The sequence below is a fragment of the Desulfocurvus sp. DL1XJH-121 genome, assembly GCF_054819825.1.
Genome location: NZ_JBTVWW010000002.1, coordinates 57,672 through 173,014, shown reverse-complemented (window position 1 = coordinate 173,014; position 115,343 = coordinate 57,672). Strand labels below are relative to the sequence as shown.

The 115,343-nt window shown below is 64.3% G+C and carries 94 protein-coding genes, 2 tRNA genes and 2 pseudogenes (2 of these 98 cut by a window edge); 43 read left to right on the top strand and 55 right to left on the bottom strand.

The features are described 5' to 3' along the window. From ACYYG1_RS02255 to ACYYG1_RS02235, 5 genes are all read left to right on the top strand, one after another. Positions 1-2,125 carry the 3' portion of a PEP/pyruvate-binding domain-containing protein gene (locus ACYYG1_RS02255; protein WP_461208645.1) on the top strand. The gene continues 491 nt to the left of window position 1, outside the view, so only the last 2,125 of its 2,616 coding nucleotides appear in the window; its start codon lies off the left edge, out of view; its stop codon occupies positions 2,123-2,125. Positions 2,126-2,255: 130 nt separating this feature from the next. Next, a complete protein-coding gene (locus tag ACYYG1_RS02250) occupies positions 2,256-3,935 on the top strand; it encodes a sensor histidine kinase (protein ID WP_461208644.1) in 1,680 nt (559 codons plus the stop codon). Next, positions 3,932-4,333, top strand: coding sequence for a sigma-54-dependent transcriptional regulator (locus ACYYG1_RS02245; protein ID WP_461208643.1), 402 nt, complete (start codon positions 3,932-3,934; stop codon positions 4,331-4,333). Before ACYYG1_RS02250 ends, ACYYG1_RS02245 begins: the two co-directional genes overlap by 4 nt. After that, positions 4,330-5,298: a sensor histidine kinase gene (locus ACYYG1_RS02240; protein WP_461208642.1), complete on the top strand. Its 969-nt coding sequence runs from the start codon at positions 4,330-4,332 to the stop codon at positions 5,296-5,298. Before ACYYG1_RS02245 ends, ACYYG1_RS02240 begins: the two co-directional genes overlap by 4 nt. Beyond that, on the top strand, positions 5,295-5,687 hold the full coding sequence (locus ACYYG1_RS02235; protein ID WP_461208641.1) for a response regulator: 393 nt from the start codon (positions 5,295-5,297) through the stop codon (positions 5,685-5,687). Before ACYYG1_RS02240 ends, ACYYG1_RS02235 begins: the two co-directional genes overlap by 4 nt. A gap of 245 nt (positions 5,688-5,932) precedes the next feature. Here the strand turns inward: ACYYG1_RS02235 and ACYYG1_RS02230 are convergent, their stop codons facing one another. Then, a complete protein-coding gene (locus ACYYG1_RS02230; RefSeq protein ID WP_461208640.1) occupies positions 5,933-8,461 on the bottom strand; it encodes a sigma 54-interacting transcriptional regulator in 2,529 nt (842 codons plus the stop codon). Positions 8,462-8,745: 284 nt separating this feature from the next. On the opposite strand from ACYYG1_RS02230, the gene ACYYG1_RS02225 reads away from it, so the two are divergent. From ACYYG1_RS02225 to ACYYG1_RS02210, 4 genes are all read left to right on the top strand, one after another. Then, positions 8,746-9,045, top strand: a complete 300-nt coding sequence (locus tag ACYYG1_RS02225; protein WP_461208639.1) for a DVU0150 family protein — start codon at positions 8,746-8,748, stop codon at positions 9,043-9,045. Between the two features lie 16 nt (positions 9,046-9,061). After that, positions 9,062-10,141 carry a sulfite exporter TauE/SafE family protein gene (locus tag ACYYG1_RS02220; protein ID WP_461208638.1) on the top strand — a complete coding sequence of 360 codons (1,080 nt, stop codon included), beginning with the start codon at positions 9,062-9,064 and terminating at the stop codon, positions 10,139-10,141. 4 nt (positions 10,142-10,145) lie between these two features. Continuing rightward, the gene (locus ACYYG1_RS02215) at positions 10,146-10,472 is read left to right on the top strand and encodes a hypothetical protein (RefSeq protein WP_461208637.1); all 327 of its coding nucleotides are present in this window, start codon (positions 10,146-10,148) and stop codon (positions 10,470-10,472) included. A gap of 137 nt (positions 10,473-10,609) precedes the next feature. Beyond that, positions 10,610-12,181, top strand: coding sequence for a two-component system sensor histidine kinase NtrB (locus ACYYG1_RS02210; protein WP_461208636.1), 1,572 nt, complete (start codon positions 10,610-10,612; stop codon positions 12,179-12,181). A 200-nt stretch (positions 12,182-12,381) separates the two neighbouring features. On the opposite strand, the gene ACYYG1_RS02205 is transcribed toward ACYYG1_RS02210, so the two are convergent. Both ACYYG1_RS02205 and ACYYG1_RS02200 read right to left on the bottom strand, forming a co-directional pair. Continuing rightward, a complete protein-coding gene (locus ACYYG1_RS02205) occupies positions 12,382-13,251 on the bottom strand; it encodes a universal stress protein (RefSeq protein ID WP_461208635.1) in 870 nt (289 codons plus the stop codon). Between the two features lie 331 nt (positions 13,252-13,582). Continuing rightward, on the bottom strand, positions 13,583-14,209 hold the full coding sequence (locus ACYYG1_RS02200; protein ID WP_461208634.1) for a PHP domain-containing protein: 627 nt from the start codon (positions 14,207-14,209) through the stop codon (positions 13,583-13,585). Positions 14,210-14,334: 125 nt separating this feature from the next. Between ACYYG1_RS02200 and ACYYG1_RS02195 the strand changes: the two genes are divergently transcribed. Both ACYYG1_RS02195 and ACYYG1_RS02190 read left to right on the top strand, forming a co-directional pair. Then, positions 14,335-15,648, top strand: coding sequence for a BPG-independent phosphoglycerate mutase family protein (locus ACYYG1_RS02195; protein WP_461208633.1), 1,314 nt, complete (start codon positions 14,335-14,337; stop codon positions 15,646-15,648). A gap of 4 nt (positions 15,649-15,652) precedes the next feature. Next, positions 15,653-16,219, top strand: a complete 567-nt coding sequence (locus tag ACYYG1_RS02190; RefSeq protein WP_461208632.1) for a nicotinate-nucleotide adenylyltransferase — start codon at positions 15,653-15,655, stop codon at positions 16,217-16,219. A gap of 178 nt (positions 16,220-16,397) precedes the next feature. Here ACYYG1_RS02190 and dgt read toward each other — a convergent pair whose 3' ends face one another. Continuing rightward, on the bottom strand, positions 16,398-17,726 hold the full coding sequence (gene dgt / locus ACYYG1_RS02185) for a dGTP triphosphohydrolase (protein WP_461208631.1): 1,329 nt from the start codon (positions 17,724-17,726) through the stop codon (positions 16,398-16,400). 146 nt (positions 17,727-17,872) lie between these two features. Between dgt and aroC the strand changes: the two genes are divergently transcribed. Further along, complete coding sequence (gene aroC / locus ACYYG1_RS02180) at positions 17,873-18,922, top strand: chorismate synthase (protein WP_461208630.1); 1,050 nt, start codon at positions 17,873-17,875, stop codon at positions 18,920-18,922. Positions 18,923-19,898: 976 nt separating this feature from the next. Here aroC and ACYYG1_RS02175 read toward each other — a convergent pair. From ACYYG1_RS02175 to ACYYG1_RS02160, 4 genes are all read right to left on the bottom strand, one after another. After that, complete coding sequence (locus ACYYG1_RS02175) at positions 19,899-23,072, bottom strand: efflux RND transporter permease subunit (RefSeq protein ID WP_461208629.1); 3,174 nt, start codon at positions 23,070-23,072, stop codon at positions 19,899-19,901. Positions 23,073-23,075: 3 nt separating this feature from the next. After that, a complete protein-coding gene (locus ACYYG1_RS02170) occupies positions 23,076-24,086 on the bottom strand; it encodes an efflux RND transporter periplasmic adaptor subunit (protein WP_461208628.1) in 1,011 nt (336 codons plus the stop codon). Beyond that, a complete protein-coding gene (locus ACYYG1_RS02165; RefSeq protein ID WP_461208627.1) occupies positions 24,083-24,766 on the bottom strand; it encodes a TetR/AcrR family transcriptional regulator in 684 nt (227 codons plus the stop codon). The genes ACYYG1_RS02170 and ACYYG1_RS02165 overlap by 4 nt, the downstream gene beginning before the upstream one ends. A gap of 220 nt (positions 24,767-24,986) precedes the next feature. Then, entirely contained in the window at positions 24,987-26,435 is a 1,449-nt protein-coding gene (locus ACYYG1_RS02160) for a catalase (RefSeq protein ID WP_461208626.1), read from the bottom strand. Between the two features lie 299 nt (positions 26,436-26,734). On the opposite strand from ACYYG1_RS02160, the pseudogene ACYYG1_RS02155 reads away from it, so the two are divergent. Beyond that, a pseudogene (locus ACYYG1_RS02155) lies at positions 26,735-26,869 on the top strand (hypothetical protein); the annotation flags it as partial. Positions 26,870-27,326: 457 nt separating this feature from the next. Here the strand turns inward: ACYYG1_RS02155 and ACYYG1_RS02150 are convergent. The 21 genes from ACYYG1_RS02150 to ACYYG1_RS02050 form a co-directional block, all read right to left on the bottom strand. Continuing rightward, entirely contained in the window at positions 27,327-27,650 is a 324-nt protein-coding gene (locus tag ACYYG1_RS02150; protein ID WP_461208625.1) for a ComEA family DNA-binding protein, read from the bottom strand. 81 nt (positions 27,651-27,731) lie between these two features. Beyond that, positions 27,732-29,171: an aryl-sulfate sulfotransferase gene (locus ACYYG1_RS02145; RefSeq protein ID WP_461208624.1), complete on the bottom strand. Its 1,440-nt coding sequence runs from the start codon at positions 29,169-29,171 to the stop codon at positions 27,732-27,734. Positions 29,172-29,277: 106 nt separating this feature from the next. Then, positions 29,278-30,759, bottom strand: a complete 1,482-nt coding sequence (locus ACYYG1_RS02140; RefSeq protein ID WP_461208623.1) for an aryl-sulfate sulfotransferase — start codon at positions 30,757-30,759, stop codon at positions 29,278-29,280. 381 nt (positions 30,760-31,140) lie between these two features. Next, on the bottom strand, positions 31,141-32,496 hold the full coding sequence (locus ACYYG1_RS02135) for a sigma-54-dependent transcriptional regulator (protein WP_461208622.1): 1,356 nt from the start codon (positions 32,494-32,496) through the stop codon (positions 31,141-31,143). 2 nt (positions 32,497-32,498) lie between these two features. After that, complete coding sequence (locus tag ACYYG1_RS02130) at positions 32,499-34,472, bottom strand: ATP-binding protein (RefSeq protein ID WP_461208621.1); 1,974 nt, start codon at positions 34,470-34,472, stop codon at positions 32,499-32,501. Between the two features lie 127 nt (positions 34,473-34,599). After that, positions 34,600-35,295, bottom strand: a complete 696-nt coding sequence (locus ACYYG1_RS02125) for a DUF1573 domain-containing protein (RefSeq protein ID WP_461208620.1) — start codon at positions 35,293-35,295, stop codon at positions 34,600-34,602. Positions 35,296-35,305: 10 nt separating this feature from the next. Further along, positions 35,306-35,758: a multiheme c-type cytochrome gene (locus ACYYG1_RS02120; RefSeq protein WP_461208619.1), complete on the bottom strand. Its 453-nt coding sequence runs from the start codon at positions 35,756-35,758 to the stop codon at positions 35,306-35,308. Positions 35,759-35,769: 11 nt separating this feature from the next. After that, entirely contained in the window at positions 35,770-36,060 is a 291-nt protein-coding gene (locus ACYYG1_RS02115) for a ComEA family DNA-binding protein (RefSeq protein ID WP_461208618.1), read from the bottom strand. A gap of 20 nt (positions 36,061-36,080) precedes the next feature. Next, positions 36,081-36,278, bottom strand: coding sequence for a hypothetical protein (locus ACYYG1_RS02110; protein ID WP_461208617.1), 198 nt, complete (start codon positions 36,276-36,278; stop codon positions 36,081-36,083). A gap of 9 nt (positions 36,279-36,287) precedes the next feature. After that, positions 36,288-36,440 (bottom strand): hypothetical protein, encoded by a 153-nt coding sequence (locus ACYYG1_RS02105; RefSeq protein WP_461208616.1) that lies wholly within the window; start codon positions 36,438-36,440, stop codon positions 36,288-36,290. A 10-nt stretch (positions 36,441-36,450) separates the two neighbouring features. Further along, positions 36,451-37,611 (bottom strand): putative sulfate exporter family transporter, encoded by a 1,161-nt coding sequence (locus ACYYG1_RS02100; RefSeq protein ID WP_461208615.1) that lies wholly within the window; start codon positions 37,609-37,611, stop codon positions 36,451-36,453. A gap of 29 nt (positions 37,612-37,640) precedes the next feature. After that, positions 37,641-40,544, bottom strand: coding sequence for a hypothetical protein (locus ACYYG1_RS02095; RefSeq protein WP_461208614.1), 2,904 nt, complete (start codon positions 40,542-40,544; stop codon positions 37,641-37,643). Between the two features lie 401 nt (positions 40,545-40,945). Beyond that, positions 40,946-41,284: a DsrE family protein gene (locus ACYYG1_RS02090; RefSeq protein WP_461208613.1), complete on the bottom strand. Its 339-nt coding sequence runs from the start codon at positions 41,282-41,284 to the stop codon at positions 40,946-40,948. A 14-nt stretch (positions 41,285-41,298) separates the two neighbouring features. Beyond that, on the bottom strand, positions 41,299-41,694 hold the full coding sequence (locus ACYYG1_RS02085; protein WP_461208612.1) for a DsrE family protein: 396 nt from the start codon (positions 41,692-41,694) through the stop codon (positions 41,299-41,301). Between the two features lie 9 nt (positions 41,695-41,703). Further along, positions 41,704-41,979 carry a DsrH/TusB family sulfur metabolism protein gene (locus ACYYG1_RS02080; protein ID WP_461208611.1) on the bottom strand — a complete coding sequence of 92 codons (276 nt, stop codon included), beginning with the start codon at positions 41,977-41,979 and terminating at the stop codon, positions 41,704-41,706. A 3-nt stretch (positions 41,980-41,982) separates the two neighbouring features. Next, a complete protein-coding gene (locus ACYYG1_RS02075) occupies positions 41,983-42,411 on the bottom strand; it encodes an OsmC family protein (protein ID WP_461208610.1) in 429 nt (142 codons plus the stop codon). Between the two features lie 299 nt (positions 42,412-42,710). After that, positions 42,711-44,528, bottom strand: coding sequence for a sigma 54-interacting transcriptional regulator (locus tag ACYYG1_RS02070; protein ID WP_461208609.1), 1,818 nt, complete (start codon positions 44,526-44,528; stop codon positions 42,711-42,713). 152 nt (positions 44,529-44,680) lie between these two features. Then, complete coding sequence (locus ACYYG1_RS02065) at positions 44,681-45,619, bottom strand: transporter (RefSeq protein ID WP_461208608.1); 939 nt, start codon at positions 45,617-45,619, stop codon at positions 44,681-44,683. 120 nt (positions 45,620-45,739) lie between these two features. Next, a complete protein-coding gene (locus tag ACYYG1_RS02060) occupies positions 45,740-47,680 on the bottom strand; it encodes a TRAP transporter large permease (RefSeq protein WP_461208607.1) in 1,941 nt (646 codons plus the stop codon). A gap of 86 nt (positions 47,681-47,766) precedes the next feature. Continuing rightward, positions 47,767-48,726, bottom strand: coding sequence for a TRAP transporter substrate-binding protein DctP (dctP, locus tag ACYYG1_RS02055; RefSeq protein WP_461208606.1), 960 nt, complete (start codon positions 48,724-48,726; stop codon positions 47,767-47,769). Between the two features lie 139 nt (positions 48,727-48,865). Then, entirely contained in the window at positions 48,866-50,815 is a 1,950-nt protein-coding gene (locus ACYYG1_RS02050; protein WP_461208771.1) for an alkaline phosphatase family protein, read from the bottom strand. Between the two features lie 749 nt (positions 50,816-51,564). On the opposite strand from ACYYG1_RS02050, the gene ACYYG1_RS02045 reads away from it, so the two are divergent. After that, positions 51,565-53,460, top strand: coding sequence for a sigma 54-interacting transcriptional regulator (locus tag ACYYG1_RS02045; protein ID WP_461208605.1), 1,896 nt, complete (start codon positions 51,565-51,567; stop codon positions 53,458-53,460). Between the two features lie 83 nt (positions 53,461-53,543). On the opposite strand, the gene ACYYG1_RS02040 is transcribed toward ACYYG1_RS02045, so the two are convergent. The 6 genes from ACYYG1_RS02040 to ACYYG1_RS02015 form a co-directional block, all read right to left on the bottom strand. Further along, complete coding sequence (locus ACYYG1_RS02040) at positions 53,544-54,851, bottom strand: nickel pincer cofactor-dependent isomerase, group 22 (protein ID WP_461208604.1); 1,308 nt, start codon at positions 54,849-54,851, stop codon at positions 53,544-53,546. 29 nt (positions 54,852-54,880) lie between these two features. Continuing rightward, positions 54,881-56,386, bottom strand: a complete 1,506-nt coding sequence (locus ACYYG1_RS02035) for a tripartite tricarboxylate transporter permease (protein WP_461208603.1) — start codon at positions 56,384-56,386, stop codon at positions 54,881-54,883. Between the two features lie 9 nt (positions 56,387-56,395). Next, entirely contained in the window at positions 56,396-56,902 is a 507-nt protein-coding gene (locus ACYYG1_RS02030; protein ID WP_461208602.1) for a tripartite tricarboxylate transporter TctB family protein, read from the bottom strand. Between the two features lie 78 nt (positions 56,903-56,980). After that, a complete protein-coding gene (locus ACYYG1_RS02025; protein WP_461208601.1) occupies positions 56,981-57,937 on the bottom strand; it encodes a Bug family tripartite tricarboxylate transporter substrate binding protein in 957 nt (318 codons plus the stop codon). A 47-nt stretch (positions 57,938-57,984) separates the two neighbouring features. Beyond that, entirely contained in the window at positions 57,985-59,187 is a 1,203-nt protein-coding gene (locus tag ACYYG1_RS02020) for a UxaA family hydrolase (protein ID WP_461208600.1), read from the bottom strand. Further along, positions 59,188-59,484 (bottom strand): UxaA family hydrolase, encoded by a 297-nt coding sequence (locus tag ACYYG1_RS02015; RefSeq protein WP_461208599.1) that lies wholly within the window; start codon positions 59,482-59,484, stop codon positions 59,188-59,190. A gap of 626 nt (positions 59,485-60,110) precedes the next feature. On the opposite strand from ACYYG1_RS02015, the gene ACYYG1_RS02010 reads away from it, so the two are divergent. The 5 genes and pseudogenes from ACYYG1_RS02010 (at position 60,111) to larC2 (ending at position 64,215) form a co-directional block, all read left to right on the top strand. Beyond that, a complete protein-coding gene (locus ACYYG1_RS02010; protein WP_461208598.1) occupies positions 60,111-60,401 on the top strand; it encodes a UxaA family hydrolase in 291 nt (96 codons plus the stop codon). A gap of 36 nt (positions 60,402-60,437) precedes the next feature. Then, positions 60,438-61,598: a UxaA family hydrolase gene (locus ACYYG1_RS02005; RefSeq protein ID WP_461208597.1), complete on the top strand. Its 1,161-nt coding sequence runs from the start codon at positions 60,438-60,440 to the stop codon at positions 61,596-61,598. 17 nt (positions 61,599-61,615) lie between these two features. Beyond that, positions 61,616-62,869, top strand: coding sequence for a nickel pincer cofactor-dependent isomerase, group 22 (locus ACYYG1_RS02000; RefSeq protein WP_461208596.1), 1,254 nt, complete (start codon positions 61,616-61,618; stop codon positions 62,867-62,869). A gap of 33 nt (positions 62,870-62,902) precedes the next feature. Further along, positions 62,903-63,487: pseudogene (larC, locus tag ACYYG1_RS01995) on the top strand (nickel pincer cofactor biosynthesis protein LarC); the annotation flags it as partial. A 47-nt stretch (positions 63,488-63,534) separates the two neighbouring features. Next, on the top strand, positions 63,535-64,215 hold the full coding sequence (gene larC2 / locus ACYYG1_RS01990) for a nickel pincer cofactor biosynthesis protein LarC2 (protein WP_461208770.1): 681 nt from the start codon (positions 63,535-63,537) through the stop codon (positions 64,213-64,215). Positions 64,216-64,601: 386 nt separating this feature from the next. Here larC2 and ACYYG1_RS01985 read toward each other — a convergent pair whose 3' ends face one another. The 3 genes from ACYYG1_RS01985 to ACYYG1_RS01975 all read right to left on the bottom strand — a co-directional run bounded on the left by ACYYG1_RS01985 (position 64,602) and on the right by ACYYG1_RS01975 (position 67,263). Continuing rightward, a complete protein-coding gene (locus ACYYG1_RS01985) occupies positions 64,602-65,543 on the bottom strand; it encodes a DUF4868 domain-containing protein (RefSeq protein WP_461208595.1) in 942 nt (313 codons plus the stop codon). Continuing rightward, positions 65,540-66,199 carry a hypothetical protein gene (locus tag ACYYG1_RS01980; RefSeq protein ID WP_461208594.1) on the bottom strand — a complete coding sequence of 220 codons (660 nt, stop codon included), beginning with the start codon at positions 66,197-66,199 and terminating at the stop codon, positions 65,540-65,542. Before ACYYG1_RS01980 ends, ACYYG1_RS01985 begins: the two co-directional genes overlap by 4 nt. A gap of 197 nt (positions 66,200-66,396) precedes the next feature. Then, a complete protein-coding gene (locus ACYYG1_RS01975; protein WP_461208593.1) occupies positions 66,397-67,263 on the bottom strand; it encodes a hypothetical protein in 867 nt (288 codons plus the stop codon). Between the two features lie 1,283 nt (positions 67,264-68,546). On the opposite strand from ACYYG1_RS01975, the gene ACYYG1_RS01970 reads away from it, so the two are divergent. Both ACYYG1_RS01970 and ACYYG1_RS01965 read left to right on the top strand, forming a co-directional pair. Next, positions 68,547-69,239 (top strand): hypothetical protein, encoded by a 693-nt coding sequence (locus ACYYG1_RS01970; RefSeq protein WP_461208592.1) that lies wholly within the window; start codon positions 68,547-68,549, stop codon positions 69,237-69,239. A 210-nt stretch (positions 69,240-69,449) separates the two neighbouring features. Beyond that, positions 69,450-70,472: a tyrosine-type recombinase/integrase gene (locus ACYYG1_RS01965; protein WP_461208591.1), complete on the top strand. Its 1,023-nt coding sequence runs from the start codon at positions 69,450-69,452 to the stop codon at positions 70,470-70,472. Between the two features lie 71 nt (positions 70,473-70,543). Here ACYYG1_RS01965 and ACYYG1_RS01960 read toward each other — a convergent pair. The 8 genes from ACYYG1_RS01960 to ACYYG1_RS01925 all read right to left on the bottom strand — a co-directional run bounded on the left by ACYYG1_RS01960 (position 70,544) and on the right by ACYYG1_RS01925 (position 77,979). Continuing rightward, positions 70,544-70,619, bottom strand: a tRNA-Glu gene (locus tag ACYYG1_RS01960). 192 nt (positions 70,620-70,811) lie between these two features. Beyond that, positions 70,812-71,966 carry an iron-containing alcohol dehydrogenase gene (locus ACYYG1_RS01955; RefSeq protein WP_461208590.1) on the bottom strand — a complete coding sequence of 385 codons (1,155 nt, stop codon included), beginning with the start codon at positions 71,964-71,966 and terminating at the stop codon, positions 70,812-70,814. 26 nt (positions 71,967-71,992) lie between these two features. Further along, positions 71,993-72,760, bottom strand: coding sequence for an ABC transporter ATP-binding protein (locus tag ACYYG1_RS01950; RefSeq protein WP_461208769.1), 768 nt, complete (start codon positions 72,758-72,760; stop codon positions 71,993-71,995). A 37-nt stretch (positions 72,761-72,797) separates the two neighbouring features. Beyond that, positions 72,798-73,673, bottom strand: coding sequence for an ABC transporter permease (locus tag ACYYG1_RS01945; RefSeq protein WP_461208589.1), 876 nt, complete (start codon positions 73,671-73,673; stop codon positions 72,798-72,800). Positions 73,674-73,676: 3 nt separating this feature from the next. Next, complete coding sequence (locus ACYYG1_RS01940; RefSeq protein WP_461208588.1) at positions 73,677-74,477, bottom strand: ABC transporter permease; 801 nt, start codon at positions 74,475-74,477, stop codon at positions 73,677-73,679. 76 nt (positions 74,478-74,553) lie between these two features. Further along, entirely contained in the window at positions 74,554-75,618 is a 1,065-nt protein-coding gene (locus ACYYG1_RS01935; protein ID WP_461208587.1) for an ABC transporter substrate-binding protein, read from the bottom strand. Positions 75,619-75,696: 78 nt separating this feature from the next. After that, positions 75,697-76,569: an ABC transporter ATP-binding protein gene (locus tag ACYYG1_RS01930; protein ID WP_461208586.1), complete on the bottom strand. Its 873-nt coding sequence runs from the start codon at positions 76,567-76,569 to the stop codon at positions 75,697-75,699. Positions 76,570-76,710: 141 nt separating this feature from the next. Next, on the bottom strand, positions 76,711-77,979 hold the full coding sequence (locus ACYYG1_RS01925; RefSeq protein ID WP_461208768.1) for an aminotransferase family protein: 1,269 nt from the start codon (positions 77,977-77,979) through the stop codon (positions 76,711-76,713). A 413-nt stretch (positions 77,980-78,392) separates the two neighbouring features. Here ACYYG1_RS01925 and ACYYG1_RS01920 point away from each other — a divergent pair, with 413 nt between their 5' ends. After that, the gene (locus ACYYG1_RS01920) at positions 78,393-79,193 is read left to right on the top strand and encodes a GntR family transcriptional regulator (RefSeq protein WP_461208585.1); all 801 of its coding nucleotides are present in this window, start codon (positions 78,393-78,395) and stop codon (positions 79,191-79,193) included. 55 nt (positions 79,194-79,248) lie between these two features. Here ACYYG1_RS01920 and ACYYG1_RS01915 read toward each other — a convergent pair whose 3' ends face one another. Further along, positions 79,249-80,367, bottom strand: coding sequence for a LeuA family protein (locus ACYYG1_RS01915; RefSeq protein ID WP_461208584.1), 1,119 nt, complete (start codon positions 80,365-80,367; stop codon positions 79,249-79,251). A gap of 326 nt (positions 80,368-80,693) precedes the next feature. Between ACYYG1_RS01915 and nifH the strand changes: the two genes are divergently transcribed. The 10 genes from nifH (at position 80,694) to nifB (ending at position 91,156) form a co-directional block, all read left to right on the top strand. Continuing rightward, positions 80,694-81,521 (top strand): nitrogenase iron protein, encoded by an 828-nt coding sequence (gene nifH, locus ACYYG1_RS01910; protein ID WP_461208583.1) that lies wholly within the window; start codon positions 80,694-80,696, stop codon positions 81,519-81,521. A gap of 39 nt (positions 81,522-81,560) precedes the next feature. Continuing rightward, positions 81,561-81,917: a P-II family nitrogen regulator gene (locus tag ACYYG1_RS01905; protein ID WP_461208582.1), complete on the top strand. Its 357-nt coding sequence runs from the start codon at positions 81,561-81,563 to the stop codon at positions 81,915-81,917. Next, positions 81,914-82,288 (top strand): P-II family nitrogen regulator, encoded by a 375-nt coding sequence (locus tag ACYYG1_RS01900; protein WP_461208581.1) that lies wholly within the window; start codon positions 81,914-81,916, stop codon positions 82,286-82,288. Before ACYYG1_RS01905 ends, ACYYG1_RS01900 begins: the two co-directional genes overlap by 4 nt. A gap of 21 nt (positions 82,289-82,309) precedes the next feature. Further along, complete coding sequence (gene nifD, locus ACYYG1_RS01895; RefSeq protein WP_461208580.1) at positions 82,310-83,950, top strand: nitrogenase molybdenum-iron protein alpha chain; 1,641 nt, start codon at positions 82,310-82,312, stop codon at positions 83,948-83,950. Between the two features lie 28 nt (positions 83,951-83,978). Next, a complete protein-coding gene (gene nifK, locus ACYYG1_RS01890) occupies positions 83,979-85,358 on the top strand; it encodes a nitrogenase molybdenum-iron protein subunit beta (protein WP_461208579.1) in 1,380 nt (459 codons plus the stop codon). Positions 85,359-85,427: 69 nt separating this feature from the next. After that, a complete protein-coding gene (locus ACYYG1_RS01885) occupies positions 85,428-86,648 on the top strand; it encodes a NifB/NifX family molybdenum-iron cluster-binding protein (protein ID WP_461208578.1) in 1,221 nt (406 codons plus the stop codon). Positions 86,649-86,687: 39 nt separating this feature from the next. Further along, on the top strand, positions 86,688-86,993 hold the full coding sequence (locus ACYYG1_RS01880; RefSeq protein WP_461208577.1) for a (2Fe-2S) ferredoxin domain-containing protein: 306 nt from the start codon (positions 86,688-86,690) through the stop codon (positions 86,991-86,993). A 64-nt stretch (positions 86,994-87,057) separates the two neighbouring features. After that, positions 87,058-88,476: a nitrogenase iron-molybdenum cofactor biosynthesis protein NifE gene (gene nifE / locus ACYYG1_RS01875; protein WP_461208576.1), complete on the top strand. Its 1,419-nt coding sequence runs from the start codon at positions 87,058-87,060 to the stop codon at positions 88,474-88,476. Then, positions 88,473-89,846 carry a nitrogenase component 1 gene (locus ACYYG1_RS01870; RefSeq protein ID WP_461208575.1) on the top strand — a complete coding sequence of 458 codons (1,374 nt, stop codon included), beginning with the start codon at positions 88,473-88,475 and terminating at the stop codon, positions 89,844-89,846. Before nifE ends, ACYYG1_RS01870 begins: the two co-directional genes overlap by 4 nt. 35 nt (positions 89,847-89,881) lie before the next feature. After that, positions 89,882-91,156 carry a nitrogenase cofactor biosynthesis protein NifB gene (nifB, locus tag ACYYG1_RS01865; protein ID WP_461208574.1) on the top strand — a complete coding sequence of 425 codons (1,275 nt, stop codon included), beginning with the start codon at positions 89,882-89,884 and terminating at the stop codon, positions 91,154-91,156. Between the two features lie 226 nt (positions 91,157-91,382). Here nifB and nifA read toward each other — a convergent pair whose 3' ends face one another. The 5 genes from nifA to ACYYG1_RS01840 form a co-directional block, all read right to left on the bottom strand. Beyond that, complete coding sequence (nifA, locus tag ACYYG1_RS01860; protein ID WP_461208573.1) at positions 91,383-93,008, bottom strand: nif-specific transcriptional activator NifA; 1,626 nt, start codon at positions 93,006-93,008, stop codon at positions 91,383-91,385. A 228-nt stretch (positions 93,009-93,236) separates the two neighbouring features. Beyond that, positions 93,237-93,968 carry a CatA-like O-acetyltransferase gene (locus ACYYG1_RS01855; protein ID WP_461208572.1) on the bottom strand — a complete coding sequence of 244 codons (732 nt, stop codon included), beginning with the start codon at positions 93,966-93,968 and terminating at the stop codon, positions 93,237-93,239. Positions 93,969-94,888: 920 nt separating this feature from the next. Continuing rightward, positions 94,889-96,658 carry an ATP-dependent helicase gene (locus ACYYG1_RS01850; RefSeq protein ID WP_461208767.1) on the bottom strand — a complete coding sequence of 590 codons (1,770 nt, stop codon included), beginning with the start codon at positions 96,656-96,658 and terminating at the stop codon, positions 94,889-94,891. A 31-nt stretch (positions 96,659-96,689) separates the two neighbouring features. After that, the gene (locus ACYYG1_RS01845; protein ID WP_461208571.1) at positions 96,690-98,555 is read right to left on the bottom strand and encodes an ATP-dependent nuclease; all 1,866 of its coding nucleotides are present in this window, start codon (positions 98,553-98,555) and stop codon (positions 96,690-96,692) included. A gap of 27 nt (positions 98,556-98,582) precedes the next feature. After that, entirely contained in the window at positions 98,583-99,494 is a 912-nt protein-coding gene (locus ACYYG1_RS01840) for a restriction endonuclease (RefSeq protein WP_461208570.1), read from the bottom strand. Between the two features lie 667 nt (positions 99,495-100,161). Between ACYYG1_RS01840 and ACYYG1_RS01835 the strand changes: the two genes are divergently transcribed. Together ACYYG1_RS01835 and ACYYG1_RS01830 are read left to right on the top strand one after the other, a co-directional pair. Beyond that, positions 100,162-100,341 carry a helix-turn-helix domain-containing protein gene (locus tag ACYYG1_RS01835; protein WP_461208569.1) on the top strand — a complete coding sequence of 60 codons (180 nt, stop codon included), beginning with the start codon at positions 100,162-100,164 and terminating at the stop codon, positions 100,339-100,341. 28 nt (positions 100,342-100,369) lie between these two features. Further along, positions 100,370-101,491, top strand: a complete 1,122-nt coding sequence (locus ACYYG1_RS01830) for a site-specific integrase (RefSeq protein ID WP_461208568.1) — start codon at positions 100,370-100,372, stop codon at positions 101,489-101,491. 233 nt (positions 101,492-101,724) lie between these two features. Here ACYYG1_RS01830 and ACYYG1_RS01825 read toward each other — a convergent pair. Then, positions 101,725-101,800, bottom strand: a tRNA-Ala gene (locus ACYYG1_RS01825). Between the two features lie 293 nt (positions 101,801-102,093). Here ACYYG1_RS01825 and ACYYG1_RS01820 point away from each other — a divergent pair. Genes ACYYG1_RS01820 through ACYYG1_RS01810 form a run of 3 tightly spaced genes read left to right on the top strand, consistent with a single transcriptional unit; the run spans position 102,094 to position 106,391 of the window. Further along, positions 102,094-105,066, top strand: coding sequence for a PAS domain-containing sensor histidine kinase (locus ACYYG1_RS01820; protein WP_461208567.1), 2,973 nt, complete (start codon positions 102,094-102,096; stop codon positions 105,064-105,066). Continuing rightward, a complete protein-coding gene (locus ACYYG1_RS01815) occupies positions 105,063-105,290 on the top strand; it encodes a hypothetical protein (protein WP_461208566.1) in 228 nt (75 codons plus the stop codon). Before ACYYG1_RS01820 ends, ACYYG1_RS01815 begins: the two co-directional genes overlap by 4 nt. Further along, entirely contained in the window at positions 105,291-106,391 is a 1,101-nt protein-coding gene (locus ACYYG1_RS01810; RefSeq protein WP_461208565.1) for an HD-GYP domain-containing protein, read from the top strand. A gap of 30 nt (positions 106,392-106,421) precedes the next feature. Here ACYYG1_RS01810 and ACYYG1_RS01805 read toward each other — a convergent pair whose 3' ends face one another. Together ACYYG1_RS01805 and ACYYG1_RS01800 are read right to left on the bottom strand one after the other, a co-directional pair. Continuing rightward, on the bottom strand, positions 106,422-106,850 hold the full coding sequence (locus tag ACYYG1_RS01805) for an ATP-binding protein (RefSeq protein WP_461208564.1): 429 nt from the start codon (positions 106,848-106,850) through the stop codon (positions 106,422-106,424). Positions 106,851-106,853: 3 nt separating this feature from the next. Continuing rightward, positions 106,854-107,174, bottom strand: coding sequence for an STAS domain-containing protein (locus ACYYG1_RS01800; protein ID WP_461208563.1), 321 nt, complete (start codon positions 107,172-107,174; stop codon positions 106,854-106,856). 174 nt (positions 107,175-107,348) lie between these two features. Here ACYYG1_RS01800 and ACYYG1_RS01795 point away from each other — a divergent pair, with 174 nt between their 5' ends. The 6 genes from ACYYG1_RS01795 to ACYYG1_RS01770 all read left to right on the top strand — a co-directional run. Further along, positions 107,349-108,233: a fumarylacetoacetate hydrolase family protein gene (locus tag ACYYG1_RS01795; protein WP_461208562.1), complete on the top strand. Its 885-nt coding sequence runs from the start codon at positions 107,349-107,351 to the stop codon at positions 108,231-108,233. 95 nt (positions 108,234-108,328) lie between these two features. Then, positions 108,329-109,207 carry a radical SAM/SPASM domain-containing protein gene (locus ACYYG1_RS01790; RefSeq protein WP_461208561.1) on the top strand — a complete coding sequence of 293 codons (879 nt, stop codon included), beginning with the start codon at positions 108,329-108,331 and terminating at the stop codon, positions 109,205-109,207. A 31-nt stretch (positions 109,208-109,238) separates the two neighbouring features. Beyond that, complete coding sequence (locus ACYYG1_RS01785; protein WP_461208560.1) at positions 109,239-110,771, top strand: hypothetical protein; 1,533 nt, start codon at positions 109,239-109,241, stop codon at positions 110,769-110,771. Positions 110,772-110,945: 174 nt separating this feature from the next. Beyond that, the gene (locus ACYYG1_RS01780; protein WP_461208559.1) at positions 110,946-112,487 is read left to right on the top strand and encodes an MBOAT family O-acyltransferase; all 1,542 of its coding nucleotides are present in this window, start codon (positions 110,946-110,948) and stop codon (positions 112,485-112,487) included. A 2-nt stretch (positions 112,488-112,489) separates the two neighbouring features. Continuing rightward, complete coding sequence (locus tag ACYYG1_RS01775) at positions 112,490-113,455, top strand: hypothetical protein (RefSeq protein WP_461208558.1); 966 nt, start codon at positions 112,490-112,492, stop codon at positions 113,453-113,455. A gap of 93 nt (positions 113,456-113,548) precedes the next feature. After that, positions 113,549-115,343, top strand: the 5' portion of a protein-coding gene (locus ACYYG1_RS01770) for a PAS domain-containing hybrid sensor histidine kinase/response regulator (protein WP_461208557.1). 1,448 nt of this gene lie beyond the right edge of the window; the window shows 1,795 of its 3,243 coding nt (coding positions 1-1,795); it begins with the start codon at positions 113,549-113,551; the stop codon falls past the right edge of the window.

Here is a 115,343-nt window from a genome sequence, read left to right as displayed (position 1 = left end):
CTCGGGATACCGCAGGCTGCTCGCCGAACACGGCATGCAGGACGAGATCAACCGCCGCATCCAGGCCTCGGGCGAACAGGACCTGGAGGGCCTGTACGCCCTGAGCTCCTCCCTGCAGCAGCTCATCACCTCCGCCGTGCCGCCCGTGGATCTGGCCGGGGAAATCGAAGCCCAGGTCCAAGAGCTGGTTCGGGTGCGGGGCCGGGACCTGCGCCTGGCCGTGCGCTCCAGCGCCGTGGGCGAGGACCTCCTGGGCACCTCCTTTGCCGGGCAATATCGCTCGGAACTCAACGTGCACCCCGACGACGCGGTCCAGGTCTACAAGGAGATCGTGGCCTCCAAGTATGGGGCCGTGGCCATGGCCTACCGCTTCAACCGGGGCATCCGCGACGAGGACGTGCCCATGTGCGTGGCCGTGATGCCCATGAGCCCCTGCCGGTCCTCGGGCGTGGCCTACACGCGCAACCCTTTGGACGTGCGCGACGCGGCCCTGGCCGTGCACGCCGTATGGGGCCTGCCCAAGGCCGTGGTGGACGGCAGCTCCCCGGCGGACTTCTATCTGGTGAACCGCGTTCCCGGCGGGGGCTTCGAAACCAGGAATATCAGCGTGGCGGACAAGCGCATGGAGTTCGTGCCCTCGGACGAGGGTCTGGACCGGGCCCGGATTCCGGAAGAGCGTCGGCTCGCGCCCTGCCTGGACGAGGGCGCCCTGCACCGCCTGGCCGAACTGGCCGCCGGGCTGGAACGCTTTTTCGGCCACCCACAGGACCTGGAATGGGCCCTGGAGCCGGACGGCGGATTCACGGTCCTGCAGGTCCGGCCCCTGCGCCAGGAGCACGCCGTGCTGCACGGGCAGCCGGAGAACGGCAACGGGGCCGACGACGGCGGGCAGAACGGCAACCGGCCTCTCCTGGAGGGCGGGGTCACTGCCAGCCTGGGCGTGGGCGCGGGCAGGCCCGTGGCCGTGCTGCGCGATGCGGACGTGCTGTCCTTCCCCGAGGGTGCCGTGCTGGTGGCGGCCCACGCCCTGCCGTCCTGGGCGCCGCTCCTTTCACGGGCCAGCGCCGTGGTCACGGATCGCGGCGGAGCGGCCGGGCACCTGGCCAACGTGGCCCGCGAGTTCGGCATTCCGGCCCTGATGGGCTGCGCCGGGGCCGTGGAGGCCCTGCGGGGCCAGGACATCGTCACCGTGGACGCCGACGCCGGGCGCATCTGGCCCGGGCTGCGCAAGGACCTCCTGGCCCTGCGCTCCAAGCCCCGCAACCTCATGACGGGCAGCCCGGTGCACGAGGCCTTGCGCCGGGCCGGACAGCACATCACCCCCCTGACCCTGCGCGACCCCGCGGCCCCGGAGTTCAGGACGGAGAACTGCTCCACCCTGCACGACATCACCCGCTTCTGCCACGAGAAGGCCGTGGTCGAGATGTTCTCCGAGGACCAGGGCGCGGCCCTGCCCTGGCGCACCAGCAAGCGCCTGGTCCACCGCGTGCCCATGCAGTACTGGGTCATCGACCTGGACGACGGGTTCACGGAGCACGTGCGCGGGCGCACAGTGAACCTGGACCAGATCGCATCCAGGCCCATGCTGGCCCTGTGGCGGGGCATGACCGCCAAGCCCTGGGCCGGGCCTCCGGCCGTGGACGCCAAGGGCTTTCTCAGCGTGGTGGCCGGGGCTGCCTCCACCCCGGGCCTGGACCCGGCGGCGGGCTCGGACTTCTCATCCCGCAACTACTTCATGATCTCCAGGGACTTCGTCAGCCTGCAATCCCGATTCGGCTTCCACTTCAGCACGGTGGAGGCCGCCTCGGGCCCGGATCCGGCCGAGAACTATGTCAGCTTCCGTTTCAAGGGCGGGGCCGCGGATCGCGCCCGGCGCGAAGGACGCGCCAGGCTGGTGGGCGACATCCTGGAGGGCTGCGGGTTCCGCGTCGAGGTCACGGGCGACGCGGTCACGGCGCGCTCCGAAGGCGTTCCCGACCGGGAAATCGAACGTCTGCTGGCCGTTTTGGGCTACATCATCATCCACACCCGGCAGATCGACATGGTCATGGCCGACAAAAACAAGGCCGCGGAAATCCGGAACACGATCCTCGCGGACCTTGCGGCGCTGCCCATCACCGCCTGACGCTTGCGCAATATTGCGCGACTTTTCAACAGCGAATACGGACTGTTGTCCCTGCCCCAAGGAAGCGTTTTCTGGAACGCTCCTTGCTCTTTCCAGGGCGTGCGCCGCCAGGCGGCGACGGGGATGGAGCATGAATTTTCAAGACTACACACGGCTTCGGGGACGGATGATGGCGGTGATGCTGGCCTTCTCCCTGATCCCCCTCCTGGCCCTGGGCTGGATCATCAACAATGAATACGGCACCGCCTACAGGAGCAAGGTCACGGCCCGGCTGTCCTCGGCCGTGGCCGGCAAGCGCCGGGTCATCGACCTGTTCCTGGCCGAGCGCGTGGCCCAGCTCAAGAACCTGGCCCTGACCCATTCCTACGCCGAGATATCCGACCCGAAACAGCTGCGGGCCCTGTTCAACACCATCCAGGGCAATTCCAAGTCCTACATCGACGTGGGCATCATCGATTCCTCGGGCCAGCACGTGGCCTACGTGGGCCCCTACCGCCTGGGCGCGGTGAACTACAGCGAGGAGCCTTGGTTCCAGGAAGCCATGCTCCGGGGCGAACACGTCAGCGACGTGTTCATGGGCTTCAGGAACTTCCCCCATTTCATCATCGCCGTGCGCAACGGGCAGGGCGAAAGCGCCTGGATCCTGCGCGCCACCATCGACTCGGACATCTTCAACCAGCTAGTGCAGAGCCTGCAGCTGGGCGACAACGGCGACGCCTTCCTGGTCAACAGCCAGGGCAAGCTCCAGACCACCCCGCGTCGGGGCCAGGGCCTGCTCTCGGCCTGCCCGGTGCCCATCCCGGCCCGCTTCGAGGGCGAACGCGTGCAGGAGACCGCCATCCAGGCCAAGGACATGATCTGCGGCCAGACCTGGCTGGAGGGCAAGGACTGGCTGCTGGTGGTCCTGGAGGACCCGGACGAGGCCTTCTCGCCCCTGTTCCAGGCGCGCTACACCGGGGCCCTGGCCCTGGGCGCGGCGGCCCTGGTGCTGATCACGGGCGTGGCCCTGACATCGCGGACCATGGTCACCAGGCTGGTGCGCGCTGAGCAGGAAAAGGCCGCCCTGGACGCCAACCTCATGCAGTCGGGCAAGATGGCCGCCCTGGGCAAGCTGGCCGCGGGCGTGGCCCACGAGGTCAACAACCCCCTGACCCTGATCATGGAGAGCGCGGGCTGGATCAAGGACCTGCTCACCGAGGAGGACCCTGCCCAGATCGTGAACTACGACGAGATCAGCGAATCCCTGGACAAGATCGAACTCAACGTGGAGCGGGCCCGGGGCGTGACCCACCGCATGCTCGGCTTCGCCCGGCGCATGGAGCCCATGGAAGAGGACGTGGACCTGAACCTCGTGGCCGAGCACACCATGGGCTTTCTGGCCAACGAGGCCCTGCACCGGGAGATCGGGCTGTCCCGCGACTTCTCCGAGCGCCTGCCCCGGGTGACCACGGACTCGGCGCAGCTGCAGCAGGTGCTCTTGAACCTCATCGAGAACGCCATCGACGCCGTGGGCAACAAGGGCCAGGTCGTGGTGCGCACCCGCTTCAAGCCCGACGACCGCGTGGTCACCGTGGCCGTGGCCGACACGGGCCCGGGCATCGCCCCGGACGTGCTGCCCCGCATCTTCGACCCTTTCTTCAGCAGCAAAAAGCCCGGCGAGGGCACGGGCCTGGGCCTGTCCATCGCCTACAGCATCATGCAGAAGCTGGGCGGTTCCCTGGACGTGGAGAGCGCCCTGGGCCAGGGCACGACCTTCACTGTCAGCCTGCCCGTGAGCGGCGGCCGCACCCCGCGCAAGGAGGAATCATGAGCGACACCGTGAGGGTGCTCGTGGTGGACGACGAGCCCGATTTCATCCGTTTGTTCGTGAAACGCTTTTCCAAGCGCAACCTGGACGTCGCGGGCGTGGGCAGCGGGCCCGAGGCCCTGAACCACCTGGCCGCCCACGAGGTGGACGTGGTGGTGCTGGATGTGCGCATGCCGGGCATGGACGGCCTGGAAACCCTCAAGGAAATCCGCACGCGCCACCCGCAGGTGGAGGTCATCATGCTCACGGGCCACGGTTCCGCGGAATCCGGGCTCAAGGGCATCAGCCTGGGCGCCTACGACTACGTGATGAAGCCCTTCAAGATCGACGACCTCCTGGAGCGCATCCGCCGAGCCTGGGACCACGCCCGGCGGCGCAGGAGCATGGAGGAAGGCGCGTGACGCACCAGGCCGCCCCGCTTCCGGGCAGGAGCCCGGCCCAGGACCTGGGAGGGACCCTGTTCCGCTACGCCCTGCCGCCCTTCGTGCTGGCCTGCGTGCTGCTGGGCGCCGACCGCCCGGGGCCAAGGGCCCTGCTTCTGGGCCTGGCGGCGGCGGGGGCGGCCGTGCTGGCCGAGCGCCTGGCCCGGCGCGGGGCGCGCCGCGCGGAGGCACCGCACCACTGCGACGAGCACCTGATCCAGTCCCAGAAGTTGGCCGCCCTGGGACAGCTGGCCACCGGCATCGCCCACGAGATCAACACCCCCCTGGCCATCATCGGCCAGGAGACCGAGCTCCTGGAGCTGGACGTCCAGGACGCGGCCGCATCGGCCCCGGAAAGCGCCGCGCGCATCCGGGCCGCCGTGGCGCGCATCGCCGAGCAGGTGGAGCGCTGCGGCGAGATCACCCACGCCACCCTGGACCTGGCCCGGCGCAACGACCCGGTGCCCCAGGACACGGACCTGGCGGCCCTGGCCGAGGACATGGTGGCCTTGGTGGAGCGCGGGGCGCGCGGCGACGGCATCAGCTTCACGCGCCGCTACGAGCCGGGCATGCCGCCGGTGCTGACCAGCGCGCCCATGCTGCGCCAGGTAATCCTGAACCTCCTGGTCAACGCCGCCCAGGCCTTGGAGAACGGCGGAGAAATCACGGTTTCGGTAAGCCGCGACGGCGGAGACGGGGCCCTCGTGGAGGTCGGCGACAACGGCCCCGGCATCCCCCCCGAACATAGGGACAGGATCTTCAACCCCTTTTTCACAACCAAGCCCCCCGGCAAGGGTACTGGTCTGGGCCTCTCCGTGTGCCTGGGCATCATGGACAGGCTGGGCGGCGCAATCACGGTCCTCGACAACCCCGGCGGCGGCGCGCGCTTCGTGCTGCGCCTGCCCCTGGGCGGTCCCGGGCCGGGAACGGAGGTGCAGCCATGACCGAAACCATCATCAGGGTCCTCGTTGTGGACGACGACGAGACCTTCCGCACCAACCTGACCACCCTCCTGAACAGGGACGACACCCTGTTCGCCCACGGGGTGGACAGCGGCGAGGCGGCCCTGGAGGAGCTGGGGCACACCGGCTACGACGTGATGCTCCTGGACGTGCGCATGCCGGGCCTGAACGCCCTGGGCACCTTGAAGGAAATGCGCAAGCGGAACCTGGACAAGGTGGTGGTCATCATCCTCACGGGGCACGCGTCCGTGGACGACGCCGTGGAGATGATGAACCACGGGGCCTTCGACTACCTGCTCAAGCCATGCTCCACCAAGGAGATAGTGAAGAAGATCCACTGGGCCAACGAACGGGGCGCCCTCTCCGCCTAGGAGGGCCAACCCGCGGCGGCGTCCCGGTCCGCGCTCCCTGCACGCCCTCTGCGGGGGGCGCGGCTGCCCGGGAGGTCCCGCTAAATCTTACCCCGCCCCGCACTCCAGCAAGCGGGCAACGCCCCCGCGCGGCACTCAGCTGACCCCCGCACCCCACACAAGGCCGCAAGCGAAAAGAACCGGCGCGCTGCACACAGCGCGCCGGTTCCGTCATGTTCTCGTCGGCCGGTCGGGACCGGGCCGGATCAGCTGGGCACCACGTAGCGCGTGGCCGGGCCCTTGCCGGATTTGGTGAGCAGGCCCTTCTTGACCATGTCCTGCAGATCGTAGACCGCGGTGCGCGAGGGCAGGCCGCCGCCCACGATGTCCTGGTAATCCTGGCGACTGATCTCGGCGCGGCGCATGATCTCGGGATAGGCCCGGCGCTGGCGCGCGTTGAGCCTGGACATGGCTCCCCCGCCCTGGGGCGCTGGCCTGGGCGGAGACGCCTGCGCGGGAAGTCCCGCGCCCGGCTCCGCGGGCTCGGCCTCGGCGGAGGCGGGTTCCTCGTCCACAGGCCCACGGCCGGGCCCACGGCCGGGGCCGGGTTCGGGCGCGGCGCCGTCGCGGCGGGCCCAGGGCTCGGCCCCGGGCAGGGCCCCGGCCAGCCCGAGCCGGTCCTCGCCCTCCAGGCGGATGTCGGTGGCCTGGATGATGTCGTGCTCGGTCATGACCACGGCGCGGGTGATGACGTTGATCAACTCCCGGATGTTGCCGGGCCACTCGTACTGCTTGAGCTTCTCCAGCGCGCCCTTGGACAGGGCCACGCCCTTGCGGCCCACCATCTGCTCGGCATGGTGCAGATAGTACATGGTCAGGGCGGGGATGCTCTCAGGGTGCTCCTTGAGGGAGGGCGTCTGCACGGTGATGACCTTGAGCCGGAAGTAGAGGTCCTCGCGGAAATCCCCGGCCTTGATCAGTTCGGGCAGGTCCGCGTTGGTGGCCGCGATGAGGCGCACGTCCACGTCCAGCTCCTTGTCCGAACCCAGGGGCTTGATCTTGCGCATGGAGATGGCCCGCAGCAGCGACTGCTGGACCTTGGCCGAGGCCGCCTGGATCTCGTCCAGGAACAGGGTCCCGCCGTGGGCCTCCAGGAACGCGCCCTTGCGGTCGCCCCGGGCCTCGGTGAACGCGCCCTTGACGTGGCCGAAAAGGGTGTCCAGGAGCAGGTTCTCGTCCAGGGCCCCGCAGTTGATGGAGATGAACGGCTTGGAGGAGCGCCCGCTGTGGCGGTGCACGGCCTCGGCCGTGAGCTGCTTGCCCGTGCCCGTCTCGCCGAGGATGAGCACGTCCACGTCGGCCTGGGAGGCCTTGAGGATGTCGGACTTGAGCTGCACGATCTTGGGGCCGTGGCCCACGATCTCGGGGATGATGTTCAGCTCGGCCCCGTCCGCGTCGCGGGGCACCTCGCTGGCGATGTCGGCCTTTTCCATCAGGCTCACGGCCCGGATGATCTCGTCCTTCTGCTTCAGCTCGGTGCGCTGCTGGCGGATGATGTCGATCATGTCGTTGATGGTCTCGGACAGCAGGCCGGTCTCATAGCCCGCAGCGTGCAGGTCGATCTTGCGGATCTCCCCGGTGGAGCGGAACTTGTCCACGCTGCGCGAGAGCAGGAGCACGGGGCGCGTCACCAGGCGGCTGGTGACGAAGAGGATCAGGGATATCCCGCCCACGGCCACCAGGGTGATGATGAACAGGCTGTCCAGGTGCCTGTAGCCCGCGGCCAGGGTCAGCTTGGAGCGGTCCACGTAGGCCACGCCCCAGTGGACCCTGGGCTTGCCGTCCCCGGAGTCGAAGGTCACCGGCGCGTAGGAGAAATAATACTGCTTGATCTCGCCGGTCTCGGTGCCCTTGTCCGCCACGCGCAGCAGGTTGGCCTTGGACTCGCCGATGTCCGCGATCATGCTCCAGAAGGGCATGTTTCCGGAGCTGGGCCGGAAGGCGCAGTCCAGGCCCGGGCGACCCAGGGTGCCGTCCAGCCCGGTGCGCGCCAGATAGGTGGTCAGGGGCGGGTCATCCTGGTTCAAATCCTCGGACTGGAACAGGATCCAGCCCTGCGGGTCGAACAGGTAGTTGAAGCGCAGCTCGTCGCTGCGCGGATAACCCCACAGGGGCGACTGGTCGGAGTTGTACAGGGATAGGATGTCGCGCACCCGGCGTACGTCCACGGCCAGGACCAGATACCCGAAGCGGCCGTCCCCGTCCGGGTCGCAGGGCGTGGCGAAGCGGATGATGTGGGACGAGACCCGGCGGCTCTTGGAATCCTTGGAGGGAAAGGGATACTCGGCCTTGACGATGCGCGAGAGGCTGACCTGACCGGGCTTGAGCCCCTTGGCCTCCTCGAAAACCATGAACGGATCCGGGGACATGTTTGAAACCCGGCCCTCGGGAATGCGAAAGATGTCCTGGCCCTTGGAAACCAGAATCACGTGCCCCTCGTTATCCGGCGACACGTATGACAGTTCGCGATACCCGGTCCAGCCCGAGGCTTTTTTTCGCGCAAGAAAATCACGCAGGGAGGCCTCGTTCATGGAGCCCTTGGCCACGAACAGCAGGTCGCGCTTGCAGGTGTCCAGGAAGGTGTTCACCCCGTGGGCGATGGCCAGGGTCTGGACACGGACGTTCCGCTCCAGGGCGATGTCGATGAACTTGTAGGAAACCCGGTAGCTCACGAGGCCTTCCGCCAGGACGATGATAACCACCGACGGCAGCAGCCAGAACATGAGCTTCGTCATCAAGCTCCGTCCCGTGGCCCTGCCCTTGCGGTCCTCGGGTCCGGACGGCGCTAAACGCCCGCTGAAAATCCCCACAACAAGACCCTCCTCTTGATATGAGTCGCGGAACCAGCTTTCGGCTATCACGCAAAAACCTATTGCGCAAGGCCTATTTTCTGCTGGCCTCGCGCCTTGCCGCGCACTTCGAGCCATTGGCATAGGCTTTGCTCAAGCAGAAGAGCGTGGTCTATCGGGCAAAGCCCGGGGCCGACGCCCAAACAGGCAGCAGCGCAAGGAGAGACCGCATGCCCAAAACCCGCATGGCCCTGATACCCCGTGTCCTGCTCCTGTTGCTCTGGTCGGCGGGCTGCGCCTTCGCCGGCGCCCGCGACTTCCACGAACTGGTTGTGGTGGTGGACACCCGGGTCATCGACTCGGCCATGCTCAGGTACCTCGCCGACCTCTACAATACCAACATCACCCTATTCGCAGTCTGGACCGTGGTCCTGACGCTCCTAGTGGGCAGCATCCTCGGGCTGCTCATGGACACCATCATGGCCCGCACGGGACTGGACCTGGAAACCCGCGAGATCATCGAACTCTAGGCGCCGGGGCATGTGAATGGAATTCTTCAACGATCCAGGCTGGCTCTACATGTACATGCCCATCGCGGGCATGCACATCCTGTGGCCGGGGCTGCTGCTCATCGGCTTCTCCGTGGGGGTCATCGGCGGCTTCTTCGGCATGGGCGGGGCCTGGATGGTCACGCCGGGCCTGAACATCCTGGGCTTTCCCATGGCGTTCGCCATCGGCACGGACATGGCGCACATCGCGGGCAAGTCCATGATCTCCACGGTGCGCCACTCCCGGTTCGGCAACGTGGACCACAAATTGGGATTCATCCTGCTGCTGGGCACCATGGCGGGCATCGAGATCGGGGCCCAGTTCGTGATGCACTTCGAACGCCTGGGTCTGGCCGGGGCCGTGATCCGCTGGATGTACGCCGGATTCCTGGCCCTGGTGGCCTGGATGATCTTCTACGACTGCCTCAAGGCCTCGCGGCGCAAGCGCAGGCGGCTGAGCCAGGGAGAAGACAGATCCGAGGACCAGGAGCCCGACGGCGTGACCTGGTACAAGCTCCTGCGCAGAATCAACATCCCGCCCATGATCGACTTCCACGTGGCGGGCTTCACCTGCTCCCTGTGGCTGCCCGTGGCCGTCAGCCTGGCGACGGGCGTGCTGGCCGGATTCCTGGGCATCGGCGGCGGGCTGTTGCGCATGCCCGCCCTGGTCTACCTCCTGGGCTGCCCGACCCACGTGGCCGTGGGCACGGACCTTTTCACCGTGATGCTCGCGGGTATCTACGGAGCCTTCACCTACACGCTCAAGGGCCGCATCGAGATCGTGGCCGTGTTCGTGATGCTCGCGGGCGCGGCCATCGGCGCGCAGATCGGCACCGTGGCCACGAAGTACTCCAGGGGCTACGGCATCCGCCTGGCCTTCGGAGCGGCCGTGGTCTGCTGCATGCTCTCGGTGATCCTCAAGCAGCTGGGCCACGACACCCCGGCGGCCGTCCTGATCCTGGGGACCATGGCCCTGCTCTGCCTGTACATCCTCAAGGTCATGCTGGTGGGCGCGGCAAGCGAGCTGCGGGAAAAGAAACTGGCGCGGGCCGAGGCCCACGGCACGGGCGAGGAGTGAGCACATGAACAAGATATTCGCCGCCCTGGCCTTGGCCGCCCTGCTTCTGGCCCCGTCCGGGGCCCTGGCCGCCGAGGTGGTCCAGGGCAAGTGCCTGGAGCTGAACGCCGCCGCCCAGACCCTGACGGTCGAGGAATACGACATCAACTTCAGCCAGGACCATCCCTACGGACGCAGCACCGGCGTCACCGCCACCTTCGACATCTCCACGGCCAAGATCGGCCTGGCCCCGGAACCCGGGGACATCCTGCGCATCGCCTACGACCTGGGAGGCTCCGGCAAGATCGCCCTCAAGGTGATGAACGTGACCAAGCAAGGGGCCCGGGAATAGCCCGACTCCGACCGGCGGCTGGATGCGCCGCCCCCCGTTGAACCCGGCATCCGTCCGCACTACCCTGGTCCCGAAGACCTTCGCCGCCGCCACGCGGGCGGCGCAGACCAGGCCGCAGTCCGGCCGGGGGACAGCGCATGATCCCTGACAATGCCGATGGATTCTGCCTCTGGGAACTCGACGACCAGGAGTTCGTGGTGGGCATCGTGGGTTCGGGCCCGGGCTTCTGGTCCCTGTCGGAGATCCTGTCCGACGAGTCCTATTCCGTGTTCCTGCCGCCCATGCGCCTGTCCGCCGTGGCCGAGCCGGACCTGAACACCGGCAAGGTGGAACGGCTCAAGGCCGAGGGCGTGCGCGTGTTCGCGTCCTGGCGGGCGATGCTCGCCGAGGTTCCCGAGCTGAACCTGGCGGTGGACATCAAGGGCGTCTTCGACTCCCAAGCCGCGCGGCGGGACGTGCCCCAGGGCGTGTCCATCATGGACCGGCGCGGGGCCGTGTTCCTGTGCGGGCTGCACACTATGCACCAGGCGGCCATGCACCAGCGCATGAAGCTGGACCGCTCCCGGGCCCTGCTCAAGGCCGTGGCCGGGCAGATCCGCGAGGACGTGCTGCTCCTGGACCTCAAGAGCCGCGTGGTGGACATGAACGAGCACGTGCAGCAGCGCACGGGCCAGGACAAGGAGCACCTCGTGGGCAAGCCCTGCTGGCAGGTGCAGAGCCTGGCCCGGGGCGTGCCTTTTTGCCGGGGCGAGAACCTCAAGTGCCCGTTCCACGCCACCCTGGCCCAGGGCCGCAAGGCCGAGGCCCTGCTGACCCGGGTGAGCCCCGAGGGCAAGCTCCTGTATTTCCGCATCTATTCCTACCCCATCCGGGACGCGGAAGGGAACATGACCCACGTGGCCGTGCTGCGCCGGGACATCACCTCGCGCACCAGCCTGGAAAAGCAGCGCCAGCAGTCCGAGAAGCTTTCCGTGGTGGGCGAGATGGCCATGTACCTGGCCCACGAGATCCGCAACCCGCTGTTCGCCATCGGCGGATTCGTGGGCTCGCTCCTCAAGTCGCCCAACCTGGACGAGACGGACAAGGAAAAGGCCCAGATCATCCTGGAGGAGACCAAGCGCCTGGACAAGATGCTCAGCGACGTCCTGAACTTCACCAAGCCCACCCAGGGCTCCGTGGGCGAGGTGGACCTGCCCCCGCTCATGGAGCAAGTGGCCGGACTGATGCGCATCGGGTACGAGCGCTCGGGCTACGGGTTCGTGATCCAGTGCGCCTCGGACCTGCCCAAGGTCATCGCCGGGCCCGGGCGCATCAAGCAGTGCCTGGTGAACTGCGTCAAGAACGCTTTGGAGGCCATGCCCGAGGGCGGCACCGTGACCATGGGCGCGGTGCTGGACGGGGACATGGTGGCCCTGTCCGTGCGTGACACGGGCCGGGGCATGACGCCCCAGGAAATGGAAAAGGCCTTCAGCCCCTTCGCCAGCACCAAGGAGGGGGGCACGGGCCTGGGCCTGGCCATGATCCAGAAGATCATCGAGGACTTCGGGGGCAGCGTGCACCTGGAGAGCCGCCCGGGCGAGGGCACCACCATCACCATGCGCCTGATGCCCACCCTGTCCGTGGAATGGAGCCCCTCGCCCATCCCCGAGATCGTGGACGACGACGTCCCGGACAGCGCCCCCGGATTCGGCCCCGAGGACGAACTCTAGCAGACTGTTGGAAAAACTTCTGCGCGGGCCGCTCAAAAACAGTGAGATGCAAGGCGCAAGAAAAATGCAGGCCCGACGACCGACTAGCTGTTAGGCGAGTCTTCGAGCCTTACAGATATCGAGAGCAGAGCTGTATCCCAATACGCGAGGGTCTGCATTTTTCGCAGCAACGCCGCAGATCGCTGTTTTTCAGCGGCCCGCTAGGAGCGCATCCAGAGGGATACTCCCTCCAGCTCCTGTAGCAGGGTCCGGCCCACGGAACCCATGAACATCCGCCTGAGCAGGCTGCGGCCGCGCCCGGTGCGGCCGATGGCCACGGCCGCGTACCCGCCCTCCTGGGCCTCGGTCAACAGCGCCTTGGGCGCGGCCCCGTCGTCCAGGACCTTTTCACGGATGCGTCCCTCGGCAACCCCGTTGTCCATGAGCACGCCCCGGGCGCGCATGAACGTGGTCTCCGGAGGCTCGTCCCCGGCGCCGCGCAGCACGCGGGCCATGGTCACCTCGTGGCGCTCCAGGGGGCCCACCATGTAGCCCACGTGGTCCGCGGCGCGCAGGCTGGCGTCGGATCCGTCCAGGCAGAGCAGCACCCCGCTGCGCTCCGGGTCGATGCGCCGGCAGATCCACAGGGGGCAGGCCGCGTTGCTGAAGGCCAGCTGGCCGGAGACGCTCTCGGCCAGGAACTCCTCCAGCCGGGTCACGCCCCTGCGGCCCAGGACCAGGGCGTCGTACAGCCCCTCCTCGCCCTCGCGCAGGATGTCGTCGGCCGTGGACACGTTGCGCAGGGTCAGCTTGGCGTTGATGCGCTCCTCGGGGAAGCCCATGTCCGAGAGCAGGCGCATGGCCTCCTCCAGGGCCCGCTTGCCCTTGAGCTCGTTCCTGCGGGACTGGACCTCGTATTCGTTCAGGGATTCGTAGTTCAGTTCGCCGCCCCACAGCGCCGGGGGGCGCGGGGCCGTGTAGAACAGCGTGACCCGCAGCCGGCTCTTGTCCCGGAAAAAGGAACTCACGAAGCGCACGCCGCTCATGGCGCTCTTGTCTCCGCTCACTGTGACCAGCAGATGCTTGTCCATGCCCCCACTCCTTGCTCCCCCCGGAGCCTTCCGCAAGTCCGGCGCCCCGCGCGCCATTGCGCAACCCTGCCCGCACACAGGCTCAAGCATGCACCATGCCTATATACACTTACTGAAGCATCGCAAAAAGATACAGGGCAAAAACGGAAATACGCAAGCCCCACGGTTACGCAAGACGAATCTTCAAGCTATCGGCAAAAGAATATCGCAAGGACCACGGCGCATGCGCACGGGAGCGCCGCGCGAACCCGATGCGGAACGCATGCGCGCCGGGCGCGCCGCGCTGCATTGCCGCGCGCTCGACGCCGACGGGCAAAAGGAAATGGAAGGATCAGCCGAAAAGGGCCGCGCCGGACTCCGCGTACAGCCCCGGGTGCAGGGGCTCGGCGGCGCAGCGCCCGGCGCGCAGGGCGCGCACCAGGTCGTCCATGTCGGCCACGGGGTCGGAGAAACGGGTGCCGTAGCGGCCCAGCTCGCTGCGGGCGTGGGCGTCGCTGCCGCCCGTGGCCGCCAGGTCCAGCATCCGGGGCCAGGGCCCGGCCAGGTCGTTCTCGCGCAGCGAGTTGCGGCCGTTCATGATCTCCACGCCGTGGCAGCGCCCGCCCAGAAGCGCGCCCCGGTCCGCCGGCCGCGAGGCGCGGCAGGGATGCGCGGCCACGGCGGCGCCCCCGGCCTCCTCCACCAGGGACAGGAGGCGCAAGGCCGAAAGACCCGCGGGCAGGGCCGGAGTCCCGAAGACCAGGAAGTCGCCCTGGCTGGTGGCGTATTCCATGCCCACCAGCACCACCAGCCCGCCGGGCTGCGGCCCCTGGTCCAGGCGCTCGCGGGCCAGCACGGTGTCGTGGTCCGTGATGCAGACCCCGTCCAGGCCGCGCCGAGGCGCAAGCTCCAGGATGTCCACCAAGCGCAGGTCGCTGCAAGGGGAGATGTCGGTGTGCACGTGCAGATCGAAAAGCATCCTCCATTGTATAAGCCGCGCAAGGCGTGCGCACAAATCGTTTGCCGCTATGGGTTGCAGTCCGGGGGATTGTCTGGTTCTATGGGATATCCGAAGACCAACCGCCATCCACGGCAAGGAATTCCATGCCCAGGAAATGCCTGCTTCTGCTTCTGGACGGCCTCGGGGACCGCTCCCATCCAGCCCTGAACGGCATGACCCCCCTGCAGGCCGCGTCCACCCCCAACCTGGACCGCATCGCCGCCGCCGGGGCCAACGGCCTGTTCCACGCCGCGTCCATGGGCCAGGCCCTGCCCAGCGAAAACGCGCATTTCACCCTGTTCGGCTACGGGCTGGACGAATTCCCCGGGCGCGGGGCCCTGGAGGCCCTGGGCGCGGGCATGGACATGGGCTCCCGGGACGTGGCCGTGCTGGCGCACCTGGCCTGCGTGCGCGAGCGCGCAGGCGTGCTGTACCAGGACCGGGACATCGTGCCCGACGTGCCCGAGGACCAGGCCGCCGAACTCGTCCGGGCGGTGGAGCGCTTCGAGCACGACGGCATCGAGATCACCTTCCACCGCGAAAAGGAACTCTTCGGGGTCCTGCGCGTGCGCGGGGACGTGTCCCGCTTCGTCACGGACACCAACACCATGCGCGACGGGGACCCCATGAGCGCGCTCACGCCCTGGCGCAGGTTCGAGAACGACGCCCCGGCCATCCGCACGGCCCGCGCACTCAGGGCATACGTCCTCTTCGCCCACCGCGCCCTGGCCGCCCACCCCGTGAACCGGGCCCGGGAAGCCCGGGGCCTGGATCCGGCCAGCGGCGTTGTCACCCAGCGCGCCGGGCGCAGGGGCCTGGTGGAACCGTTTCGCGAGCGCTACGGCCTGCGCGGGGCCACGGTGTCCTCGGGCATCGTGTACAAGGGCCTGGCCGCCTACCTGGGCCTCACGCCCCTGGACGCGCCCCGCAGCGGGGACGTGGAGGCGGACTACGCCGCGCAGCTGGCCCTGGCCCGCGAGGCCCTGCGGGAGCACGATTTCATCCACGTGCACACCAAGGCCCCGGACGCGGCCGCGCACACCAAGAACCCCGAACACAAGAAGGCGGTCATCGAGGCCCTGGACCGGGCCGTGGGCGTACACCTGGACGCGCTCATGGCCGACCCGGACCTGGTGCTGGCCCTGACCGCGGACCACAGCACCCCGTCCTCGGGCCCGCTGGTGCACTCGGGGGAGCCCGTGCCCCTGGCTTTCGCCGGACCCGGCGTGCGCGTGGACGCGGTGGCGCGCTTCGACGAGGTCAGCGCCGCCACCGGGGCCCTGGGCACGGTGCGCGGCCTGGAGTTCATGTATCTGGTGCTCAACTACCTGGACAGGGCCAAGCTCATGGGCATCATGGACACGCCCGTGGACCGGGCCTTCTGGCCGGGGGTCTACGAACCCTTCCGCACGGAGTGAGGCCATGAGCAAGGACTTCCCCGTGGCCGTGATCCACGGGCGCTTCCAAATCCTGCACAACGACCACCTGCGCTATCTGCTGGCCGGGTGGGAGCTCTGTTCGCACCTGGTGGCGGGCGTCACCAACCCCGACCCGCACCTCTCGCGCTTCGAAGGCTCGGCGCCTGGGCGCAGCCGCCCGGAGGCCAACCCCCTGACCTACTACGAGCGCCAGGTCTGCGTCCGCGAGGCCCTGGCCGAGGCGGGCGTGCCCGAGAAGGCGCTCTCCGTGGTGCCCCTGCCCATCAATTTTCCGGAGCTCTACCGGCACTATGTGCCCATGGACGCGGTGTTCCTCCTGACCATCTACGACGACTGGGGGCGGGAGAAACAGGCCCGATTCTTGTCCCTGGGCCTCTCCACCCACGTGCTCTGGGAGCGGCCGCCCGAGGAAAAGGGCATCACCGCCACCCAGGTGCGCCGCCTGATGGTCGAAGGCGGGGACTGGGAGCCCCTGGTGCCCCCGGCCGTGGCCCGACGCATGCGCGAATGGGACATCCCCGGCCGCCTGGCGCGCATGGCCGAGTGCTGAAAAGCCCTCTCAGACAGGCCATTCAAATAGAATCGCTCGTGCGCAGGCCGTCCCAAAACAGTGAGATGCAAGGCGCAAGAAAAATGCAGGCCCGACGCGTATCCCAACGCTTTCGCTACGCGAGGGTTTGCCTTTTTTGAAGCAACGCAGCAGATCGCTGTTTTGGGGCGGCCTGCGCTCAGGCCCAGTCGCCGCGCAGCCTGCGTCCCAGGTCAGCGGCGTAGTGGTCGGTCATGCCCGCCACGTAATCCAGGAGCAGGAGCAACACCGCGTAGGCGCAGTCGCCGCCCTCGGCCGCGCGCTCCACGGCCTCGGCCCCGAACAGCGTCTTCACGTGCTCCCTGCCGAAGGACTTCTCGCCCGTGCACAGCCGCGCCATCTCCGGCGCGGTCATGTCCAGGAGCCCGCCCAGGACGTTCTGCGCGCCCAGTTCCAGGATGACCTTGCGCCGGGACAGGAACAGCCGCTTGCCGATGGAGGCGTAGACCCGGCGCAGCTCGGCCAGGGCCCCGCCCTTGGCCAGGTCCATGAGCCCCTTGTGGTGGTCCAGGGCCCCGGTCATGATCTCCTCGTAATGCTCCCGGAACAGGGCCAAGACCTCGTCCGTGGCCAGGCCCATGAGCTTGGCGCGCAGCACGGAGTTGCGCTGGCGGAAATGCCAGCCCGCATAGCGCATCCAGCGCTCCGTGCCCTCCTCGATGCCCAGGAGGGGGCCGAAGCTCTGGAGCATGAAGCCCTCGTCCAGGATGCCCAGCTCCGTGGCGTCCTCCATGTCGATGATGCGGTAGCAGATGTCGTCGGAGGCCTCGGCCAGATGGGCCAGGGGATGGCGCGCGAAGCGGCCGTCCAGCTCGGGCATGCCCATGGCCTCGGCGGCCTCGCGCACGAGGGGCGCCTCGGCCTGGAAGAAGCTGAACTTGTCCTTGCCCGCGTCGAAGGACGAGGGCCAGGGATACTTGAGCAGCGCCCCGAGCACCGCATGGGTGGGGCTCATGCCCTGGCCGTAGAAGCCCGTGGACAGGAGCACGCGCACGGACATGGCGTTGCCGTCGAACTTGGTGAAATCCGAACGCTGCTCCACGGGCAGGTGGGCGACGTGCGCGGCGTGGGACGCGAACCAGTCCTTGATGGCGGACTCGCCGCTGTGGCCGAAGGGCGGGTTGCCGATGTCGTGGGCCAGGCACGCGGCCTGCACCACCTGCCCCACGTGGTGCGGGGACAATTCCCCGGGCAGCTCGCCCCGTCCGCGCAGGAACACGCCCACGGCCTCGCCCAGGCTGCGGCCCACGCTGGAGACCTCCAGGCTGTGGGTCAGGCGGGAGTGGATGTGGTCGTTCTCGTTCAGGGGATGGACCTGGGTCTTGCGGCCCAGGCGGCGGAAGGCGTCGCTGAAGAGTATCCTGTCCACGTCGCGCTGAAACTGGCTGCGCACGTCCGGGCTCGGCCCGTCGAACCCCACGCGCGCCGTGGAAAGCAGCCTGTCCCATTGCATCCTGTGCCCGCTCATGACTCGTCTCCTGGTGAGGGTGCGCGCCGGGCGTCCGGCGTCCAGGCAGACTAGCCCGAACAGCCCGAGGTCTCAACCGCCGGGCCCGAGGCCTTGCTCTGGCCTCGGACAATCGATTCTGCTAGATAGCGACTGCGGAGGAAAACATGAGCGGCAACACTTTCGGCACCCTGTTCCGGCTGACCACGTTCGGCGAATCCCACGGCCCGGGCCTGGGCGGCGTGGTGGACGGCTGCCCCCCGGGGCTGGCCCTGGACGAGGCCCTGATCCAGGCCGAGCTGGACCGGCGCAAGCCCGGCCAGGGCCCGGCGTCCACGGCGCGCAAGGAATCCGACCGCGTGGAGATCCTCTCCGGCGTGTTCGAGGGCCGCACCACGGGCACGCCCATCGGCTTCCTGATCCGCAACGAGGACCAGCGCTCCCGCGACTATTCGGCCATCAAGGACGTCTACCGCCCCGGGCACGCGGACTGGAGCCTGCAGGCCAAGTTCGGGGTGCGCGACTACCGGGGCGGGGGCCGCTCCTCGGGCCGCGAGACCGTGTCCCGCGTGGCGGGCGGGGCCGTGGCCGGGGCGCTCCTGGCGGCCCACGGCGTGCGCGTCGCCGCCTACACCACGGAGATCGGCGGGGTGCGGGCCGAGGTCCGCGACCCCTGGGGCGCGCAGGACAGGCCCTTTTTCGCGCCCGAGGACGGGGCCGCCGAACGCTTCGAGGAGCGCATCCGCGAGGTCAAGGCCCAGGGCGACACCCTGGGCGGGGTGGTGGAGATCCTGGCCACGGGCGTGCCCGCGGGCCTGGGCGAACCCGTGTTCGACAAGCTGGACGCCCGCCTGGCCTACGCGCTCATGGGCGTGGGCGCGGTCAAGGCCGTGGAGATCGGCGCGGGCGCGGACGCGGCCCGCAGCACGGGCAGCGCCAACAACGACCCCCTGCTGCCGGGCGGTTTCGCCAGCAACAACGCGGGCGGCATCCTGGGCGGCGTTTCCAGCGGCCAGGACGTTGTGGCGCGCGCCTTCGTGAAGCCCATCCCGTCCATAGCCATGGAGCAGCGGACCGTGGACAGCAAGGGGCAGGCCGCCACCATTCGCGTGGGCGGACGACACGACATTTGCGCGATCCCGCGCATCAATCCGGTGCTGAAAGCCATGGTGCAGTTGGTGTTGGCGGATATGATTTTGTTGCAGAAGCGGATTTAGAGCGAGCCTCACGCAGAGGGCGTGAAGCCCCCCGCGCTGATGACGCGCGGGGGGCTTTTTTAGTGCTGCGCCACAGGGGAAGGGGAGGATGCATGGCGATGGGGGGACAGCAGATTCAAAAGCTCGCGCTTTTGAACCAGCTGGCAAAGGGGCCGGGGGGCGAGCCCCCCCAGGCCCCTCTGCACTCCCCTGCCCCCTTTTGGGGCGGGGGCGATGGCGGGCCGATAAAGGCTTAGGCGCTGCGGTGGGTTATCTTCCCATGAAGGCCGAGCGTGTCGGCGGGGCAGGGGCTTTGGCGGGGCTACGCGATACGCCTCCGCGTCGCCCCTATCGCCCCGATGCGGGTGGTGGGGATGTGCGTCCGAGAGGCGGGTTGCTGGAAGAGAATGACCGCAGGGTCATGACGCCGAGGGCGTAGGCGGTCCCTGCGTAATTCCTCGGGCTACACGGTACGCCCGGGAATTCGCTTTACGGTCCCGATTTTCGGGGTGGGCATGGATGTGCGCCGATGACATTGGCCGATGAGCTTGGGCGTTGAACGGATGAGGGGCAGGATCAGACAGCATGCGGTGTCCGGCCGCAGTCCTTGCCCCGTGCCGCCGCACTGCTTGCGCCCCGCCCTACGGGACTCCCAAAGCCCCGGCGCGCTGCCCGGCGCAGCGGCTGTGATGGAAATCAGCGAAGCGAAGCCGGGCTCGTGCGACGGGGCGGCATCACCTGTGCCGCGACACGAGGGGAGAAATCAACGGAGGACCGCACCACCACGACCGCCCAGCGCCCCATGCGGGTACGGGGGGCGCAGCGGCTGTGATGGTAATCAGAAAAGCGAAGCCCCCCGTACCCGCATGGGGCGCGGCCGCGTCACCTCTCCCTTCATTCCCGACAAACCAACGCCCTACCCGCGAGGGAACGCGGCGGGTGGGGAGGGAGGGAACCGTTGGTTTTGCATTACGACTCCCAAACCAAGCCCCCACCCTCACGCCTCGGCTTTCTCCACGGGCTTCCCCCCGTTCTTCCGCTCTTTGCGCCGCAACAACCGCGCCTTCATCCCCATCAGCAGATCCCACTCCACCGGCACGATGAACAGCGTCAGGAACGTGGCCGTGCCCAGGCCGGTGACGAACGTCGACGCCATGGTGCCCCAGACCAGGGAATAACTCGGTATCCCCAAGGCCATGGGCAGCAAGCCCAACGTGGTGGTCAGCGTGGTCAGCAGGATGGGCCGCAGGCGCACGCGGATGCCCTCCTCGATGGCCTCGCGCCGCGTCTTCCCGGCCCGGTGGGCGCGGTTGATGAAGTCGATAAGCACCAGAGAGTCGTTGACCACCACGCCCGTGACGCCCACCACGGCGATGAAGCTGTTGATGGTGAACAGGGACTGGGTCACCAGCTTGCCGAAGACCACGCCGATGAGGGCGAAGACCACGGCCGAAAGGATGATCAGCGGCTGGAGGTAGGATTTGAACTGCGTGGCCAGGATCAGATAGATGATCAGCACCGCCACCACGAAGGCGTAGGCCAGGGAGGTGTAGGAACGCTTGGTGTCCTCGTGGGACCCGCCGAAGGCCAAGGCCGCCCCAGGGTAGCCGTCGCGCACGGTCTCGTAAAACAGGCTCACGTGGCGCACCACCGAGGGCTCGGAAATGGGCGCGCCCTGGCGGATGTTGGCGCTCACGGAGCGGGAGCGCTGGTTCTTGTAGCGCGTGAGTTCGCCGGATTCCTCCAGGATCTTCGGATGCACTATGTCGCCCAGGCGCACGGGCCCGGCGGGGTCCTCGGCCACGGCCACGCGCAGGGCGTCGGCGGGCGAGGGGATGCTCTCCGGGTCCAGGCGCAGCTTGAGGTCCACCTCCTCGTCGGCCAGGCGGAACTTGCCCACGTAACGGCCGTCCAGCACGGCCCCGGCCAGGAGCGCCGCCTGCCTGGTGGTCAGGCCGAACTCCCGGGCGCGGCGCTGGTCCACGCCCAGGCTGTAGACTCGCTGGGTCAGGCCCGCCCCGTCGTCGGGCTGGTCCAGGTAGGGGGCGATGCCCGGATCCGTGGTCAAATCCTCGTACACGGCCTGGGCCAGGCCCTGCACGGACTCCTCGTTGTTGCCCACCACGCGCACGTTCAGGTCCTTGCCCGTGGGCGGGCCGTCCTTTTCCGCGCGCACGCGGATGCGCACCCCGTTTTTCTGGAAGAGCTCCACCATGCGATCGCGCATGGCGTCCAGATGGGCCAGGGGGTCGTCGAACTCGCGGTCCGCCTTTTCGGGCAGGGTGACCATGACCGTGCCGAAGTTGGAGCCGAACTCCTGGCTGTAGTCCTCGTTGATGACGAAGCCCGCGTAGGCCGCCGCCGAACGCGCGCGCCCCGGGCCTCCGGCCATGATCTCCCGGGAGATGTCCTTGCACAGGCGCGAGGTCTCCTCGATGGCCGTGTCCGCAGGCTCCTCCACGAACACGTAGTAGAGATTGTAGTCGTCCGGGTAGAACTTGATGCGCACCAAGGGCGCCACGCCGGACACGGACAGGCCCATGGCCACCACCGCGACCACGAAGGCCAGGAGCACCACGCCCAGGCTGGTGTAGCGCCAGCGCAGGGTCACGCGCACCAGGGCGTCGGTGCCCGCGCGCAGCACGCGCATGAGCGCGTTGTCCTTTTCCTCGGGCTCGTTCTCCGCCTTGGGCCTGGGGCCCCAGTCCAGGTAGTGAAGGGGCAGGATGAAGATGCACTCGAACAGCGAGGCCGCGATGGCGAAGGCCACGGCCTTGGGGATCAGGGCGAAGAACTCGCCCGTGGACCCGGTCATGATCAGCATGGGCAGAAACGCCGCCACCGTGGTGGCCGTGGCCGAGACCACGGGCAGCATGACCTCGCTGGCGCCGTCCACCACGCTGTCGTACAGGGGGTCGCCCTGCTGCACATGGCGGTAGATGTTCTCCAGGACCACGATGGCGTCGTCCACGATGATGCCCGAGACCAGGACGAAGGAGAACAGGGTGATCTCGTTCAAAGAGTTGCCCGTGACGCGCATGATGACCATGGTCACCAGGAAGGAGAAGGGTATGCCGATGGTGGTCAGGCAGGCGTTGCGGAAGCCCGTGAAGCACCAGATGATGGCGCAGACCAGCACGATGCCGAGCGCCAGGTTCCAGCCCAGGGTGCTCATGGCGTCGCGGATGTAGGAGGTGGAGTCCTGGGTCAGGACCGCGCGCACGCCCTCGCGCTCCAGCACCGGGGCGAAGTCCGCCAGCACCCGGTCCACGCCCTCCTTGATGGTCAGGGCGTTGCCCTCCTCGGTCTTCAGGACCTTCAGGGTCACGCAATCGGAACCGTTCACCGAGGCGATGACCGTGGGGTCGCGGTGGGAGAGCGCGGCCCCGCTCATGAGGTCGCCCACGGTGACGAAGGAGCCGTCCAAGTCGCGGCGCACCACCGTGGCCGCCACCTGGGAGCGGTCGCGGAACTTCTCGTCCACGCGCACCACGAACTCGCCGGACTCGTCGGTGTAGTCGCCGGCGGGCACCGAGAGGTTGGCGTCCTGCAGGGCCTGGGACACCTGGTCGAAGGTCACGCCCAGGGCCGCGAGCTTGTCCGGGTCCAGGTAGACGTGGAACTCGCGCGTGTATTCGCCAGCCAGCTCCACTTCCTGGACCCCGGCAATCTGGGACAGGGGCACCTTGAGCTCGTCGCCCAACAGGGTCAGCACGCGGTTGGAGCGCTCGCCCACCAGGTTTACGGCCACCACGGGCAGCCAGTCCGAGGTGCGCAAGAGCGTGAACTCCGGCGGGTCCACCTCGTCGGGCAGCTCGCCCTGCACGGACAGGACCTTGAAGCGCAGGTCGTCGTAGAGGTCCTCGTAGTCCGAGTCGTCCACGAACTTGACGATGACCGTGGAGGTCTGGTGGGCCGAGCGCGACTCCACGAACTCCACGCCCTCCAGGTCCTCGATGGCCTCCTCGATCTTGCGCGTGACCAGGGCCTCCACGTCCGTGGACGAGGCCCCGGGATAGAAGGTGGACACGAAGACCTTGCCGAAGTTCACCTGGGGATAGCGCTCCACGGGCAGGCGGGCCATGCTGAAGGCACCGGCCACGATGAGCACCACGAAGACCAGGTTGAAGAAGACCCTCTGGGCCAAGGAAAAACGGATCACCGGACGCACGGGCTAGTTCCCTCCCTTGTCGAGAATCTCGTCGCCCGGGCGCAGGCCCGCCCCGGTGACGCGCAGCAGACCGCCGCCCCGAGCGTCGTCGCCCAGGACCATGACGCGCACCTCGCGCCCGTCGGCATGGGTCACCCAATGCTCCCCGTAGCGCTCCTCCACGGCCGAGGCGGGCACGAGCACGGCGCCGTTGGCCTCGGGCATGGGCAGGCCCAGCAGCACGCGCAGCCCACCGCGCTTGTGTGCGAGCTTCGCGTCCAGGGCGAGGTCCACCTGGATCTTGCGCGTGTCCGGGTCGAAGCCCGGGTTCACGCGGTACACCGAGGCCGAAACCTCGGCCCCGCCCTCGGCCAGGGTCACGGCAAAGGCCTTGCCCAGGTCCGCGAGGGCCCGGAACTGCTCCGGGGAAAGGGCGAAGGGCACCAGCAGGGTGGAGAAGTCCCCGGCCCGGCCCAGGACCTGGCCCGAGGCCACCCACTGGCCGGGCTCCACGTCGCGGCGCGTGACCAGCCAGCCCGCGGGCGCGGCCACGCTGGTGCGCCGCAGGCGCTCGGCGAGCCCCCGTCCGGCCACTTCCAGGGCGGACAGCTCATGGCGGCTGGCGTCCAGGGTCTGCTCCAGCTGGTCCAGGGTGGACTGGGGCGCGGTGCCCCTGGCCACCAGGTCCCGGTAACGCCGGGCCTCCTTGGAGTCGTAGGCGATGCGCGAGGCCAGCTTGGCCTGCTGCACGCGGTTGGACTCCAGGTCCAGCCTGATGAAGGTGGGGTCGATGCGCGCGAACACGCCGCCGCGGCCGATGGCCTGGCCCACGTCCGCGGCCACGGAGAGCACCCGGCCCTGCTCCTCGGCCACCAGGTCCAGTGTGGCCAGGGCCCGGGTGAAGCCCGTGAGCTCCACCCGATGCACGGAGGCAAGGGCCGTGGCGGTCCCGGCGGCGCAGGCGGGCGCGGCCCACAGGACGCAGGCGAACAGCGCGCAGGCCGCAAGCCCCAGGATATGACGACGCACACTCATGACGAAGCACCTCCCCGGCCGAGCACGCGCTCCAGGCCGCCCAGGCTGAACTGCAGCACGTGCTCCACGGCCAGATCCAGAAATTCCGGTCTTTTTATGTACGCGCCCTTGTCCGGCAGAAGCCGCTGGATGATGGGATAGGAATAGTAGTAGTGTAGCACCTGGCCCGTGACGCTGGCCATGCACATGTTCAGGAGCCGGGGGGGCAGGTCGCGGCCGGCCAGGGTGCGCAGGATGTCGCGAAGCTCATCGCAGTCCGGGCCGATGTAGTTCTCCACGATGTCGTCCAGGGCCTGGGTGGGCCGGGCGAGCTCCACCAGGAAGATCACGCCCATGGCCAGGCACTGCTCCTGGTCCACGCCGTGCTCCTCGTGGCACACGGGCAAAATCTCCTGGAACGAGGCCCGGATGTGCGCGCGCAGCCTGTCCACGGGATCCGCGTCCCGTGGCAGGAGGGGCGCACGCGTGCGCGCCGCGGCGCGGAATATCTCGGCCACCACCTGGCGGTAGAGATTCTCCTTGTCCCCGAAATAATAATTCACCGCCGCCACGTTGGCCTCGGCCCGCGCGCATATCTCGCGCACCGTGGCGGCCTCGTATCCCCGGGCCGCGAAGACCAGCACAGCGGCCTTGAACAGCCGCCCCTTGGTCCCGGGCTCCCGGATGCTGCCATCGTCCATACAGGGCTCCTTCAAACTTATGATTGAATCAGTTGTTTTGATCAGCCTTAAAACAACTGTTTCATTCTTTGTCAAGTGACATTTCCATGTCCCGGAACACGGGTGCCCGATGCCTTTTCCCCGAAAACGGCGTGTGCGGGCCGATTGCCTTTCCCGGATCCGATGGACAAAAAAATCCCGGCTGCGGCGTCGCCGCAGCCGGGATATTCATGAGACGGGATCAACCTTTGGGGCAGCCTTTCTTGATCCGCTCGCCCGTTTCCTTGTCTATGTTGCGCCAATATTCGAACACGCGCTTGAGGACCGGCTTGCTGACCCCGGCCAGAGAGCCGATGACGTTGCTCACGAGACGGGCCCGCTGTTCGTCGTCCATGACGTCGCGCACCAGCGCCCCGGCCTGGCCGAAGTCGTCGTCGTCCTTGTGCAGGGTATAGGCCGCGCGGATGAACTCCCCGTCGGCCTGCCAAACGGCGTCTTCGGGGTACTTCCCGGCATTGGGCACGGGACCGCCCTTGGAGTTGGGGGCGTAGACCGGATCCGAGGCCTTGTCGATGCGCATGGCGCCGCCCTTGCTGTAGTTGTTGACCTCAACGATGGGCCGGTTCACCGGGATCTGCTTGTAGTTCACGCCCAGGCGCGCGCGGTGGGCGTCGGCGTAGGAAATCAGGCGCGCCAAGAGCATCTTGTCCGGGCTCGCGCCGATCCCCGGGACGAGGTTGCCCGGTTCGAAGGCCGCCTGCTCGATCTCGGCCTGGAAATCGGTGGGGTTGCGGTCCAGGGTCAGCTTGCCCACCTCGATGAGGGGATAGTCCTTGTGCGGCCAGACCTTGGTCAGGTCGAAGGGGTTGAAGCGATAGGTCTTGGCCTCGGCATAGGGCATGACCTGGACCTTGAGGGTCCAGCTCGGGTTGTTCCCGGCCTTGATGGCGTTGAACAGATCGCGCCGATGGTAGTCGGCGTCGGACCCCGCGATGCGGTCCGCTTCCTCCTGGGTCAGGTTCTCGATGCCCTGATCGGTGAGGAAATGGTATTTGACCCAGAACCGCTCGCCCTTGGCGTTAACCCACATGTAGGTGTGGCTGGTGTAGCCGTTCATGTGCCGGTAGCTCTTGGGAACGCCCCGGTCGCCCATGAGATAGGTCACCTGATGCGCGGATTCCGGGGACAGCGTCCAGAAATCCCACTGCATGTCGCCGTCGCGCAGGCCGCTGTCGGCCCGCCGCTTCTGGGAATGGATGAAGTGGTGGAATTTCATGGGATCGCGGATGAAGAACACCGGCGTGTTGTTCCCGACCATGTCGTAGTTGCCCTCGGTGGTGTAGAACTTGAGGGCGAATCCGCGCACGTCCCGCCAGGTGTCCGGGCTTCCGCTTTCACCGGCCACGGTGGAGAAGCGGGCCAGCACATCCGTCTTCACGCCGCGCTTGAAAAGCGCGGCTTTGGTGTAGGCGCTCACGTCCCGGGTCGTCATGAAAAAGCCGAATGCGCCGGAGCCCTTGGCGTGGGGCTGGCGGTCCGGAATCATCTCGCGGTTGAAGTTCGCCATTTGCTCCATGAGATAGTGATCATGGAGCACTATGGGCCCGTCCGCTCCCACAGTCAGGGAAAATTCATCGCTGGATACGGGGATCCCGGCGTCATCAGTGGTCATCTTTTGCTTCTTGGCCATGCTGTTACCCTCGTTTTGAATTTCCTGATTTGGTCACACCGTTTTTATGCAGCAGCATATACGAGCCATCAGAAAGTGGCAATGAGAACTACTTTTATTATGCTCAGGTCCGACAGGGTCTTGGCGGAATTATCGTTCTGCGCCAGGGGCATTCGCGGCGATAGCGGTGACGTCGGCCGCCATCGAGCTACTGATAATCTTGCAGAACCGTAACCCGCCAAGGGCTGACCGCTCGCCCGGCCCACCTCGCCCACGCCCTGGCACCAATCTCTTTCAACGGGGGCCCGTTGCTGTTCTCGATGGTGGTCCTGCCCGAAGGCATGGTCGGGGAGCGGAAAATCACGGACAAGGCCCACGAGGAGCTCTCCTTCCTGGGGCTGGAAGCTCTGGCCGCCACCCCGGCCAAGAACCTCTCCCTGGGCCATCAGCGGCTGCTCGGCATCGGCCGGACCTTGGCCACGTCGCCCTGGCTGCTGCTCCTGGACGAGCCGGCGGCCGGGCTGGTGCACCACGAAATCAACCAGCCAAGGCCATCATCGCCAGCCTCAGGGAGCGGGGCATATCCATCCTCCTGGTGGAACAGATGGCCTCCCACGCGCTGGCCATCTCGCACAGGGCCTACGTCCTGGAGGGCGGCGCCCAGGAGCTCATCGGCAATCCCGAGGTCAAGAAGGCCTATCTCGGCGGCTGACGCCGCCGCCATCCGCAACGCAAAGGGCCCGGGAGAACCCGGGCCCTTTGTTTTTCTGCGAATCGTCTTTCAACGGTCAGGTCACGTCCCTGCCGATGCCTTGCAGGCCATGACAGGACTCCACCACCTAGCGCACGTTCTGTTCGGAATCCAGCATGGCCGAATGTGACTCCCCGGCCGTTCCCGCGGCCTGGGCCGCGTCAGCACTTGGAAGGAGCCAGGGCGGGCTCGGCGTCGGGGTCGTAGATCACGTCCCCGCCTTCCACCTGGGGATTGAGCTCCTCCATGAAGTCCTGGGTCATGCCCGGGACCTTGAGCAGGTCCTCGGCCTTCTTGTAGGGGCCGTGGGCCTTGCGGTAGTCCACGATGGCCTTGGCCAGGTCCTCGGGGATGTCGATGTCCTCGATGGCCATGAGCTGCTCGACCGTGGCCTTGTTGAAGCTGACGGTGCCGCCGGCCATGGCCGTTCCGGCGAAGGCCAGGCACGCGAGGGCCAGCAGGCAGGCGATGATGGTAGTCTTCATGTCTTGTTCTCCCGTTATGCGTTTCAAGGGCGACGGGGCGGCCGGAGGTGAGGGACCGCCCCACCCGTCAATCCCGTCGAGCTATTTGGGCTCGATCCTGAAGGTCGTGTTCTCCGGCGGGATCACGGCCCGCTCCCTGGGCTTGGACAGCTGCGGCACGTAGTCGTAGGGCACGCGCATGGCGCGGTAGACCAGGTTGTAGTTGCCGTTCTTGGTGTAGTAGGGGCTGATGTACTCCCAGACGATCTCGTGGTCCGGGGTCACTTCCTGGAACTGCCCCACCGCGCCGTTGGTGATCAGGGTGTTGCCGTTGGGCAGGCGCTGGGCCGAGCTCACGTAGTCCGAATAGAACTGGTACTTGTTGCGCAGGCCCATCTGCTTGGCCGAATGCTCCCAGACCACTTCCAGGGTCCTGGGGTCGAACTCGATGATCCGCGAGTAGTCGCGCCGGGCGTCGGACCAGCCCACGTGCGCGCCGGGGTTGCGGGGGCCGTAGCCCGCGTAGCCGCCGTTGTCGTAGATCATGATGTTGCCCTCGCCGGGCAGGCCCCTGGGGATCATATGGGTGTGGTGCTGGCCCACGATCTGGCCCAGCTTGCGGTAGGCGCGCTTGTACTGCTTGCCGCCGAACTCCCACATGGTGTCCGGATAGTAGTAGGGCCCGATCTGCCAGACGACCTTGCCGGTCTTCTTCTCGATGATGCAACTGGTGTTGGTCTGGCGGTTGGAGATGATGATGTTCTCGGGGTTGAACACCGCGTACTGCACCGGGTCCTCGTCATACCACTTGTTGGGGCCGAGGTAGGAGGCGGCGTTGACGTGGATCCAGTCGCCGCCCTTGCGTCCGGGGGTGCGGGTCATGGAGAACGTGGGATACTTGTACATGGCCTTCTTGAATTCCAGGGGGAAGTCCATCTCCTTGAAATGCTCCGAGGCCGTCCACTCCCAGATGATGTTCCCGTCCTTGTCGATCTCCACGATGTAGTCGTCGTAGAGTTCCTTGTCCGTGATGTACTGGTTGTGAGTGAACTTGTGCGACAGGATGAGCATCTTGCCGTTGTAGTTGTCCAGGGGCATGCCGGGCACGGCGTAGCCCACGGAGTTGCCCTCGAACTGGTAGTCGTGGTGCATGCCCGCGCGGGGGATCTTGCGCACCACCTTGCCGTCCCAGTCCACCACCACCAGGTCGGTGGAGCTCTCGTCGCCCCAGACGCGGCCCTTCTTCTCCGGGGCCGGGCGCCTGGTGCCCGCCAGCAAGCCGCCCTTGAGCATCTTGGGCGGGTGCTCGGCCTGGCAGATGTCCTTCCACTGCCGGACCACGTTGCCGTTCATATCGATGAGCACGGTGCCCTCGGACTCCACCTCCGTGCCGAACACGGTGTAGCCGCCGTAGCACTTCTCGGGCTTGTAGATGGTGGTGCCGTGGGGGAACACCGTGGGGAAGGAGAACGCCTTCATGGGGTTGATGAGCGTCGCCGCGGTCAGGGCCGCCGCGCCGGTGATGAACTCACGTCTTTTCATGTCCTCTCCTGTATGACCGTCCGATGCTCTTCGGACGCGCTGTGCTGTCATTTATAGCCGGGAACGCCGTCTCGGGGCACCCGGCCCGGCCGCTGGCAATCCTCGGCTAGTAGGCCACCATGGCCGGACCGTCGCCCTCCGACTCGGCCTTGGCCGGGGCCTTGGCGGCCGCCTTGGCCGGGGCCGGAGCAGCGGACAGGCCTGCGCCCGCGTGGTAGTCGCGGAAGAAGCGCGGGCAGTCGTCGCCGCAGATGTAGCCCTGCGGGGTCAGGGTCTTGCCGTAGAAGGCCGGGTAGTCCTCGCCGTAGCGATGGGCCCGGTGGATCATGTTGGTGGTGGCGTCCAGGGAGGACGGGAAGGCGTCCTTGTCGCCCACCACGCACTTGACCTTGCCCGCGTAGATGGGGCTCACGAACTCCCAGGCCACTTCCTTGTCCGGGGTGACCTCGATGAGGTGGCCGCCGTGGGTGGAGGTGATCAGGGTGTTGCCGTTGCCCAGACGCTGCACCGCGCCCTGGCGGTGGGAATTGAAGCTGTTGGTGTGCCTGGAGGCGTACTCCCAGACGACCTCGCCGGTCTTGGGATCGACCTCCACGGCCCGGGAGCGGCGCGCCTCAGGGCGCTCGGAGCCGTTGTCGAAGAGCAGGACATGGCCGTTCTCCAGGGGAGTGGCGCAGTGGTTGCCGAACATCTTCTGGTCGCCGTCGTCCCAGTAGCCGGGCTTCCTGGCGTCCGGGTCCCAGGCCGAGGGGTTGCCCCAGCGGTATTCGATGGCCCCGGTCTTGTGGTTCACGAAGTAGAACTCCGACAGGTTCCTGGAGTTCAGGACCACGGTGTCGGTCCCGGGGATGTAGTTCACGGTGTTGAAATGCGACCAGTCGAGGTTGGGATACACGCTCCCCATGGGCTCGGGCAGGGTGTAGTTGAAGTCCAGCTTGTGCGGACCGCTGCCCATATGGTCCTTGACGTGCCATTCCCACACGGTCTTGCCCTCGGGATCGACCTCGCGCACGAAGTCCATCCAGAACGCGTCGTGGGGAACGCCCTTGGACATAACGGGCTGCTTGGGGATAGTGAAGGGATTGCGCCCGGCCTTGACCGCGTCCTCCTTGGACATCGCCTCCCAGGCCAGGATCATGGTGTTGCCGTTGGGCATGCGGCAGAAGGTGTGGTGCTGGATCTCCTTGCCCTTGGTGAAGAGCTTGTACTCCCAGACCTTGTTGCCGTCCCAGTCGAACTCCTCGAGGATGCCGCCCGCTCCGCCGATGGCGCAGTAGCCGATCTCCTTCTTCCTGGGCAGGGCGCCCGCGCGCAGCAGGTGGCCGTTGGGCAGGAGCACGGAATGCAGGCCCGCGGGGTATTCGCTCTTCCAAGTGTGGACGATGTTGCCCCGCATGTCGATGAGATAGGTGGTCTTGCTGCCCACCGTGGGGTCGAACAGGGTGTAGCCCTGGTAGGCCTTGTCCACGTCGTAGTAAAGCACGCCGGTGGGGCCGGTGATGGCCTCGTATGCCTGGGCGCTCACGCACAGTCCCAGGGCCATCGCGCAGGCCATGATGACCATCTGCCATCGGGTGTGTCGTTTCATCGTGAAGCCTCCTCTTCTTGAGCGGGGTTGAGCAGTTGTAGAATGTTTCGCGATCCGTGGCGTCGTCCTGTCTCGGTTCGGCCGCAGGGGCCGGGCGCGGCCCGGTGTGGGCCGGGGCGCATGGCGCGGGGATCTTGTCCCATTTCGCACCAGCAGATGGCCCCGGGGGCCCATACACCTGCCCATAATCAAGGAGCATGCCAGGTAAGACTCCATTATTAAGTCAACTATTTCAGTTTATTGAAAGTGAAGACGACACTTGTGTGTGCCGTTTCCCGCTCAAGGGGGCGTGCGCCCTGTGCGCGACCCCGCACAAGGCTTGTGAAAAATAAGGCGGGCCCCCGGCGAGGCCCGCCCCGCGCCCCACGGACGCAAGAATCGTCAAAGATTGTAGGCCTCGATCTTATCGTACAAAGTGCGGCGGCCGATGCCCAGGATCTTGGCGGCCTTGGAGCGGTTGCCCTCGGCCATGGACAGGGCCTGGCGGATGGCGTTGATCTCGGCCTTTTCCACGGCGTGCTTCAGGGACACGACCTGCGCCTCGCCGTCCCCCAGGGACTCGGCAAAGGGCTGCACCGGGGTGCCCAGGTCCTCGATGCTGATGGTCCGGCCCTCGGTGAGCAAGACGGCCCGCTCGATGACGTTCTCCAGTTCCCGGATGTTGCCCTTCCAGGGCGACTCCAGGAGCAGCTGCATGGTGCCCGGGGTCAGGGCGGTGATGTTCTTGTTGTAGCGGGCGTTGAACTTGCGCACGAAGTGGTCCACGAAGATCACCAGGTCGTCCTGGCGCTGGCGCAGGGGCGGCAGATGCAGGGGAATGACCGCCAGGCGGTAGTAGAGGTCCTTGCGGAACTCCCCGCTCTCCACCTCCCGCTCCAGGTCGCGGCTGGTGGCCGAGAGGAAGCGCACGTCGATGCTGATGGGCATGTTGCCGCCCACGGGCTTGATCTCCTTCTCCTGGATGGCGCGCAAGAGCTTGACCTGGGTGGCGGGGGACAGCTCCCCGATCTCGTCCAGGAAGATGGTCCCGCCCTGGGCCTCCTCCAGCAGGCCGCGCTTGGCCCGGATGGCCCCGGTGAACGCGCCCTTGACGTGGCCGAAGAGCTCGCTCTCCAACAGGTGCTCGGCCAGGGACCCGCAGTCGATGATGAAAAAGGGCCTGTCCGCCCGGGAGCTGGCCTTGTGGATGCGCTTGGCGAACAGGGACTTGCCCGTGCCGGTCTCGCCCTGGATGAGGATCGAGGCGTCGGAATCCGAGACCTTCTCCACCACGTTCAGCATCTGCTGCACCAGGGCGTTGTTGCCGATGACCATGCTCTGGTGGTCGTCCTCGCGCTCGCGGGAGTCGTAGCTCTCCAGCTTGCGGTGCAACTGGCCGTGCTCGATGGCCCGGCTGGCCAGGAGCAGCAGGTCCTGCATGTGGAAGGGCTTGGTGATATAGTGGTAGGCCCCGAACTTGATGGCCTCCACCGCGGACTCGATGGAACCGGCCCCGGTCATGATGATGAACGGCAGGATGCTGTCGATGCTGCGGAGCTGCTTGAGCAGTTCCAGGCCGCCTGCGGGCTCCATGGCCAGGTCGCTGATGACCAGGTCGTACATGGTCTCGGACAGGGCGTTCCAGGCCTCGCCCACGGTGGCGGCCGTGTGCACCACGTAGCCCTGCCTGCCCAGGGAACGCTTGAGTATGTCCAGGAAATCCTGCTCGTCGTCAACGATGAGAATCTTCTCGGGCATGGCTATGCCTCCTCGCGGCCCAGGGCGGGCAGCTCGATGATCACGCGCGTCCCCCGGCCCGGCTCGGATTCGGCGAAGACGATGCCCCCGTGGCGTTCCACGATGCGCCGGGAGATGAACAGGCCCAGGCCGAAGCCGGTCTTGCGGGACGTGAAAAAAGGTTCGAAGATGTTGGGCAGGTCCCGGCGCGGGATGCCCCGGCCCGTATCCTGCACCACCAGCCTGGCGGTGCGCGCGCTGCCCTCGCCCTGCACCCGGCCGGTGATGGTCAGGGTGCCGCCGTCGGGCATGCTTTCCTGGGCGTTGAGCATCAGGTTCACGAGCACCTGGTGCAGGCTGGGCGCGTCGCCCAGCACGGCCAGGGGCTCCTCGGGGAATCGCAGATCCAGGCTCAGGCGCTTGAGCTTGGGGCCCAAGAGGGCCGCGCTCTCGCGCACCAGGTCCTCCAGGTGCAACAGATTCCGGGACAGGGGCTTGGGCGAGGCCATGTCCAGGAGCCCGGTGGTGATCTCCCCGGCGCGCACGGCGTTGCGCAGGATGGCGGTGAGCCCCTCGCGGCTCTCCTGGCCCGCGTCGGCCGCGTAGAGCAGATCCTCGGCATTGGCCTGGATGATGCCCAGGGGATTGTTGATCTCGTGGGCCAGACTGGCGGCCATTTTGCCAATGACGCCCAGGCGCTCGGACTGGATCAGCTCCGCCTCCATGCGGTTGCGATCGGTGACGTTGCGCGCGAACAGGCAGGCCTGGAGGTCCGTCCCGGACGCGCCCTGGATCACGCGCCCGGCCACCTCCACCTCCATGGACACGCCGTCCCTGGTCTTGAGGGCGAATTCGTACTTATCGCAACCGTCGTGGAAGACCTTGTCCAGGAACGCGGCCACGTCCGGGGAATCCTTGACCACCAGTTGCCCAAAATCCGCCTTCTCAGAGGCCGGGGGCAGGAGCAGCGCACTGCGCGCACGCTCGTTGGCGTGCAGGATGCGGCCGGACTCCTCCACCAGGAAGATCATGTCCGGCGACGATTCGATGAGGTCCCTGTAGCGCTGCTCAGTGCGCCGCAGGTCGCGGGCCACCCGCTCCACCCGGCGCTTGAGGGACACGTTCCAGAGCACGAAGCCCACGAACAGAGCCGCCACCGAAGCGCCCACCGCAGCGATGTGCTTGTAGTACCTACGCAGGTCCAGGCCGCCCACGGTCTTGCCGAACCACTTCTCGTTCAGCCGCTCCAGGTGCCCGCCCCGCCCCAGGAACTCCAGGGTCGAGCGGATGTCCGCACCCAGGTCCACGCTGCGCGCGTCCACCAGGATGCCCAGGGGAGTCTCGCCCAGGGGCACGCCCTTCTTGAGGACGTTCTGGAATGAATTGGAATCGATGAGAAAGTCTGCAACGCGCTCCGAAGGCGCAAGAAACACGTCCACCGCGCCCCGGTCGAGCATGCTCAGGGCCTCCAGGGGGGAGGTCACGCGGATGATCTCCCCGTCCAGGGGCGGGACCACGGAATACGGCGCGGCGCTGATGACCACGATGCGCTTGTCGTGGAGGTCGCGCATGCAGGTCACGGAACTGCAGCGGCGGTGCACATACAGGCGATGGCGCAGGTTGATGCCCACGGGGATGAAGGCCGCCCACGGCCCGGCATGGATCTCGGAGTCGTAGGCGATGAGGTCGATCTGCCCGGACGCGAGCATCCGCAGGCGCTCTTCCAGATCGTCCACGGGCACGAAATCCACCCGCCTGCCCAGGACCTTGGCGATCATCACGCACTGGTCCACGGCGAAGCCGCGCACGGCCTTCTGGTTCTCGCGCAGAGCCAGGAAGGAAAACGGCGGGGACGAGGGGCGGATGCCCACGCGCAAGGGCTTTTCCGCTCGGGCCGGAAGCGGGGCCAGGACTCCGAACAGCAGGACGAGGACGAGGAGAAAGCGGCACTGGCGGTTCATGCCCGCAGAATAGCGCAAAAGGACCCGACGGGCCATACGGCCCGGGGTCCCTGGAATTCCCGGTGAATTGCTCCCCCCCCGGTGGAGAAGGACCGGGGGGGGAACGGACGGCTGCGGTACGGAGGAGCCGCATCCGCCTTGTTCGCCGCTTACGCCGCTTTCGCTACTTCGCCTCACCTGTGAGCACCGCCTTGAAGCCCTGACCGATGTCGTTGCGGGCGTCGGAATGAACCATGATGATGTCCATGAACCGGCCGGGGCCGCCCGGCGCGACCTCGAAGGCCACGTCCGCGCTCCGCCCCGGGGCCACGGCCAGGGAGCCCCGCCAGTAGACCTTGCCGAACTTGCGGGATTCCACCGAGGTCACGGTCATGGGCGCGTCCCCCGCGTTGGTGACAACGATCTTCACGGGATTGGCCTTGCCCGCGACGAGCGCGCCCACCTCGGTCTTGCGCGGGGTGACCTCCATGACGCCCATGGGCACGGGGTCCACGTAGCCCAGGATGTGGATCACGTCCTCGGTTGTGCCGCCGGGCCCGGTGAAGACGTGGACTGTCTTGTCGAACTTACCGGGATATTTGAACGTATGATAGGTGATGACCATGGTGGCCGTGTCCCCGGGGGCCAGGCTGGTCTTGTCCAGCTCCGTGGTGGTGCAGGCGCAGCTGGTGGAGACGTTGGCGATGACCGCGGGCTCCTTGGAGGCGTTGGTCAAGGTGATGGTCTTCCGGGCGTCAGGGCCCTCCTGCATGTCGCCGAACCGGACCTGGGTCTCGCTGATCTCCAGCTGGCCCGCGGGCGCGGCCGCGGCCACGCACAGAACCAGGGCGGCGGTCAGGGCGATGGTGCGCAGTTTCATGTCGTATCCTCTACTGTTCCCCGTGCACGAGACGGGATTTCACGGCGTAGTCGAAGTTCCTGTCCTGGCCCTCGGTGTGGCAGACGCGGCACGAGGCCTCGTCCGGCCGGGCCACGATGTCCTTGGGGTCCTGGGACTCCACGTGGGCGCGGCCGGGGCCGTGGCAGGCCTCGCACTGCACGTCCTTGAGCTCCGGGGTCAGCTCCATGTCCATGAAGCCCCCGTCCGCGTCCATGGCCACCACGTGGCAGCGCACGCACCCGGGCACGGACTGCTTTTCCGCGCCCTGGTGCTTGAGGTCCTCGAAGGCTCTCGCGTGGGGCGTGGTCTTCCAACCCTGGACCTGGCCCTGGTGACAGTCCGCGCAGGCCGTGTGGCCCACGTAGTCGCCGAACAGCTCGGCGCGCGCGGCCACGGACAGCCCCAGGATCAGGAGGGCGGCGGCGATGCTGATGCGGGCCATGGCGTCCCCCGTCAGCAGTTGCAGCTCGAAGCCGGCTTGATGAACAGGTACTTGTCCAGCTTGCGCAGCAGGGCCGGGTCCACCCCGTCCACGTCCAGGAGCTCCTCCATGTCCACGAACTCGCCGTTCTCCTCGCGCAGTTCGATGATGGCCTTGGCCAGGTCCTCGCCGATCTCCGGGATCTGGGCCAGCTGCTCCACCGTGGCCGTGTTCAGGTTCAGCTTGCCCGAGTCGTCGGCGGCCAGGGCGGGAAGCGCGGCCAGGGCCAGGGCCAGGATCAGGAGGGGAAGAATGCGTTTCATCGTTTGACTCCTCGGGCCGCTTACCAGCCCATGTATTGATGACTGTAGAAGAAGGCCCAGACCGCCGCGGACAGCACGCCGCTGGCCGTGCCCCAGAGGGCCTTGGCCCCGGCGCCCTTGCGGTGGGCCTTGAAGATTCCCATGTACAGGGCCGCGGCCGTGGCCAGGACCAGGACGACCAGGAAGGCCGGTTGCAGATACAGGTAGATGCCGTGCATGTGTCCCTCCTAGAGCAGGCCCAGGTATTGGCAGACCGTGGCAAAAGCCATGACCGCCAGGGCCAGGACGATGCCCAGGGTGTCGCGGTCCTGCTCTTCCCGGCCGGTGTTGGCCATGTAGTCGAAGCCGGTTTCGTCGGTGGTGTGCGTGTTCCTCTGCATGGGGTCCTCCCTACGCCGGCAGCAGGCCGGTCTTGACGCAGGTCATGATGGCGGCCAGCAGCAGCGCGATGCGCACGGCCCCGGCGATGCAGGTCACGGCGAAGCCCTTGAGCCCCGGGGCCGCGATGTCGCGCAGGGACAGGCTCAGGCCCAGGGCCCCGGCGGCCAGGGAGAAGTCCCATTTGACCATGTTGAAGATGGCGTGGTGCGCGGGCTCCTTGAACAGGTGCAGGCAGGCCAGCACCCACAGGAACACGAACACGCCCAGCCAGGCCGGAAAGGTCTTTATGCCCCGCGTGGCCCGGACCTCGGGGTCGTCGCGGTGCCGGAGCTTGCGCACGAACATCACGATGAACACGTACAAGAACCCGGCGGGCATGATCACGTGGCGGCCCACGTCGAACCAGGTGGCCCAGCGCCCGGCCTCGTAGCCCGCGCCGAAGGCCGCGTACAGGGCCTGGGCCCCGTTGCCCACGCCCAGCACCGAGGCCAGGCCGAAGTACTTGGCCGGGATGCCCAGCCAGCCGCCCAGGACGGGCAGCAGGAACATGGCGATAAGGCCGAAGCCGACGACGCAGGCCACGGAGTTGACCACCTGGCCGCCTTTGGCCTTGATCAGCGGCATGAGGATGGCGCAGGCGTGGGGGTCGCCCGTGGCCAGGCCGCCCGCGATGATGGAGCCGTGGCGGTCGTCCAGCTTGAGCCACCTGGCCGCCAGCAGGGTCACGCTGGCCGTGACGAACAGCGAGGCCGTGCAGATGAGCATGGGCGCCAGCCCGATCTTGAAGGCGTGGCCAAGCATGAAGTGCGGGGCCAGCATGATGATGCCCAGGGGCATGAGCATATGGATGTAGGACAGGCCGCGCTTCCAGGAGTCAGGCACGCCGAAGACGTTGCCGATGACCAAGCCCAGGAGCAGCGGGTTCCAGACGAAGTTGGAGTTCATGACCTGGAAGAAGGGCTGGTGGCGCACCGGCCCGATGACGCCGTCCAGCCAGGCGAAGAGGTTCTCCAGAGTCAGGGGGTTGGGCACCCCGGCCAGGTTGTTGCTGCAGATGGCGATGAAGAACATGGCCAGCAGCCCCGGCAGGATCTCCTGGAACGAATACAGCGCGCTGGCCAGGGAGCGACGGCGCTGCTCGTAGGAGATGGTGGCGGTGGTGGTATTCATTGTGATCCTCGCAGTGTCTGATTTGGCCGCTAGCGGCGGATGTGGGCCGAGCCGCCGGTGTTCACCGAGCCGCTGATCTTCTCGCCGGGCGCGGGCGCGCCCACGCGCCAGGCGTCCATGAACCCGAGCCTGGGCAGCATGGACAGGCGCAGGAAGCCCTCGATGGTCCCGTTCACGCCCACCAGCACGTCCATGTTGTTGCGCGGGCGGAAGGCCAGGTTGTCCGTGGCCTGGACCTTGTCCTTGTAGGTGGTCTCGATGTGCCAGGCGTGGATCATCTCGCCGTCGAAGGAGTCCAGGACCAGACGGAACAGGGGCTCGCCCTGCTTGTTCCTGGGACCGTCGTACACGGGATGCTCCCGGTCCAGGACGATGGGCTCGGGGTTGTCCAGGAGCACCTCGTTCAGCTGGTAGCAGTGGCCGCAGACGTCGGGGCGGACCATGAAGCGCGGGTCGTGCTCAAACGGCGTGTCCCGCTCGAGCTCCTGGATGTTCTTGTACAGGAAGAGGTTGGCCTTGCCGTCCTGGAAGGGGCTCTTCACGTCCAGCTCGGCCATGACGTCGCCGACCTTGAACTGCATGCGCCGCGCCACCTCCTGGTGCTGAGGCAGCAGTTCCTTGGCCGCGTCGTCCAGGGGGCCGACGACCTTGGCGGCCACGGCGCCGTCCGCGCCCACGAGCTCCAGGCTCACGGTCCCGGCCTTGGCGTCCAGGGCCGCGCAGCGCAGGGTGTACGCGCCCAGCTTGGCGCTCTGGCCCGGGCCCAGGGCCACGCCCTTGGGCGTGGTGTAGGTGAAGCTGATGCCCTGGATGGACGGGGTGCCGAACTCCTTGATCTTCACGTAGTTGGAGCCCACGTACTCGGGCACGATGTAGGTCGCGCCCTCGGAGAAGACCTCGGGCATGTAGTAGCGGTTGCCGCCGTCCCGTTCGTCGAAGCCCTGGGCGATGTAGAAGTGCGCGCCCCAACGGTTGCCCGAGTACTTCATGAGGCTCATGGAGGCCACGGGCCGGTCGTCCAGGTAGTTCATTCCCGTGTAGCGCAGGGTCTTGTTGCGCACGCCCAAGAGCTCGTCCTGCCAGTACATCAGGTTGCCGTCGCCCATGGGCTGGTTCTTCCAGAAGTCCAGGTCCAGGTTCTTGCGCACGAAGGTCCCGGAATCGAAGGTCGCCAGGTAGGCGCGGCGGCCGAGCATGAAGAAGGACTCGCCGGCCAGGGTGCGGATGTTGCGCGCGTTGCGCGTGGTGTAGCAGAGGCCCGCGGGCGGGATGACCACTCGGTTGCTCTTATAGTCCACGTAGCTGCCGCGGATGAACACGGCCTCGGAAGACAGGAGCTTCTCGTTCTTGCGGTTGCGCGAGGTCTTGCGCATCAGGCCCCGCACACGCGGCACGAAGGGTGCGGTGTGGTCCGGCTCGTAAAAGGAGCTGTCGGACACGACCTTGGGATAGGAGGTGAAGCGCGAGCCCTCCACCACCGTGCCCCAGGACGGATCGGCCAGGCGCTCCAGGAAGGAGCGCTCGATGACGGGCTCCAGCACGGGCGAGGAACCCAGGAAGAAGTCCAGGTTGTAGCGCCCTTCCTCGGGCCACATGACCATGTTGTCCGTGCGCATGGCGTAGTGGTCGCGCACGTACAGGTTGCGCACCACGCCGCCGTCGAAGCCGTTGGCCACGACCTTGAAGGCCGGGCGGTTCCAGATCTCGGAATACTTCACCGGGCCGTCGTAGCTGTCGTGCTCGTTGTCGAAGGCCAGGGCCTCGCGGTTCTCGATGAGCAGACGCTTGAGCATGCCGGTCTTGAGGTCGGGCTCCAGCACCACGGTGTAGCGGTCGTCCAGGGGCCAGGGCTCACCGTTCCTCACCGTGACCAGGTCGCGGTAGACCACGAAGGAGAACGTGCCGGAACTGTAGCCGTGGGCCTTGCCGGTGACCCAGGGCACGAAGTCGGAATCCTTCATGAACGAGGGATTCACGACGATCTCCACGCGCATGTCCAGCTCGGGCACGGTGAGCTGGTAGCGATCCTTTTCCCCGGCGCGGGTCTTGTATTCCTGGGCCGAGACCGGGCGCACCAGCTTCTCGGCCAGGACCTCGCCGCCGCTGAAGTCCGTGACGCGCACCAGGAAGCCGTCCGGGCGGCGGAAGGCGTAGATGCGCTTGTCGAAATAGAAGCGGTAGTCCTCCTGGCGCAGCTCCAGCACGACGGGCCGCTGCAGGGAGAAGGTGGCCGCCTCGATGCTCGGGAACTCGATGGACGCGAACGCGGCCTCGTCGAACCCGATCCTGCTGGCCACGTATTTGCTGGCCCCGTAGAAATAGGTGTTGTCCAGGTAGAACTTCTCAAGCTGCGGGTTCAGGCCCTCCTTGAGGGACAGCTCGCGGACCTCCTCGCGGCCGGGGAATTCCGTGGCGATGGGGAATTCCAGGGGCCAGCCTCCCGAGGGGGAGACCAGGGCCAGCTCGGCGTAGGGCTTCTCGTAATGGTCCGTGGAGTAGTCGAACCAGACCCGGTAGCCCGTGTCGCCCAGGGGCTTGCGCTCCCCCCGCTTGAGGGAGAAGTCCGTGAACCGGCGCGTGCCGGTCTCGAGATCAACCAGATAGGCGTGCTCGCCCAGCACCAGGAACGGGTCGCGCATCAGCGGGCGCGCGTCGTGGGAGGTCTCGGAGACGTAGAACAGCCCGCCCGGGGCCACGGACGCCCTGCCCTCCTGGATGCGGCTGCCGCGCAGGACGATGGCCTCTGAGAGGTGCTTCTTCTGGCCGTGGCGGTTCTTGAAGACCTTGTTCCGCAGGCCCGCCAGATGCGGCAGGAAGGTCATGTCCGCCGCGGGCGACAGGCCGTGGGGGTCGTCCAGGGCCGCGAGGCCCGCCTGGGGCGCCACGACGGTCAGGGCCAAAGCGAACAGCAGAGAGTGAACTATCTTTTTCATGCGTACCATTCCTGGTGTGTCGTCGATTCAATGCCGGGGCACGTGCCTGCCCCCGCATAGACAAGAACCGTACCAGCACGATGCGAGCGCCGAATAATACGCAATTTCAAATGATTAAAACGATTATTGCGGTCCAGAAGGCCGCCCGCCTGTGCGGCTCCCCGCACAGCGCGCGCCCCAAGTGTCCCGGCGGGCGCACGGAACGGCCGCCGCTTGGAAGGCCCCCGGCAACAGGGGCCTGGCCGGAGACGATTCCACAAAAAGGCGCGCGGAGATTCCGTGCGCCCCCGTGCGGCAGAGCCCATGGGCAGGGCTTCATGGCCCGCGAGAAGAACAGGAAAGGTTATGGCCCTGGATGCGCGGGTGGTAGGGACGCGCATCCAGGGCCTGTTGGAGGGTTCCTAGAAGGTGTTGATGCTTTCCACGTCCTCAAGGGCCTCTGCCAGTTCCCCGTCGTCGAGCACGTCCACGTCGTCAAAGGAGAAGGCGTCCGGAGCGATGCCCCGCGACTCCAGGCAATGCTTCAGACAGGCCACGCGGCCCTCGTTCGCCTGGAAGGTCGCGATCATGTCTCGAAGGTATCCGGACTGCTCGCCGACAAGGGAAAACACTCCCTGGCCGAGAAAGACCAACAGGGTCTCGTAGCCCTCGGCCTGGGCCGCGAAGGCGGTGCGCACGCCCAGGGCCATGCGTTCGTCTCCCTGGGGATGGGTGATGATGATGCCGACATTGCTGATCATGTGAATCTCCGCCGTTAGCTCCCCAGCGTGAAGGCCACGTCCGAGGTCATGAAGAATTTGGTCAGGGAGGACCCCACGTTGCCGCGGATCACGCCGTCCAAATAGGCGCACCCCTCGGTGCCTCTGCCGTATTCCGTGGTGTGGCAGGTGTGGATCACGGCGCCCCTGGACGCCAGATTCTCCAGGCGGTCCGCCATGCGGAACCCGTCCATGAAGGCGGTCAGGGCGTCGTTCATGCCCCTGTCGCCGGTCCAGGGGACCTCCTTGTTGGCCATGTTGCAGCCGTTGCCGTAGAGGAAGATGTTCACGCCGTGCCCCATGTCCCGGGCCGCTTCGGCAAAGCGGATCATGAAATCCGCGTTCTCGTCCTCCACGGCCCCCGAAAGCATGGTGATGGTGATGGTCGCCATGAAGGCCTCCTAAAGGCTCATGATTTTGCCGTGTTCGAGCACCAGGTCGACGATGCCGGGCATGTCCAGGGGCCGACAGTGCGCTCCGGCCGCCAGGCCGCGCGCCGCCAGGGCGTCGACGTCCGCGTAGATCTCGTCGAAGACCGACTCCTCGGACAGCCAGGCGGATTCCCGCGCCAAGTACACGCCGTCGCTGAACAGCAGGAGCTCCTTGTCGTCGTCTCCGGCCAGGGCGTTCACGGCCTGCAGGGCCGCCGCGTCGGGCTTGTTCAGGAGAAAGAGCATGGCTCACCTGCCCTCGATGTCGTAGTTCATCTCTATCCCGCCCTCCAACGAATAGGTGAGCAGCGAGCCGCGCAGCATCATGTCGCGCACGGCCTCGAACCGCTCCCTGTCCTCGGCGGCCACCTGCGTGGTCACGCCGAGGTCGATGTCGCAGTAGTGCGTGCGCAGCTGGGAGTCCTTTTCCTTGCTGATCTCGGCCGTGGCCACGAGGTCCCCGGGCGCCACTCCCTGGCTGACGAGGTTGTTGGCCATGGTGTTCACGAAACAGGTCATGGCCGCGGCCAGCAGCAGGCGCGCGCCCATGTGCTCGTTGGCGCGGGCCTCCTCGTCCAGTTCCGCGGGATTGAAACGGATCTCCGGCAACGCCGCCGAACCGAGGTCGATGATGAACTCACCCTGTGCCGTGCGGGTCATGCTGATCTGCGTACCCATGTCCGAACTCCTTTTATATGCTTGTCCTTTGCTGTCTTCCGGCCGGGGCCGGGGGATGCGCTCGCCGCATCCGGAGAGGATCCTTTGCCGAACCGGAACGCCGTCAGCGCCCCAAGGCACGCAAAGCACAGGCCATGCCAGATTGGCGCAGCCATATAACCTATTGATTTAGAATTGTTTTCTTGTTCAGAAAAGGCGGGAGGGGCAGGCGAACGGGACAAAAGCGCGCGCCCCGGCGTCACGCTTTACACAGTAACATGCTTGTTTTACAAGATATTCAAGAACGGGACAGTTCTGACTCAGTGGACGAAAACGTCCCGCTCCCGGGACGCCGCAAGACCCTGCGCGGGTTCCGAGATGTTCAGCTTCTTCATCTTCCTGAACAGCGTCTTCCGGGGCAGGCCAAGGGCCACGGCGGCCTGGGAGCGGTTCCAGCCGTAGTCGTCCAGGGTCTTGCAGATGATCTTGCGCTCGTACTGGGCCAGGCTGTCGCGCAGCTTGCCCGAGAGCAGCGCGTCGCCCGCCCCGAAGGCCGCGGCCTCGCCCCTGCGCTGCCCGTTGTTCGTGGGCAGGAAGTCCAGGTTGCCGAAGGCGATGAACCGCTCCAGGGCGTTGCGCAGCTGGCGGACGTTGCCGGGCCAGTCGTATTCCAGGAGCTGGGCGATCTCCTTGCTGACCATGCGGCGGGGGGCGTTGAGCGTGCCCAGGATATGCTCCACCAGGTAGGGGATGTCCTCCCTGCGCTCACGCAGCGGGGGCAGGTGGATGGGGATGACGTGGATGCGGTAGTACAGGTCCTCCCGGAACTCCCCGTCCTGGACCATCTCGGGCAGATCGCGGTTGGTGGCCGCGATGATGCGGAACTGGGCGGACTGGGGCGAGACCTCGCCCACGGGCGTGTATTCGTGCGACCCCAGGACGCGCAGCAGCTTGGCCTGGCACCCGGGGCTGAGTTCGCCCAGCTCGTCCAGGAACAGCGTGCCGCCCCTGGCATGGTCCAACAGGCCCCGCTTGTTGGCGTAGGCCCCGGTGAAGGCCCCCTTGCGGTGGCCGAAGAATTCGCTCTCGAACAGCTCCTCGGGGATGGCCCCGCAGTTCACGGGCACGAAGGGCTTGCCGTTCTGGGGGCTCAGCTGGTGGATGGCCCGGGCCACCAGCTCCTTGCCCGTGCCGGTCTCGCCGTAGATGATCGTCCCGGAGCTGGAAGCCGCCGCGCGCAGGATGGCCTCGTAGACGTCCTGCATCATCTGACTCTTCCCGATGAGCTCGCTCAGGCGCATGCGGCAGTTCATGGACGCCTTGAGGCGGTCGTGCTCGGCGCGCAGCTCCTGGGTCTCCATCTTCATGGTCTCCTCGTTCATCTTGAACTCGGAGATGTCCAGGACAAAGGAGAGGATGGCTTGGCGCCCATTGAGGTCGATGGGGGTGGGACGGCCCTCGAACCAGACCTTGCGGCCGTTCTTGTCCAGGCCGGTCCACTGGTATTTCGCGCCCGTGTCCGTCTGCTTGGTCAGGCTGCGCAGCATGCTGGAGTGGCGGTCGCGCTCCTGTTCCACCAGCAGGCTGGAGGACGGCCTGCGGTGCAGGTCGGCGAAGGAGTCGTAGCCGAACATGTTGCAGAACCGCTGGTTGGCCATGACGATGATGCCGTCCACGAACAGGCAGACCCCTGCGGGCACGTGCTCCGACAGAATGTGCAGGCCGTCCATGATGGAGACGTTGGTCTGGAAGGCGTTGGAGATGTACTCCAGGTCGTAGATGTCCTGGATGGCCCCCTGGTTTCCGGCATCCGGGCGCACGCGGGCGAGCATGGCGCGGCAGTCGCCCCGGGCGTTCAGGTAGGAGCCGATGGCGGTCCACTCCTCGCCCGAGCAGTGGGAACAGATGTAGGCGTCGCCGAGGGCGTTCCTGGCGGCCTCGAAGTCCCGGTCCAGGAACCAGTCGATGAGCACGGCGTGCTCTTCGGGCAGAAAGGCCCGCCAGTGCTGGTTCCCGCCGACCATCGACCGGGCGCTGAGCCCGGTCAGGGCCTCGGCCCCGGGATCCCAGCTGGTCACCGCGTGGGTGGAATCGATCCTGAATTGACCAACACTCAGCTTTCCCAGATGTGCTTCCATACGTGCGCTCGCAGTTTGGACGTGGGGGAGGCAGCGGCGTCGCCGTGTGTCATCGTCAACCGGGGCTAGCATTACGAAGAGGCCTGCCTGGGGTCAAGGGATGATGAAAACCGAAGCGGCCGGCACGCCGTGCCGGCCGCTTCGCGCAAGGGTTAATCGAAGAATGTGCCGATGTTGTAGAACTTTACCAGCTTGACCAGGACGCGGTAGTCGTCCGAACCGGCCTTGGTGCCCTGATACCAGCGGTAGGCCGGGAGCTGGGCGCTGAGGCCGATGTTCATCTTCCAGGGCGTCTTCCAGACGATCTTGGGCCCCACGTACAGTTCGGAGGATTCGTTCTGCAGGGCCTTGTCGTACTGCTCGGCCTCCGCGTTCCATTCGTAGGAGGCCTCGGCGCCCACATCCCAGGAGGAACTCAGGGCGTAGGCGTAGGACAGGTTCAACCGCGCGCGGTTGCCCTTCTCGTACTCCCGGGCGCCTTCGGCGAAGGTGGCGAAGTTGAGCTCGCCGTCGAACCGGCTGGCACCGGAGAAATACGTGGCGCCGATGCCGAGCACGCCGCCCCAGGCGCAGGGTCCGGCGCCGATGGCCGTATCCTTGTCGATGGAGGCCGTGGGCAGGATCGGGCCGTAGTCAATGGCGAAGAAGAACGGGTCGCCCTTGTCCTGGTTCCAGAGCACGTTGCGGAACACCACGGTGGTGTCGCCGTTGCCCGAGTAGGTCTTGTCGTTCGCGGCCATGTCGAAGTTCAGGTTGTAGATGGGGAAGGCCACGCGGACGTCCATGTCGGGCATGATGCCGTAGCGCAGCTTGATCACTTCCATGAACTTGTCGACCTTGGTGGCGTCGCTGAGGTGGTCGCTGCCCTTGCGCACGCCGTCGCTGTCGCCGTACAGGAAGTTGCCGCCTACGCCGAACAGGCCCGGGGGAACTCCCTGGCCGCCGGGGCCGGAACAGGTGCCCATGGGCGCCCAGGCGCGCGGCACCTTGACCGTCTTGCCCTGCTCCCCGCCGTCTCCGGCCCAGGCCGTACCGGCCATGAGCGCCACCAATGTCATCACCATGATCATGAATCCAAGTCGTTTCATCATGAGCCTCCTTTCTTTATAGAACCGTATTCATTTCCCTCTTTTTATAGATAATACTATTTATCAACTTGCAGGCATGGCCTGGCCGCCCGTGCGGAGCTCATCGACAAGCGCCCGAGACGCCTAGAACAGGGCGTCCACGAGCCAGGTCGCCAGGCCTGGACAGACAATGAGCAGGGCGAGCATCACGACCATGCTCGCCATGAAGGGAATGATGCCCTTGAAGATCGCCCCCATGGGCACGTCCGAAGCCACGCTGGACAGGGCGAAGACGTTCACGCCCACCGGCGGGGTGATCTGCCCCATCTCCATCATGATCACGGTGACCACTCCGAACCACAGAGGGTCGAACCCCAGGGCCTGGATGGTGGGAAACAAGGTCGGCAGCGTCAGCAGGATCATGGGGATGACGTTCATCAGGCAGCCCAGGATGCAGAACATGCCCAGGATGCCGACGAGGACCACGTACCGGTTGTAGCCGTGCCCGGTGATGAGCATGGCCATCTCGTCCGGCATGCGGCTGGCGGCCAGGAAATAGCCCAGCACGCCGACGCCGATGAGGATCATGAGCAGCTTGGTGGTGATGTCCGCCGTCTGCGACAGCACGGACACGAGGACCTTGCGGTTCATCCGGCGGCGCAGGAGCAGGATGAAGAAGGCCATGAACACGCCTACGGCGGCACCCTCGGTGGGGCTGAAGACGCCGCAGAGGATGCCGCCCAGGATGAGGATGAACAAGAGGACCATCCAGATGACGCCCTTGATGGCCAGGACCTTCTCGCGCAGGCTCACCGGGGTGCCGCAGGGCGCCCAGTCCGGGCGCATCTTGGCGATGACGTAGACGCACAGGATGTACATCCCGGTCAGCAGGATGCCCGGCACTAAACCGGCCACAAAGAGCTTGCCCACCGACTCCTCGGTGACCAGGGCGTAGAAGATGAAGCCCATGCTGGGGGGGATGAGGATGCCCAGGGTCCCCCCGGCGGCCAGGGCCCCGCAGGCCAGGCTGGAATTGTATTTCTTGCGCCGGATCTCGGGCAGGGCCACGGAGCCCATGGTCACGGCCGTGGCCATGGAATCGCCGCACACCGCGGCGAACCCCGCGCAACCCGCCAGGGAAGCGATGATCAGCCCGCCCGGCAGATGCCCCAGCCACTTGTCCGCGGAATCGAAGAGGTCCTTGGAGATCCCCGATTCGGAACACAACAGCCCCATGCAGATGAACAGCGGGGCCACGGCCAGGATGAAGCTGGCGGTGGTGGAATACGGGGCGATGCCCAGGGTGTTCAGGGCGGGGATCGGGCTGAAGCTGATGGCCGTCAGGCCGAGAAAGCCGACGATGGCCATGGCGAAACCGATGGGCATGCCCAGGAGCAGCAGCGTGATCATGGCCGCCATGCCCGCCACGCCGAGGCCCAGCCGGCTCATCTGCACGGGCAGCTGCCTGTACCAGATCGGGAAGGACAAAAACGCCGCCGCCAGCACCACCACGACCAGAAGCCCCAGCCATCTCCCGTTGCGCGCGTTGTGCGAAATGTCGCGCAGGGTCTGGCTCAGCAGGGTCAGGGTCAGCAGGAGCAGGCCCGCCGCGGCCACGGCGATGAAGATGCTCACCGGGATGCTCAGCATGACGCTGTGCTCGCCCTGCTTCTGGATCACCGCCAAGCAGGCGCGCCAGAAGGCCAAACCGAAAAAGGCCGTGCAGGTGAGGTTGTTGAAGGCCTCGAGCAGGTCCACGAACTTCTTGGATAGCTTGCAGGTGATGAGTTCGATGCGGATGTGCCCGCCGCCCGATTTCTGCACATGGCCCAGCGCCAGGAAGACGATGAGGACCATGAAGTATTCTTCCAGTTCGATGATGCCGTCCAGGGACCGCGACATGGTGAAACGGGCCACCACGTCGAAAAAGATGGGGATGGACATGATGCCCGTGACGATCATGCTGACGAAAAAGGCCTTGGACATCACGGGCGAGAGAAGGGCGTCCAGGCCGTCGGCCACGGCTTCCAGGACCGTGCGCTCACCCTTTGGAGGCAGTTCGGATTCGAGTATGTGCTGCTGCATGTCTATTCCCGTGGAACAATTCATTGACTGCTTCCTCTGCGACTATGCGCCGGGAGGGCGGAGGCCCGCCCTCCCGGCGTGTTCGTTTATTGCTGGTAGCCTCGGCCGGTCGTCGGAGCGTACTTGTCGCAGAGCTTGGTCATGTCTTCCAGGAGCTGGCGGGCGTTCTTGTGGCCCAGGGACTCCATCTCCTTGACCCAGTTCTCGCGCATGGGCCCAGTGGCGTCGATCCAGCGCTTGCGTTCCTTGTCGGGCAGCACGTAGAAGCCGTGCTCCTGCTTGCGCAGGGTCGCGGCGTCGCGCACGGCGCCCTGGTCCAGGGTCACGCCGCTGGCCTTGGCCATCTTCTGGCCCGTGGTCTGCTCGAAGGCGGCCCGTTCCTTGTCGCTGAGGCTGTTCCACACGTCGTGGCCCATGCCCGCCCAGAACGGGTTGAGCAGCAGGTCGCAGATGGTGGTGTAATGGGCCGCGTCGCTGATCTTGTAGGAGACGATGGGGGCCAGGGGACAGAACACGCCATCGGCCATGCCGCGCTCCAGGGCCAGGTAGCTGTCCGACGGGCTGATCTGCACCGGGTTGGCGCCCAGGAACTTCATGATGTCGGCGCTGGCCCGGTTCCAGACCACGATCTTCATGCCCTTGAGGTCCTCCAGGGTGCGCACCTGCTGCTTGATGGTGTGCAACTGATAGGTGGCGCTGGCCCACATCCACAGGACATGGATGTCGGTGTATTCCGCCTGGATGTCGGGGTGCGTCTGGTAGAGCTCCCAGAAGGCCAGGGCCCCGCATTCGGCGCTGGGCGCCATGCCGGGCAACTCCAGCACGCCGCTCAGGGGGAACTTGCCGGGGTTCAGCCCCTGGCCGTTGCCGCCCACGCCCACCGCGCCCACCTTGGTGGCGTCGAACAGCTCCTTGCTCGGGCACAGGGTGTTGGGGTTGAAGTAGCTGAGCGAGATGTCCCCGCCGGTCAACTCCTCCATCTGCTTGAACCAGGGCGTCCAGGCGTTGACCACCGTGGGGTGCGTATTCATGTAGACCGTGGACATGGGCATATCCTTCTTGGCGTAGGCCCATGACCCGAACAGGAATACGAACGCCAGGGCGAGAGCCGTCAGTCCCCATAGGGGGTTCCTTTTTCTCGCGGTCGTCATTGATTCTCCTCCAATCCAGCGGTTTCTTGGTTATCTAGGCGCAGTCATGGTGGTCCCAGGGCTCGCGGCTGTCGCGGGCCACGGCCGCCTCCATCCGCTTGAGTCCTTCACGCAGCTTGGCCAGCTCCTTGTCCTTGAAGAAGGGGTCGCGCATGGCCTGATAGAGCACGGCGCCCTCGCATTGCTCGGGGCAGGGGATGGACAACAGGTAGCAGATGGTCGGCACCACGTCCCACAACCAGCAGGTGCGCTCCATCTTGTTGTTCTTCTTGATGTTCGGCCCATTGAACAGGACCAGCGGGGCGAGCCTGCCGGGATCGGCCTCGGCCGTGGGCAGCATGTGCCCGTGCTGGGAGCCGAACTCCGGATACAGGGCGTAGACCACGTCTCCGACGTTGTCGCCGAACAGCCCCAGGATGCGGGCGTCCTTCTTGGGCAGGGCCAAGGCCACGGGGCGCTTGCCCGTGGAGGGGTCCACATAGGTCAGCAGGGCGTCGCAGATGTCGCGCTGGACCTTCTCGTAGTCCTCGGGCTCGACGATCCCGTGGGGATCCCGGCCCTTCAGGTTGACGTACACGTAGATCTCGCGCTGCGGCACGGCCAGGGAGCGCTCGTAGTCGGGCAGATGCGTGCTCAGGGCCAGGACGTTGGATTCGGCCTCCATGCCCTTGCCGTCGCTCTTGAAGCTCAGCCCGGCGGGGGTCAGGGCCGTGTAGGGGTCGAAGACCACGCCGTCGGGGGTGGCGCCGTGGTCGGAAACCACCACCACCAGGGTGTCCTTGTCGGCCTTGGACAGCAGGCGCGCCAGGAGGCGGTCCTCCAGCTCATAGATGCGCTTGTGCACGTCCCAGGCGCTGTCGCGCACCTCGGGGTCGTCGCTGATCATGTCCGTGAGCACCACGTGGTACATCCAGTCGATGGGATGGGAGTGCATGTAGAACAGGTCCCATTCGTTGTTCTCCATCAGCGAGACCGCGACCTCGGCGTTCCAGATGGACAGGTACTCGTTCATCTCCACGTAGGTGTCCGCGTCGATGGAGCGGAGCATGCGCATGACCATGCCGCCGTCGGAATGGATGGAGCCCTTGGTGATGTCGGCGGTGGACAGCTTGTCCGCGGGATGGATCCAGTCGCCCGAGGTGGGGATGAGGGCGCCCACCAGCAGCTTGAACTCGCTGCCGTCGTCGGACAGCTCCATGAGCTTGCAGCGGAAAAACACTTCCTCCACGCTGCCGTCGTCCATGGCGATCTCGGTGGTCAGACGCTCGCTCCACTGGCCCGGGTCCAGGGTGCACAGGACCTTGTCCGCGCCCTTGCCCGTGGCCAGGGTGGCCTTGCGGTATTCGCCGCCCTCGTCGGACAGCAGCACCCACCACGTGGTGGGAACGGGCTTCTTGATGGCCTTGGGGAAGGGAACCTGGACCTGCATCTCCAGGGGGGAGTCGCCAAGGTCGGCCACGCCGTCCCAGCCCTCGGCGTCCTCGAACTCGCCGCGGAAGCTGTTGGGATAGAAGTCCGTGGAGATGAGGAAGTCCTCGCAGACGAAGAACCGGGAGTTCAGCCCGACCATGCCCTTGCGGATCTCGCCCACGTGGAAGCCGTCGCCGCCCACGGTGATGCCCTTCTTCATGCGCGAGGGGGCGGACCCCGGGTACGTCATGACGATGCATTTCTTGTTCGCCCGTTCGGCGGCTTCCCAGATGGTTTCCGCCATGATGCGGTCGCGGTCCCAGTTCTGGCTGATATTCTCGTTGCCCGGGTCCGCTCCCGGCTCGGGATTGTGGAAATCGGTCACGCCGTGGGTGCCGTCGCAGGCGCCCGTGGAGAGCACGGCCCAGTTGGGAGGCGTCACAGTGGGGTACGGAGCCAATGCGTTAAGCGCCAGCGTGCCGCTTTCAATGAGCTTCTTGAATGTCGGCAGCGCGCCTTCCTTCACGTATCTGTCGATCATGTGAGGCTGAGCGCAATCCAATCCGATGAGCATGACCTTTTGAGGGGTTTTCGCCATTTCTTCAAACCTTCCTGTTTCAACGTTGTTCGTGCAGCCCCCTTGCCCGGGGGGTCCGGCCCCAAGACAGGCACCGAGTCGAAAACAGAAGAGCAAGTCCTGTGCCCTTTTTCACAATTTAATGTAACATACTAAAATTTAAGTAATTTAATATCAAGTCACGACATGTTCCAGAGGTTGTCCGCATGTGACATTTTCGCGCACCACCACATACAACATGCTGATTTTAAACGTGTTACCGCTTAAAACAGTGCTGGGACATTATCGCGCACCTGATTTTTTGAATTTATTGAATAGAATCAGAATGATACAACGATACAAGCCTAGGCTGTGCCATGAGCCGCCACCCCTGGGGCATTTTCGCACACTCAGGCCCCGGGCCCGCCCGCGCCGACGCCCCGCCGGATCACCTTCGCCCCCCCCCCGGCCGCCGGATTCGGCCCGGCGGGCACACCGGGCACAGGACCCGCCCGCCCCCAGGCAACGAAAAGGGACCCAGGCATCAGCCTGAATCCCTTGATCTTTCCTGGCGGAAATGGACAGATTCGAACTGGCGGCCTCTTCATGGCCGTCCACACCGGGAACACCGGGCATCCTGCTTGCGAAATTCCTGGGGCGGCGGGCTCGGCCCACTGGAATTTCGCAGGCGCGTTACGCGCTTGCCTTGCCCGAATCCCGCGTCTACCATGCCCCCCAGGCTCTTTCGAGATTCTGGAGGCTTTTTCATGATTCACGACATTGGGGTGGTCGCGCCGGACAAGGCCGTCCTGAATCTTTTCGAACAGATCAGGGACGAAACCAGGATCGACTTCACGGCGCGGGAGGGCCTGCTCGAGGACGGGGTGGAGGTCGCCCACGGGCTGGTCAAGGACGGGGCCAAGGTCCTGATCAGCCGGGGCGAGACCACCAAGCTGATCCGCGCATCGGGCATTTCCGTACCCATCGTGGACATCCCCCTTTCAGTGCACGACGTCATCCCCTTGATCGATCAGGCCCGCCACTACAGCGACATCATCGCCGTGGTGGGATTCGGCGAGGTGGTCCAGGCCGCCGAGGTGGTGGTGCCCATCCTCTCCGTGCGCCTGGACATCTTCCGCCTGACCTCGGCCAGGGAAATCGCCGAAATGGCCCACAAGGTCAAAAGGGAGGGCTACAGCGTCATCGTGGGCACCCCCAGGGCCGTGGAGATGGCCGAGGGGCTGGGGCTGCGCGGCTTCGCCCTCAGGTCCAACGCCAGCACCCTGCTGGCCACCCTGGACGAGGCCGACAAGCTGGCCGAGGTCGCGCGCCGGGAAAACCGCTGGCGGCTGCGGCAGCAGGCCATCATCGACTCCACCCGGGAAATCATCCTCTTTCTGGACGGCCAGGGCAGGCTCATGCCCTCCGCCCAGGATTCGCCCCTGGAGCCCAGGATCAGCAAGCTCCTTTTCGGTTCCAGGGAAGCGGACCGGCCCGTGTGCCACAAAAACATCCTCGCCTCCATCGGCAGGGACGAGGCCTGGAAGGGAGTGCTGCAGGACGACGGCGGCCAGAGCTACCACTGCCGCGTCCATCCGGTGCACTACGACGGGCAGAACTTCGGGGCCATGCTGCTGCTGGAGCGGAGCGGAACCTCGACCCCGGCCACGCAGCGGGAGGTCTTCCAAAAAGGGCTTGTCGCCCGCTACACGTTCGACGACATCATCCACGCCAGCCAGCCCATGAAACAGATCCTGGCCAAGGCCAAGAGCTACGCGGGCGTGGAGTCCAACCTGCTCATCGTGGGCGAGAGCGGGACCGGCAAGGAAATGGTGGCCCAGAGCCTGCACAACGCCAGCCGCCGCAGACACGGTCCCTTCGTGGCCATCAACTGCGCCGCGCTCCCCGAGCAGCTCCTGGAAAGCGAGCTCTTCGGCTATCAGGGCGGCGCCTTCACCGGGGCGAGGCGGGAAGGCCGCACGGGCATCTTCGAGCTGGCCAACACGGGCACCATCTTCCTCGACGAGATCGGCGAAATGTCCCTGTCCATGCAGGCCAAGCTCCTGCGCACCGTGGAGGAGCGCAGCATCATCCGCCTCGGGGGCGACAAGATCATCCCCCTGGACGTGTGGGTCATCTGCGCCACCAACCGCGACCTGGGCCAGCTGATCCAGGAAAAGGCCTTCCGCAGGGACCTCTACTTCCGCATCAACGTCCTGCGGGTCACGCTCCCGCCGCTGCGCCAGCGCCAGGAATGCCTGGGCGTGCTCATCCGCCATTTTCTCAGGGAGATCTGCGACCGCCTGGACTGGACGCCCGTGGAAATCCATCCCCAGGCCGTGGAGGTGCTGCGGAACTATTCCTTCCCCGGAAACGTGAGGGAGTTGCGGAGCCTTCTCGAACGGCTGGTGGTCACGTGCGGCGGCGCGGTCATCGCTCCGGAAGAGACCAGAAGCCAGCTGGAGGATTGGGCCCAGCCCGGGGAGCTCTCCGCCGCCGCCCCGCCCCGCGAGGAGCCCGGAAGCGTCCTGCGCCGGGAGGAGATGCGGCTCATCCGCCAGGTCCTTGAGGAATGCGGGGGCAACCGCACCAAGGCGGCGAAAAAGCTCGGCATCAGCACCGCCACCCTCTGGCGGCGTCTGAACAAGACCCAAGAGGACTGAACCTCCCCGCCGACGCAAAAAAGCGCCGCTCCGGCATCGGGTCGATGCCGGAACGGCGCCTGGGCGCACCGCACGGAGCGCATCTACAGCGGGCTTATGAAACGTCCGCCAAGAGTGAATTCAAGAGGCGACGGAGCGCCGTGCTCCAGGCACAGCCCGGAGGCCTCCAGCTCCTCGAGCAGCGGCCCGGTCACCAGCATCCGCCCCAGCGCCGCCGTGGATTTGATCACGCAGGCGCGCACCAGGGAGAGGTCCGGCTGCCAGCAGATGCCCAGGCCCGCCTGGACGGCCGCCCGATCCGTGGGCAGGACCGGCGGGATGGTGCAGCGGTAGATGCAGGAGGACGTCAGACCGTTGTAGTACATGGCGTTGAGGTCCAGGTGGTTGGCCATCTCCAGGGTGATGATGTCGGCGTTGCCCACGCCGATGCCGTTGCCGTGGGTGACCTCGGTCATGCCCAGGGCCACCGTGCTGTTGATGAAGGGCTTGCCCTGCGGATCGCCGCGAAAGCCGATGCGGCCCACGACCTTGTTGTCCATGCCCGTGCCGCTGATGTCCTTGCCGATCTTCTCCACCACCAGGAGGTCCAGCTGCTCGAAGGGCAGCCTGGGGATGAACTCCTTGGCCCGGGCCAGCAGCCTGCGGTCGGCGTCGTGGAAGTTCCCCGGCGCGACCCCCTCCACCACGGCGATCTCGTGGTCGGCGTTTTCCACCACGGCCACGCCCAGAGCGAACTTGGCCTTGGACAGGGAGATCCCGGCGATCCTGGGCATCAGTTCCAAGAGCCCCCGGCGTCCGTAGACGTGGACGTTTCGGGCGCCCTCGGCCTTGCCCAGCCCCACGCAGACCATCTTGCACAAGCCGCTCTCGATGTCCGACTCGAAGCTGGTGTGGGCCTTGACCCGGGCCACGATGACGATGGCGTCGGCCCCGGCCGCGTTCTTGTCCAGGTGGCAGTCCACATTGGATTCCACGGGCCCCAGGTTGACGGTCTCCATGGACGACAGCACGGGCGCGCCCATGCTTTCCTCGTCCACGCCGAGGCCGTGCAGCATGGCGGCCTGGCCTTCCCCCGTACCCCCGCCATGGCTGCCCATGGCGGGAACGATGAAAGGCGCCAGCCCCTTGTCGCGCAACGAGTCCACCACTCGCCGCACGATGCGCGGCAGGCAGGCTATGCCCCGGCTGCCCACGGCCACGGCCACCCGGGCGCCCCGGGGCAACGCCCCCACCTCGGGCGAGTCGTCCACCGCCCGGGCCACGGCGGCCTCAAGGTCCGGCAGGGCCGGAATCTCGGGTTGCTTGACCCGCACCTCATGGAACAGGGGCAGGGGGCGTTCCTCGACCTCCTTGAAGTGGAGAACCGGGAATATGGGTGAATTCTCTGTCATTTTGGTTCCTTATCCTGCCGTCTATCCGTTCAGGCGGATGCCGCGGCCTTGCGGGCCTCGCATCGTGATTTCCACATCGAGCGCACGGAGAAGAGAATGGACAACAGGGCCACTCCCAGGAAGGTCAGGGCGATGGGCCGGTGCAGATAGCCGCTCAGATCGCCGCCGCCCATGAGGATGCTGACCCGCAGGTTGCTCTCGGCCATCTTGCCCAGGATCAGCCCCAGGACCAGGGGCAGGATGGGGAAGCCCAGCTTGTTGAAGGCGAATCCCATGAGCCCCATGAAGAAGAAGACCCAGACGTCGGACATATTCGTGTTCAGGGCGTAGCAGCCCACCACGCACATGGCCGCGATCACGGGATAGAGGATGCTGCGGGGGATAGTCAGGGCCTTGATGAGCACGGGGATGAAGTACATCTGGATCAGGAGCATGAAGAAGTTGCTCAGGAAGAAGGCCAGCATGATGATGAAGACCAGGGGGGCGTTGTCCCGCATGAGCAGCGGGCCGGGCTGGACGCCGTGGATCATCAGCGCGCCGAGGAGGATCATGGTCGTGGCGTCGCCGGGGATGCCCAGGGTGAGCATGGGGATGAGCGCGCCGCCCATGGCCGCGTTGTTGGCCGATTCCGAGGCGATGATGCCGTCGGGGTTGCCCGTGCCGAAGCTGTCGGGGTCCTTGGCCGCGGACTTGGCCTGGGAATAGGCCACGATGTTGGACAGGCCCGAACCCGTGCCGGGCAGGATGCCGATGCCCGTGCCCAGCAGGATGGACCGCACCAGGTTGTGCATGGAATTCTTGAAGGACTTGGCCACGGCAAAGAACTCGCCGATGGAGAAGTTGGCCTTGATGACCCGGTAGGGCTTGTGGATGACGCCCACCTCCTCCAGGATCTGGGAGATGGCGTACATCCCGATGAGCACGGGCATCACCGAGAATCCGGAGAGCAGGAAGAAGCTCCCGAAGGTGAACCGCGGCAGGCCGTCGGTGTCGCTCATGCCCACGGTGGCCAGGAACAGCCCCAGAGCGGCGGACAACAGGCCCTTGACCAGCGACTTGCGGGAAATGGACACGATGCAGGTCAGGGTGAAGACCACCAGGGCGAAATATTCATAGGGCCCGAAACGCAGCGCAAAGCGGCCGAGGAGCGGGGCCAGGGCCACCAGCCCGAAAAAGGAAAAGAATCCGCCCAGGAAGGACGCGAACACCCCGTAGGCCAGGGCCTTGCCCGCCTGCCCCTTCTTGGCCATGGGGTAGGCGTCGAAGGTGGTCGCCACCGAGGAGGGAGTGCCCGGGATGTTCAGTAGGGTTGCGGCCACCAGCCCGCCGGAAATGGACCCCACGTACACGGCGATCAAGAGGGTGAGGCCGATCTCCGAACTCATGCCGAAGGTGATGGGCACGAGCAGGGCCACGGCCATGGTGCTGGTGAGTCCCGGCATGGTGCCGACGAGGAGGCCGCCGAACACGCCGCAGAGCATGGTCAACAGGGTCAGCGGCTGAAACAGAAAGGCTGCTTGGCTAAAGTCCAGCATGGGATTCTCCTAAGGCAGGAACAGATGGAGCATCGTTCCGAAAATGAATTGCAGGCCGTAGGTCACTACGACCGAAACGACGGCATAGATGGCCACTCTTTTCTTTGTCCTGGCCCCGAGGAAAAGCATGCTGACGAACAGGAACAGCAGCGTGCAGGGCACGTAGGACAGAACGGGCAGCAGGACGAGATACGCCAGCAGAAGCACGACGAAGACGAACTGCATGAAGAGGGTCTTGCGCCGTTCGGCGAACTTCTCCTGCGGGTCTTTTGGGGCGGCCGGGCACGCCGCGCCCGCGTCGGCTTCGGCGCCCTGGGGGCGTTTCCGGAAGCTCTGCACGATGAGGACGATGGACAGGAATGCGATCAGGAAGATCAGGATTCGGGGGAAAAACGCAGGCCCAAGGGCATGGGAAATGCTTTGGGACAGGGGGATGGTCTCCGCATACAGCACCCCTGAAACAATCAGGAGAACGACCGCCACGCAGAAATCTTTGGGCTTCGCCAGCGAGATCATAGAAAGGCCTCCGGGGAAAGTATCGGCGGCGCGTCCCGGGCCAGGCCAGCCCGGGACGCGCCGTTTTGGTTGCCGTCGTTATTTCTTGATCAACTGATACTTGACGGCCAGCTTCGTCCAGCTATCCTGCAGGTCTCCCCAAGCCTTGGCCATCTGGTCCGCATCCTTGAAGTAAGGGCTCAGACACTGGGCCTTCAGGGCCTCGAGAGTCTTGGGGTTGTCCAGGGCCTTCTTGAAGCCCTGGGCCAGGGTGTCCTTGACGGCCTTGGGGGTGTTCTTGGCCACGAGCACCGAATAGGCGTAGTCGTAATAGGCGTTGATGCCCTGCTCCATCAAGGTGGGGATCTCGGGCGCGAAGGGCGAGCGCTCGGTGTTGACCATGGCCAGGATCTTGAGGTCGCCGGACTTCACGTAGGGGGCGGCCGCGGCGTATCCCACCATGGTGATGTCGCTGTTGTTGCTCAGCAGGCTGACGATGCGGTTCTTGTCGCCGGGGGCGGGGACCACGGTCACGTCCAGGCCCTTCAGGCTGTCGCAGATCGCCAGGTAGCTGAAGTGGGACACGCCGTTGATGGCCAGGGACCAGCGGATCTTGGCCGGATTGGCCTTGATGTAGTCGAAGGCGTCCTGGGCCGTGTTGAAGGGGCTGTCCGCGCGGACCACCAGGGCGGAGTCCGACTTGGCCACGATGCACACGGGATCGAAATCACGCCAGGTGAAGGGAGTGTGCGCCAGCATGGGGGAGATGGCCAGGTTGCCGGGGTGCTCCCAGATGCACGTGTATCCGTCGGCCTTGGAGCGCAGAACGTGCAGGGCGGCGTTCAGGCCCATGGAGCCGGAGATGTTGGAAACGACCAGGGGCTGGGGCAGGATTCCCTGCAGGCCCTCGCTCATGATGCGGGAGGAGATGTCGCTGCCTCCGCCCGGCTTCCAGGGCACGACGACCTGAATGGGTTTGGTGGGGAAATCCCCCGCATTGCTCACCGCAGCCATGCCAAGTACCAGGGTCAATGACAGAATGATTGCTTTGAACATGTACTTTCCTCATTGTAGGGGTTGTTGACGGCTGATCCTGAAATTTTCTACAGGCCCGGTCCGCGAAGATAGATTTCGACGTTGTCGTCGACGTTCAGGGTTTCGCCCATGGTCAGGTGCCCGGACGCCAGTTCGCACACGCGCTGCACGAGCCGCTCTCCGGCCTGCTCGATGGGCTCGCGCTGGGAAATGATCTCGCTGGCCGAGAAATCCATGTCCATGTTGGTCTTGGCGTAGGTCCTGGGGTTGCCCGTCATGTACAGGGTGGGGGTGACGAGGCCCGCGCTGGCGGTGGGCATCATCATGCGGTCCGGGAACCAGCCCCCGCCGACCTGGAAGATGCTCAGGGCCGACCCGGCGGCGGCGAAGCCCAGGAACAGGGTGGCCGACGACATCCAGGAATCCATGAAGTGGAGCCCCGGCCCGGCCGGAATCTCGCCGTAGCGAAGGCTGCTGGACAGGGGCATGTGCCCGGACTTCGCGATGGCGCCCAGGGACTTCTCCTCCAGGGTGGTCAGACCAGCTTGGATATTGGCAGGGATGGGGTTGATGGTGCGGATGTCCTCGCCCGTGGCCTTGGCCTCGTCCTCCACCCGCTTCACGGCGGCCAGGAACGTCTCGCGCTGCTTGTCGTCGTTGAAGCGCCTGGCCACGATGTGGTCCGCGCCGATGACTTCCGTGGTTTCGGCGAACATGGCCGTGCCCCCGGCCTCCACCAGCCGATCGAACAGGTAGCCTACGGTGGGGTTGCCGGCCATGCCCGAGGTCGCGTCGGAGTAGCCGCACTTCACGCCCATGCACAGGCGGCCGAGGTCCACGGTCTCCCGCCGGCATTCGCTGGCCTTGCGGGCCAGGTGGCGGGCCTTGAGCAGGGCCTTGCCCAGGGCCTCGTAGGCCCCGCCCGGGCAGTCTTCCAGGAAGACCGAGTCCACCGGCTTGCCCGTGGCGTATATCTCGTCCACCATGGCTTCGCGCGTGAACTCGGGGTAGCCGCCGTTGCTCTTGATGCCCATGATCAGCACGGCGCCCACGTTGGGGTTCTTGGCCAGGCCCACGATGGTCCGGGCGATGGTCGCGCGGTCTTCGGAGTCGCGGCCGTTTTCGTTGGGCGGAATGAATATCTTCGAGTTGCGGACGAGTTTGGCCACCTGGTCGGCCAGCACCCCGATGCCCCTGCCGTTGGGAAGGATAAGAGTGTAGTTGCGGATGCCCACTTTCCCGTCTGGGCGCACATAACCTTGGAATTCCATCTATTTGGCCCCTTTGAGATCGCCACGGCCCCGATTGCCTGCAACGTTGTGGATGTGAACGCATTCGCCGGCGGAGATCGGTTTCGAGGCGACTCCGATAACCTCGCCATACTTGACGACGGGCGCGTCCACGGCGATGTCCTTGATGGCCATCTTGAATCCAAACGGGACGTCGCCCATGGCCTTCAGTTCCTGCGTCTTGCCATTGAGCGTGTAAACAACGCTCTCTCCTGTGCAGATGTCTTCTATGGCATTGCCGACATTGTCTGCTTCACCTATTACCACTATTGCCTTCATACATTACTCTCCGCGTTAAGCGCCCTACATCAGACGATTCACCGAAATCCACATTGGATGCGTAAAGTCCTAACTAGAAGGAGTCTGATGTTCATCTTCTGCCCCTTGTGCAATAACGCGGCCAAAATGCGTAAAATACGATAACACGTCAATATTACACGCTATTTCAGCGCTTCAACACCTGTCCTGATTATTTCCGGGACCCGCGCTGTCGTTCAAATTGAAACATCTTTCGCCTGGAACCGTTCACCGTGAACGACAGTCTTTGCGATTTTTCCCCGCCCAGCCGACAACCCTGTAGGATTTCACCCGTCTTTCGCGGCCCGGGCCCCGCCCCGCCTCGCGTCTTTCAATATGAGAACGTCACGAACCGTAATGCGTTCACAATGAAAGGCTTCTGTGGCCCCGGCAGGGCCCAGAAAGGTCAAAAGAGGTCGATCGATACATAAATTACGAATTAATTTAGGATATTAGAACAGCAATCCATACGCTGGCAAGCAAATTGCTTTTGTGTGGCGCCACAGGCGGCAGGCCCGGGGTCGGGAAGCGCGCCTCAACCCGTCGGGAAACCGGGAAACAGCGCTGTCGACGTGCCCGGCGGCCAACAACACACTGAAGGAGACACTATGAAACGCGACGCCATCATGCTTCGCCCCGAAGATAATGTGGCTACGGCCCTGCGGGCCCTGGAGGCGGGCAATCTCGCCATCGTCGGCGTCCACGACCGGCACCTGGAGATCCTCATGGCCCAGAGCGTGAGCTATGGGCACAAGTTCGCCACCAGGGACATCCGCAAGGGCGAAGACATCCTCAAGTACGGCGAGGTCATCGGGCGCGCCACCGACGACATCCCCGCCGGCGCCCACGCGCACGTGCAGAACATCGAAAGCCTGAGGGGCAGGGGCGACCGGAACTAGGAACCGCCGGCAACCCTCGGACACAAGGAGAACGATATGGATTTCATGGGATACAGAAGAACGGATGGCAGCGTGGGCACCCGCAACTACGTGGGCGTGCTGTCCACGGTGGTCTGCGCCAATGAAACCGCCATGGCCATCGCGGACAAGGTGGACGGCGCCGTGGCCTTCACGCATCTGCAGGGGTGTTGCCAGACCCCCATGGACGTGGAGCGCGTCACCGAAACCCTGATCGGCCTGGGCCGCAACCCGAACCTGGCCTCGGTCCTCCTGGTCAGCCTGGGCTGCGAGAGCACCGACGTGACGCGCGCCGCCGAGGAGATCCGCGCCTCGGGCAAGCGCGTGGAGGTCGTCGCCCTGCAGTCCCTGGGCGGCTCCTTCCGCACCATCGCCGAGGGCTCCCTGCTGGTCCAGGACATGGTCATGGAGGCCAGCACGGCCGAGCGCACGCCCTGCACGGCGGCCGACCTGGTGCTCGGGCTCAAGTGCGGCAGCTCCGACACCACCTCCGGCCTGGGCCCCAATCCCGCCCTGGGCGTGACCACCGATATGATGGTCGAGCGCGAGGCCAGCGTGATCATGGGCGAGGTCACCGAATTCATCGGCGCCGAGCACATCATGGCCAAGCACGCCAAGGACGAGGCCATGGGGCAGAAGATCATCGATTTCGTGGCGCGCATGGAGGCCGAAGCCAAGTCGGCGGGCTGCGACATCAGGGGCGGCCAGCCCACCGGCGGCAACATCAAGGGCGGCCTGACCACCATCGAGGAAAAATCCCTGGGCGCCATCGCCAAGGCGGGCTCCGCCCTGGTCCAGGACGTCTACGAATACGGCCAGCGCCCCACGACCAAGGGCCTGGTGATCATGGACTCCCCGGGCCGCGAGCCAGAGATCCTCACCGGCCTCGCGGCGGCGGGCTGCAACGTCATCGCCTTCACCACCGGGCTGGGCGCGCCCCAGGGATTCCCCTTCGTCCCGGTGGTCAAGATCACCGGAAACGAGCACACGGCCGTGCGCATGCGCGACCATATCGACCTGTCCGTGGCCGACGTCATCGAGGGCACTGAAACCCTGCCCCAGGCCGGGGGCCGCATCTACGACGAGGTCCTGAAGGTCGCGGGCGGCAAGTCCACCAAGGCCGAATTGTCGGGCTACACCAAGGCCATGAACATCTACGTCCGAGGCCCGGTCATCTGAACCCGGAGGAAAACGACATGGATATCCCCAAGATCGTGCGCATCAGACAGGCCCTGGACAGAACCACGCTGGAGGACCCGGCAGGGGCGGCGGCCGAACAGATCAGGGACCTGCTGGCGCGCAAGCCCGTGCGGCCCGGGGCCAAGGTCGCCCTCACGGCCGGGAGCCGGGGCATCGCGAACATAGTCCCCATCCTGCGCGCCGTGGCCCAGGCCTTCAAGGACGCCGGGGCCCGCCCGGTGATCATTCCGTCCATGGGGTCCCACGGGGGCGCCGCGGCCCAGGGTCAGGTCGCCGTCCTGGCCGAGGTGGACATCACCGAGGAGACCGTGGGCGCGCCCATCGAGTCGTGCATGGACACCGTGGTCGTCGGCGCCACCGAGGACGGCGTGCCCGTGCACCTGGACCGCACGGCCCTGGAATGCGACCACATCGTGCCCATCAACCGCATCAAGCCCCATACCGAGTTCAGCGGGCACATCGAGAGCGGCGTGTCCAAGATGATGGTCATCGGACTGGGCAACAAAAACGGCGCCGAGACCGCCCACCTCTACGCCGTGCGTTACGGCTACGAGCGGATTCTCATGACCTCGGCGCGGGTCATCCTGGACAACGCGCCCGTGCTGGCGGGCCTGGGCATCATCGAGAACGGCGTGGGCCAAACCGCGCAAGTGGCCCTGGTGGAACCGGAGAACTGGTTCGAAACCGAGCATGAACTGTTGGAGTCCGCCCACGAAAAATGCCCCAAGCTGCCCTTCGATCCCCTGGACGTGCTCCTCGTGGACGAGAGCGGCAAGCACATCAGCGGCACGGGCATGGATACCAAGGTCGTGGGTCGGATCATGAACATCTACGAAAAGCCCCTGACCTCCCCCCGCATCACCCGCATCGTGTTACGCGACTTGGCCAAGCCCAACGACGGCAACGTGCTGGGCATGGGCCTGGCCGACTTCATCACCCGCAAGGTGGCCGACCAGATCAACACCTTCAACACCAACATCAACTGCGTCACCGCCGTGACCCCGGAAAAGGGACGCATGCCGATTGTCTGCACAAACGATCGCCAGGCCCTGGAATACGCCATGGCCACGGCCGGCCCCATAACTCCCGAGGGCTTTCGCCTGGCCTGGATCCACAACACGTCCACCCTGGAGGAGATGTGGGTCTCCACGGCCCTGGCCGAGCAGTCCCGCAGCATGCCGAACATCGAAATCCTGGGGGGCCCCCAGGACATCCGCTTCAACGAGGCGGGCGACTTCGACGTCCCCTAAGCCATCAAGCAACTGCAACTACCTCCATCCTCCATGGAAAAGGCCCACGGGCCTTGGGCCGGGGCGCCGCATCGCCCCGGCCCAAAATTTCCAGCCCGGGATCGTGAAAGCCGGAGGCGACAGGCCATGAAAGTTCTCTTCTACGACCCCTTCGCCGGCATCAGCGGCGTCATGAACCTGGCGGCCATGATCGACCTGGGCGCGGACCCCGGGCATGTGCGCGCCGAACTGTCCAAGCTCGGCATCGACGGCGAATTCGAGCTGGAAATCTCCAGCGACGCCCGCTGCGGCATCCACGGCACGCGGGTGGACGTGCGCCTGCACGACCACCATCATCACGACCACGGCGACGGCCACGGGCATCACCACCACGCCCATCACCACGGGCACCGCAACTTCGCGGACATCCGCGCCATCATCGAGGGCAGCGGGCTGTCCCGCGCGGTCAAGGACACGAGCCTCTCCATCTTCCGCCTCGTGGCCGAGGCCGAGGGGCATGTGCACGGCAAGCCCGTGGACGAGGTGCACTTCCACGAGGTGGGGGCCACGGACTCCTTCGTGGACATCGTGGGCGCGGCCATCTGCTTCCACAGCCTGGGGTGGACGCGGTGTGGGCCGCGCCCGTGGAACTGGGCGGCGGCTTCGTGCGCTGCGCCCACGGCACCATGCCCGTTCCCGCGCCCGCCACGGAGGCCATCCTGCACGGCGTGCCCACCACGCGCGGCGGGGTCGGCCACGAGGCCACCACGCCCACGGGCGCGGCCATCCTCGCCGGGCTCACGGACCGCTTCATCGCCAACCCGGCCCTCACGGCCCTCGGCACCGGCCACGGCATCGGCCACCGCGAGGCCGACCTGCCCAACGTGCTGCGCGTGCACCTGGCCGAAGCGGACGCGGCCCACGCAACCGGCCGCCGCACCCGGGCCCGCCTGCTGGCGTGCAACATCGACGACATGACCGCCGAGGCCCTGGGGGACGCCATGGACCTGCTCATGGAACAGGGGGCCATGGACGTACACTTCACCCCCATCGTCATGAAGAAGAACCGCCCCGCCACCAGCCTGTCCCTGCTCTGCGACGAGGCGGACGCGGGCAGGTTCCAGGACCTCCTGTTCCGCCACACCACGACCCTGGGCGTGAAGAGCATCCCCGTGGACAAGACCGAGCTGGAGCGCCGCTCCGAACGGCCGGACACCCCCCTGGCCCCCGTGACCCTGAAATGCGCCATCCTGAACGGCGAACAACTACGCGCAAAGCCCGAATTCGACGATTGCCGCGCCCTGGCGCGCAAGCACGGCATCCCCCTGGCCGAAGTCTACGCCCAGGTGGCCCGCTGCCTGCCATAAGCCAACGCAAAGCGGTCTGCACGGCATGGACCTCGGCCGCACCAGGTAAGCCGAGCCTCTGTCCGACACCTACGCCCTGACTCGGGGCACCGGCAGCCTATACAAACGCAGCCTGCGACGGCACGGGAAGCTGAACCCGCTGGGCTCAAGGTAGAAAAGAACGCGTGCCCGGAACACGCAAAGAAAAAGGGTTACGGCATATGCCGTAACCCTTTGATTTCATTTGGCGTCCCCAAGGGGGTTTGAACCCCTGTTACCGGCGTGAGAGGCCCCCAAGAAATTGAAATAACTAGCTCATTCTAGGCACAAAACTCCAATATGAGCGCTTAGCGCAGGGGAAACCGTTTCCGCAACCGTTCCCAGGCAATTCCGCGTATAGACATTTTCTATTGCCCAACCGTTTGAGTGGAAGAGACATCATATATATTTTCGCTTAGTTCAGAGAATAGGCGGAAATCGTTTAACAGCTTGAACAGGTCAGACATTTTATCCTCTGTCGGCACTATTTTTCCTGCTTCATCAATCTGAATCCCCCAACCTCGCTCAATGTTTTTACGTCGAAGCCGCTCCATAAACACCGGCTGCCTATAAAAACCCTTATCAAGAATTGAAGAGATAGACCGAAGATAACGCATATCAACGCCAATAAAATCTCGTATCGTTTCTATGGAACTGAACTCTCCAGAATCTTCCAAATCGTTCACGGCTTCATCTCTTCTCTCAACCATACTTTCCTTGTAATTCATGACCGACTCAAAGCTGCGCTTGTCTGCGATGAACACCGTATCTCCGTAGCACAAAAAATCAAAGTTACTGTACAACTGAAAAACAGAGGCTTGTACTATTCCAATCATGCACTGCCCATTAAAAAAGGCCCATTGAGGCCCCTTGACCTTTTTGGCGCTCCAAGTTGAAGCTGTTTTTTTAAAGGCGTAAAGCTCTTCATCACCAGACTGAATTTTGATTACATAGCCAGCGGCATTCAATAATTCTGCCTCGCTGGAGACCTGATGTTCATTGCCTGGAGCACTCATTTTATCAATAATTAACGGCATATTCGTATTGTCTGCTTCTATCGTAAGCAAGCAAAATTCATCAGGATTACATACAAAATCATATTCCTGGTCGTCCTTTTGGGCTTCAACCATGCCCCTAACGACATCAACCAGCCTTTGCTCAAGATTTACCTCATGATCGCCCTCACCAGCGATCTCTACCCATCGGGCAGTGTATTTTGCCTGACGCTCCTGAATCCGTTTTTTGATTATCCAAAGAGATGCCGTTGCCAGGTCAAAAGGAAAATTTTGCAAATCTTGAAGCGTTTTCATTTGTTGTTGTCTCCTATAGGGATTTCTTGAGTAATGATCGGTAAGGAAGCAACCATGCGCAAACGATATCGCTTGCCCGGAACCAAATCATTTTTTGCAAGAATTCTCGCTGAGCGAGGGCAACTATTATGTTCATAGTCTACATCGTAAAGACTATATCCGAATATCGCAAGAATTGGGTTCATAAAGAGCTGCTTGGACTTATAGGTCAAGATAAACATAAACAGCATAAAGCATACGAATCCAGCAACTTTTGGGCCATCGCCCAAATCCACACCAATAAAAGCAACCATGTATGGGACTGTATAGTTCATTAAATCTGTTGGGTTTTTCAAAGATTTTAAGATCTTAACATTTTCTCCCCCTGACAGAGAGCCCACAGCAAATTTCAAAACAAAGACGCTGGCAAAACAACAGGCCGTTATCGCGAGAGAAACCCCTGGATTATGGAACAATCTTAAAAGTCCCAATGCAATAGACTGTACTGCGCTCCAAAAATCGTTAGGGAAAAGTTTGATGAGTGCAACAACTTTGGGAAAAGTCACTCGGCTAACGGCTTCAGAATTAATATCCTGAATTAAAAGAACAAGTGACAATGGCAAGTAAGAGCTGAAAAATATAGCAATCGCAGCCCAAGGTCGCCAATTATTATTCATACCAAGAACTCCTTACCATCCAATGCACACAACAATTTATAGAATTGTTGGTTATGTAAGCATTTACAAATTAGCTATGCCAAAAAATTTTTTGCATACGAATAGACAACAGAATTTCGATTTGCGTCACCTAACCAAGTGTCTCATGTTTTTTGTGCGTTGTGCATGGATTTCCCTAAAGGGTGAATTTATAATGGTCAATTTCCGCAATGCGGCAGCAGTTTATCGATCATTTTTCGTAATTCTTCCCAGTCGGCCAAGGACAACTTTTCCCCGTCCGGTAACTCTACGGCTGTGTTTTTTGTCTTGTAGTACAGACGGCAAACCCAAGCGCCTTTGCCTTTGATTCCCACCCCGAAATATTTGCTCAGATCGCGAGGCTCCAGTTCCATTCCCTCGGGGAGATGGGGTTTCAGAAGGGATACCACTAAGTCATAAGCCGCTAGAACTTCGGGGGTAGGCTTTTTTGCCCGTCGCGTCCGGGCCCGTTCTGCGGACCGGCGGCGCACCTCATCCGGGTCTAGGCGTTGTCGAGGCAAGTTTTGAGGCTTGGGTTTGGCCAGCGCCTTTTCCCGCATCATCTCTCGCTCCTCCCGTAGCCAATGGAGTAAGGCGGGGCCAAGGTGAACCAATTTGGGGTTCAACTCGCTTAGGTCGCCCTCCTCGATGTGCAGGGAAGCGTGCTCATCCTCCACGTCGAAAGCCTGCCATTTGGCCCTGGCGTTAATGTCGGCCAGGATGGACACACCTTCAGCTTCGCCACGAATAGTGGCTCGCCATTTGTCCTGAGGCAGGCGTTCCTGGGTGAGGATGCAACCGATTGGCAAGTCCTCGGCGTTGCCGAGGATGATCCGGGCGATGACCAATGCCCCTGGCGGTTCCTGACCGTAAGACCAACGACCCTCGGGCGCGTTGAAACCATATCGCTGCCCGTCGATAGTCACGTTCCACCAAGCGGGGTCGTTACCCTGGAAGGCCACGGCCGAGACGCCCGCCTCTTCGATGATCACGGTGTCGTCGTACAGGGGATAGCCGCGGCTGTTGTCACAGCAGACCCTGGCCATACGCTCCTGACCACCTAAGAGGCTGCCGGGCATAGGAGCCTGACCCGCGAGGAAAACTTCCAAAAGATGCTTGCACAGCCGCCGAGGATTATCACAGCCGAAGCCCTGTCTGCGCTTAATCCAGTCCGGACAGGTACAAGTCAACTTGGTCGGATGGACCTTGTAACTCGTATTCTGGTCGCTTCTGCTCGGAACCCGAATTGCCCCGAGCCCCAGCAAGTCTGCCCAAAAACCCATGGTCCCCCCGTTATCGCCCTGCTTAGGCGAACGGGTTTCGCATAACATCCAGCATGTTTTTATTCAATACGCGTATCGCTTAAATCCAAAAGAACAAGGGCCGAACCTTGCTTGCCGCATTGCAGCTTGGCAGGAGGACCATTTTTCTGCCCCCATCTCCACCCCATGAATCCACGAGGTTTCTCTGCTCAAAAATCCGTGGCAGGAACCGCACTTTGTAATACAAAGTGGCTCACGGCAGGCCGTGTCCTGGTCTGTCTTCGCCAGACTTTCGGGGCAGAGCCCCCTCCGCAAGCGGAGCCTCCCCCTAAAAAGCGCCTCCCCTAAAGGGGCCCCGCGCTTTGCGCCCGCATAGCCCGGGCTCTGGCCCTTGCTTGCTACGCATATTCCTTCAAAATCCTTCCCCCTCTTACTCCCCCTTAAAAACCAAATCTTTTCAGCCGTGTAACACCTATATTGGCCGGTGTAACAGCCCTCATGCGTGGTGTAACACCAAAATATCGTGGTGTAACAGCCAAACTGACGCGTGTAACACGTGAGAAGCCCTGTGTAACATTTTATTCAGCTTCAAATTTTATATCCTGTTATTGATATTTTTTGTGTCTGATTGAGCGCTCAATCATGCACAAAACTCAAAAAAATTAATAAGATAGTTGCAACAATATTTGCGTCGAGGTAAAAATAAAGCCGCCCCGGAGAAGATCCCATTCAGATCAACCAGGGCGGCAAACGGGTAATTGCACTTACCCGCAGGACTACCTTTAGGCTCTGCACAATCCTACGTCAACGAGCCCTATACATTTGTCCGTCTTGCCGTCCGCAACCTTTCCAAGGAGACGGCATGAAAACCCTTCCGAACATTCCCAAGCACCCGCTCAACGACCAATTCAGACGGCTTGGCGTCACCCGCCCCCAACTTTCAGCTCACCTCTCCCGTCCGGTGCCCACGGTTGCTGCGTGGCTCAATGGGTATACCCCCATGCCCTCCGAAGCCGAAAGCCGCCTCATAGACCTCCTCCATTCGTTGGAAGCACACGGTGGCCACCATGAGACGGAAGGATAAGGTCATGGGGAGGTCCTTCATCAAACTCTTGCGCGCTGAGGATACATTCGAACTTTTGCAAGATTCGAATGCGTTTTCACTTCTGACCATGGTCGCGCTCAGGGCGAAGCGCACCGGCGGGATATCTCTTCTCGATCTCAAGGCGGGGCAAGCTCTTGTTGGAGACCTTGAAAAATTGGGCATGACTGAGGGGCAGTATAGGGCTGCTAAAAAAAGGCTTGAACGCCTTGGGCTTGCGACGTTTATGGGGACACGCAAGGGAACTATCGCAACACTCAGTAATGACATGATTTTTGATATCAACATAGACAGCGACAACGACCAAGAGGACGACCTGACGACGACCACGCCTCGAACGAACAACAATCAAACAACGACTAACAAGAATTTTAATAAGATAAAGAAAATAAAGAAGGATCACGACCGCCCACCAGATTTTTTGGGGGCTGAATCCAATAGCGCAACGATATCCAATCTCATCCGAGAGGAATGGGAAAGGCTTCCGGAAAACGAAAAGCGCAGCTATGTCAAAGCGGGCTTGGCGAGAGGGTCTTCATTCCTGCCGCATGGTTGCCTGGAAGCTCCTCTCACAGAGACGGCAAGACTCTTGGGGTTTACCGAATTCGGGAGGCAATATCGGTCGAGGATATGTGCCGAGAAAGGAGGTAAACAATGAATCTCCACGACACGTTAGGAAATCCAATGACGGCGCAAGACGTATCCAAAATCCTTGGGGTTGCACCGAACACAGTCGTGAAATATTCTGAACGCCTTGGGGGCCTCCGCATCGGTGGACGCCTCGTGTTCTTTGAAAACGAGCTGTTAAGGAGAATACGGGATGCCATCGAAAATCGTGAAGCGTGGCCGTCTCCGTTGGAAGGGCCGGGTGCAGATCAACGGATCGATTCGGCAAAAGCTCTTCGACACCAAGAAGGACGCCCTGGCCTGGGAAGCCAAGATGAAGGCCGACCCCGATTGGGCGGAGCCCAAGGTGGAACCCAACCCGATGACCGTCACGGCCTTGGACTGGGCCAACGAATACCTTGATTTCGCCAAAGAGCGCTTTGCGTTCAAGACCTACGATGAGAAGCGGGCATGCTTTGCCCGCTTCCTTCAAGGCCTTCCGCAAGACACCCTGGCGGAAGCCGTCACCCTGCCCATGGCCGCGCGGTTCCTTAGAGAGCAGAGCAAACAGCGTTCAGGCTACGCAGCCAACAAGGACCGCAAAAACCTGGCCGCTGCCTGGGAATGGGGCCGCAAGCTCCTTGGGCTGCCCAAGGACAATCCGTTCCGAGAAGTGGACAGGTTCGCCGAGGCGCGAAAACCCCGCTACATCCCCCCTGAGGAAGATTTCTGGGCCGTCTATGCGGTGGCCGACGAGCAGGACAAGCTGATGCTTTTGGCCTTGCTCCATACCGCCGCCCGCAAACGCGAGATATTCAACCTCAAATGGGACGACCTGGACTTCCGGGAAAAGCGCGTCAGGTTGTGGACCAGAAAGCGCAAGGGAGGCACCCTTGAGCCGGACTGGATTCCCATGACCGAAGACCTGCGCCAAGGGCTGCTGCGCCACCGCGCCAGCGCCCGAAGCGCCTCCGTCTTCTACCGTCCGAACAACGGCAAGCCCTACAAGCATCGCCAGCACTGGCTGAAATACCTGTGCGGCCTAGCTGGCGTTCGCCGCTTCGATCTGCACTCCATCCGACACCTGACCGCGTCCATCCTGGATAAGGCCGGGCTGCCCCTGACCACGATCCAAGCCATCCTCAGACACAAGTCCGCGACGACCACCGCCCGCTATCTGCATTCCCTGCGGGGCACCAAGGCCGCCCTGGACGAGGTGTTTGGGAGCGGCAAAGTCCTGCCCTTTGAATACAAAAAAGCCTCCGGCTTTGACGCCGAAGGCTGAACCGTTTCCGCTGACCGTTTCCCCAAAAGAAAAAGGCTTGCGAAAAGCTCCGCAAGCCCTTGAAATCATTGTGGCGTCCCCAAGGGGGTTTGAACCCCTGTTACCGGCGTGAGAGGCCGGTGTCCTAGGCCACTAGACGATGGGGACGCCCTGCGCAGGGAGGCGGGGCCTCAAACTGCGGAAAGACCTTTTGCTTTACATGGGGGCAAAAGTCAACCCCTTTTTTAACCTCTTGCCGCCCGCTTTATTGGGACGATGCATGGGGCCCGCCGCATCACGCGCCCGTGGATGCGGCGGACCCCATGGCCGGTTTTGCGCCTGCCGTTGCGGACCGGTGGCTCAATCCCCGTAATTTTCCAGCAGCAGCCGCTCCACGGCCTCGCGGGTCACGGCCCGCGGGTTGTTGCCGATGAGCCGCGCCGCGCCTATGGCGCCCTGGGCGATATCCGGGATGGACTCCCGGGTCACGCCGTGGCTCTTCAGGGTGGTGGGGATGCCCAGGTCCGCGAGCAGCGCACGCACGGCGCGTACGCTCCTGCGCGCGGCCTCGATCTCCGAAAGCCCCTCGACGTCCTCCCCGAACAGCCTGGCGATCTCGATGAACTTCGCCGGGTTGGCCAGCAGATTGTATTCCATGATCCAAGGGCAGATGAAGGCCGTGAGCAGGCCGTGGGGCAGAGGGAACCGGCCCCCGATGGCCAGGGCGATGGCGTGCACCAGCCCGTTCTGGGTGTTGGAGAAGGCCATGCCCGCCATACAGCTGGCGTTGAGCATGTTCTCCCGGGCGTCGAGGTTGCCGCCCTGGGCGAAGGCCAGGCGCAGGTTTGCGGCGATGAGGCCGATGGCCCTGCGGTTCAGGGTGTCCGTGTACGCCGTGGCGTGCAGCCCGGTGAAGGACTCCACGGCGTGCACCAGGGCGTCCATGCCCGTGGTGGCCGTGAGATGGGGCGGCAGCCCCACGGTCAGCCCCGCGTCCAGCAGCACCGTGGACGCATAGAGGTGCTCGCTGACCACGGCCTTCTTGATGTTGTTGGCCGTGTCCGAAAGCACCGAGATGGAGGTCACCTCGCTGCCCGTGCCCGCGGTGGTGGGCACCAGAATCAGCGGCAGCCCGGGCCGGGGCACCAGCTCCATGCCGAAATACTTCTCCACCGGGCCCTCGTTGGCCAGCAGGGCCGCCGTGACCTTGGCGATGTCCAGGGAGCTGCCGCCGCCCAGGCCGATGACCACGTCGGGCGCGGCCGCCCTGCCCGCTTCGAGGCTCTTGTCCACCACCGCGATCTTCGGGTCCGGCTCCACGCCCGTGAAGCTCGCCACCCCGAAGCCCTCGCCCTCCAGGACGCCCGCCACTGTGTCGAGGATGCCGAGCTGGGCCATGGCCGGGTCGGCCACCACCAAAACCTTGCTCCCGCCCAGGCGGGCGACCTCGCGGCCCACCTGCCCGATGGAGCCGACGCCGTGGACGATCCTGCGGACCGTGTTGAAAGACTGCATGTCCGGATTCCTCCCGATGTGTGCCGCTAGAGAATGAGTGTGGATTCGTCGATGATCTCCCGCCGCAGTTCAAGAAAGCGGTAATCCGTCATGTCCCTGGGCCGCTCCAGGTCCACGGTGTAGGTCTTGTGCACCCGTCCGGGGAGCTTGCCCTCCATGGTCACGATGCGGTCGCCCAGGAACAGGGCCTCGTCGATGTTGTTGGTCACGAAGAGCACCGTGCGCTTTTCCAACTCCCAGATGCGCTCGGTCTCCTGCTCCATGAATATCCTGGTCTGGGCGTCCAGCTGGCCGAAGGGCTCGTCCAGGAGCATGACCTTGGGCTTGTTGGCGTAGGAGCGGGCGATGCCCACCCGCTGCTTCATGCCGCCCGAAAGCTGGTGCGGATAATGGCGCTCGAAGCCCTCCAGGCCCACCAGCTTGATGTAGTGCATGGCTGTTTCCCGGCGCTCCTTCTTGGGCACCTTGCGCAGCTTGGGCCCCATCTCCACGTTGCCCAGCACGGTCTTCCAGGGGAAGAGCATGTAGCTCTGGAAGACCAGTCCCCTGTCCGGGCCGGGGCCGGCGACCTCCTCGCCGTCCAGGGTCGTGGTGCCCGTGGTGGGCTTCTCCAGCCCGGCCAACACGCGCAGCAGCGTGCTCTTGCCGCATTGCCCGGGCCCCAGGATGACCAGGAACTCGTTCTCGTAGACCTCGAGGTCCACGTCCTTCAGCACGGGCACTTCCTGGCGGCCCTTCTGGATGAAGGTCTTGCTCACGTTGCGGCAGGCTATTTCTATCTTCCTGGTGTCCATTGCGCAGTCCACGTCAGGCCTCCCAGCTTGTACGGTATTAGAGTCCCTCGACCTCGCGCTTCCAGGGACAGAGCTTGTGTTCCAGGGCCGAGAGCACCAGGGTCGTGCCCCAGGCCGCCAGGGCGATGGCCACCATGCCGCCGATGACCAGGGCCGGCTGGCAGAGGTTCATGCCCTGGACGATGATGAATCCGAGTCCGGACCGGGCGCTGACCAACTCGGCCGCCAGCACGCAGGTCCAGCCGATGGACAGGGATATCTGCAGCCCGGCGAAGATGGCCGGAAATGACGCCGGGAAGCAGACGTGCAGAATCTCGTCGCGGCGGTTGCCGCCCAGGGTGCGGATCACGTCGTAGAGCTCCGGCTCCACCAGGCGCACGCCGTTGTAGGCGTTGAGCAGGCAGGGCACGAAGGTCCCCAGGGCGATGATGAAGACCTTGGAGGTCTCGCCGATGCCGAACCAGAGGATGGAGATGGATATCCAGGAAATGGGCGGCATGGGCTTCAACAGGTCGAAGAGCGGCTTGACCACGGCGTTGACGTAGCGGTTGAGCGCCATGAACAGGCCCAGGGGGACGGCCACGGCCGCGGCGATGGAAAAGCCGATGATCACCCGGCGGACGCTGGCCCAGGCGTGGCCCCAGAGGGTCATCTCGGCCAGGGTGTCCTGGGTCAGGCGCGTCAGCTCCCGGGCCACCTCCAGGGGAGTGGCCAGGGAGCTGGCCCCGCGGCCCAGGACCTGAGACCCCGCCAGCACGGTCCAGAGGGTGAAGAAGGAAACCAGGGACACGGCGTACAGGAACCAACGGTTGGTCAGCAGCCCCTTGAGGTCGAGGGGCGCGCGCTCCCGCACGCGGCAGACGACTTCGTTGGCCTGGTTCGTTTCCAGTGCGAGGGAATCGGTCTGAGTCATCGTCTACCTCCTGATTCCGGCCAGAAGCCGCCGTTCCACCATGTCGATACCCACGCCGATGACGGCGCCGGTCAGGCCGACCATGATCATGCCCAGGACCACCATCTCGGGCATGGCCAGGCGGCGGCCCATGGTGATCATGAACCCCAGGCCCTGGTCCGCGGCCAGGAGCTCGGCGGCCACCAGGTTGGTCCAGCAGCAGGCCAGGGCGATCTGCAGCGCGCCGAAGACCATGGGCAGGGCCGAGGGGATGCAGAGCTTCCTGAAAATTTGCCAGTCGTCGGCCCCGTAGGTGCGGGCCATCTGGATGAGGGTGGGGTTGGTCATCTTGACCCCCACGTAGGCGTTGATGACGCAGGGCACCAACCCCCCGAGCCAGATGATGAAAACCTTGCCGGGCAGCCCGATGCCGAACCAGAAGATGGTCAGGGGGATCCAGGCCACGGGCGGGATGGGCCGGACGATCTCGAAGATGGGCCGCGCCAGTCCCTCGGCCACGTTGAACCAGCCCATGGCCAGCCCCAGGGGCAGACCCACCAGCAGGGCCAGAAAATAGCCGCTGAAGGCCTCTTGGATGCTCACCCAGGCGTGCTGGTGCAAGAGCGCGCCGTCAGGATTGACCTCCCACAATTTCACGCGCAGCAGCGCGAGCACCTCGCTGGGAGGGGCCAGCATGGTGGAGGGAACGACGCCGCAGCGCACGACCAGTTCCCAGGCCAGGAAGAACCCGGCGACACTGACCACAGGCAGAATCTTGAGGGCGAGGGGTGTCTGGATCTTGATTTCCCGATAGGCTGTGGACATGGGTCTCACCTTCCCTGCTTCAATCGGATGGAATCCGCTCCCCCCGCCCCGGCGGGGCGGGGGGAGGCGATCAGACCTACTTGATCGTAGGAACCAGCTTCAGGAACTTGTCGGTGATGTAGAATCCCGTCGCGAGTTTCTCGCCCTCGGCGGGCTTGAGCTTGCCCAGATTCGTGAAGAACTGGACCAGGCTCTTCTGCCAGTTCTGCACGTGGCTGGGGCCCTTGGAGGTGTCGAACATCTTGAGCTGCTCCTCCAGAGTGTAGACGGGGTGCATCTCGATATCCATACGCGCCTCGTCCTGGGTCATGTTCAGGCCGGCCCACTTGAGGAACTTGGCGTAGTCGGGAGCCAGCTTGGCACCTTCCTTGCGCACCATGTCGATGCCCCGGAAGTAGACCTTGAGGAACCGGGCCACGGTTTCGGGGTTCTGGTCGCAGTATTCCTTGTCGCCCACGAGCACGATGGGCACGAGGCCACCGGCCTTCTTGACGTCGGAAGCGATCTTCCAGCCCTTTTTCATGCCGTTGTACATCTGGGGAGCCCAGAGGACCACGGCGTCGCCGATGCCGTTCTCATATGCGGCCACGCACTGGGCCGGGTCCATGTTCTTGACCACGACGTCCTTGTCCGTGAGGCCCAGGGCCTTGAGCCAGAGACTCATGGCGTAGTGGCCCGAGGAGATGGTGGTCACCAGGATGGTCTTGCCCTTGACGGTCTCGGGGCTGCCGAACACCTCGGGGTGCTTGGGATTGAAGCCCTTGGTCCCGAGGATGGGGCTGTCCGGACGCACGAGCACCGCGTTGCACAGGGACTCGTCGTTGCCGATGGCCAGGAGATAGGCGTTGTGCCGCAGGGCGCCGAACATCATGGGCACGCCGCCGGTGCCGCCCACCACCCACTGCTTGGCGGGCAGGGCCTCGACCTGGGCCATGCCCGAGTCGAACATCCAGAGCTTGAAGTCCAGCCCGACTTCCTTGTCCCAGCCGTGCTGGCGGGCGTACCAGGGAATGAAGGTCTCATTCTCGGCCTGCCAGGTCGTGTCCAGAACCAAGGGGTCCCCGGCCTGTGCGGGCAGGGAGAAACCAGAGAGCAGTACGCATACGATGAGGCAGCTCAGCCACAGTTTCCATTGCGACATGTGTAGACTCCTTTCGATGCTGCGGTTGGTTGCAGGTGGACGGTCCGAAAACGTCTCATCCCCGCCGCAGGGCGGGAATCACCACCAGCGGATCAATTCCGTGACCTCCTTGCGGATCCTCACGAACTCCGGATCCATGAAATCCCTTGGCCGGGGCAGGTCGACCCTAATCTCGGCCTTGATGGTCGTGGGCTTGTTGGACAGCACGAGGATGCGCTCCGCCACGTAGACGGCCTCCTCGATGTTGTGGGTGATGAACAGCACGGTGCTCTTCAGCCGCTGCCACAGATTGACCAGCTCGTCCTCTAGGTGGAAGCGCAGCTTGACGTCGAGCTGCCCGTAGGGCTCGTCCATGAGCAGCAGGTCCGGGTCCACGGCGAAGGCGCGGGACACGGCGATGCGCTGCAGCATGCTGGCCGAGACCTGGTTGGGATACAGGTCCGCGCACTGGGTCAGGCCCACCAGGGCCAATATCCGCTCCAGGCGCCTGTCGATATCGTCCTGGGGCATGCCCTTGATGGCCATGCCGAAGGCCACGTTGTCGCGCACCGTGCTCCAGGGCAGGCACGTGGGCTCCTGGAAGACGAAGGATATGTTGTGGCGCTTGGGGTCGGCATCCTCGCCGTTGATGAGGATGCTCCCGCTGGTCATGGGGATGAGGCGCGAAAGGGTGTTCAAGAAGGTAGTCTTGCCGCAGCCCGTGGGCCCGACGATGGCCACGAATTCGCCCTCGGCCACGTCGAAGCTGATGTCGTCGAGCACCAGCAGATCGCCGAAGCTCTTGGTCAGGTTCTTGACCTCTATCTTGACCTTCCTGTCCCCGCCGGGGGTTTCCCGGGCCGCCACGACGCCCTGGCCGTCGTCGGAAACGTCGAGTCGCCCGTGGGGGATGCAAGCGGCCGCGCAGCCGCTTGCGCTGGCATCAGTCGTAGTTCTCGGTTCTTCCGGCATCGTGTCTCCTCGTCTTGCGACCTAGGGACGGCTTCCCGGCGGGGCGCAGGGCGGGCCCGCGGCCCCGGGCGGGACCGCGGGCTTCTCCGTCTTCCTGATCTCCGTGCAGCGTTCTACGGTCATTGCGTTCCAGCCCCGCGGCTAGGCGAGCACCTTGATGATGGCGTCGCGCATGCCGCCGACGATGGTCCTGATCTCATCCTCGGTGACCACGTAGGCCGGGGCGAGATTGATCGTGTTGTTCAGCCCGGGGATGGAGCGGTTGGTCCGACCCACCAGGATTCCGGCCTGGGCCAGGGCCCCGGCCACGGCCACCACCTTGGCCTCGGGCAGAGGCTCCCTGGTCTCCTTGTCCGCCACAAACTCCACACCGCAGAGCAGACCCTTGCCGCGCACGTCGCCCACGCCGGGCAGGTCGCGCAGCCCCTGGAGCTCGTCCATGAGCAGATCGCCCATGCGCACGACCCGCTCCAGGAGATTCTCCTCCTCGATGATGCGCAGATTCTCCAGGCCCGCGCTGCACGCCGCCGCGCAGCCGCCGAAGGTGCTGATGTCCCGGAAATAGGCCAGCTTGTCCGAGGGGTCGTTGAGGAAGGCCGAGAATATCTCCTCGGTGGTGGCGGTGACGGACAGGGGCATGTAGGCGCTGGCCACGCCCTTGGCCATGGTCATGATGTCGGGCTTCACGCCGTACTGCTGGCAGCCGAACATGGTCCCGGTGCGGCCCATGCCGCAGACCACCTCGTCCATGATCATCAGCACGCCGTACTTGCGCAGGATGTCCATGAGGACGTCGTAGTATTCCGCGACCGGCGGGATGACACCGCCCCCGGCCGTGATGGGCTCGACGATCATCCCGCCCACGGTGTCGGGGCCCTCCCGGAGGATGACCTGCTCCACGGCCCGGGCGCAGTCGATGTCGCAGGAGGGATAGGTCTTGCCGAAGGGGCAGCGGTAGCAGCAGGCGTGGGGGAACTGGACGAATCCGTCCACAAAGGGGCCGAACCATTCGCGGCGCTCGTTCTGGCCGCTGCTGCTCAAGCAGGCGATGGTGGTTCCGTGGTAGTCGCGGTCCCGGTAGAGGATTTTCTTCTTCTTGGTGTTGCCCGTGATATGGGCCAGGGACCTGATGATCTTGTAGGCCTTCTCGTTGGCCTCGGATCCGCTGTTGGAAATGTAGATCCGACTCAGCCCAGGCATGTGGGAAACAAGCTTCTCGGCCAGTTCAATCGTTGGAAGGTTTCCGGCGACTGCCGCGTAATACGGCATCTTCACCATCTGGTCATATATTGCCCGGGCCATGCTCTCTCTGCCGTATCCTACGTTTACGCACCAGACACCGCCGGATGTCGCGTCCAGATACTCCTTCCCGTTCAAGTCCCACAATTTCACCCCTTTTCCTTCGACCATGATCATGGGAGGGGTGTTGATGAATACCTTGTGCTGGGTCAGATGATGCCAGGTATACTTTCTGTCCGCGTCAACATAAGCTTCGGCGTCTTCGGGTTGGAACTGGCGCATGCGAGCCTCCTTTCTATGTGCGAAACGTTATATCAGATCAAAATCACTCCATTTTTTTGTCTCAGCAATATACCCTTTGCCTTATGTCTAGACATAAGGTAGCTAAAAAGAAAAAGTCAAGGACGATTTCCCTATTTTTTCACTAGGTAATAGTTTCGCGATTTTCCACCCGCGCCGCGCAGGCGAACGGCAATGCAGGCGGAGCGTCTTGACGGAGCGGGTTTCCTGGGGCAGAGGCGATCTGAAGCCCGCGCGTCTCTCTGGGGCGCGGGAAAATGCACATCCAACACCAGGAAGGCGACATGGCGGCCAAATCCAAGTACGTGGTCATCTACGAATGGCTGTCCCAACAGATTGCCAGCAAACGCTACCTACCGGGAGACAAGCTCCCCGGAGAGGTTGAACTGGCCGAACAGTTCGGCGTGCACCGCATGACGGTCCGCCAAGCCATCAACAAGCTGGTCAACGACCATCTGGTGGTGCGCAAGCGCAGCCAGGGAACCTTCCTGCTCTCCACGGAGCGGCCCGTGCTGACCCGCTCTCTGGGCTCCATCTCCACCTACCACGACGACATCGTGAAGGCCGGTCTCAAGCCGTGCTACAAGACCCTGGAAGCCGTGATCGTTCCGGCGGACGACCGCGTGGCGTCCCTGCTGTGCCTGGCTCCGGGAACCGACGTGGTCTATCTGCAGCGCCTGATGCTCGCCAGCGGCGTGCCCCTGGTCCTGGAACAGAGCTACCTGCCTTCGGCCCTGTTTCCCGACCTGCTCACGCGGCCTCTGGAGACCATGCTCTACAGGATATTGAGCAGGGACTATGGCATGAGCCTGAAGTCCTCGCGCACGGAGATCGGGGCGATCATTCCCTCCGTGCAGGAAAGGAAACGGCTGAAGATAGACCAGGACTGCCCCTGCCTCTGGGCCGAGGGCGTGGTCTTCAAGGAGGACGGGCAGCCTGTGGAGTTCTCGCGGGCCCTGTTCAGGGGGGACAAGTACCGGTTCAAATGCGACATCGGCAGGTACGTGTGCGAGGAGATCGTACAGGCCGCCCCGCCAAGGGACCAGGCACCCCAAGTCGAAACCGAGGCCCGCGGCCGGTCCTGACCCGGCCCCTAACGGATGAGAACAAGCCCCGACCGAACGGCCGGGGCTTTTGTCGTCAGTGCGTCCGGGACGTGTGCGCCGCGAGTTCGGCCACCTCGTGGGCCATGAGCGGGCGCTCCATGGCCTGGGAGGCCTGCTGCACGGCCTTGGTCAGCGCGGCGATGTTCCCGGGGTTGCCCGCCGTGCCCAACAGGCCCAGGGCGGCGCTCACCGCGGCCCGGCCGCTCTTGGCGCCGAAGCCGAAGCGCCGGGCCTCGGGGGACGCGCCCACGGCCTCGGGCGGGAAGGGCTCGTACAGGGCCGGGGCCTTGACCAGACCGTCCACGTGCAGCCCCGATTCGCAGGCGAAAATGTCGCGCCCGCAGATGGGCTTGTTGCGCGGCACCGCGATGTCCGCCGCCGCCTCCACCAGGGTGCACGCACCGCGCACGGCCTCCAGGTCGTAGCACTGCACGTCCCGGCTGAGGGTCATGAACGAGGCCACTTCCTCCAGCCTGGAGATGCCCGTGCGCTCGCCGATGCCCAGCACGGTCACGTCGGCGTAGTCCGCGCCGGACTCCAGGGCCGTGACCGCGTTGGCCGTGGCCATGCCGAAATCGTCGTGGCAGTGCACCGCGATATCCCCGTGGTACACCTCGCGCAGGGCGGCGATGACCTCGCGCAGGGCCATGGGCGTGTACATGCCCACGGTGTCCGCGATGCGGATGCGCTCCGCCCCCAGCTCGCCCGCGCGCCTGGCCACGGCCAGCATGTAGTCGAAGTCCGCGCGCGAGGCGTCCTCCAGACCGATGGACACGTACTTGAAGCCCCGGTTGCGGGCCAGGGGGATCAGCTCGCGCAGCTTGTCCAGCACCCGCTGGCGGGTGGTGCCCAGCCTGGTGCCCAGATGCGCGTCGGAAATGGGCACGCCCATGCTCAGGCGGTCCGCGCCGGTGCGCGCGGCGAAATCGATGTCCTCGGCCTTGAGCCGCGCCCAGATGGACAGGGCCGACTCGCCCACCAGGCCCTTGGCCCAGCCCACCAGATCCTCAAGGCCCTCCTGCCCGGCCCATCCGGCCTCGATCTCCTCGACCCTGGCCGAGGCCAGCGCCCGGACCAGTTCGCGGCGGTCGGCGTTGCTGAAGTCCACTCCGTATGTCTGTGCGCCCTCGCGCAGGGTGGTGTCGATGAGCATGCGTGTCTCCTTGGGGATGAGCGTTCATGTGTGACGCCCTCTTATGAGCATATCCTATGCCATAGATTACAAATCAATAATTACAGCTGGATAAGGAAAAATCGACAGATTTCGCACCCACGACGAAAGCCTACATTTTTTGTCGGCCAGGACATTTTTGTCCATCCGGCTGTGTAGGTTTGTATTCTTTACCCTGGTGCGAGTTTCCTTAAATAGCCTTGCAAAACCAAGTGGTTATCTATGGCTTTTCAGTTTGGCACGCACGTTGCCTTGTCCGCACAAACACTGACGGGCACCCCCCCATCAACAAAACGGAGGACAAAGCAATGCGCAAGATCGCCATTTACGGAAAGGGCGGCATCGGTAAATCCACCACTACCCAGAACACCGTGGCCGGCCTGGCCACCATGGGCCGCAAGGTCATGATCGTGGGCTGCGACCCCAAGGCCGACTCCACCCGCCTGATGCTCGGCGGCCTGGCCCAGAAGTCCGTGCTCGACACCCTGCGCGACGAGGGCGAGGACGTGGAGCTGGAAGACATTCGCAAGCCCGGCTTCGGCGACACCTGGTGCGTGGAATCCGGCGGCCCCGAACCCGGCGTGGGCTGCGCCGGCCGAGGCATCATCACCTCCATCAACATGCTCGAGTCCCTGGGTGCCTACGAGGAGAGCGAGGGCCTGGACTACGCCTTCTACGACGTCCTCGGCGACGTGGTCTGCGGCGGTTTCGCCATGCCCATCCGCGACGGCAAGGCCGAGGAGATCTACATCGTCTGTTCCGGCGAGATGATGGCCATGTACGCGGCCAACAACATCTGCAAGGGCATCATGAAGTACGCCCAGTCCGGCTCCGTGCGCCTGGGCGGCCTGATCTGCAACTCCCGAAACGTGGATAACGAGAAGGAGATGATCCAGGAGCTGGCCAAGAAGCTCGGCACCCAGATGATCTACTTCGTGCCCCGCGACAACGACGTGCAGCGCGCCGAAATCAACCGCAAGACCGTCATCGAATGGGATCCCACCGTGGGTCAGGCCGACCACTACCGCGCCCTGGCCAAGGCCATCGACGAGAACACGTTGTTCGTCGTCCCCACCCCGCTGGAGATCGAGGACCTGGAGCAGCTGCTCATGGACTACGGCCTGATGGCCGCCTAACTCGGCGTTCAACTCAGATAAATCACAGGAGAAAATACTATGATGATCATGGTCAGAGCCATTGTCAGGCCCGAAAAGGCGGACGACGTCCTCGCGGCGCTCATGGATGCGGGGTTCCCGGCCGTCACCAAGTATTCCGTGGCCGGACGCGGCAAGCAGCGCGGCATCAAGATCGGCGAGATCACCTATGACGAGATTCCCAAGACCATGCTCATGAGCGTGGTCAAGGCCGAGGACAAGGACTTCGTCATCGAGACCGTCATGCAGGCCGCCCGCTCGGGCAAGAAGGGCGCTTTCGGCGACGGCAAGATCTTCGTCACCGAGGTCGAGGACGTCTACACCATCAGCTCCGGCGTGTGCGACACGGCCGTGGCCGAGGAAGGAGCCCCGGCATGAAGGAAGTCATCGCAGTCGTGCGCATGAACATGATGAACCGCACCAAGGCGGCCCTGACCGAAGCCGGCGTGGACGCGTTCTTCGCCAGCGAGGCCCAGGGGCGCGGCAAGGGCCTTGTGGACAGCAAGGTCCTGGAGGGCGCGGGCGCGGGTCACGAGGAGGCCGTGGCGCTGCTGGGCGAGCGCGGCAAGCTCTACTCCAAGCGCATCGTCTCCGTGGTGGCGCCGGACTCCGACGTCAAGGACGTGGTCCAGGCCCTCATCGAGGCCAACAAGACCGGCAGGCCCGGCGACGGCAAGATCTTCGTCGTGCCGGTGAAGGACGCCGTTCGCGTGCGCACCGGAGAAACCGGAGCGGCCTCTATCGTTTAACTTTTCCTCAGGAGACCAGATATGGCGACCGCCAAGAAGAAGCTCGTGAACTGGACGCCCACCGACGTCAAGGAGGAGATGCTCAAGAAGTATCCCCCCAAGGTGGCGCGCAAGCGGGCCAAACAGATACTCGTCAACGAGGCCTTGGAAAACGAGACCCCGGAAATCGCGGCCAACGTGCGCACCATTCCGGGCATCATCACCATGCGCGGCTGCACCTACGCGGGCTGCAAGGGCGTTATCCTCGGTCCCACGCGCGACATCGTGAACATCACCCACGGCCCCATCGGCTGCGGATTCTATTCCTGGCTGACCCGCCGCAACCAGACCGACGCCTCGGCCGAGGGCGCCGAGAACTACATGCCCTACTGTTTCTCCACCGACATGGAGGACAAGGACATCATCTTCGGCGGCGAGAAGAAGCTCGAGGCGGCCATCCAGGAGGCCTACGACCTCTTCCATCCCAAGGCCATCGCCATCTTCGCCACCTGCCCCGTGGGGCTCATCGGCGACGACATCCACGCCGTGGCCAGGAAGATGAAGGAGAAGTTCGGCGACTGCAACGTGTTCGGCTTCTCCTGCGAGGGCTACAAGGGCGTATCCCAGTCCGCCGGCCACCACATCGCAAACAACCAGATCTTCCGCCACGTGGTGGGCGAGAACGACGCGGAAAAGCCCGGCGAATACCGCATCAACCTGCTGGGTGAATACAACATCGGCGGCGACGGCTTCGAGATCGACCGCATCCTCAAGAAGTGCGGCATCACGAGCATCTCCACCTTCTCGGGCAACTCCACCTACGACCAGTTCGCCTCGGCCCACAAGGCCGACCTGAACTGCGTCATGTGCCACCGCTCCATCAACTACGTGGCCGACATGCTGGAGACCAAGTACGGCATCCCCTGGATCAAGGTGAACTTCATCGGCGCCCAGTCCACGGCCAAGAGCCTGCGCAAGATCGGCGCCTACTTCGGCGACAAATCCCTCATCGAGCGCATCGAGGAGGTCATCGCCGAGGAGATGCCCGCCGTGGAGGCCGCCATCGCCGACGTCCTGCCCCGCACCAAGGGCAAGAAGGCCATGCTCTTCGTGGGCGGCTCCCGGGCCCACCACTACCAGGAGCTGTTCGCCGAGATCGGCATGGCCACCCTGTCCGCGGGCTACGAGTTCGCCCACCGCGACGACTACGAGGGCCGCAGGGTCATCCCGGACATCAAGGTGGACGCGGACAGCCGCAACATCGAGGAGATCACCGTCGAGCCCGACGAGACCCGCTACAGCCCCCGCAAGTCCGCACAGGAGATGGCGGCCCTGGAAAAGGACGGGTTCACGTTCAAGGAATACGACGGGATGATCCCGGACATGCAGGAAGGCTCCCTGGTTGTGGACGACTGCAACCAGTACGAGGCCGAAAAGATGGTGGAGATGCTCAAGCCCGACATCTTCTGCGCGGGCATCAAGGAGAAGTACTCCATCCAGAAGCTGGGCATCCCCATGAAGCAGCTGCACAGCTACGACTCCGGAGGCCCCTACGCCGGGTTCAAGGGCGCCGTGAACTTCTACAACGAGATCGACCGCCTCGTGAACAGCAAGGTCTGGAGCTACATGAAGGCGCCCTGGCAGGAAGCCCCCGAACTTTCGGCCACCTACGTCTGGGAATAGCCCCAAGCCACACCAAGAGGATACTTACATGTTACTCAGACACACCCCCAAAGAGGTCGCCGAGCGCAAGACCTTGACCATCAACCCGGCCAAGACCTGCCAGCCGATCGGGGCCATGTATGCGGCGCTGGGCGTCCACGGATGCCTGCCCCACAGCCACGGCTCCCAAGGCTGCTGCGCCTACCACCGCAGCATGCTCACCCGGCACTACAAGGAGCCCATCTCCGCGGGCACCAGCTCCTTCACCGAGGGAGCTTCGGTGTTCGGCGGCCAGGCCAACCTGGTGCAGGCCCTGGACAACATGTTCACCATCTACGAGCCCGAAGTGGTGGCCGTGCACACCACCTGCCTGTCCGAGACCATCGGCGACGACCTGCCCCAGATCACGGACAAGGCCCGCAAGGAGGGCAAGATCCCGGCGGGCAAGGAAGTCATCTACGCCAACACCCCGAGCTATGTCGGATCCCATGTCACGGGCTTCTCCAACATGGTCAAGGGCATGGTCAACCTGGCCGTGTCCACGGGCCACAAGAACGGCAAGGTGAACGTCATCCCCGGCTGGGTCGAGCCCGCGGACATGGAGGAGATCAAGCGCATGGCCGCCCTGGTCGGCGTGGACATCACCCTGTTCCCGGACACCTCCGGCGTGCTCAACGGCCCCCTGTCCGGCGAGTACCACATGTTCCCCGAGGGTGGAGTCACCATCAAGGAGCTCAAGGGTTCGGGCGACGCCATCGGCACCCTGGCCCTGGGCGAGTGGTGTTCCTCCGAGGCCGCGCGCCTTCTGGACACCAAGTTCAAGGTGCCCTGCAAGGTCCTGGACATGCCCTTCGGCCTGAAGGCCACGGACCGCTTCATCGACGCCCTGCGCATCATCGCCGGGGTCAGCGTGCCCGAGGACATCACCCGCGAGCGCGGGCAGCTGGTGGATATGATCTCCGACATGCACCAGTACTTCTACCACAAGCGCGTGGCCCTGGCCGGGGACCCCGACCAGATGATCGCCCTGACCGAGTTCCTGTGCTCCATCGACATGTGCCCGGCCTACGTGGTCACCGGCACCCCGGGCAAAAAGTTCGAAAAGCGCATCAAGGAGATCACCGCCGACATGCCTTGCGAGGTCAAGGTCAAGTGCGGCCAGGGCGCGGACATGTTCCTGCTCCACCAATGGATCAAGAACGAGCCCGTGGATCTGATCATCTCCAACTCCTACGGCAAGTACATCGCCCGGGACGAGGACATCCCGATGGTGCGCTTCGGCTTCCCCATCACCGACCGGGTGGGGCACCAGTACTTCCCCACCGTCGGCTACAAGGGCGGAATCAGGCTCCTGGAAATGATCCTGGGCCGCCTGCTGGACCGCACGGACCGCGACGCTCCCGAGCAGAGCTTCGAACTCGTCTACTAAACCCCGCGCGCGGGGGAGGCCCCCCTCCCCCGCCGCATAACCAAGGCATCGTTCAATACGGGAGCGGACATGGCCACCGTGCATTCCATTCGAGGCAATCATCCCTGTTTCAGCCCCGGCGCGCGCGAGCGCGTGGGCAGGCTGCACCTGCCCGTTGCGCCCCGGGCCACGTCCCGCATCCGCTTTTCCCCGAGCGCCGCCCTGCCCGAGGCCCTGAGCCCCCAGGAAGCCCTGACGCTCCTGGACGACGTGCTGGCCGAGGGCCGCGAGCTGGGCATGGTGGGCATCACCGGCCCCGGCGACCCCATGGCCACGCCCGAGGCCACCCTGGAAACCCTGTCCCTGGTGCGCGCCAAGCACCCGGACCTGCCCCTGTGCCTGACCACCAACGGCCTGGGCGCGGCGGAGCACGCCGAGGCCCTGGCCGGGCTCGGCCTGTCCCACGCCACCGTGCTGGTGGACGCCGTGGACCCGGCCATAGCCGAGATGATCTACGCCTGGATCCGCCCGGGCACCCGCAACGTCCCCCTGCCCGAGGCCGCCGGGATGCTGGTGGAGGAGCAGGCCCGGGCCGTCAAGGCCCTGATCGCGGCGGGCGTGCCCGTGAAGGTCAACACCACGGTCTACCGGGGCTGCAACGAGGCCCACGTCGAGGACGTGGCCAGGACCATGGCCGCCCTGGGCGCCGTGGTCATGGCCGTGGTCCCCTTCCTGGCCGCGGACGAGGGCGGCGAGGACTACTTCGCCCTGCAGCCCGGCATGGGCGTGATGCGCGAGGTGCGCGAGGCCGCGGGCAGGCACATCGAGGTCATGACCCGCGAACCGGCCTGCGGCTGGGACCTGGTGGGCCTGGAGCGCCCCCTGGCCAAGGGCCCCGCCCTGTCTTGCGGCTCCGCCCCGGGCTCCGCCCCGCGCTCCGCCCTGCCCAAGCCCTCGGGCCGCCGGGTGAACGTGGCCGTGGCCAGCCGGGGCGGCATGGAAGTGGACGCGCACCTGGGGCAGACCGACAAATTTCTGATCTACGGCCCCCGCGAGGACGGGCTGCCCTGCCTGCTGGGCACGCGCAACGCGCCCCGGCCCGGGGGCGGCGACGCCCGCTGGGAAGAGCTGGCCCTGTCCCTGTCCGACTGTTTCGCGCTCCTGGCCGCCGGCGCGGGCGACAGGCCCCGCAAGGTGCTCGGCCGCCACGGCATCCGGGTGATGGTCACCGAAGCCGAGACCGAAGGGGCCGTGGACGTCCTGTTCGGCGGCGGCAAGAAGGACCGTTGCCGCAGGCGCAAGATCAACTAGGCCCACCGGCCACACCCCTAAGACGCATAGGAGATCACCATGGCTATTCCCGAACGTATGATTCTCGTCTGTCAGAGCTTCCGCCTGGGCGGAGAGCCCAAGGGCCTGTGCAACAAACAGGGCAGCGGCGACTACCTGCAATACATCGAGGAGGAGATCCTCGATCGCGGCCTGGACTGCCAGGTCGTCACCACGGGCTGCCTCAAACAGTGCGAGGTGGGCCCCGTGATGGTGATCCAGCCCGACAACTGGTGGTTCAAGGGCGTGGACGGCGAAGAGGCCATCGACGCCATCCTGGACGCCCTGGAAGACGGCGAACCCTGCGCGGACTACCTGATTCCCTGACGCGGCGGGAAAACGGGCCGGCCGCCCCGCCCGGGCGGCCGGCACACAGAGAACGGAGATTCCCATGACCATGGACGTGCTTGAAGAGCGCAAGGACCAGATATTCACCGTAGGCGAGGGCGCCCCGGACGCAGACGCCTTCGACATGGCCTGCAACCGCCCCAGCCTGGCCGGGGCCGTGTCCCAGCGCGCCTGCGTGTTCTGCGGTTCGCGCGTGGTGCTCTATCCCATCGCCGACGCCCTGCACCTGGTGCACGGGCCCATCGGCTGCGCGGTCTACACCTGGGACATCCGCGGCTCCCTGTCCTCGGGCCCCAGCCTGCACCGCCTGTCCTTCTCCACGGACCTGCAGGAGAACGACGTGATCTTCGGCGGCGAGAAGAAGCTCGAAGCCGCCCTGTGCGAGCTCATCGAGCGCCACGCCCCCAAGGCCGCCTTCGTCTACTCCACCTGCATCGTGGGCATCATCGGCGACGATGTCGAGGCCGTGTGCCGCAGGGTGGGCGGAAAGTACGGCATCCCCGTGCTGCCCGTGCAGTCCGAGGGCTTCAAGGGCAGCAAGCGCGAGGGCTACCTCGCGGCCTGCAAGGCCATGAACCGCCTGGTGGGCACCGGCGACACCTCGGACATCAGCCCCCTGTCCGTGAACATCCTCGGGGACTTCAACCTAGCCGGGGAGATCTGGATCATCCGCAACTACCTGGAGCGCATGGGCGTGGAGGTGGTGGCCAACATCACGGGCGACGGCCGCGTGGGCGACGTGCGCAGGGCTCACGGCGCGGCCCTGAACCTGGTGCAGTGCTCCGGCGCAACCATGGACCTGGCCAAGATGATGCAGGAGGAGCACGGCGTGCCCTTCGTTCGCGTGTCCTACCTGGGCATCGAGGACATGGCCGAGTCCCTGTACAAGGTCGCCGAATTCTTCATGGACATCGATCCGACCATCGAGACCCGCACCGTGGAGCTGGTGCGCGAGGAGCTGGAGAGCCTGATGCCCAGGCTGGCCGAGCTGCGGAGGGACCTGGAGGGCAAACGCGCGGCCATCTACGTGGGCGGGGCCTTCAAGGCCTTCTCCCTGGTCAGGGCCTTCCGCCATCTGGGCATGAAGGTGGTCCTGGTGGGCTCCCAGACCGGCACCAAGGAAGACTACCGCGAACTGGCCACCATCACGGACCCGGGCACGGTGATCATCGACGACGCCAACCCCCTGGAGCTGTCCAAGTACATCAAGGAAAAGGACGTGGACGTGTTCGTGGGCGGGGTCAAGGAACGGCCCATCGCCTTCAAGCTGGGCGTGGGCTTCTGCGACCACAACCACGAGCGCAAGATCGCCCTGGAGGGCTTCGTGGGCATGTACAACTTCGCCAAGGAGATACACGCCTCGGCCATGAGCCCCATCTGGAACTTCATGCCCCGGAGGCGCAAGGCCCCGGAGGCCGAAACCTGTCCGCCCCTGGCGGCGGAAGCAGGAGGTGCGTCATGAGCGCCACCGCCACGGCCATGAGGCCCAACTACGTGTCCACCACCAACGCCTGCAAGCTCTGCACGCCCCTGGGCGCCACCCTGGCCTTCAAGGGCATCGCCAAGGGCGTGCCCTTCCTGCACGGCTCCCAGGGCTGCGCCACCTACATGCGGCGCTACATCATCAGCCATTTCCGCGAGCCCATGGACATCGCGTCCTCGGCCCTGGGCGAGAAGAACGCCATCTACGGCGGCGGCCCGAACCTCAAGAAGGGCCTGCTGAACGTGATGCGCAAGTACGCCCCCGAGGTCATCGGCGTGGCCACCACCTGCCTCACCGAGACCATCGGCGACGACGTGAAGATGATCCTCTTCGAGTTCCGCAAGGAGTTCGGCGACCTGCCCCTGCCCGAGGTGGTGCAGGTGTCCACGCCCAGCTATTCGGGCACGCACATGGACGGGTTCCACGGGGCCGTGCTGGCCATGGCCGAGCAGTTGTGCGTGGAGCAGGCCGAACCCACGGGCAAGGTCAACGTCATGCCCGGGTTCGTGTCCCCCGAGGACCTGCGCGAGATCCGCCACATGCTGGCGGCCTTCAGGCTCAAGGGCACGCTCTTGCCCGACTATTCCGACACCATGGACGGCCCGAGCTACGAGGAATACGAGCCCATCGCCCCGGGCGGCACCACCCTGGAGGAGATCCGGGCCATGTCCGGCGCCCTGGCCTCGGTGGAGTTCGGGGGCTCGCTGTTCGGGCGCAAGACCGCCGGCGCCTCCCTGGAGAACCGCTTCGGGGTGCCCAACCGCTCCCTGGGCACGCCCATCGGCCTGCGCGCCACCGACGCCCTCATGGAGGCGCTCTCGGAGATCACCTGCAAGCCCGTCCCCGCATCCCTCACGGCCGAGCGCGGCCGACTGCTGGACGCCCTGGTGGACGGCCACAAGTACATCGCGGGCAAGCGCGCCGTGGTCTACGGCGAGGAGGACCTCGTGCTGGGCATGATTTCCTTCCTGGCCGAGATCGGCATCCGGCCGGTGCTCGTGGGCACGGGCGCGGGCGGCGGCCGCCTGCGCGGCAAGGTGCACGAGGCCTGCTCCAAGCTCCTGCCCGAGATGCCCGAGGTCATGGAGAAGGTGGACTTCTTCGACATGGCCGAGCGCGCGGCGGAGCTCAAGCCCGACTTCCTGGTGGGCAACAGCAAGGGCTACCGCTACGCCCGGGAATGGAACGCGGACCTCTTGCGCGCGGGCTTCCCCGTCCACGACCGCTTCGGGGCCCAGCGCATCCGCACCCTGGGCTACCGGGGCGCCCTGGAGCTGTTCGACCGCCTGGTGAACATGGCCATCCGGCGCAAGCAGGAAACGTCGGAAATCGGCTACGGCTACATCTAGAAAACCTTGTTGAGACGAGCATGAGGAGACACCCCATGAGCGATACGCGCGACACCACCAAGCACCCCTGTTTCAACAAGGACATCAAGGGCCAGTGCGGCAGGGTCCACCTGCCCGTGGCGCCCAAGTGCAACGTGCAGTGCAACTTCTGCAACCGCAAATACGACTGCGTGAACGAATCCCGCCCTGGCGTGACCTCGGCGGTGCTCTCCCCGGGCCAGGCCACCCGCTACATGGACGACGTGCTGGCCAAGGAGCCGCGCATCACCGTGGCCGGCATCGCCGGGCCCGGCGACCCCTTCGCCAACCCCCTGGAGACCCTGGGCACCATGCGGCGCATCCGCGAGAAGTACCCGAACCTGCTGTTCTGCGTGTCCACCAACGGCCTGAACCTGCCGGGATACCTGGACGACCTGAGGGACCTGGGCGTGACCCACGTCACCGTGACCATAAACGCCGTGGATCCGGAGATCGGCGGCAAGGTCTACAAGTGGGTGCGCGACGGCAAGGTCATGTACCAGGGCCTGGAGGCGGGCAAGCTGCTCCTGGACCGCCAGCTCGCGGCCATCAAGGGCCTCAAGGAGCGGGGCATCTGCGTGAAGGTCAACACCATCGTCATCCCCGGGATCAACGACCACCACGTGGAGGAAATCGCCCGCGCGTCCAAGGAGCTGGACGTGGACCTGCACAACCTGATCCCCCTCTGCCCGGTGGAAGGAACCGCCTTCGGCCATCTGCCCGAGCCCACCAAGGCCGAGATGAAGGAACTGCGCGCGGCCGCCGGGGCCCACGTGCCCCAGATGACCCACTGCCGCCGCTGCCGCGCCGACGCCGTGGGCCTCCTGGACAAGGACATCTCCGGCAGCATGGCCGGGTGTTTGTCCGCCTGTTCCAAGCTGGAGCTGCCCATGATCGAGGCCAAGCCCTACGTGGCCGTGGCCACCCGCGAGGGCCTGCTCGTGAACCAGCACCTGGGCGAGGCCAAGCGCTTCCAGGTCTGGGGGCTCAAGGACGGCGCGCCCGTGATGCTGGAGGAGCGCCAGGCCCCGCCCACGGGGTGCGGCCCCAAGCGCTGGAGCGCCCTGGCCGCCACCCTCAAGGACTGCGGCTCAGTCTTCTGCGCGGCCGCGGGCGAGACGCCCATCCTGCTGCTCAAGGAGTCGGGCCTGGACGTGCACGCTTGCTCCGGGTTCATCAACGACATCCTGGGCGCGCACTTCGGCACCGGCGACCTCTCGCCCTACAAGGCCCGCGTCAGCGGCGGCTGCGCCCTGGGCGGCTGCACGGGCGGCGGCGAAGGCTGCGGCTGATCCCGCCCCCGACGAACTAATTAAACAAGGCCTCGCGCAGCTACTGCGCGGGGCCCTGATGCTTCCCGGACCAAAGCGGACGCAACGCGGTCCGCTCACGGTCTCAGGCAGTTCAAAAACGTGCGGATGCAAGACGCAAGAAAAAGGCAAGACCGACGCGTATTCCCCGCGCTTTCGCTACGCGAGGTTTTGCCTTTTTCGCAGCAACGAAGCAGACGTGCGCTTTTCAACTGCCTGAACGTTTTTCGCGGCGGCAGCGCATCCTGCCCGCCGCAACATCCTCTTCGAGGCCGAATTTCCTGATGCGGTAGCCGATCTGGCGTTCGGTGATGCCCAGGGCCTCGCCCGCGCGGCGCTTGATCCAGCTGTTCTCGCGCAGGGCGCGGACCACCTCCTCGCGCTCCGTGTCCTTGAGGGACTTGATGGGCGGGGCGGGTGCCGGGGCCACGGCGGCCTCGGGGCCGCCCCAGGCCTGCGCGGGCGCGGCCTCGCCGTTTTCCTGGGGCAGGACGCAGGACTCGGGCACGATGGCCTGCTTGATGTGGTCCAGGTCGATGCGGTTGCCCTCGGCCATGATCACCAGGCGCTCCACCAGGTTCTCCAGCTCGCGCACGTTGCCGGGCCAGTCGTGCTGGTTGAGGAGGGCCAGGGCCGGAGGCGTGAAGAACAGGTCGCGCCCGTATTCGCGGGCCACCTTGCGCAGAAAATGGTTGAGCAGGCCCACCACGTCCTCCTTGCGGCGGCGCAGGGGCGGCACGGTGATGGGAAAGACGTTCAGGCGGTAGTAGAGGTCCAGGCGGAAGCTGCCCTTGTCCACCAGGGTCTTCAAATCCCGGTTGGTGGCCGCGAGGATGCGCACGTCCGTGCGGATGGTGCGGTTGCCGCCCAGGCGCTCGAATTCGCGGTCCTGGAGCACGCGCAGCAGCTTGGCCTGCAGCCCCAGGGACAGCTCGCCGATCTCGTCCAGAAAGATGCTGCCCTTGTTGGCGTCTTCGAAACGCCCGGCCTTGGCCCCGGAGGCCCCGGTGAAGGCCCCGCGCTCGTAGCCGAAGAGCTCGCTCTCCAGGAGGTTCTCGGGGATGCTGGCGCAGTTGACCTTGATGAAGGGGTTGCTCTTGCGCTCGCTGAGTTCGTGGATGATGCGCGCGATGAGGGTCTTGCCCGTGCCCGACTCGCCCAGGAGCATGACCGTGGCCTTGGTGGGGGCCACCTTGGCCAGCTTGCGCTCCACCTCCTGCATGGAGGGGCTCTTGCCCACGATGTACAGGCCCTGGGCTTCCTTGGACAGCTGATACTTGAGGGTCACGTTCTCGCGCCGGAGGTCCTCCTCGCGGGCGCGCACGGTCTCGTTCAAACGGATGAACTGGGCGATGAGCGTGGCCAGGACGTTGAGGAATTCGATGTCCTCCTCGGGGGTGTTCCCGCCGCCGAAGAGCCGGTCCACGCTGAGCACGCCGATGGGCTCGTTGTTCAGGATGATGGGCACGCCCGTGTAGGAGATGCGCTCGTGCTTCGAGGCACGCGCGCCCGTGCGGTCCAGAAACAGCGGATCGTGGCTCACGTCGGGGACGTGCAGGGGCCGCATGGTGCGGAAGATGGTTCCCGTGACCCCTTCGCCGGAACGGTACACGCCCCGCTTGCGCTCCTCGTCGGAGAGCCCGTGCGAGGCCATGATCACCAGATGCTCGGAGTCCGGGTCCAGGAGCGTCACCGTGGCCCGCTCCATGGACAGGGTGGACGACAGGATGCGCAGCACCTCCTGCAAGGCGGCTTCCAGGTCCAAGGCCTTGTGGATGATGGCGCTGACGTCGGAGAGCACCTGAATCTTGAGAGCGCTGATGCTGGTATCCATGCCCGCATTTTTGCAAGAATCACACCCGCGCGCTCGCCAATGAACAGGCCCATTTTTATTCTTATATTACAGCAATATATCCAACAAGGCCGACATTTCTGACCAGAAACATACCACATAAATGTAAATTTACGTCAAATCACGGCGGCTTTCAAAATAGTTTTTTACATAAAAGTCAACATTACGTTCTGCAGTTCAGGCCGGGCGCGAGGCCGAACAGCACCTTCCCTAGACCGCATCCAAATACCGCTGCAATGCCGTAGCGAGCTTTCCAATGTGGATGCCGTCCACAAAGCTGTGATGCACTTGGACCGAAAACGGCAGCATCAGCCTGCCGTCCCGCTCGTAATATTTCCCCCAGTCGAACATGGGCTGGGCCTTTTCCCCGTCACCGAAGTCCGTGTGCGAGACGTGGGTGAACGAGACCCACGGCAAGGCGGAGAACACGAACACATCGTTTTCCGGCGGCCCGGCGAAGTACTCCTTCTGGGCCCGCGCCGTGGCCGACGCCAGGCGCACATAGGCCTCCATGGAATCCCGCATGGGCGCGCTCACGAACTTGAACAACTCCGTGTCCCGGTCCAGCCAGGTGAACGACGTGTCGATGGCCTCGTAGAGCACGACCTCCCCGTCGAGAAACCTGTAGCGGAACTCCTCGATGGCGTTGGCGCACCTGGCCACGGCAAAGACAAAGGCCAGTGAAAAGGACAGCCCCCTTTCCCGGACAACGGATTTGAAATGCGTCACGTCCACATCGTACCCCACGCAATAACGCGGCTGAACGGCATGTCTGAACACCTGGCAGTGGACGCTGCGCTTCCAGCACGAAAGGTCAACGGTCCGATACGTATTGGCCACATCGCTCTCCTTTTCCCGGGGACACGCCCCGCATCCGTCTTGCCTGCTTGATATGCCTGTTGCAAACGACAATACAGTAATAATCCAAAGGAGAAAGCCCATGCAGGACGAACGACACAATTCCGCGTCCGAGGAAAAACCCGAGACCGCTGAACTGGACCAATAAGAAACTGAACCAGGTGGCTGGCGGAGTCCTCTTCCCCTTCGAGATCACTGACCAGATCGGAAGCACCGTCAACACCACCCCTGGCGAAACCCCCGACATAGCCCGCAACCAGATCTGGCAGCGGCATATTTTCCAACGAAACAAGGGGCCCCGGCATTGTCGGGGCCCCTTGTTTCGCGCTCGGGGCCGGAGGGGCTTAGTCCCGGCTCAGAGCTCCTGGCGCCGGGTCAGTTCGCAGAACAGCCCGCGCCAGACAGGAGCTCCCGCTCCGTGTAGCGGCCTCGCCTGGACCGGCGGACACAGAACCCAAATCAGCCCCCAAGCCACGAAAAAGGGACCCAGGTATTAGACTGAATCCCTTGACCTTTTGGTGGTGGAGCTGGACAGAATCGAACTGACGGCCTCTTGAATGCCATTCATTGCACTTTGGGGGCAAACGACACTCATAACAACCTTAAATCAATGAACTTTCGCCCGTCATTTCACCCTTTGGCCGCCGTGTGCATAGTGTGCATGGTGTCTAATGATTTCAACCAGTTGCGCAGGGGCAAAAATTAAAAGCGGACACATAGCGGACACACAACATGCTGACTTAAGGTTGACGGGCTAAAGCCTACGGGGCCTATGGAGAGTTTGCGAGAGATGGCCTCGGTTCTTCAACCACTAGGCAACGATTTTAAGGTGAACTTTACAGTCCAGTTTCCCCGTCCACATATCATCTCTGCTGCCATGCGGCAGAGGGTGCGCACCTTCGGCAAACTTCCATGTTAATTATCGGCTGGTAACGCCAACAAAACTGGCAGGATAAAGATTTCTGTCGTAGATAACTGCGGGGACAAGTGCAGAGGAAAAATCCTCAGGAAAAGCTTTCTTGTTCTTGAATACTTCTGTGAACTTCGCGTACAAAACGCGATGGCCCGTTGTTATGAAAACCCCATCTGTCTGTATATTGCCCCGAGAACACTAAATGAACTTCGCTCTTTGCGCGAGTCAGCCCAACGTAAAACAATCTACGCTTTTCGCGCAAGGCACCCGCCCCATCACTCGACCATGGAATTCTGCCTTCTTCTAGCCCAACCATTATCACGACATCAAACTCAAGTCCCTTTGCTGAGTGCAATGTGGTCAAATTCAAATGGTTAGGTGAACGCCCCTGCCCTCCAAAGGATGCAACTGTAAATTTGGACAAAGGGTGCCCAGGCTTTGCAACTTCAAGAAGCCTAGTCACCTTTAGCTTATCGTCACTTAATCTAGATTCACTCTCCAGAGTCTTCATCACACAGCAATCAAGGATTCCTTCTAGCCATATATGCAAAGGAATGTCAGGCGTTCTATTTGCATACAAGTATTCAACCAGAGAAGCCCTAACAGAGCGAATTTCTGCATCAGAAGACAAAAAATCGTTAAACAAAACCCATTGCCGTATTATACCCGAAAAGCTTGGATCACCCTTTTGCCAGCCGCCAGCGCACCAAGCTGCACAATCTTCTAGCCAATAAGTCACAGCCGACGGTTGATATGGACTGTTACCGTCTACACGGATGTAATCCCAGCCTTGCTTTGACACTTCTTCCGCAACAACATCACCGTCAAATCTATCAAGATAAAAAACACCTATATCGCCAATATTCATTGAAGAATTTCTGGAAAGTATCTCTGGAATAATTTCGCTACAGATATTGCTCGCTTGTTCCCTAAGGGATGGGGGAAAATGGTGGAAGAAAATCAAGCCCTGTTCACCGGAGTAAGCAGTACAGCCGCGAACCTCACCGAGGGCAACCTCTGAAGCTTTGATAATAGCATTACCACACCGATAATTCAGCTTTAACCTTACGGTTTCAAACCCCATAAGATCAGATAATTCCTTTATCAGTTCTGGCCTTGCTCCAGAAAACCCATAAATGGACTGATCAGGATCACCGACAGCAACGATCCTGATCCCTGCCTGCACACAGAGGACCTTAACCATCTCATGCAAGACAACACCGAGATCTTGGTATTCATCCACAAAAACGACTGGGAACTGAGCGGCCAATAATTTTCGAATCCACTCATTTTCTTGAACCATTTTCAATCCAGTCAGCATCATCCAATCGAAATCTACAATCCCATTTTCAAGCAAAAGCCTTTCGAATTCTTCGATAACCATAGCGGCTTCTTTATTTTGCTCACGCCATCCGTCCGAATTGCGGTCGATGTATACCCTTCGATATGAATCAATGTTGGGCCTCCACTGGTCATTAATGCCGCAGTTATCATAAGCCTGCTGCTTCAATGCATTAATGTCATTATCAGTTCCAACTATGAATGGAGAAGAAATTCCAACACCTGCCAAATGAGCGAATGGCAAAATAATATGCTTTAAACAAAAAGAATGAACAGTTCCGATTGAAACACGATTGCCCTCACGCAGCCCCAAGGAGTGAAGTTTACGTTTCAAATCTCGCACACACTGCTTATTATATGTAATGCATGCAGTTCGGCGGGGTGGAAGGACATCCTCCCGTAAAACCTTCGCCAACTTGTGGGTAAGGGTATAAGTTTTTCCACTCCCTGGCCCTGCGAGGACCACACAGTTTCCCGAAGATTCGTAAGCCGTTGCTTGCTCTGGGTTCCCAGAGAACATCGGTACGGCGAAAGACGATTCCAAATTGGTGCTAGACGATTCGGGCTGCGACATGCTTAATCCCTTCAGCTATGTAATTCGGACAAGCTGTTGCGCCTGTTCTCAATATGGCGCACGAAAGTCTTTGCGCAAATCTTCCTTTCCCGATTGTATCTATATCATCCAAAAGCTTTTCGACATCTAAGTTGTCAGGAGCATCTGACCATTGTTGCATCCTTGTTTCATATACACTGCCAGGTTTGAGCTCTTTAGTCGTTGTCAAAAATTCCGAGTGAAGCCCACATTTGAATAGTTCGACCTCAAGGGTATGGGTGTTCACAAAGAGCCCTCTAGAACGTGATCCTTCAAAAAGCGGCTTAATCTCTTCATCGAAAGATTCTCCTATAGGAAGGATAGCTTTCGTCATTGATATAAGTCTAGAGACGCTTAGCGCTTGGATAAGGCCACCTTGATTGTTAAGGACTTGGTTTCCATTTTTGTTCAATCTTGGCGTCCCATCATAGTAGGTTGACCTTGGATCATAATCCGTCAGAACAGCGTATGGGATATCCAGCCCCCGTGGCCCTATCAGCTTCAAATAAGTCGCGAAATCGACCCCGGAAATCGAACATACAGAAATTCCTAATTCATCAAGATCATACCCTTGATGCTTGGCAAGAATGGGAATCAAATACTTCTCAGCATCCCCTTCGACCAAGACCACGCCTCGCGCAAACAGCAGCTCGCCGCGATTCACATCAATATAGCGCTCCAAATCGGCAAATTCACCCGGCTCGAGTTCAACGCTTGATGTCGACACCGCCCTAGTCGCTGTTGAATCACTGTCATAACGAAGGCAAACAAAATCCCTAAGGGGGGTGACGCTAGCGATGTGTGGAGAATGAGTGGTCACTATAACCGTCGAAGATTCAGGCAGCTTGGCCTCCTGATTAATGAAATCTCGTTTTCGAAGATAGTTGCGAAAAATCAAGCGTTGCAAATTGGGATGAAGATGCGCTTCTGGCTCTTCAATGGCGAGAAAAGTATGATCCCGGCTCCCCTCTATGACTAGCTGCTCATATTCTAAAGCCTTAAGCGCAAAATAAAGCAAATTTGCAGTTCCAAGACTTGCATCTGAAATACCACGGTCGCCGCCATCTATGAACAACTTAAGGGCCCTGATTAGCCTATCGGTGTCCGATGGTGAAAACCGAAGCATCATTTCAAGCGCCTGAGCTGAGCCAACCATCTCGTAAAGCTTTTTAGAAATAGCTTCGGATACAGTCTTAACTTCGGGTAGATTGGCAATCCCCCCCGCAATGTTGTCCAACTCACCCGCCAGCGCTTCCAATTTCGCCCGATCTATTTCGCCAGCAGCATGATCCAGCAGGGGACGCAAAGGCGAACGAGTCCAACGGGCAAGATCCCCTTCACAATCCCTAAGAGCAGGAATCAAATCCATCGGCAATCGACGCCTAAGATCATAGCCTATTCGGTTTTCAGTTCGATCGGCCCCATACACAGAAAATTCATAGTCCGATTCTTTCTGTGGTGGTTCAGTCAAATCAGGTTTTGCCATAAATACGTAGGTCAATCGCGAAACCATCGGCACGGGCTGGATCAGATGCTCCGCAAGGACGGCGAGATGGTCTACATTGTCCTCAAAGTCCGTAATATCTATCGAAACCCAAATGCAGACATCCGCTGCCAGAGGGCGTTCCAGTCCATCCCAAAAATCTTCCATGCGTAGTTGCCGAGCCGAATCAGGCAGCGAGGGATCAAGGACCAAACGAAGCGCGTGAAGAAAGTTGGACTTACCGACCTTATTTTCGCCCATTACGACCATGTTATGACCGATGGCGACATCGACATCCTGAAAATTTCTAAAGTTCTTTATCCGTACGCGATTAATTCTCATAGCGACTCTTCCAGCTAAATGACTTCGTTATATTTCTGGGAATAGATCTCGAACAGGGATGTAGGCATCATTACTTTCCGAAGCTCGACGCGCCTTTCGCCGAACGACTTCCTTAAAATCTAGATTATGGTTTATCATTTCCCATAGATCCCACCCATCCATGCATATAATTTTCGTTGAACGCCCTGTGCGAAAAGCTTCAAGCCCCTCTGAGGAAAACCCCGAATAACTGACAAACAGCCCCCGCGCCCAAGCCGCTTTTGCTGTAACCTTGCCATGAAAAACCAATAACTCAGCCTGACCAATCCGGGAGTCCTGCCATTTCGCCTCTAGCAGATAGGTCTGACCATCAAATTCAAAACTACCGTCTATCTGCTCGCCGGTATTACGAAAACCACCTCTTGGCAACAGATCGAACATTCGAAATAGGCCAGAAAGAACGCCCTCAAAAGCGTACCCGCGCTCACGTGGAGGAAGGCTTGAGATACAGGTCAGATCGCTTTCGAAGCTGCCTAGATCGATGCTTTTTTCAAGATAGTCGTTACTCTTTAGATCGCTACGCGGCAACGAATTCAAAAACTCAGGATCGTAAAGCTCGGGAATTTTGAAATCGACCCCGAGTATCGCCTTGTTAAGGGCGGTAATTTCTTCGAAGGTCACAGGATTGGATTTTCTCCGTTTCTCATTTCCACGGCGTACGATTTCAATGATGAGCCTACAAAAGTACCCCCTCTTATATTCAAGAGTGTGTTCCAGCAACTTCGATATCGCGGGGAGTTTGCTGCCACCAGTCCAATACTCAGCCAGCCCTAAATCGTACGCAATGGCAGGGAAAGAAAGACGCTGGGCTCCACGTGGATGTGGTGTACCCGGCAAAAAGTCATAGAGAATATCGGCCATCTCCACGACAGAATTACTCTCCTTCAACGTCAGCGCCATTAAGCTTCCACCTCGCTGGAAAGGCTGTGCACTCGCTCGCTTGGGGTTTATTTATTCACTCTTCATTAGGTCAGCAGCTTCATATAATCGAACATTAACCCCAAAAAATTATTTGCATCCACCCATAACAAAAACGATTAGCCCCTGATATCAAGCAACATAACGTCATGACAAGATGCCAGCCAATCAGACAGATATAGTCGTGTATATTCGAACCACCCGACGGCGTTCTTAAGATGAATCAGGCTGTCGGTCATTCCGCCGTGCAAGGCCAGGGTATCTGTTCGAAACGGAGGTAAATCACTGATCATATATGGCGAATTACCTGTGTTCTGGTACGTTCCCGGAAGCTGCTCCGAACCGAGAATTTTCCTCTCATTTCTTCCCAAAATCTCCCCTTTTCAGGTCCATACCCCTTTTTACTTCGCTAAAGAACCCCGATATCGCCCCATGCAGCGAGCACACTCCAAAATACTGCTAACAATTTAAATACACACCCCATTTCCCCACATTTGCCACTCCAAACCACCGGCATATACCGGTCCATATCCCTCAAAACCCCTATTTTGCACTGCCATTTCGGGCTGTTATTTGACGCTCTTGACCTCCCGCGTGTTATACTTCGGTCCATTCATGAAGGCTCTTTTGCCAAACAACCGGAGTAAGCATGATCGCAGACAAGATTCTCCTTACCATTCAGGAAGCCGCAGACATCCTGCGGGTGCATCGGGCTACGGTCTCGCGCATGTTGGACTATGGCGAGTTGCCCTGTGTTCTGGTACGTTCCCGGAAGCTGATCCGAACCGAGGATTTGTTGAGGTTCATTGACAGCCAAATAGGGAAATGACGGGCGGATGCTCCGTGGAGACTAGCCAATGGCAACAGTCACTATCGCGGCGCGTTCGCGCACCAACGGAAAAAGCTACGTTGTGCAGTATCTCGACCCGGACACGGGCCGAAAGAAGTACCACGCCTCGTTTCGGCGGCGTGACTTGGCGCAGCAGGAAGCAAACAAGCTCAGGGTCATTCTGGACGACGGGCAATTGCCGGAGAAGAGGCAGAGGCGCAAGCAGCGCAAGGGCAAGACCTTCGGCGACGTGGCCGAACTGTGTCGGCAGGAATGGCGGCGCAGGGAACAGGAAGGCGACCTCAGCCCGACCACGGCGAAGGGCTATCTGACCTTCCTGAAGCCGCTGGAAGAAAAGTGGTCCAACGCCCTCATGGCGACCATCCGGCGAACCGACGTCCTGAACTACCGTGCGGACCTGGCCGAGCGGAAATCCAAGGCCCTGGCAAACCGCCGCCTGTTCGTCCTGAAACAGGTCTTTGCCAAGGCTCTTGAACTGGACTGCATCGACAAGGACGAAATCGCGGGAATCCGCTACCTGAGCGAAAAGGAGCATGAGCGCAAGTCGTTCATGTACCCCGACAAGGTGGGCAAGCTGCTTGCGGCTGCGGCCAAGGGCCGGGCCAAGCACTACCTGCCCCTCGCCATCCTCCTGTCCGTGGAGCACGGGGCCAGCAAGCAGGAAGTTCTGGACCTGACCTGGGACGACATCACTCTGGACTACGGCGAAACCGGGGTCATCCGCTTCCTTCGCACCAAGACCGGGGTTGAAAGGGTCCACCGCATCATGCCCCGGACCCGAAAAGCCCTGCTAGAACGCCGGGCCTACCTGGACAAAAACCGATCCTCACGGGGTATCGAACCGGTCGGAACCCATGTGGTCGGCCACCTGGACGGAACCCGCATGGGGGACTTCAAGACCGCTTGGAACCGGGTTTGCACCGGGTTGGGACTCACGAACTTCCACTTCCACGACAACCGGCACACCTTCTGCTCCAACATCATCATGGCGGGCGGCACCCTCAAGCACGCCAAGGAGATGATCGGGCACAAGACCCTCAGGATGACGGACCGCTATTCCCACCTCGAAGCGGCCCGCGACAACCCCATCCAGTCCATCCTCGCAGCGCACTATAGTTCCTCTTCCTGACCAAATCGCTCAAAAGCCACGCTGGCAAGACGCGAGGAGAATGCAAGGCCGAAGTGTATTGCGCATACATGAGGATTTGCATCCGACGAAGCAACGCCGCCAGCGGGGAATTTTCAGCGATTTGGATCGCCTCGTTTGGACCGGCGGACACATAGCGGACACAGAACCCAAATCAGCCCCCAAGCCACGAAAAAAGGGACCCAGGTATTAGCCTGAATCCCTTGAACTTTCGGTGGTGGAGCTGGACAGAATCGAACTGACGGCCTCTTGAATGCCATTCAAGCGCTCTCCCAACTGAGCTACAGCCCCACGCTTTGGGAGAGCGAATATGTATCCAAACGCGCTGGGTTGTCAAGACCGCCGGGATAGAATTTCCCGGCCGCGCCCATGGCCCGCCGGGCAACAGCCCTTTCCCCTTGCCGCCGCCCCGGCCCCACGGACCCGGAGAATCCATGTTGGTTCTTTGCAGGACGGCGACGCTATGCTACATAATGCGGTATCCCGAAAACCGCCGGCTGCCGTTTCAGCCCCGTTTCCCGGGGACGGCCACGGCCCGCTGCGGAGCCCCGAGGGAGAAGCGGACAAGGATGGAAACCGCCACCATGACAGCGTCCCCCCGACGTTCCCTGGCCAGCCGGCTGACACTGGTCATCGGCCTGTATTCCACGGCCCTCGGCCTGGCGGTGCTGGGTCTGGCCGCGGGGTTGATCTTCCTGCATCTCTCCGAGGACCTTGATCTGCAGGCCCGGACCTCGGCCTTGCACTTGGCCAGGTCCCTGGAACTCCCCATCTGGAACCGGGACATGGACGCCGCACAGGACCTCTGCCAAGCCCTGGCGCACCAGGACGACGTGGAATTCGTCGAGGTCACCGGGCCGAAAAACGAGATCATTTCCCAGCACCAGAGCGACCGCCCCTGGATCATCGAGGCAAGCGCCAAGATCAACCACTACGGACAATTCCTCGGCCGCGTGCGCCTGGGCCTGAACGACGACCGCAGACGCCAGAGCCTGCTTCTTTTCCTGCCCCTGGGCGCGGGATTGGTGGTCTTCATCGCCCTGTGCCATCTCCTGCTGCACAGATCGCTGATCAGGCCGCTGCTGCACGAGCCCTTTGCCGACCTGGGCCGGATCATCGACGCCTATGCGGCGGGCGACTTCTCCTCGCCCCGGTCCCGGCCGCCCGCGGCCGAGTTCGCCTCGCTCTACGCCCGGCTGGAATCCATGGGCCGCACCATGCAGGGCAAGATGGAGACCCTCAAGGAAAACCAGAGCCGACTGGCCATGGCCTTCGATGCGGCCAACGACGGCCTCTGGGACTGGGACGTGGCCTCGGGCAGGACGTATTTCAGCCCCCGCTACTACGCCATGTTGGGCTACGAGCCCGAGGACTTCGAGCCCACCTTCGAGTCCTGGCTGGGCCTGGTGCATCCCGACGACCTGCAGCGCACCCAGGACACGCTGCGGGCGCGGATGCAAAGCGGCGAACCCTACAGCGCCGAATTCCGCATGCGCCACAAGTCCGGCGAATGGCACTGGATCCTGGGCCGGGGCCGGGTGGTCAAACGCGACGGGGCGGGCGCCCCCCTGCGCATGTCCGGAACCCACGTCAACATCACCGCCGTCAAGACGGCCCAACAGGCCCTGGAAGCCAGCGAAAGCCGCTTCGCCAAGGCCTTCGACGCCAGCCCCGCGCCCCAGGTGCTTTCGGAAATCGCCACGGGCCGCATCTTCGCGGTCAACGACAGCTGGGTCGGACTCCTGGAGCACAGCAGGGAGGAACAGCTTGGGCGAACCTCCAAGGAACTGGGCATCTGGGTCGATCCCAGCGACCGCGACCGGGCCGTGGATATCCTGGCGGCCAAAGGCGCCCTCAAAGACTATCCCATCGAATTCGTGACCAAATCCGGCCGCAGGCGCCACACCCTGTGGTCCGCAGAGATCATCAGCCTCGACGGCAAGGATGTGCTGCTCTCGTTCATCTACGACTACACCGAGCGCAAGCGTGCCGAGGAGGCCCTGGCCAGGAGCGAGGAACAATACCGTTCCCTGTTCGAGGTGGCCCAGGACGCCATCTTCGTCCACCACCATGGACGCTTCGTGGATTGCAACGGCAGCGCCGAGGCCCTGCTGGGCCGCACCAGGGAGGAAATCCTGGGCAAACGGCCCTCGGACTTTTCCCCGAGATTCCAGCCCGACGGCCGCGAGAGCGACAAGGCCGAGGAACAGATCATGAAGGACAGCCTGGCGGGCAAGCCCCTGCTCTTCGACTGGACCTTCCAGCTCCCGGACGAAGCCCTGATCCTGGCGGAGGTTTCCCTGCAATCCCTGGGCTCCGGCAACGGGGACACGCTCATGGCCATGATCCGCGACGTCACCGAGCGCCGGCGCGCGGAACAGTTGCTCAGGCAGTCCGAGGAAAAATTCTCGCGGCTGTTCATGCTCTCGCCGGACATCATCCTGCTCACGGACATGGAGACCGGCCGGATCATGGACGTGAACGAGTCGTTCCTGCTGCGCACGGGGTATTCCCGCGACGAGGTCCTGGGTCGCACAGCCGTGGAGCTGGGCCTGTTCTCCCACCCCCCCCAGCACGAGGAACTGCGCGAGCGCCTCAGACAGGCGGGCAAGGTGGAGAATTTCGAGTTCGCCTGCCTGGGCCGCCACGGGCAGGACGGGGTCTGTTCCCTGTCCGCCCAGGTGCTGGACATCGAGGGCCGGTCCCTGGTGCTGTCCATCTCCCGCGACGTCACCGAAGTCAAAAGGATGCAGGAGATCATGGTCCAGACGGAAAAGATGATCTCCGTGGGCGGCATCGCGGCGGGCATCGCCCACGAGATCAACAACCCCCTGGGCATCGTGCTCCAGGCCACCCAGAACCTGGTCCAGCGCACGCGTACGGACTTCCCGAAAAACCGGGAGGCGGCCCGGGAGGCGGGCCTGGACATGGACCGGCTGGCCGACTACATGCGCGCGCGCAAACTGGACAAGTTCATCGAGGACATCCGCGCCGCGGCCCTCAGGGCCTCGAGCATCATCCGCCACCTCCTGGACTTCAGCAGGCGCAGCGAGTCCCGGCGCGCGCTCTGCGACCTCGCGGCCATCGCCGACAGGGCCCTGACCCTGGCCCGCAACGACTACGACCTGAAAAAGAATTTCGACTTCAAGCGCATCAAGGTGAACGTCTTCGCGGACCAGGACCTGGAGCCCGTCACATGCACGGAAACGGAGATCGAGCAGGTGCTCCTGAACCTGCTGCGCAACGCGGCCCAGGCCATGGCCGAGGCCGGCCCGCCCGTGGCCGAGCCGCGCATCGACGTCCGCCTGCTGCGCCGCAAAAACGGGGTGCGCATCGAGGTCCAGGACAACGGCCCGGGCATCCCCGAGGATATCCGCAACAGGATCTTCGAGCCGTTCTTCACCACCAAGGGCCCGGACGTGGGCACGGGCCTGGGGCTGTCCGTATCCTACTTCATCGTCACCAAGGGCCACGACGGCGAGATGAGCGTGCAGTCCGCCCCCGGCGAGGGCGCACGCTTCGTCATCGACCTTCCGGACGGCGAGAGCAGCGCGTGACCCCGCCCAGGCTGATCATCGTGGACGCCGGGGGCTTCATTTTGGCGGCCCGGGAACTCGGGCTGTGTCCGCGCTTCATCCAGCACACGGGCCCCGTGGCCCCGAACCTGTCGGAGAAACTTCTGGAGGCGGACCTCGCGGAACAGGACGTCTTCTTCAAACCCGCGGACATGGGCCGTCTGCTGACGCGCAGACGGCCCATGCCGCAAACACGGGAACCCTGAATGACAATCCTGATCATCGACGACGAAGAGAGCCTGCGACGCTCCCTGGGCGCCTTTCTGGAGGACATGGACTTCGACGTCCTGGAGGCCGAGAACGGCCGCCAGGGCCTGGACGTCCTGGCCGAAGACCCGCAGGCCGTGGAGGCCGTGATCGTGGACCTGAACATGCCGATCATGGACGGCTACGCCTTCATCCCCCACGCCCTGAAGCTGGCCCCCGAGACGCCCATCGTGGTCCTCTCGGGCGTGGGCGTGGTGGAGGACGCGGTGCGGGCCGTGCGCCTGGGAGCCTGGGACTACATCACCAAGCCCCTGCAAGACATGGAGATCCTGTACCACGCCATCAGCAAGGCCCTGGAAAGGGCGCGCCTGAAGCGCGAAAACCGCATGTATCAGGAGAACCTGGAAAAGCTGGTCAAGGAGCGCACCGCCGAGCTGGAAACCTCGCGGCGCCAGGTCATGCAGCGCCTGAGCCGGGCCGCGGAATACAAGGACAACGAGACCGGCCTGCACGTCATCCGGGTGGGCGAGATCAGCGCGCTGCTGGGCCGGGCTATGGGCCTGTCCGAGGAGCGCTGCGAAATGCTCCGGGACTGCGCGCCCCTGCACGACGTGGGCAAAATCGGCATTCCCGACTCGATCCTGCTCAAGCCCGGCAAGCTGGACGAAGCGGAGTGGGAGGTCATGCGCAGGCACTGCGCGTTCGGTTGCGAAATCCTCGCCCCCCTGGGCGAGGGAAGGCGCGCCGGCGAATTCTGCGCCGACCCCATGCTGGCCACGAACGCCGGGACCGACGACCCCCTGCTCCACCTGGCCCGCACCCTGGCCCTGCTGCACCACGAGCGCTGGGACGGCACGGGGTATCCCTTCGGCCTGCGGGGCGAGGACATTCCCCTGGAGGCGCGCATCGTATCCGTGGTGGACGTGTACGACGCCCTAGCCAGCGAACGCCCGTACAAACGGGCCTTCTCGGACGAAGACAGCCTGGCCATCATCGCCGACGGCTCGGGCGCGCAGTTCGATCCCAAGGTCGTGCAGGCCTTCGCTGCCAACCGGGAGGCCATCATCGCCATCCGCGTAAAGTGGCAGGAGACCGGCTGACGCGGCACCGCCGGATGCCCAGCCTCCGGCCTAGCGGATCAGGATTCCGGCCCTGAATTCATTGGCCCCGTTCCTGCGCTCGTAGGCGCAGCGGTCAGCCATCTCGCGCACCAGATGAACCCCCAGGCCGCCCAGAGTCCGCTCCCCTATGCCCCGCCCAAGGTCGGGAGCGGGCGCGGCCAGCGGGTCGAAGGGCCGGCCCCAATCCCGCAGCAGCAGGCATATCTCGCCCGCCTCCGCCGCGCCCCCGTTGTCCAGGATGCAGGCGATCTCCACTTCGCCGCCGCCCTCCGAATAGGCGTAGCTGGCCACGTTGACGAGGAGCTCCTCCAGGATCAGCTCCAGGCGCGGGACCTGCTCCACGGGCAGGCCCAGGGCCTCGGCGCGGCCGACCACGAAGGCGCGGGCCTCGGGCAGCCGCTCCACTTCGGCGGGAATGCGCAGCGTCTCCTCAAGCAAGGATCACTTCCCCAGCAGCTCGTCCACCGTGTCCGCCACGACGAACATGGGCATCAGGCCCGAAAGCGTGAACACGTCCCGGACCATGCCCGTCAGCCCGCACAGGCGCAGCCTGCCCCCCCGGGCCTCGAGGTCCTTGACCACGGCCAGGATGCTGCGCAGCCCGGCGGAACTGATGTACTCCAGGCCGGCCAGGTCCGCGATCAGGTCCCGCCCGCCGCCGTCCTTGCAGGCGGCCTCGAATTCCGGAGCCGACTGGGCGTCCAGCCTGCCCTCGACCACAAGCAGAACGCTTTCCCCCTTCTGTTCCACGATGATGCGCATGGGTCCCCTCCTTGGTTGTCTGCATTTCCCCATACCGGAAGAAGCATCTTCTGTCGCCCCCCGCCTGAAACCGGGCGGGGCTGCCGCTTGCGCGGCGCGGGCAATCGTCCTACCTTCGCGAGAATCTCCCCCCGGGCCGCGGCCCGGGACGCCCACGGAACAACGGAGCGGACAATGCGACTGACGACCTTCTCCCTGGACGGGACCCCGCGCACCGGCGTGCTGGACGCGGACGAACTGCGCGACGTCACCGAGGCCCTGCCGAACGGCGCGGGCGCCTCCATGCAGGCCCTGGTGGACTTCTACGCCCAAGACCCCGCCGCCTTCCCCGGGCTAATGCGCGACGCTGCGGCCAAGGCCCCGGCCGTGGACCAGGCGCGTGCCACCCCCCTGCCCGTGTTCACCGAGACCCGCCACGACATGGTCTGCGTGGGCCTCAACTACCGGGCCCACGTGGCCGAAACCAACCAGGCCTTTGACGCGGGCTTCACCCTGCCCCAGGCGCCCATCTACTTTTCCAAGCGCGTGGGCCAGCCCATCGGCGACAGGGGCGTGGTCCTGGGCCACGCCGCGCACACCGGCCAGCTGGACTACGAGGCCGAGCTGGGCGTGGTCATCGGCAGGGGCGGCCGCGACATCCCCAGGGACAAGGCCCTGGAGCACGTGTTCGGCTACACCGTGGTCAACGACTTCTCGGCCCGGGACCTGCAGCAGCGCCACGTGCAGTGGTACAAGGGCAAGAGCCTGGACACCCTCACGGCCATGGGCCCGTGCATCGCGACCCCGGACGAGCTGCCCGCCCCCCTGCACCTGGACGTGCAGAGCCGCGTCAACGGCGAGCTGCGCCAGAACTCCAACACCCGGCAATTCATCTTCGACGTGGCCTACCTCATCTCCGACCTTTCCCAGGGCCTGACCCTGTGCCCCGGGGACATCATCGCCACGGGCACGCCCGCGGGCGTGGGCATGGCCATGACCCCGCCCCGCTACCTGCAAAAGGGCGACGTGGTGGAGTGCTCCATCCAGGGCCTGGGCATCCTGACCAACACCGTGGGCTGAACCCGGGCCCGGTTGTGGGCCGGGGGGGCTTCTGCTACATTGTGCGCCCCGACGGGGCGGCCCGCCCCGCGCCACCAGCAAACCGGAGCCATGCGGTGTCCACCAAGATAGAGAAATTCGGGTACGAGATCGTGCGCGGCTGCCAGCTGCGCTGCGTGGGCTGTCCCAACTCGACCCTCAAGCCGAAGATAGAATTCACCACCCCGGAGACCTTCCGGGCCTGCCTGGGCAACCTGGACGTGGACGAGGTCAAGCTGCTCAGGCTGTTCAACTTCGGAGAACCCTTCCTGCACCCGGACGTGCCCGGGCTGCTGGCGGAAATCCCGGGCCAGGCCTTTCACACGCGCTGCGTGGAGATCTCCACCAACGCCCAGCACCACAATTTCCCGCAGCTGGAAGAGGTCTTCCGCACCAAGGTCCTGGGGCGGCTGGTGGTCAGCTGCGACGGCGACGGCACGCCCCAGGAATACGAGCGCCTGCGTCCCCCGGGAAAATTCGACAAACTCCTGGAGTTCCTGGCCAAGGCCGCCGAGTTCCGGGACCGGCACAGCCCCGGTACCCGGCTCATGACCCGCACCATCTGCGAGTCCGAGGAGGGCCGCGCCCGCTGGAGCGCCGTGCTGGAGCCCCTGGGCTGGAAGCCCGAATTCCGCGTCTGGCTGAACCTGCCGCAGTCCAAGGAGAACCCCTCGGGCCGCGAGACCCGGGTCAAGAACGGGCTGTGCGAATACATGCAGTTCCGCACCCTGTACGTGGACTACGACGGCACGGTGGTCACCTGCTGCGTGCACCCGCGCGCCGGGGTCTTCGGCAACCTGGCCGAGGAGCGCTACAGCGCCATCTACGCGGGAGAAGCGCGCAGGAAGTTCATGCAGCGCCTGAAGACCGACCGCGCGGCCATGGCCATCTGCGGGCAGTGCGAGGAGCGGCCCCACCGCACAAAATTGCAGCGGTTGCTAGGCATCGGCGGCTAAGCCAAAAACCCTCAGCGCCACGCGGAGCGCCATGTTTCCCCTGATCAAGGAAGGCACCAGCGGCATCCTGACCCTCTCGGGCCCCACGGGGCGCGGGCGGGACTGGTGCCCGCACAACGACCTCGAGAGCCCCATGCGGTGGCTCCTGGACTTCTGGGAGCTCAGGAACCAGGACGGCTCGCCCCTCAAGGACAACTACCGCCTACACGGCTACAACTGGCTGTCCAGCCAGGTGAATTTCCTGTTCTGGCGGGTCTTCTTCCGCTACGCCCAGTACGGCGAGCTGCTGCGCGAACTGGAGGGCAAACGCCCCCGCTTCGTGAACAAGCTCAACTTCGCGCGCATCTGGGACCTGACGCACCCGCCGCGGACCTGGAAGTTCTGGCGCAGGCCCGCCTTCGTGCGCGCCACGCACCAGCGCAACCAGGCCCTCTGCACCGGGGGGCCGCGCAAGGGCGTGCTCTTCTACCGCTACGGGCCCGGCGACTTCCGCTCCAGGGACATGCTGCGCGTGTTCCAGGAGCGAAACACCCCCTTCATCCACGCCTTCTCCCCCAGCCGCAAGCTGCTGAAAGACACGGCGGCCCAGGGTCCGGATAAGCCGGAGACCTATTTCCTGTACCGCGACCTGGCCGCGCCCCGGGTCTTCAGGAACACCTACGACCTCTCGGGCCGCGAGCCCTCCGAGGCCCGCTTCCTCGGCGCGGTCATCGAGAGCATCGAGCAGCGCATGTCCGACAACGTGCGCGAGTACGAGCTGCACAAGGAGAACCTCGCGCGCCTGCAGCCCCGCGTGTTCTTCGGCATCGACGACGCCAACGAGGTCTATCCCGCGCTCTTCGCCTGCAAGGACCTGGGCATCCCCAGCGTGGGCTACCAGCTGGGCATGTACGCCAAGCGCCAGGCCGGATACACCATCCCGGGCTGGGGGCAGGGGGAATACCAGTGGTTCGACCACGTGATCTCCTGGGGCCCCTACTGGGAGAACGCGCTCCTGCGCCATTCCGACGCCTACCCCGAGGGCTTCTTCCTGCCCGGGACCAACAAGCTGGCCTTCGGCTACCGGCGCCTGGAATCCGAACGCTTCAACGTGAAGAACGTGCTGGTGCCCTACGAGTTCTGGGGCAACACCCGGACCCTCGGGCGCTTCATCATAAAATTCATGGACCTGGGCTACACGGTCTATTTCAAGTTCAAGCCCGACGAGCGCCCCCACCGCCAGCTGGACAGCTACCGCCTGCCCGAGGACTACCGCTCGCGCCTGGTGGAGGTCTTCGACGTCACCGACGAGCTCATGGCCGAGGTGAACATCGTGGCCGGGGCCATGACCACGCTGCTCTACGACCTGTTGCCCTACGGCAAGCACACCTGGGTCCTGGACACGGAGTTCCGGCTGCTGGACGACATGGTGGCCGACGGCCTGGCGCGCAAGGTGACCCTCGCGGACCTGGAGGCCATGGGCGAGCCCGAGCGCGCGGACCGGCACATGGACTACGCGACCCTGTTCCGGGACATGACCCTGGACCAGGCCCTGGAGCGCCACGTGCTCGGGCTCCTGGACTGACAGGCTGTTGAAAAACGCACGATTGCTTCGTTGCTGCAAAAAATTCAAAATCTCGTGTACGGGGGTACACGTCGATCTTGAATTTTTCTTGCGCCTTGCACTCGCACATTTTTGAACAGCCTGAAAAAAAATTTTCTTCAACACTCGGCTGAAACGCCGGGAGACGCACCAAGCATGCTGTTCTACACCCCGGAATTCCTCTTCGCCTTCCTGCCCCTGGTGCTGGGGGTGTTCCTGGTCTTGCAGCGCAGGGACCGCCAGGCATCCATGGCCTGGCTCCTGGGCGCGTCCCTGGTCTTCTACGCCTGGTGGAAGCCGGTGTACGCGCCCCTGCTCCTGGCCTCGGTGAGCGTGAACTACCTTATCGGCTCGCGCCTGTGCCGCAGGCCCGATTCGCGGCTCCTGGCCCTGGGCGTGGGCTTCAACCTGGCGCTCATCGGCTTCTACAAGTACGGGGCCTTCCTGGCGGCCAACGTCAACGCCCTCACGGGCCTGGGCCTGCCCCTGCCCGCCGTGGACCTGCCCCTGGCCATCTCCTTCTTCACCTTCCAGCAGATCGCCTATCTGGTGGACGCCTCGCGCGGGCGCACGGCCCCCCACGGCCCCCTGTCCTACGGGCTGTTCGTGGTCTTCTTCCCCCAACTCATCGCGGGCCCCATCGTCAGCCAGCGCGAGATGCTGCCCCAGTTCAACGACCCCCGGCGGCTGCACCCCGGGTCCCGGGACTTCGCCGTGGGCCTGACCCTGCTCATCGCGGGCCTGGGCAAGAAGATCCTCATCGCCGACCAGTTCGCGGCCTGGGCCGACCCGGCCTTCAACGCCGCGGCCGCGGGCACGGCCCTGTCCTTCCTGGAGGGCTGGGGCGCGGCCCTGTCCTACACCCTACAGCTGTACTTCGACTTCTCGGGCTATTCGGACATGGCCATCGGCCTGGGCCGCCTGTTCGGCCTACGCCTGCCCGCCAACTTCGACTCCCCGTACAAGGCGCGCTCGATCATCGACTTCTGGCGGCGCTGGCACATCACCATGTCCCGGTTCTTCCGCGACTACGTGTATTTCCCCCTGGGCGGCAGCCGCCGGGGCCCGGCGCGCAACCTGGTGAATCTCGCGGCCGTGATGCTGCTCTGCGGCCTGTGGCACGGCGCGGGCTGGACCTTCGTGGTCTGGGGCGGGCTGCACGGGCTGCTGTTGGCCGGAAACCACCTCTGGCGCAAATTGGCCGCGCCCAAGCTGCCCGCCATGGGCGCGCCCCTGGCCTGGGCCCTGACCTTCCTGGCCGTGACCTGCGGCTGGGTGCTGTTCCGCGCCGAGACCTGGGGCGCGGCCGGGGCGGTGCTCTCGGCCATGTGCGGGGGCGGCCGGGGGCTGCTGTTGCCCGACGGCCTGAACGCGCCCCTGGTGCGCGAGGCGGTCCACGCCCTGGGCGGGGCCTTCGTGCACAAGAGCGCCCTGCCCTTCCAGTTCGGCGACGACCAGTTCCTCTGGATTCTCGGCACAATGGCCTGCTGCCTGCTCAGCCCCAACTCCCAGCAGTGGCTGGCGCGCTTCTCCCCCTGCCTGGGACGCGTGGCCCCGGTGCCCTCGCGCCTGGGCCGTGTGCTGCAGTGGCGGCCCCGGGCGGGCTACGCCGTGGCCATGGGCGCGCTGCTGGTGGCCGTGGTCTGGCAATACCTGTCCCAGGACACCCCCCCGGCCTTCATCTATTTCAATTTCTGAGCATGAAACGATACTGCGCCATACTCCTCGCCACCGCCGCCCTGCTGCCCGTCCTGGCCGCCGGGCTGGTGCTGCTGGCCTCCGGGCAGGTCAGCCCCAAGTACTACTGGGTGGAGACGCTGATGCAGCGCAAGGCCGACGCGGCCCAGGCCGTCCAGGGGCGCAAGATGCTCTTGCTGGGCGGCTCCAACGTGCTCTTCGGGCTTAAGGCCCGGCAGATCGAGGAGGCCACGGGCCTGCCCACGGTGAACATGGGCGTCCACGGCGGCCTGGGCGCGGACTACATGCTCCACGAGGCCCGAAAATGCCTGCGCCCCGGGGACGCGGCCCTGATGGTCATGGAATACAACCTCTACGGCGACGACACCCGGGGCATCAACCGCATGGTGGCCGGGGCCTCCCTGGCGCGCGGGCTGGACTATTTCCTGTCCCTGCCCTGGGAGGTGCGCGCCACCTACCTGCGCCATCTGACCCTGGATCGGCTGTTCATGAAGGCCCTGGCCCGGGTGGCGGCCTGGAAACAGCGCCCCACGGACACCTACAAGGTCTCCACGGTGAACCGCTGGGGCGACGAGACCGCCCACGCGCCGAGCGAGGACTCGCGCCGCAGCCTGGCCCACGAGCTGGGCAAGGGCCACGGCGTCCCCGTATTCCTGGACCACGGCAGGAGCGTGGAGGCCATGCGCGCCTTCATCGCCTGGTGCGCGGAGCATTCCGTGACCGTGCTGGCCACCTGGCCCAACACCGCCGAGGTCCCGGGCTTCAGCGGTCCGGAATTCGAGGGCTTCGCGGACCGGGTACGCGCGTTCTACGCCGCCCAGGGCGTGCCCATGCTGGGCGGGCCAAAGGAATGCAGGCTGCCCGTTGACCTAATGTACGACACCATCTACCACCCCAGCGACACGGGCGCTGAACTGCGCACCAGTCGCCTGATCCCGCACCTCAAGGCCGCCCTGGCCCGCAACTGACACGCCCATGGCCGCATCTTGCGGCCCTTCGCAGCGTGTTTCCTCCGCACGGGCCTTGTGCTACATCTAGGGAAACAGCGGGAGGACTGCCCCGTGGGCGATTCCAGGCGGACCAAAAAGGAGCTCATCGCCGAACTCCATTCTCTGCGGCGGGAAGTGGAGACCCTCAGGGCGCGCATCGACCCCGCGCCGATGGGCCCATCGCAGTCCGGCGAAAACCTCTACCGCATGCTGGCCGAGAACATCGCCGACGTCATCTGGTCCACGGACAAGGACCTCGCCTACACCTACCTCAGCCCCTCGGTGCGAACCATCCTGGGTTACGCCCCTCGGGAGCTCCTGGGTACCAGCTCGCTCAAGCTCCTGACCCCGGAATCCAGGAAGGACGCCCAGCGCCTGGTCTCCACTCGCTGGGCCTCGAACCCCAGTGAACACGACGACATCCACAGCCGCCTGGAGATCCTGCATCGCCGCAAGGACGGCAGCGAGGTCTGGCTGGAGGTCCTGGTCCGCACCCTGTTCGACGGGCGCGGCGAGCCCGTCGGGCTGGTGGGCGTGTCGCGCGACATCTCCCAGCGCAGGGAAGCGGAAAGGCTCCTGCGCCGCTCCGAGGCCAAATTCCGCAACGTGCTGGAGAACGCCTCCCTGGCGGGAGTTTCCCTGGACCGGCAGGGCAGGCTGACCTTCGCCAACAACCATTTCCTGAACCTCGCGGGCTGGCCGCGCGAAGAGGCCCTGGGCAGCGACTGGGTCGCTGGTTTCGTGCCCCCGGACCAGCAGGGGCTGGTGCGGGAACTGCTGGACGCCACCCTGGACGACAAGCAGACCGTGGAATTCTTCCGCGCGGAAACCGACATCCTGACCCGCAACGGCGACCGGCTGACGCTCCTCTGGTCCAGCGTGGCCGACCGCGCGGAAAGCGGCATCGTCACGGGGATCACCAGCCTGGGCGTGGACGTCACGGGCATGCGCCGGACCCAGGCCCGGCTGATGGAGAGCGAGCTGCGCTACCGCCGCCTGTTCAAGGACGCGGCCTTCGGCATCTTCGTCATCAACGCGCGCCACGGGGAAGGGCACGGAACCCTCATGGACGTCAACAAGGCCGCCCTGGACATGCTGGGCTACACCCGTGAGGAACTCGACAGGCTCGGCCCCCGGGACCTGGTGCACCCCGACGACTTCGCGGCCCTGCCCCTGGACCAGACCATGCCCCGCGCGGACCAGGGGGAGACCCTGCGCTTCGAGCGCCGCTACCGAAAAAAGGACGGCACCTGGCTGCCCGTGCATGTGACCATGAAGCGCATCCCGGACACGGGACGGCACCTGCTCATGTTCCAGGACATCTCCGAGTCCAAGCGGGCCAAGGCCAGACTCGAAGAGTTCCGCCTGCTGCTCACGGCCATGGCCGACAACATGATCGACATGCTCTGGGCCAAGGACCTGAAGGGCCGCTACCTGTTCGCCAACAAGGCCGCGCGGGAACGCCTGCTGCTCAGCGAGGACATCGACCCCATCGGCAAGGACGAGGCCTTTTTCGCCCGGCGGCAGCACGCCCTGGGCCACGAGCACACCTTCGGCAGCCAATGCCTCGTCTCCGACCGGAAGGTCCTGGACAGCGGGCGGCCCGGGCGCTTCCTGGAACAAGGCAAGGTCCAGGGCCGCTTCATGGTCATGGACGTACAGAAATCCCCGCTCTTCGACGCCGAGGGCCGGCTCATCGGCACCGTGGGCACGGGCCGCGACATCACCGAACAGCGCCGGGCCCAGGAGGCCCTGGCCGCCAGCGAACGCGAACTGCAGCTGACCCTGGACGCGGCCAACGACTGTATCTGGTCCTACGACGCGCCCACGGAGGCCTTCAGGGTTTCCCCGAGGATATGCGCCATGC

Excerpts from the sequence above, each read along its gene's own strand:
- ACYYG1_RS02250 (WP_461208644.1), top strand. The coding sequence starts at position 2,256 with ATGAATTTTCAAGACTACACACGGCTTCGGGGACGGATGATGGCGGTG.
- ACYYG1_RS02245 (WP_461208643.1), top strand. The coding sequence starts at position 3,932 with ATGAGCGACACCGTGAGGGTGCTCGTGGTGGACGACGAGCCCGATTTC.
- ACYYG1_RS02235 (WP_461208641.1), top strand. The coding sequence starts at position 5,295 with ATGACCGAAACCATCATCAGGGTCCTCGTTGTGGACGACGACGAGACC.
- ACYYG1_RS02230 (WP_461208640.1), bottom strand. The coding sequence starts at position 8,461 with ATGACGAAGCTCATGTTCTGGCTGCTGCCGTCGGTGGTTATCATCGTC.
- ACYYG1_RS02225 (WP_461208639.1), top strand. The coding sequence starts at position 8,746 with ATGCCCAAAACCCGCATGGCCCTGATACCCCGTGTCCTGCTCCTGTTG.
- ACYYG1_RS02220 (WP_461208638.1), top strand. The coding sequence starts at position 9,062 with ATGGAATTCTTCAACGATCCAGGCTGGCTCTACATGTACATGCCCATC.
- ACYYG1_RS02215 (WP_461208637.1), top strand. The coding sequence starts at position 10,146 with ATGAACAAGATATTCGCCGCCCTGGCCTTGGCCGCCCTGCTTCTGGCC.
- ACYYG1_RS02210 (WP_461208636.1), top strand. The coding sequence starts at position 10,610 with ATGATCCCTGACAATGCCGATGGATTCTGCCTCTGGGAACTCGACGAC.
- ACYYG1_RS02205 (WP_461208635.1), bottom strand. The coding sequence starts at position 13,251 with ATGGACAAGCATCTGCTGGTCACAGTGAGCGGAGACAAGAGCGCCATG.
- ACYYG1_RS02200 (WP_461208634.1), bottom strand. The coding sequence starts at position 14,209 with ATGCTTTTCGATCTGCACGTGCACACCGACATCTCCCCTTGCAGCGAC.
- ACYYG1_RS02195 (WP_461208633.1), top strand. The coding sequence starts at position 14,335 with ATGCCCAGGAAATGCCTGCTTCTGCTTCTGGACGGCCTCGGGGACCGC.
- ACYYG1_RS02190 (WP_461208632.1), top strand. The coding sequence starts at position 15,653 with ATGAGCAAGGACTTCCCCGTGGCCGTGATCCACGGGCGCTTCCAAATC.
- dgt (WP_461208631.1), bottom strand. The coding sequence starts at position 17,726 with ATGAGCGGGCACAGGATGCAATGGGACAGGCTGCTTTCCACGGCGCGC.
- aroC (WP_461208630.1), top strand. The coding sequence starts at position 17,873 with ATGAGCGGCAACACTTTCGGCACCCTGTTCCGGCTGACCACGTTCGGC.
- ACYYG1_RS02170 (WP_461208628.1), bottom strand. The coding sequence starts at position 24,086 with ATGAGTGTGCGTCGTCATATCCTGGGGCTTGCGGCCTGCGCGCTGTTC.
- ACYYG1_RS02165 (WP_461208627.1), bottom strand. The coding sequence starts at position 24,766 with ATGGACGATGGCAGCATCCGGGAGCCCGGGACCAAGGGGCGGCTGTTC.
- ACYYG1_RS02160 (WP_461208626.1), bottom strand. The coding sequence starts at position 26,435 with ATGGCCAAGAAGCAAAAGATGACCACTGATGACGCCGGGATCCCCGTA.
- ACYYG1_RS02150 (WP_461208625.1), bottom strand. The coding sequence starts at position 27,650 with ATGAAGACTACCATCATCGCCTGCCTGCTGGCCCTCGCGTGCCTGGCC.
- ACYYG1_RS02145 (WP_461208624.1), bottom strand. The coding sequence starts at position 29,171 with ATGAAAAGACGTGAGTTCATCACCGGCGCGGCGGCCCTGACCGCGGCG.
- ACYYG1_RS02140 (WP_461208623.1), bottom strand. The coding sequence starts at position 30,759 with ATGAAACGACACACCCGATGGCAGATGGTCATCATGGCCTGCGCGATG.
- ACYYG1_RS02135 (WP_461208622.1), bottom strand. The coding sequence starts at position 32,496 with ATGCCCGAGAAGATTCTCATCGTTGACGACGAGCAGGATTTCCTGGAC.
- ACYYG1_RS02130 (WP_461208621.1), bottom strand. The coding sequence starts at position 34,472 with ATGGCCCGTCGGGTCCTTTTGCGCTATTCTGCGGGCATGAACCGCCAG.
- ACYYG1_RS02125 (WP_461208620.1), bottom strand. The coding sequence starts at position 35,295 with ATGAAACTGCGCACCATCGCCCTGACCGCCGCCCTGGTTCTGTGCGTG.
- ACYYG1_RS02120 (WP_461208619.1), bottom strand. The coding sequence starts at position 35,758 with ATGGCCCGCATCAGCATCGCCGCCGCCCTCCTGATCCTGGGGCTGTCC.
- ACYYG1_RS02115 (WP_461208618.1), bottom strand. The coding sequence starts at position 36,060 with ATGAAACGCATTCTTCCCCTCCTGATCCTGGCCCTGGCCCTGGCCGCG.
- ACYYG1_RS02110 (WP_461208617.1), bottom strand. The coding sequence starts at position 36,278 with ATGCACGGCATCTACCTGTATCTGCAACCGGCCTTCCTGGTCGTCCTG.
- ACYYG1_RS02105 (WP_461208616.1), bottom strand. The coding sequence starts at position 36,440 with ATGCAGAGGAACACGCACACCACCGACGAAACCGGCTTCGACTACATG.
- ACYYG1_RS02100 (WP_461208615.1), bottom strand. The coding sequence starts at position 37,611 with ATGAATACCACCACCGCCACCATCTCCTACGAGCAGCGCCGTCGCTCC.
- ACYYG1_RS02095 (WP_461208614.1), bottom strand. The coding sequence starts at position 40,544 with ATGAAAAAGATAGTTCACTCTCTGCTGTTCGCTTTGGCCCTGACCGTC.
- ACYYG1_RS02090 (WP_461208613.1), bottom strand. The coding sequence starts at position 41,284 with ATGATCAGCAATGTCGGCATCATCATCACCCATCCCCAGGGAGACGAA.
- ACYYG1_RS02085 (WP_461208612.1), bottom strand. The coding sequence starts at position 41,694 with ATGGCGACCATCACCATCACCATGCTTTCGGGGGCCGTGGAGGACGAG.
- ACYYG1_RS02080 (WP_461208611.1), bottom strand. The coding sequence starts at position 41,979 with ATGCTCTTTCTCCTGAACAAGCCCGACGCGGCGGCCCTGCAGGCCGTG.
- ACYYG1_RS02075 (WP_461208610.1), bottom strand. The coding sequence starts at position 42,411 with ATGGGTACGCAGATCAGCATGACCCGCACGGCACAGGGTGAGTTCATC.
- ACYYG1_RS02070 (WP_461208609.1), bottom strand. The coding sequence starts at position 44,528 with ATGGAAGCACATCTGGGAAAGCTGAGTGTTGGTCAATTCAGGATCGAT.
- ACYYG1_RS02065 (WP_461208608.1), bottom strand. The coding sequence starts at position 45,619 with ATGATGAAACGACTTGGATTCATGATCATGGTGATGACATTGGTGGCG.
- ACYYG1_RS02060 (WP_461208607.1), bottom strand. The coding sequence starts at position 47,680 with ATGCAGCAGCACATACTCGAATCCGAACTGCCTCCAAAGGGTGAGCGC.
- dctP (WP_461208606.1), bottom strand. The coding sequence starts at position 48,726 with ATGTCCACGGTCTACATGAATACGCACCCCACGGTGGTCAACGCCTGG.
- ACYYG1_RS02050 (WP_461208771.1), bottom strand. The coding sequence starts at position 50,815 with ATGCTCATCGGATTGGATTGCGCTCAGCCTCACATGATCGACAGATAC.
- ACYYG1_RS02045 (WP_461208605.1), top strand. The coding sequence starts at position 51,565 with ATGATTCACGACATTGGGGTGGTCGCGCCGGACAAGGCCGTCCTGAAT.
- ACYYG1_RS02040 (WP_461208604.1), bottom strand. The coding sequence starts at position 54,851 with ATGACAGAGAATTCACCCATATTCCCGGTTCTCCACTTCAAGGAGGTC.
- ACYYG1_RS02035 (WP_461208603.1), bottom strand. The coding sequence starts at position 56,386 with ATGCTGGACTTTAGCCAAGCAGCCTTTCTGTTTCAGCCGCTGACCCTG.
- ACYYG1_RS02030 (WP_461208602.1), bottom strand. The coding sequence starts at position 56,902 with ATGATCTCGCTGGCGAAGCCCAAAGATTTCTGCGTGGCGGTCGTTCTC.
- ACYYG1_RS02025 (WP_461208601.1), bottom strand. The coding sequence starts at position 57,937 with ATGTTCAAAGCAATCATTCTGTCATTGACCCTGGTACTTGGCATGGCT.
- ACYYG1_RS02020 (WP_461208600.1), bottom strand. The coding sequence starts at position 59,187 with ATGGAATTCCAAGGTTATGTGCGCCCAGACGGGAAAGTGGGCATCCGC.
- ACYYG1_RS02015 (WP_461208599.1), bottom strand. The coding sequence starts at position 59,484 with ATGAAGGCAATAGTGGTAATAGGTGAAGCAGACAATGTCGGCAATGCC.
- ACYYG1_RS02010 (WP_461208598.1), top strand. The coding sequence starts at position 60,111 with ATGAAACGCGACGCCATCATGCTTCGCCCCGAAGATAATGTGGCTACG.
- ACYYG1_RS02005 (WP_461208597.1), top strand. The coding sequence starts at position 60,438 with ATGGATTTCATGGGATACAGAAGAACGGATGGCAGCGTGGGCACCCGC.
- ACYYG1_RS02000 (WP_461208596.1), top strand. The coding sequence starts at position 61,616 with ATGGATATCCCCAAGATCGTGCGCATCAGACAGGCCCTGGACAGAACC.
- larC2 (WP_461208770.1), top strand. The coding sequence starts at position 63,535 with ATGCCCGTTCCCGCGCCCGCCACGGAGGCCATCCTGCACGGCGTGCCC.
- ACYYG1_RS01985 (WP_461208595.1), bottom strand. The coding sequence starts at position 65,543 with ATGAAAACGCTTCAAGATTTGCAAAATTTTCCTTTTGACCTGGCAACG.
- ACYYG1_RS01980 (WP_461208594.1), bottom strand. The coding sequence starts at position 66,199 with ATGAATAATAATTGGCGACCTTGGGCTGCGATTGCTATATTTTTCAGC.
- ACYYG1_RS01975 (WP_461208593.1), bottom strand. The coding sequence starts at position 67,263 with ATGGCCAGGGTCTGCTGTGACAACAGCCGCGGCTATCCCCTGTACGAC.
- ACYYG1_RS01970 (WP_461208592.1), top strand. The coding sequence starts at position 68,547 with ATGAGACGGAAGGATAAGGTCATGGGGAGGTCCTTCATCAAACTCTTG.
- ACYYG1_RS01955 (WP_461208590.1), bottom strand. The coding sequence starts at position 71,966 with ATGCAGTCTTTCAACACGGTCCGCAGGATCGTCCACGGCGTCGGCTCC.
- ACYYG1_RS01950 (WP_461208769.1), bottom strand. The coding sequence starts at position 72,760 with ATGGACACCAGGAAGATAGAAATAGCCTGCCGCAACGTGAGCAAGACC.
- ACYYG1_RS01945 (WP_461208589.1), bottom strand. The coding sequence starts at position 73,673 with ATGACTCAGACCGATTCCCTCGCACTGGAAACGAACCAGGCCAACGAA.
- ACYYG1_RS01940 (WP_461208588.1), bottom strand. The coding sequence starts at position 74,477 with ATGTCCACAGCCTATCGGGAAATCAAGATCCAGACACCCCTCGCCCTC.
- ACYYG1_RS01935 (WP_461208587.1), bottom strand. The coding sequence starts at position 75,618 with ATGTCGCAATGGAAACTGTGGCTGAGCTGCCTCATCGTATGCGTACTG.
- ACYYG1_RS01930 (WP_461208586.1), bottom strand. The coding sequence starts at position 76,569 with ATGCCGGAAGAACCGAGAACTACGACTGATGCCAGCGCAAGCGGCTGC.
- ACYYG1_RS01925 (WP_461208768.1), bottom strand. The coding sequence starts at position 77,979 with ATGGTCGAAGGAAAAGGGGTGAAATTGTGGGACTTGAACGGGAAGGAG.
- ACYYG1_RS01920 (WP_461208585.1), top strand. The coding sequence starts at position 78,393 with ATGGCGGCCAAATCCAAGTACGTGGTCATCTACGAATGGCTGTCCCAA.
- ACYYG1_RS01915 (WP_461208584.1), bottom strand. The coding sequence starts at position 80,367 with ATGCTCATCGACACCACCCTGCGCGAGGGCGCACAGACATACGGAGTG.
- nifH (WP_461208583.1), top strand. The coding sequence starts at position 80,694 with ATGCGCAAGATCGCCATTTACGGAAAGGGCGGCATCGGTAAATCCACC.
- ACYYG1_RS01905 (WP_461208582.1), top strand. The coding sequence starts at position 81,561 with ATGATGATCATGGTCAGAGCCATTGTCAGGCCCGAAAAGGCGGACGAC.
- ACYYG1_RS01900 (WP_461208581.1), top strand. The coding sequence starts at position 81,914 with ATGAAGGAAGTCATCGCAGTCGTGCGCATGAACATGATGAACCGCACC.
- nifD (WP_461208580.1), top strand. The coding sequence starts at position 82,310 with ATGGCGACCGCCAAGAAGAAGCTCGTGAACTGGACGCCCACCGACGTC.
- nifK (WP_461208579.1), top strand. The coding sequence starts at position 83,979 with ATGTTACTCAGACACACCCCCAAAGAGGTCGCCGAGCGCAAGACCTTG.
- ACYYG1_RS01885 (WP_461208578.1), top strand. The coding sequence starts at position 85,428 with ATGGCCACCGTGCATTCCATTCGAGGCAATCATCCCTGTTTCAGCCCC.
- ACYYG1_RS01880 (WP_461208577.1), top strand. The coding sequence starts at position 86,688 with ATGGCTATTCCCGAACGTATGATTCTCGTCTGTCAGAGCTTCCGCCTG.
- nifE (WP_461208576.1), top strand. The coding sequence starts at position 87,058 with ATGACCATGGACGTGCTTGAAGAGCGCAAGGACCAGATATTCACCGTA.
- ACYYG1_RS01870 (WP_461208575.1), top strand. The coding sequence starts at position 88,473 with ATGAGCGCCACCGCCACGGCCATGAGGCCCAACTACGTGTCCACCACC.
- nifB (WP_461208574.1), top strand. The coding sequence starts at position 89,882 with ATGAGCGATACGCGCGACACCACCAAGCACCCCTGTTTCAACAAGGAC.
- nifA (WP_461208573.1), bottom strand. The coding sequence starts at position 93,008 with ATGGATACCAGCATCAGCGCTCTCAAGATTCAGGTGCTCTCCGACGTC.
- ACYYG1_RS01855 (WP_461208572.1), bottom strand. The coding sequence starts at position 93,968 with ATGGGCTTTCTCCTTTGGATTATTACTGTATTGTCGTTTGCAACAGGC.
- ACYYG1_RS01850 (WP_461208767.1), bottom strand. The coding sequence starts at position 96,658 with ATGTTCTCTGGGAACCCAGAGCAAGCAACGGCTTACGAATCTTCGGGA.
- ACYYG1_RS01845 (WP_461208571.1), bottom strand. The coding sequence starts at position 98,555 with ATGAGAATTAATCGCGTACGGATAAAGAACTTTAGAAATTTTCAGGAT.
- ACYYG1_RS01840 (WP_461208570.1), bottom strand. The coding sequence starts at position 99,494 with ATGGCGCTGACGTTGAAGGAGAGTAATTCTGTCGTGGAGATGGCCGAT.
- ACYYG1_RS01835 (WP_461208569.1), top strand. The coding sequence starts at position 100,162 with ATGATCGCAGACAAGATTCTCCTTACCATTCAGGAAGCCGCAGACATC.
- ACYYG1_RS01830 (WP_461208568.1), top strand. The coding sequence starts at position 100,370 with ATGGCAACAGTCACTATCGCGGCGCGTTCGCGCACCAACGGAAAAAGC.
- ACYYG1_RS01820 (WP_461208567.1), top strand. The coding sequence starts at position 102,094 with ATGACAGCGTCCCCCCGACGTTCCCTGGCCAGCCGGCTGACACTGGTC.
- ACYYG1_RS01810 (WP_461208565.1), top strand. The coding sequence starts at position 105,291 with ATGACAATCCTGATCATCGACGACGAAGAGAGCCTGCGACGCTCCCTG.
- ACYYG1_RS01800 (WP_461208563.1), bottom strand. The coding sequence starts at position 107,174 with ATGCGCATCATCGTGGAACAGAAGGGGGAAAGCGTTCTGCTTGTGGTC.
- ACYYG1_RS01795 (WP_461208562.1), top strand. The coding sequence starts at position 107,349 with ATGCGACTGACGACCTTCTCCCTGGACGGGACCCCGCGCACCGGCGTG.
- ACYYG1_RS01785 (WP_461208560.1), top strand. The coding sequence starts at position 109,239 with ATGTTTCCCCTGATCAAGGAAGGCACCAGCGGCATCCTGACCCTCTCG.
- ACYYG1_RS01780 (WP_461208559.1), top strand. The coding sequence starts at position 110,946 with ATGCTGTTCTACACCCCGGAATTCCTCTTCGCCTTCCTGCCCCTGGTG.
- ACYYG1_RS01775 (WP_461208558.1), top strand. The coding sequence starts at position 112,490 with ATGAAACGATACTGCGCCATACTCCTCGCCACCGCCGCCCTGCTGCCC.